Genomic DNA, 113247 nt, shown 5'->3' on the forward strand with positions numbered 1-113247 from the left:
CGCCGGTCGACAGGCTGGCATCCTTTCTTTCAGCCCTTCGGTTCGAGGCGCTTCCCGCCGACGTCGTCGAAAAGACGAAGATCCACATCGCGGACACGATCGGCGCGGCCCTGGCGGGCGCGCGCTCGGCGGAAGCCCGCATCGCCCGCCAGGCCGCCGGCGCATCGGGCAGCGCGCCGATCTGGGGCACCGGCAATTGCGCCGCAGCGCGTGATGCCGCGTTCATAAACGGGGTTGCGGCCCATGCTCTCGAACTCGACGATTCCGGCGGCTGCGACCATTCGGGCGCCGTCGTCGTTCCCGCCGTTCTGGCTGCCATTGCCGAGGCGAATCAACCCGTGACGGGCAGGGAACTCATCGTCAGCGTGGTTGCGGGTTACGAGGCCGGCCGGCGCGTCCTCGAAGCGGCGGGCGGATACGACAGCCACAACGGCCTCGGCTGGCATTCCACCGGTACCTGCGGCACGCTTGCGGCAGCGGCGGCCGTTGCCAGGCTTCGCGGTTTCGACGATCTTGCCACGCGCGATGCGGTCACGCTCGCCACCAGCTTCTCCTCCGGTCTCTGGGCCTTCATCCACGACGGATCGCAGGCGAAGAAGATCCATGCGGGCCGCGCGGCCGAAGGCGGCCTGCTCGCGGCGCGGTTGGCAGGGGAGGGCCTTGCCGGCCCCTCCAAGGTCTTCGACGACGTCTGGGGCGGCTTTTTCCGGGCGTTCAACAGGGATGTCTGCGAGCCGCAGAAGCTATGCGACGGACTCGGAGAGGGCTGGAAGGTGATGCGTGCGGTCCTCAAGCCTTACGCCTCCTGCCGGGGCGCCCATTCGGCGATCGATGCGCTGGACGACCTGCTTTCGGAAACGGACCGCGATGCAGCCGAGATCGACAGGATCGAGGTGCGGCTGAGCGCCATGCTGATGGGCATGTGCGGCGCCCGGGAGAGCGGCGCCATGGCGCCGACGCAGATGAGCCTGCCCTACGCGCTTGCGGCACGCTGCGTGCTGCTGACGGCCGGGCTCCGGGCCTATGCGGCCGACCGGCGTGCCGATCCCCGCCTGCGCGCCGTCATGGACCGCATGCTGCTGACGGTAGACGAAGGGATGCAGCCGCTCGACGAGCCGGTCGTCACGCTTCTCTTCAAGGACGGCGCCCGCCTGTCACGAATGGTGCCCCGTGCGACCGGCTCCGCCGAAAGGCCGATGCGGCCCGCCGCCATCCGCGCCAAGTTCGGAGAGCTCACGGCGATGAGCATCGAAATGGAGCAGGCGGACCGGCTCTGGCGGATGCTCGCCGGGCTCGAACATCTCGAGGATTGCCGCGCTCTCGAGCCGCTGCTCGCCGGCAACGGCGACAAGCGCCCCGTCTTTTGCTGAGGATTTCGCCATGACCTACGACCTGACGCCGCGTCCGCTCAATCCGGCGCCGCAAACGCCGGCGATGACCTGGCCGAACGGCGCCAAGAGCGCCGTCTTCATCGGCTTCGACGTGGATGCCGAAACCGCATGGATCGGCAACAACCCTTCGAATGTCGACCGGATGGTGACCACCTCCCATGGCGGCTACGACGCGCGCGTCGGCATCGGCAGGATCGTCGACCTGATGGCGGAACTGGCGCTGAGGGCGACATTCTTCACGCCCGGGTGGACGGCGCTCGCCCATCCCGAGGCCTGCGAGAAGATTGTCGCGGCCGGACACGAGATCGGTCACCATGGGTATCTTCACAAGATGCCGGATCGCGACCGGCTGGAAGAGACATTCGAGGAGATCGACCGCGGCTTCGAGGCACTGCAGCGGGCATTCGGCATCCGTCCTGTCGGCTATCGCGCACCCTCGGGAGAAAACTTTCCCGAGCTTATCGCCTATCTTGCCAGATCGGGAATTCGCTATTCGAGTTCGTTCCGGGACGATATCCTGCCCTACCGGCACGCGTCGGCGGACGGTGTGCCGGGCCCGGTGGAGATCCCGGTCAATTTCGCATTCGACGACTGGAATTTCGGCATGTCCAGCCGCTCGAGCGCGCGGCCGCTCTTCGGCCGCGAAGCCGTCCTCGCACTCTGGATCGACGAATTCGAGGCCACCCATGCCTGGGGCGGCGTCACGACGCTCGTCCTGCACCCGCAGGTGTCCGGCCGTCCGATGCGCTGGCACCTCCTTCGCGACTTCCTCCGTCACGTCCAGGCAAAAGGCGACGTCTGGATCGCAACGGGCAAGGAGATCGCCGAACACTTCGAAACGCTGGAACGGCAACGCGACGCATCGTGACGGCGCATCCGGCACACCCTCGTTCCTGTGACGAGCGCAGGGACGAGGCTGGAAGCACTGTCAGACCAGATTCCAGATCCGCCGCGCATTGCCGGAGAGCAGCTTCCTCCGCTCCTCGGGACTGCAGCCTTCGATGAGGGCCTGGGTGGCCGCGACCCAGGTCGAGAGATTGCCGCCAAGCGTGCAGACCGGCCAGTCGCTGCCCCAGACCACGCGGTCCCATCCGAAAACAGAAATCGTGTGCTCGACATAGGGGCGGATGGAAGCGAGCGCCCAGTCTTCCTCCGCATAGGCGATCACTCCGGAGATCTTGGCGACGACGTTCGGGCGGCGGGCGATCTCGGTCATATGGTCGCGCCAGGGGTGCTCCGCGTGGCTCTTTATGTCCGGAACGCCGCAATGATCGAGAATGAACCGGACGTCGGGTGCGAGGTCGGCGAGCGCAATCGCTTTCGGAATCTGATGCGGCAGGACGCAAAGATCGAAGGTGAAGCGGGTGCCCGAGAGCCGCTTGACGTTTTCGCGGAAGCGGGGCTGCTCCGAGAGGTCGTCGGCAACGACGTGCAGCACCCGCCTGAAACCCTTGACGAAGGCGTTCTCTTCCTGCCGCTCGAGATAGGCGGCGAAGCCTTCCTCTTCCGGACGGCAAGCCGCGATCGCGCCCTTGAGGAGGCTTCCGGGCTCACCCGCAAGACGCGCGACCTCGCGCGTTTCGAGTTCGATCTCGGCGGGGTCGACGTCTACTTCCATATGCAGCGAGGCGGCGATGCCGACGCGTTTCGCCTCCGCCGCATAGGTGGAATAGAGAAAATCGCGATCGAGCGCGGGAACGCCGGCGAGCCACGGATAGCTGAGCGCGGATTTGTCGATCAGATGCAGATGCGTGTCGATGATCAAGGCTGCTCCTCCTCTTCGTTCAAACAAGAAGTCGGTCTTTCCGGCGCGGATCAACCCTGCGCGACATCGGCACCGGCGAGCGCCGAAAGCTGCGACGCGGTCTTGAGCAGGAGCGATATGGTCTCGGTGATATCAGGAGCCGAAGGATTGTTGACCAGGGAAATATAGGGGCAGGTGAGCGCTGCGATGCTGCGTCCGTCAGGCCCCAGGATCGGGGCGGAGAGGTTGTAGACACCGGCGGTCTGGGCACTTGCCATCATCTCGTAGCCGCGCTCGCGGATCTGGTCGAGACGGGCGTAGAATTCCGGAGTGAGATTGATCTCGTCCCTGCTGCGCACATGTTCGGAGATCATCATTTCCCGTTCCTCCGGCGAACGGAATGCAAGCAGCACGTGGCCCGATCCGGTGTCGAACAGGCTGATATGCGAGCCTACCCGGATCGAAATGCCCCAATAGTCCGGCGCCTCCTGCTGGGCGATCACGACCGCCGAGCCGCGGTCGAAGACGGCGAGCTGGTTGGCCTGCTTCGACCGCTGGGCGAGCTCACGCATCAGCGGCGTGGCGAAGGAAGCGAGCCGGCGCACGGGCGCATGCAACTGCGCCAGGCCGAAGAGCTTCAGGGTCAGCGAGTAGAGATCGCCGTCGATACGGGTTACGTAGCCGCGGCGCACGAGCCTGTCGAGCATGCGGTAGAACTCGTTCGGGCTGCGGTTCAGCCTCTTCGAAATCTCCGCCTGCGTAAGGCCGCCGTCGACGCTGGCAAGCAGCTCCAGTATGTCCAGGCCCTTGTCGAGTGCCGGCGCGCGATACTTGTCGGACTCTTCATTGTCCATCCGCGTTTCTCCCAGATGAATATTCCTCTCCATATACGCATGAAAAGCGGAATGCGGAAGGGAATGCCCCTTGACCATCCATAAATTTATCGTTTGTATATGAATTAGTTTCTCACGGATGAGGACTCATGCTCCTGGAGAAGGGCGTGTTCAGCGGAGGAGATACAATGAACAGGCTGCTTTCCGGCGTATCGGCCGGAGTGATCATGCTTGCTTGCGCAATGGGGGCGGCCAATGCCGCGGACCTGCCTGGCAAGTTCGAGGGCGTGACCATCGAGGCCAAGCTGATCGGTGGACAGCAATACGAAAAGCTTTACGAGCGCATCGGCGAATGGGAGAAGGCGACCGGCGCCAAGGTCAATATTCTGTCAAAGAAGAACCACTTCGAACTCGACAAGGAGATCAAGTCCGACATCGCCACCGGCGGACTCACCTGGTGCGTCGGCTCGAACCATTCCTCCTTCGCGCCGCAATATCCGGACATCTACGCCGATCTTTTCGGCCTCGTCCCTGCCGAGGAAGTGGCCAAGTTCGTGCCGGCCGTAATCGACGCCTCGACGCTCGACGGCAAGCTCGTCATGCTGCCGCGGGCGCAGTTCGACGTCTCCGCCCTCTACTTCCAGAAGAGCCTGTATCAGGACGAGGCGAAGAAGACCGAATTCAAGGCCAAATACGGCTATGATCTCGCGCCGCCGGACACCTGGGCTCAGGTGAGCGACCAGGCGGAATTCTTCGCCGCTCCACCGAATTTCTACGGCACCCAGTTCGCCGGCAAGGAGGAAGCGATCAACGGCCGCTTCTACGAAATGCTGGTCGCCGAGGGCGGGGAGTATCTCGACAAGGACGGCCGCCCGGCCTTCAATTCGGAAGCGGGCGTGCGCGCGCTGGAATGGTTCGTCAAGCTCTACAAGGACAAGGCGGTACCGCCGGGCACCACCAACTACCTCTGGGACGATCTCGGACAGGGCTTCGCCTCGGGCTCGATCGCGGTCAATCTAGACTGGCCTGGCTGGGCATCCTTCTTCAACGATCCGAAGTCGTCGAAAGTCGCCGGCAATGTCGGCGTCAAGGTTCAGCCGGCCGGCTCCTCCGGCAGGCGCACCGGCTGGTCCGGGCATCACGGCTTCTCGGTGACCGAGTCCTGCGCCGACAAGGAGGCGGCCGCCTCGCTCGTCTGGTGGCTGACCAACGAGGACAGCCAGAAGCTCGAATCCGCCGCCGGCCCGCTGCCGACGCGAAGCGCCGTCTGGGACTACAACATCAAGGCCGCTGAAGGCGACGCCTACAAGACCGAGGTCCTGCAGGCGTTCCAGGAAGCGGCAAAGCATGCTTTCCCGGTGCCCCAGACGGCTGAGTGGATCGAGATCTCCAACGCAGTCTATCCGGAGCTGCAGGCGGCGATCCTCGGCGACAAGACGTCCAGGGAAGCGCTCGACGCCGCCGCCGAAAAGGCGACCGGCATCCTGGAAGACGCCGGCAAGCTCTGATCCCGATCGAAAGGCGGCGCCGGACCGTTTCGGCGCCGCCACGCATGTGAACCCTTTCCAGGATCTCCGATGAAGCTCTCGAAACTGTCGGCACCCACGCTTCTGCTGCTTCCGGCCTTCATCGTCCTGGCAGTCTTCATCGTGCTGCCGCTCATCTTTTCGCTCTATTCGAGCTTCACGCCGTTCCGTCTGACGAAGCCGGACTCGCTTTGGGTCTTCATCGGTTTTCGGAATTATGTGAACGTGCTCACCAATGCCGAATTCTGGGTCGCGTTCGGCCGGACGGTGCTCCTGCTCACCGTCGCTCTCAACGCCGAGCTGTTGCTCGGTCTTGGTCTGGCGCTGCTCGTCAACAAGGCGACTTACGGCCAGCGGGCGCTGCGAACGGCGATGATGTTTCCGATGATGTTCTCGCCGGTGCTCGTGGGCTTCCAGTTCAAGTTCCTTTTCAACGACAATATAGGCTTCGTCAACAATGCGCTGCAGTCGCTGGGCCTCACCGACCGCGCCATCCCCTGGCTGATCGACGGCAATCTTGCGCTCTTTTCGATCATCGTGGCGGAGGTCTGGTCGTCGACTGCGGTCTTCGCGATCCTCATTCTGGCGGGGCTGCTTGCCATGCCCAAGGATCCGGTCGAAGCAGCCCATGTCGACGGCTGCACGCCCTGGCAGACCTTCCGCTACGTCACCTGGCCCTATCTGATGCCCTTCGCCTTCATCGCGATGACGATCCGTTCGCTCGATGTCGCGCGCGCCTACGACATCGTCAAGATCATGACGGATGGCGGCCCGGCCAAGCGCACCGAACTGCTCTGGACGCTTGTCGGACGCACCGCCTATGGCGACGCCCGCATGGGGATGGCCAACGCGATGGCCTATGTCGCCATCCTGCTGTCGATCGTCTTCACCGTCTATTTCTTCCGCAAGCTCGCCGCGGCGCGCCAGCAGATCGGAGCCGAGTGGTAATGGATACGAACGCGTCTCATCGCCTGCGGCGGCGGCTGCTGAAGGTCGCGCACCTGGTCGGGCTCTTTCTCGCCATGCTGGTCATCTGCCTGCCGGGCCTCTGGATCGTGCTTTCGTCGCTGCGACCCACGGTCGAGATCATGGCGAAGCCGCCGGTCTGGATTCCGGAGACGCTCTCGCTCGACGCCTACCGGGCGATGTTTTCGGGCGCCGGACAGGGGGGCGTTCCGGTCTGGGATTATTTCCGCAATTCGCTCATCGTATCGGTCACCTCCACCGTCGTCGCGCTGGCGATCGGTCTTTCCGGCGGCTATGCCTTCGCGCGCTACCGGTTCAAGGCGAAGTCGGCGATCTTCCTCGGCTTCATGCTGACGCGCGCAGTGCCGGGCATCGCGCTGTCGCTGCCGCTCTTCATGCTTTATGCGCGAACCGGCATCATCGATACGCATTTCTCGCTGATCCTCACCTATGTCGCGCTCAACGTTCCCTTCACGATCTGGTTGATCGACGGATTCTTCCGCCAGGTCCCGAAAGACCTCGCGGAAGCCGCGCAGATCGACGGCTGCACGCCTTGGCAGGCCTTCTGGCAGGTGGAGTTTCCGCTCGCCGGCCCGGGCATTGCATCGGCCGGTATCTTCGCTTTCCTGACGTCCTGGAACGAATATGCGCTCGCCTCGCAGATTACCCGCTCCGTCAATTCCAAGACCTTGCCCGTGGGTCTCCTCGACTATACCGCCGAATTCACCATCGACTGGCGCGGCATGTGCGCGCTTGCGGTCCTCATGATCGTTCCGGCGTTGACCCTCACCTTCATCATTCAGAAGCACCTCGTCTCGGGTCTGACCTTCGGCGCGGTGAAAGGATAATCGTTCATGGCGCCCGTTACGCTCAAAAAACTCGTCAAGCGCTACGGCGCTCTGGAGGTCGTGCACGGCATCGATCTCGAAGTGAAGGATCGCGAATTCATCGCGCTCGTCGGACCTTCTGGCTGCGGCAAGTCCACGACGCTGCGCATGATCGCAGGGCTCGAGGAGGTCAGCGGCGGCGCGATCGAGATCGGCGGGTGGAAGGTCAATGACCTGCCGCCGAGGGCGCGCAACATCTCGATGGTCTTTCAGTCCTATGCACTCTACCCGCATATGACGGTTGCCGAGAATATGGGCTTCTCGCTGAAGATCGCCGGCCGCCCCGCGGACGAAATCAAGAGCCGCGTTGCCGAGGCAGCGGCGATCCTCGATCTCGGCCATCTTCTCGAACGCCGTCCTTCGCAATTGTCGGGCGGCCAGCGCCAGCGCGTCGCCATGGGGCGCGCCATCGTGCGGCAGCCGGATGTCTTTCTCTTCGACGAGCCGCTTTCGAATCTCGACGCGAAGCTCAGGACCCAGGTGCGCACCGAGATCAAGAAGCTGCATGCCCGCATGCAGGCGACGATGATCTACGTCACGCACGATCAGGTGGAGGCGATGACGCTCTCCGACCGCATCGTCATCATGCGCGACGGGCATATCGAGCAGGTGGGCACGCCGGAGGATGTCTTCCGCCGCCCGGCGACCAAGTTCGTCGCGGGCTTCATCGGCTCGCCGCCGATGAACATGGAGGAGGCGGTCCTGACGGACGGAAAGCTCGCCTTTGCGAGCGGCGCGGCACTGCCGCTTCCGCCGCGCTTCCGTTCCTCGGTTCGGGAGGGCCAGAAGGTGACCTTCGGGCTGAGGCCGGACGATGTCTATCCTTCCGGCCACGGCCTTCATGCCGGCGATCCGGACGCCGTCCACGAGATCGAGCTTCCGGTCACGATCACCGAACCGCTCGGCAACGAAACCCTGGTCTTCACGCGGTTCAACGGTCGGGATTGGGTCTCGCGCATGCTCAACCCTCGGCCGCTGCGTCCGGGCGAGGCAGTGCCCATGAGCTTCGATCTGTCCCGGGCGCATCTCTTCGACGGCGAGACCGGAAAGGCTTTGGCAGGCTGACATGGCGAGGATCGAGAAAATAGAACTGCGGATGGTGGATCTTCCGCCGAAGGTCAAGCGGACCGACGCCATCCAGAGCTTCGTGAGCCAGGAAACGCCGATCGTCACGATCACGGATGCCGACGGGGCGACCGGCACCGGTTACAGCTACACGATCGGCACCGGCGGATCCTCCGTCATGCGGCTGCTCTCCGATCATCTGGTTCCGATCCTGCTCGGGGAAGATGCGGACTGCATAGAGGCGCTTTGGCACAGGATGGAGTTTGCGACGCATGCGACGACCATCGGCGCCATCACGGCCCTGGCGCTCGCCGCCGTCGACACGGCGCTATGGGACCTGCGGGCGAAAAAGCAGAAGCTGCCGCTCTGGAAACTGGCGGGCGGCGCGAAGGAAAGTTGCCCGCTTTACACCACCGAGGGCGGCTGGCTGCACATCGAAAAGCAGGCTCTCGTAGACGACGCATTGCAGGCGAAGGCCAAGGGCTTCTCCGGATCTAAGGTCAAGATCGGCAAGCCGAGCGGGGCGGAGGATTACGACAGGCTCTCAGCCATGCGCGCAGCCCTTGGCGACGGTTTCGAAATCATGACGGATTGCAACCAGGGTTTTACCGTCGACGAGGCGATCCGCCGGGCCGCCCGGCTCCGCGAACTCGATCTCGCCTGGATCGAGGAACCGCTGCCGGCCGACGATCTCGACGGCCACATCCGCCTGACGCGGTCGACGCCGACGCCGATCGCCGTCGGCGAATCCATCTATTCGATCCGCCACTTCCGCGAATATATGCAGAAGGGCGCCTGCTCGATCGTCCAGGTGGACGTGGCGCGGATCGGCGGCATCACTCCCTGGCTGAAAGTGGCCCATGCGGCGGAAGCTTTCGACATTCCCGTCTGCCCGCATTTCCTGATGGAACTGCATGTGAGCCTCGTTTGCGCGGTGCCCAACGGGAAATATGTCGAATACATTCCGCAGCTCGACGACCTGACGCAGAAGGGCATGGAGATCCGGGAAGGCAGGGCGGTCGCGCCTTCCGATCCGGGCATCGGTATCGCCTGGGACTGGGAAGCGGTCCGGGCGCGCTCGGTTGCCGAGTTCACCCGCGAGTTCCGCCGGTAGAAGGGAACGGTCATGCAGAGAATGGGAATGGTGATCGGGCTCGAACCGTCGAAAGTGGCGGAATACAAGCGGCTGCATGCGGCCGTCTGGCCGGAGATTCTCGCGCTGATCAGCGCGTGCAACATCACCAACTACTCGATCTTCCTGAAGGAGCCGGAAAATCTTCTCTTCGGCTACTGGGAATATGTCGGGGAGGATTTCGAAGCCGACATGGCGAAAATGGCGGCACATCCGAAGAACCAGGAATGGTGGTCGGTGTGCATGCCCTGCCAGAAGCCGCTCGAACGCCGCAGGCAAGGCGAGTGGTGGGCGATGATGGAGGAAGTCTTTCATCATGACTGAGACCTTCGATCCCTCGTCGCTGCGGCAATGGTGGCCGAAGCCGGTTACGCCACGGCCCATCGTCATCTTCGGTGCGGGCAGCATCGTCGGCGATGCCCATCTTCCGGCCTACAGGAACGCTGGCTTCCCGGTGGCCGGCATCTTCGATCCGGATTCGGAGAAGGCGGCGGCGCTCGCGCGGCATTGGGATGTCAGGGCGTTTACGAGCGAAGGCGAGGCCCTTTCCGCGGAGAACGCGATCTTCGATCTCGCGACGCCGCCGGCCGCGCACGCCTCGATCCTCTCGAAGCTGCCGAAGGGCTCCTTTGCGCTGATACAGAAGCCGATGGGCAGCGATCTTGCGGCGGCGACCGGGATTCTCGAAATCTGCCGTGAGCGGAACATCAGGGCGGCGGCGAACTTTCAGCTCCGCTTCGCGCCGATGATGCTGGCGCTCAAGGATGCCATCGCCAGGGGCCATCTCGGCGAGGTGGTCGATTTCGACGCCTGGCTGGCGCTTGCGACGCCCTGGGGGCTGTGGCCGTTCCTGAAGGGACTGCCGCGCATCGAGATCGCGATGCATTCGATCCACTATCTGGACCTCGTGCGCAGTCTCCTAGGCGACCCGCAGGGTGTTCACGCCAAGACGATCGGCCATCCGAACCACGATGTGGCGCAGACCCGCACCGCCGCGATCCTCGATTACGGCGGTGCCGTGCGCTGCGTGCTTTCCGTCAATCACGACCACGATTTCGGGCGGAAGTTCCAGGCCTGTGAATTCCGCATCTGCGGGACAAAGGGTGCCGCCTATGTCAAGCTCGGCGTCAATCTCGACTACCCGCGCGGCGAGCCGGACGAGCTGTGGATTCGCCCGGCCGGAGGTGCCGACTGGATTCAGGTGCCGCTCGAAGGTTCCTGGTTTCCCGATGCTTTCGCCAACCGGATGGCCAATCTGCAACGCCATGCCTGTGGCGAGAATGATGAACTCATAGGTTCGATCGAGGACGCATGGCGGACGATGGCACTGGTGGAGGCCGCCTATCAATCGAGCGCGCGGCCGGCAACGCCGATCGCAGCGCTTCCATTGGAAAAGTGAAATGAGCGAGCAGACGATCTATTACGAGGACTACGAACAGGGCCATGTGCGGCTGACGAGCGGGCGCACGATTACGGAAACGGACTTCGTCGTGCATGCCGGGCATACGGGTGATTTCTTCCCGCACCACATGGACGCGGAGTTTGCCAAAACGCTCCCCGGCGGTCAGCGCATTGCCCACGGCACGATGATCTTCTCGATCGGTGTCGGGCTCACCGCCTCCTTGATCAACCCCGTCGCCTTCTCTTACGGTTACGACCGTCTGCGATTCGTCCGCCCCGTCCATATCGGCGATACGATCCGCACCCGCGTCACCATCGCCGCCAAGGAAGACGATCCGAAGCGCCCGAGGGCCGGCCGGGTCATCGAGCGGTGCGAGGTCATCAACCAGCGCGGCGAGGTCGTTCTTGCCGCCGATCACATTCTAATCGTCGAACGCAAATTTGAGGGATCCATCCAATGACAGCGAAGCTTGCCGGAAAGGTCGTCCTCGTTACAGCCGCGGCGCAGGGGATCGGACGCGCAACCGCACTCGCCTTCGCAAGGGAAGGCGCTAAGGTCCACGCGACGGATATCAACACGGATGCTCTTGCCAGCCTTGATGGTGAGGCCGGCATCAGCACCCATCGGCTCGATGTCCTCGACACCACTGCGGTCGAGGCGCTGGTCGCAGAGATCGGCCCGGTGGACGTGCTCTTCAATTGTGCCGGCTTCGTGCATGCAGGCTCGGTGCTCGCGATGAAGGACGCGGACCTCGATTTCGCCTTCGACCTCAACGTCAAGTCGATGATCCGCACCATCCGCGCGGTGCTGCCCGGGATGATCGCACGCAAGGACGGATCGATCATCAATATGGCCTCGGTGGCCTCCAGCATCAAAGGCGTGCCGAACCGCTTCGCCTATGGGGTGACCAAGGCAGCCGTCATCGGGCTGACGAAAGCCGTTGCCGCGGATTATGTGGGCGACGGCATTCGCTGTAATGCGATCTGCCCGGGAACGGTCGAAAGTCCGTCACTCGAAAGCCGCATGCGGGCACAGGGAGACTACGAAACGGCGCGTGCGGCCTTCATCTCCCGCCAGCCGATGGGCCGTCTCGGCACGCCCGAAGAGATCGCCGACCTTGCCGTCTATCTCGCCGGCGCCACCTACACCTCCGGCCAAGCCTACGCCATTGACGGCGGCTGGACCATTTGAACGTTCAATCAGGGAAAAGCACATGAAATTTCTTCGTTACGGCGAACCGGGCCAGGAAAAGCCGGGTCTTCTCGGATCCGACGGCATCATCCGCGATCTTTCCGGCCACGTGCCCGATCTCTCCGCCGACGCGCTCGACCCCAGCAAGCTTGACGAACTCGCGAAGCTCGATGTCGGGGTGCTGCCTGCCGTGTCCGGTAATCCGAGGCTTGGGCCCTGCGTCGGCGGTACCGGCAAGTTCATCTGCATCGGCCTCAACTATTCCGATCACGCCGCCGAGACGGGCGCGACCGTGCCGCCGGAGCCGATCATCTTCATGAAGGCGACCTCCGCGATCGTCGGGCCGAACGACGATCTGGTCCTGCCGCGCGGTTCGGAAAAGACCGACTGGGAAGTGGAACTCGGCATCGTGATCGGAAAGACCGCCAAATATGTGAGCGACGCCGAGGCACTCGACTACGTCGCCGGCTATTGCACGGTCCACGATGTCTCCGAGCGCGCTTTCCAGACGGAGCGTCACGGTCAGTGGACGAAGGGCAAGTCCTGCGACACCTTCGGACCGACCGGACCGTGGCTCGTCACCAAGGACGAGGTGGCGGACCCGCAGAATCTCGCAATGTGGCTGAAGGTCAACGGCGAGACGATGCAGGACGGCTCGACCAAGACGATGGTCTACGGCGCCGCCTATCTCGTCTCTTATCTCTCGCAGTTCATGTCGCTGCGCCCCGGTGATATCATCTCGACCGGCACGCCGCCGGGCGTCGGCATGGGCATGAAGCCGCCGCGCTATCTGAAGGCCGGCGACGTCGTCGAACTTGGCATAGAGGGCCTCGGCAGCCAGAAGCAGCGCGTTCGCGCCGACGCCTGAGCTGATCGAACGGTTCCTTCGGTCCTATCCGACTGAAGGGCGGAAAAAGCAGTATCGAAGTGCCACAGCGATCTTCGCGCGTCCGAAAGGGCGCGCGGCGCTGCAGGTCTATTGGAGCAAAACATGACCCGCATCACCGACCTTCGCGTCTTCGACCTTCGCTTTCCGACCTCGGCGAGCCTCGACGGTTCGGATGCCATGAACCCGGATCCGGACTATTCGGCGGCTTACGTCATCCTCGACACGGATCGACCGGGGCTGGCGGGTCACGGCCTCACCTTCACCATCGGGCGCGGCAACGACATCTGCTGCATGGCGATCGAGGCCATGCGGCATCTCGTCGTCGGTCAGGACCTTGAGGAGATCGTGAAACATCCCGGCCGCTTCTGGCGGCACCTGACGAGCGACAGCCAGTTGCGCTGGATCGGCCCCGAGAAGGGTGCGATTCATCTTGCGACCGGTGCCATCGTCAACGCCGTCTGGGATCTCCTCGCAAAGGAGGCCGGCAAGCCCGTGTGGCGTCTCGTCGCCGAGATGCCGGCGGAAGAGATCGCCGACATCGTCGACTACCGCTACTTGACGGATGTTCTCACCCGGGACGAGGCGGTCGAGATCCTGCGGCGGGCCGAGCCCGGCAAGGCTGATCGCATTGCCACGCTCGAGAAGGATGGCTACCCCTGCTACACGACTTCTGCCGGCTGGCTCGGCTATGACGACGAAAAGCTCCGGCGGCTTGCGCAGGAGGCGGTCGACGCAGGCTTCAACCACATCAAGATGAAGGTCGGGCGTGACCTCGACGACGACATCCGCCGGCTGAAGATCGCCCGCGAAGTGATCGGTCCCGACAGGTATCTGATGATCGACGCGAACCAGGTCTGGGAAGTGGGCGAGGCGATCGATTGGGTGCGAAAGCTAGCCTTCGCCAAGCCCTTCTTCATCGAGGAACCGACGAGCCCGGACGATGTTGCCGGGCACCGCAAGATCCGCGAAGCGATCGCGCCGGTCAAAGTCGCGACCGGAGAGATGTGCCAGAACCGGATCATGTTCAAACAGTTCATCGCCGAGGGCGCGATCGACATCGTGCAGATCGATTCCTGCCGCATGGGCGGGCTGAACGAGGTGCTGGCGGTGCTCCTGATCGCCGCCAAATACGGATTGCCCGTCTGGCCGCATGCCGGCGGCGTCGGCCTCTGCGAATATGTGCAACACCTTTCCATGATCGATTACGTTGCCGTTTCCGGTACCAAAGACGGGCGGGTGATCGAATATGTCGACCACTTGCACGAACACTTCCTGGATCCGTGCGTGATCGAGAACGCCGCTTACATGCCGCCCGAGCGGCCCGGCTTTTCGATCGAGATGAAGCCGCAATCGATCGAAGACTATACGTTTCGCGGCTGAACACTCCATCTTTTGACGACTTACGCGCGGGTCCTCGGGTCAAGCCCGAGGAGGACGACGGAGGAGTCGTGGGGCCGGCAACCGGTGCGACCCAAGAGTGGCGAGAAGCGGCGTTCCGATAATGGTGCGGCTGCTCTAACCGCGCGCAATGCAGATCATCAACATTCGCCATCCTCGGGCTTGACCCGGACTTGACCCCGGGGTCCAGCCACGAGCCTCCCCGGCGCTTCGCGCAGTGCTCCTAGAGCGGGATCAGGAAGGTGTGCGCGGTTTTCTGGGCGGGAATCGAGCCGCCACCGCTTGACGCCATTCGTTCATTTGTGAATATATTATTCAAACTTGTGAAAGTCCGGAGGCGGAGTCCGGAAAAGGGAGGACAGCATGAAGACCTTGATCGCTGCGGCTGCAATGGCTGCATTGTCTCTCTGCGGCATGGCCAACGCGCAGGAATACAGCCTGCGGTTTTCGACCTCGCAGGTGAATCCGAACGAGCCGATCATCAAAGCCATGAAAACCTATGCCGAGCGTGTTGGTGAGCGTTCCGGCGGACGCATCGCCATTACCGTCATGACGGGCGATCAGCTCGGTGCGCAAAAAAAAGTCAACGAGATGGTAATGAGCGGCGCAAGCCTGCTCAGCGCCACCGATTACGGTCAGCTCGGCCAGTTCGTTCCGGATCTCTCGATCCTCGCCGGTCCCTATGTCTATCCGGATCTGGCGGCGACGGACCGTCTCTTCGCTTCGGATTTCTACAGAGACCTTTCCGGTAAGCTGGAGGCGCGGGGCATCAAGATCATCATGCCGAACGGTCTCTTCGGCTACCGGCATATCATCGCCAACAAACCGGTCCGCTCGCCGGCGGACCTGGCCGGCGTCACCATTCGCGTGCCCTCTTCGCCGATCATGATGGCGACCTTCGGCAATTACGGCGCCAGGCCGACGGAATTGCCGTGGGGCGACGTTTACAATGCGCTTCAGACCGGCGTCGTCGACGCGGCCGAGGGCCCATTCGGCTCGATCGCAGGGGCGAAGCTGAACGAGACCCGCAAGGTCATTTCGAAGACCGGTCACCAGATCATGTTCACGGCCTGAGTGGCCTCCAGCCAGTTCTTCGACAGCCTGCCCGAAGACCTGCAGAAGATCCTCCTGGAGGAAGGGGAGACCATTGCCAGGGAACTGACGCAGATGACGCTGGAAACGGACGGTGCCTATGCAAAGCAGCTCGCCGACTCCGGCGTCGAGATCGTCACCGATGTCGACGTCCCGGCGTTCATCGAGGCCTCGCGTGCCGCCTATGACAAGGTGCCGAACATCACCCCCGGCATCTACGATCAAGTGCAAAAAGCGATGGCAGAGTAACAGGATCGACGCGACCGCGTCTTTGCCGGCGCGGTCGCGGCGCAATGCCAACGGGTGCTGATCGAAGCGGGTTCGGTTCAGCCCCTCGGAAGTTCGAGACACCATGGAAATCTCACGCTCGCCGGAGGAGACGATTCCTCTCATCAGCCTGCGCCGCGCCGATGAGGCTATTGGCGTCGCAGCGCTCCTCGTCATCGTCTTTTCGATCCTCTGGGGGGTCGTCAGCCGATATGTCTTCCCGCAGCCGGCCGCCTGGACCTATGAACTGGCGATGATGGCCTTCGCCTATCTGGTCTTCTTCGGTGCCGTCGCCGGCGTCCGCCTCGGCACGCACGCAGCAATCGACGTGCTCGTTGCGGCTCTCCCGGACAGCTGGCGGAAAGCCGTCGCCTGGTTCAACTATGTGCTGCTTGCGCTCTTCTTCATCGTCATGACCATCCTCTTTGCCTGGCAGGCCTGGACCTCCCGCAATGTGCATACGATCGCACTCGATCTGTCGCGCAGCCTGTCCTATGCGCCTCTGGCGCTCGCTTCAGCCGGGATGTTCGTCCAGCATCTGATCGTCGAGAGACCCTGGGCCATCCGTCCGCATCGCAATTTGGAATCGCTGATATGACCCTGTTCCATCTGGCCGGTCCCTCGCTTCTCGTCGTCGTCCTGCTTTTGCTGTCGACGCCGATCACCTGGGCCATGGCGATCGGAGCATTCGCCTTCTTCCTCATCAATATGGACATGATCCCGCTCGCCAATTTCGCGCAGGAAATGGCGGAGGGCAGTCAATCAGTTTCCCTGTTGGCGCTGCCCCTGTTCGTTCTTGCCGGCTGCATCATGAATGCGTCAGGCATCACCCGGCGTCTTTTGGCGCTCGCAGACGTGCTGGTCGGCCACATGACGGGCGCGCTGGCGCAGATGTGCACCGTGCTCGGCACCTTGCTCGGCGGACTGACCGCATCTGCCAATGCCGATGCGGCGATGCTCGCCAAGACGCTCGGCATCGAGATGTCGCAACGGGGCTACAGCCGCGCCTTCGCCGCGGTCATCACATCGTCGGCAGCGATCATCACGAGCCTCATTCCGCCGTCGATCGGCCTTATCGTCTATGGCTTTCTGGCGGAGACGTCCATCGGCCGGCTCTTCGCGGCGGGTGTGATGCCTGGTCTCGTGCTGGCGACGGGGCTCATGGTCACCACCTATTTCATCGCCCGCAAGCGTGGCTACGAGCCGTTGCGCAAGGAGCGCGCCACCCGCGCAGAGGGCATCCGGGCGCTGATCGACGGGCTCTGGGCGCTGTCGATCCCGGTGGTGATCTTCGCCGGTACGCGATACGGTCTCTTCACCACCACCGAAGCCGGTGCGGTGGTCGTCGTCTATGTGCTCTTCGTCGCGGTGTTCGGTTACCGCGAGTTCACCTTCCGCCAGATCCCGGAGGTTCTTGCCGAGGCCGTTCGCGATTCGGCCGTGGTGATGATCATGATCTGCGCGGCGGCAGCCCTCGGTTTCTATCTCGCCTGGGAGCAGGTGCCGCAGGCCATGTCCGGTTGGCTCGGCGAAGCCACCGACAATCCGCTCCTGATGCTGCTCCTCATCAACGTCCTGCTGATCGTCATCGGCACGGCGATCGAGGGGTCGGCGGCACTGATCATCCTTACGCCGATGCTGATCCCGATCATCGACGGTGTCGGTATCGACCGTGTGCATTTCGGCGTCGTTTTCATCACGAACCTGACCATCGCCGGCATCACGCCGCCGGTCGGGGGACTGATGTATATTTCGTCCATGGTGCTGAAGGTACCGATGATGGCCTATGCCCGCGAGGTGCTGCCTTACTTGGCGATGATGATGGTCATTCTCGTCATGCTGAGCACGTTCCCGCAGTTGTCGCTTTGGCTGCCGAACCTGGTCTATGGGACGAGCGCGGTCCAATAGCGCGACGAAATACGATCTCTGCGCCATGGTGGCGCAGAGGTCGGAAACGGCTCCGGTAGTCCCGGCCTTCTTACGCAGGTACTGATCATGGATGAGTTCACGCCCACTGTCGGAGTTTCTTCGACACGTCCCGCCGACATGCCGGAAGACCATGCCGCTTTGCCGGTCTGGAACGCCGAAAACTGGTTCTACGAGGATTGGCCCGTCGGTCAGCGCATCCGGTCGTTACGCCGGACGATCGGCGAGAGCGATAGCCACCTCTTCAATACCCTGGTCGTCGACATCCATCCTTATGTCCAGGATCAGATGTTTGCGGAGCGGGAAGGCATTTTCGGCCGTCGCCTCGTTGCCGGCGCCTTCGTGTTCTCGGCCGGTCTCGGCCTCGTCGCGACCAACTGCGTCAATGCCTTCTCCTATGGCTACGACAGGCTGCGGTTCATAAAGCCGGTCTTCATTGGCGACACGATCTACACGATCAGGACCAACATGGAAAAAGCACCACGCTACAAAGACCTCGGGCTCGTTCGCGCCAGCTACCAGGTCTTCAAGAACGAGGGTGAACTGGTGCTCTACTGCGAGCATCTGCAAACGGTGAAATACAAGAACCCGGCGGATTTCGCCGGCAAGACCGAGAAGTAGAGAACAGAAATCGAAGAAAACGAGCTTCCGCTTGCCGGCGTCGTCGCAATCGACATGAGCTCGTTTTGGGCAGCCTGTTGCGCCATCGTGCATCCTGGCGCAGGCATTATCCTCAATTCCGTCCGCCGACATATTCCGCCAATCGCATGTACTCATGCGAACACGGAATAAAAACGTTTATATTTTCGTTGAAATCGTTTTTATCAGCTGATACGGCTTTCGTCGGGAGGCCGATCATGGAAAACACGCAAGTGCCGCGCGCACGGCCAGGGATCAAGGCTTTGGCCGAGGCTACGGGCTATTCGATTGCGACCGACCACGCTCGGCGTGCTTTCGGGCCTGGGCTCGCGCGGACGGCGGATCGGCGTCGATGTCGACGTGGTCGCCTATGACGACATCAATGTCAGCGCCTATTTCACCCCGCCGATCACCACCTTCTATCAGCCCATCGAGGTTCTCGGGCGAACCCTTGGGGAGTTCCTGCTGCGGCGAATGGCGGGGGAGGATGCCCGGGCGTTGAAACAGGTTTTCAGGCCGGCGCTGATCGAAAGACAGCCCGACAATCTCGGCGGGCGGCTACCTCAAAGTGCTTGAGAAACAACTTTCACAACGGAGGAGAACAACGTGAAAAAATTGATGATTGCACTCACGATAGCGGCCCTCGTCTCGGGCGGCGCCTCGGCCGCCGATCTCGGCGGGAAGCTGCTGAAGGTCGGCTCGGACACGACCTCTCCGCCGATGGAGAGCATCGATCCCGCGACCGGCCAGATCGTCGGTTTCGATATCGATGTGGTAAATGCGATCTGCGCCAAGATCAATTGTCAGGCGGAATTCGTGACCACCGGTTGGGACGGCATTTTCGCAGCGCTCGATCAGGGCAACTTCGATCTCGTTGCCTCGGGCGTGTCGATTACCGAGGAACGCAAGAAGGCCATGGACTTCTCCGATTCCTACATCGTCAACAGCCAGGCGGTGCTGATGCGGGTCGAGGACCAGGGCGTGTCGCTGGAGGACTTCAAGTCGAAGGGCAAGAAGCTCTCCGCCCAGGCCAACACCACCGATGCACAGGTCGCGGAAGGGGTGGTCGGCAAGGAAAACGTCGTCGCCTATGACAGCTTCAGCGCCGCGATCATCGCGCTCAAGAACAAAGACGTCGACGGCGTCGTCATCAACGGGGCCAATGCTGCCGCTTACGAACGCGAGTTCGTCGGCGAACTCGTGGTCGCGATCCGGGACCTCGAATCCGATCCGCTCGGCCTCGTCTTCCGCAAGGGCGATGCCAATGTCGCTGCCTTCAACGAAGGACTGAAGATGATCCGCGACGACGGCACGCTGGGTCAGCTCGTCAACAAATACTGGGGCGTGAAGTAACCTCATCCGAGCACCCCGGGGAGCGGTCTGCGCTCCGGGGCCGAAGTTCTGCGCAGGATCCCCGGAGGGATGAATGTCGTTCCTGAGAAGCGTGCGGCCCAGCAATCTGATCATTCTGACAGCGCTGCCGTTCATCATCTATCTTTTCGCCTCCTCCGGAGACTACCAGCGTTCGCTGAGAGCCATTCTCGGAGTCGAGAACGGCTCGTCCGCCTTCGTGCCGGGCTTCATTGCGCTGCTCGTCGCCTTTGGCTCGGGTGTCGCCGTTCTCGTCTTCTCCCGAGCCAAGGCGCCGCGGCCGCGGCTGTCGCTTGCTGCGGCATCGATCAATCTCGCTTCAGCGGCCATCATGCTTCTGAGCGACGCCGTTCATCCCTACCTTGCGTCGGTCCTCGCCAATGCCGTCGATTCCTCCACGTCCGATCTCGTCGTGAAGGGGCTTAGCCCTCGGCAACTGACGGATGCCGCGGATACGACCCTGCGCGGCATCGAGGCCGTTCTTCTTCCGGCCTATTTCGCGCTTACGCTGATCGGCTTCATGCTTTTCTTCGGTGCCGGCAAGGCATCTGCGCCGGAAAGCCTCCTGCGCCGCGCAGGAGCGTGGAGCATCGGCGCCGTCAACGGTGCGGGACTCCTGTTCATCCTCTTCTTTGCGCATATCGCCTTTGCCGCCGGCGTGGCGACGACGGTTCGTGCAGCCATTGCCGCCTATCTTCTCGCAGCGATCATCGGACTCCTCTGGGTCGGATTGCTTCAGTTGCATTATACGGTGCGCACCAGCCTCATCTTCGCGCTCGCGACGCTCGCTCTGGCACTCGCCGCCGCCTGGTTCCTGTTGCAGCCTCCCACGGCCTATGTGCTTGCGGGGCGTCTTGACGGCAGGGTCGCGATCGTCAGCAACACGCCGTCCGGCCTCATCGGCGCGGTGCGCTTTGGCCAATATCCGGGCGCGCCCGGTGAAGAGGCGGCGGTGCGAACCTTTCTGGGCCCGACCGAGGCCATCGCGGCGATGGAGAAGAACGAGGTGACGGCGGCGCTTCTGCCAGCGGCAGCGGCACCTGGCGGCTTGCCGCTCCTTTGGGAAACGGCGGCTTTGAACGATCGCGACCGGGCCGCAGGAATCACTTTCGCCGTTCTGGCAATCATCCTCGGTCTGCTCACTTTCGGCGGCCATCTGCACCGGCGTCATCCTCTGGCGATCGGCTCGGAATTCGTCGTCGATACGATCCGCGGCATTCCGATGCTGGTGATCGTTCTCTATGTCGGCCTGCCCTTAAGCGGGGCGCTGAAGGATGCGACGCAAGGCGTGCTCGATCCGCCGAACCTGATGCGCGGCATCGTCGCCATGGCGCTTGCCTATTCCGCCTATCTGGCGGAAATCTTCCGCTCGGGCATCAACGCTATCCCGATCGGTCAGATCGAAGCGGCCCGCAGCATCGGGCTCAACCGGTGGCAGACGGCGCGGCTGGTGGTCCTCCCGCAGGCGTTCCGGATCATCATTCCGCCGCTCGGCAACGAGCTGATCGCGATCCTCAAGGACACGTCACTCCTGTCGATCCTGTCGATCCGCGACATCACCCAGCGCATGCGCGAGTTCCAGTCGGCGAGCTTCCTGCCCTTTGCGCCCTATAACTCGGCAGCCATCTTCTACATCTTCCTGACGCTCGCGGCGGCGAGCCTGATTAACATGATCGAGCGGAAATATGACATCAAGCATCGATAAGAGAGGGGAGGAAGGTCCGCGCACGGTGCTGATCACCGGCGCATCGCGGGGCCTTGGTCAGGAACTTGGACGGCAATATGCAGCCGCCGGCTGGCGGGTGATCGCCTGCGGCCGCCAACCTTCGGCAAGGAACGGGGAAAACGGCATCGAGCGGCGGATACTCGACGTTACGGACGCGAGGTCCGTGGCGGCGCTTGCCGAAAGCCTCGGCGAGCGGCCGATCGACGTCCTCATCAACAATGCCGGAATCCGCGGCGGCACAGGCGGACTGTCGGCCGTCGAAGCCGAGGATTTCCTAGAGGTCATGCGCGTCAATGCCCTGGCGCCGATCCTGATCGTGCGGGCGCTGCTCCGCAATCTCCTGGCCGGCGGCGATCGGATCGTCGCCAATATCAGCAGCCGCGCCGGATCGCTTGCCGAGGGCACGCTCGACGACGACGAAGGGGACTATGCCTATCGCTGCTCGAAAGCGGCGCTGAACATGGCAACGGTCAAGCTCGCCCAGGACCTGCGCCCGTACGGTGTCACCGTGCTGTCGCTCCACCCCGGCTGGGTCAGAACCGATATGGGCGGTCCTCAGGCCAACGTGCCGGTTGCGGAAAGTGCCGCAGGCCTGAGAACGGTCATCGAAAGGGCCCGGCTCGCCGAGAGCGGCAGCTTCCGGGCCTTCGACGGAAGAATGGTATCGTGGTGACGCGAGTCGAACGATGACGGCGAGCGAGATCGTTCGCCGTCGCCCGTCTGCGCGACGCCTGCGGTTTTGCACCGATTCCGAAGGCCGCGCGGTAGTGCAGTGCCTGGAGCGCAATGCTCATGACTTTTCGGGCGTTATCAAGCGCGGCATCGCAAGACCGAAGGCAGCCGTCTTCGATTTTCCGCGAAGATCACGCCGCCTGCGTCCTTCAGCGGACGATTGGGACCGTTTCCTCGATGCCCGACGCAGTGCTGGCGCAGGTAGAAGTCGCCTGACGGAAGTTTTCCCTTTACAATTAAGTTAAACGTTTTTATCCGTAATAAAAACGTTTAACAAACTGGTGGGCAAGCGGTTGATCGGCCGCCTGCCGGGAGGAGAGTTTGGCCGCAATTCGCATCGACAACCTTCGCAAGGCTTTCGGCTCACTCGAGATTCTGAAGGGCATCGATCTGGACATCGCCGACGGGGAGTTCGTCTGCTTCCTGGGGCCGTCCGGATGCGGCAAGAGCACGCTTCTGCGCTCGATTGCCGGGCTTGAGAGTCTCGATGACGGATCGATCCGCCTCGGCGAACGCGATATCACCGATCTGCCGTCCGCCAGGCGCGACATCGCCATGGTGTTCCAGAATTACGCGCTTTATCCGCACATGAACGTGCGCAAGAACCTTTCGTTCGGCCTTGCGCTGAACGGCATGAAGCGCGCCGAGATCGATCGGCGCGTAAACAATGCGGCGGAAATTCTGAGAATCGGCGAGCTTCTGGATCGCAAGCCTCGCCAGCTGTCCGGCGGTCAGCGCCAGCGCGTGGCGATCGGCCGGGCGATCGTGCGCGAGCCGAAGCTCTTCCTCCTCGACGAGCCCCTTTCCAATCTCGATGCCGGTCTCAGGGTGACGATGCGCGTCGAACTTGCCGCGCTGCACGAACGCCTCGGCGTGACTATGATCTATGTGACGCACGACCAGGTTGAGGCGATGACGCTCGCCGATCGCGTCGTCGTCCTCGACAAGGGGCGCGTCAGCCAGTTCGGCACGCCGCTCGAACTGTTCTACCGTCCGGCAAATCTCTTTGTCGCAGGCTTTATCGGTTCGCCGCGCATGAACTTCCTCTCGGTGGGCGTCGCGGAGCAGGGCGCGGCCGGCGTGACGCTTGCCGGCGGCGGCTTGTCACGGCCGGTGACGCTCGATACGCCTTCCTCCGCGCCCCTCGGCCGAAGCCGCCCCGTCACTCTCGGAATTCGTCCCGACAAACTCGAACTGACCTCGCCGGAGGAGGCGCATCTCGCCGGTACCGTAAGGCTCGTCGAACGGCTCGGCACCGAAAGCCACGTCCACATCCGTATCGAGGGCGGTGGTGATCTGACCGCCGTAGTGCGCGGAACCCATCCGGTCGCGAGCCGAGATCAGGTTCATCTCCGCCTTCCTTCCGAGCACTGCCATCTGTTCGATGCCGAAGGCACGGCGATCGCGAGGCGGCTCGATCCGGAGACCAAGGCACTTATCGGTAACGGGAAGGCAATGGGCGCGCGTGCGCCGGTTTTGGAGGAGAGACATGCCTGATATGAAAACGACGGTAATCGGATCGCTTTTGGCCCTGTCGGTCGCCGGCGCGGCGACTGCGCGCGCAGAGGAGGTGTTGCGTTTCGCGACCTGGGACACCGGCGAGAGCCTCGCAATCCAGCAGGCGATCGCCAAGAAATTCGAAGAGAAGCACCCGGGTGTGAAGGTTCAGGTCGAGCCCTATGCCGAGGGTTACGATCAGAAGCTCGTCGCAGCCTTCGGCGCGGGCAATCCGCCCGATGTCATGTATATGTGGAACTTCCCGCAATACTACACGTCGCTGATGCAGCTCGATGAGCTGATCGCGCGCGATTCGGCCGAGATCAAGCCGGACGATTTTCCGCAAGGCCTGATGAACACGACGCGTATCGAGGGCAAGACCTATGGCATGCCCTCGGGTTTCACTACCCAGGTGGTCTTCTACAACAAGGACATGTTCGCAAAGGCGGGTGTCGAAGAGCCGAAGGAGGGCTGGACGTGGGACGATCTGCGCGCCAAGGCCGCCAAGTTCCGCGACGAGGCCGGCAAGGTCTACGGGTTCGCCGTCGACGCCAAGCCGGACCCCTATGATTTCGAGCAGTTCCTCTGGTCGAACGGCACGAAATACATCTCGGACGACGGCAAGGAGATCGACGGCTACATGAACAGCGACGCGGCCGCCGCGGTGCTGGGCATGTTCGCCGACATGGCCAGGAAAGAGGAAGCCGTGACGCTGCACCTCGGGGACGAAACGGGGGGCGACACGCTGTTCCAGGGCGGCAAGATCGCCATGTTCCAGAGTGCCATGTGGGACAAGGCAGAGATCGATGCCGCCGGCTTCAGCTATGGCGTCGCACCGCTGCCGAAATTCGGCGACCGCCCCGCCCATTCGGCACTCGGCGTTTCGGCGATCTCCATCGCCAAGGATGCCGCACATCCCGACCTCGCCTGGGAATTCGTGAGATTCTTCTCCTCGCCGGAGTCGGTCGCGATGCGCGTCAACGACCTGCCGGTGCGCAAGAGTGTGGCCGAGGAGAAAGGCATGACGACGGACCCGGTCTATAAACCCTTCTTCGATATCCTCGCCACCTCCAACACCGAAAGGCATGCCTATCTGAAGAACGTCAACTGGGGCAAGATCCAGGACAATCTGGCGCGTGCCATCGAGGCGACGATGATCGACCAGGGCAATGCCCAGGCCCATCTCGACGATGCGGTCAAGCGCTCCAAGCGCCTGCTGAGGTAAGGAGTGCGGGGGATGGACATGGCTGCCCATGCTGGACCGAAGGTGGAGGTCGTTCGGCGCAAGCGTGCGAACGCCGGACGGCATCTTGCGCCCTTCCTGTTCATCTCCCCATGGATATTGGGGTTCCTCTTCTTCACCCTCGGCCCGCTCTGTTTCTCGCTGACGATGAGTTTTTTCGACTGGCCCGTCGTCGGCGAGCGCACCTTCGTGGGACTCGACAATTACCGCTCCATGTTCATGGAGGACCCGCAATTCCGGGAGAGCCTCTGGATCACGGTGAAGTTCGCGGCGATCTACGTGCCGTTCAACATCGTCATGTCGTTTCTGCTGGCGCTGTTGCTGCACCATGCGACTTTCGCCAGCGGCTTCTTTCGCACGGTGTTCTATTTGCCGAGCGTGATCTCGGGCGTTGCGCTTGTGACGATCTGGAGCTGGATCTACAGCAGGGAATACGGGCTGTTGAACTTCATGCTGTCGCTCGTGGGCATCGATGGGCCGAACTGGCTGGGCGATCCCAATCTCGCCCTCGTCGCCATCATCGTCGCAAGCCTCTGGGGCCTCGGCGGCACGATGCTGATCCTTCTGACCGGTCTCAAGGCCATTCCGAAAGAGCTCTATGAGGCCGCCACCGTCTCGGGCGTCCCGGGTTGGGCGCAGATGCTGTTCATCACGCTGCCGATGCTCGGGCCGATGCTGATCTTCACCTTCATTACCTCGATCATCTCCGCATTTCAGCAGCTGACGATAGCCCTTCTGCTGACGAAGGGCGGCCCTCTCGGCTCCACCTATTTCTTTGCCATGTACATCTACGACAACGCCTTCAAATATTTCGACATGGGCTATGCCGCCGCGGGCTCCTGGGTGATGTTCGTGATCGTGCTGACACTCAGCCTCGTCGTCATGCGCTGGTCCGCCGCATGGGTCTATTACGAGGGCGAGGTCCGGCCGGTCGATGGAGACCGCGATGCGTAAGACCGTCCTCTATGCGGCGCTGATCCTGCTGTCGGCCCTGTTCATCGCGCCATTCTACTGGACCTTCATGACGGCGGTCAAAAGCACGGCGGAGCTATATCGGTTCCCACCGGTGCTTTGGCCATCCGCGTGGCACTGGGAGAATTTTGCAGCCGCCTGGAACAAGCAGCCCTTCGGCACCTATCTCTCGAACTCGCTGATCGTCGTCGTCCTTTCGACGATCGGACAGCTTCTGTCGAGTTCGCTCGTCGCCTTCGGCTTCGCCCGCTTCCGGTTTCCCGGACGCGACGCCCTGTTCGTGCTGCTGCTCGCGACCATGATGATACCCTGGGACGTGAAGATGATTCCGCTCTACATGGAGTTCAACATGCTGGGCTGGATCAACACGCTCAAACCCCTGATCGTGCCCGCCTATTTCGCCGACGCCTTCTTCGTGTTCCTGCTTCGCCAATATATCATGACGATACCCATGGAGATCGACGAAGCAGCCCGCATGGACGGGGCGAACAGCTTCGACATCTACTGGCGCATCCATCTGCCTCTGGTGCTGCCGGCCCTGGTACTGGTCGGTACCTTCCATTTCATGAATGCGTGGAACGACTATCTCGGGCCATTGATCTTCCTCAACGATCAGTCGAAATACACGCTCACCCTCGGGCTTTCGATGTTCAAGGGCCTGCACGAGATCGACGTCACCTCCATCGCGGCGATCACCGTCATCCTCTGCCTGCCGCCGCTCGCCCTCTTCTTCCTGGCGCAGCGCTATATCATGGATGGAGCCGTCGGCTCTTCGGTTAAGGGGTAGGCGATGCTGTTCGATATCGACCATGTCCCTTTCAGCCGAAGGGGGCGCTTCCTGACGCTGTCGACGATGCGTGTTCCCGGGCGCGACGGCGAGCGTGCGCTTTATATCAGGCGCGTCAGCGGCGGCGACGAGCGTCCTTCGCTTGGACGGCTGTGTCGTGTCGAGTTCCTGGACGGGCAAGGCCGACCGGCGGCAGCGCGCTTCGAACTGTCGCCGGACCAGCTTGTCGCGCGGATCGGCGAAGGCATCGTCCGCTTGGTCATCGGAGACGGCGAACGGTTGCACATTCGCGGCGAAAAGGCCGGCGTGCGTTTCCATGTCGAAGGATCGCGCTACGATTATGTCTACCGCACGCCCGGCGGCGAATGGTGCCTCGTGGCAGCGGGTGAGAATGTGAAATTCATTCCGCGGCCCCGACTTGGTGACCTCGCCGTTTCCGGTAAATGGGACAGGGACCGGTCCACCGATGTTTCCTTTACGCTCTCGGGCGAGGGGACATTCGAGGGCAGCGTCGATTTCTTTCGCACCCTCCCTCCGCCGAAAGAGCCTGACAGCTTCGAGAAGGCACACGCAGCCGTCACAGCCGAGTTCGGCGACTGGTATCGATCGATCCCGGCGGGTGTCCCCGGACAGGAGGAAGCGCAGCGGCTCGCGGCCTATCTCCTCTGGGCGAATACCGTGCCGGCCGAAGGCATGCTGACCCGGGCGGCGATCTACATGTCGAAAAACGCCATGATCAATATCTGGAGCTGGGACAATGCCTTCTCGGCACTCGGCGTGGCCGCCTTCGACGAAGAGCTCGCCTTCGACCAGTTCGCAGCGATCTTCGATCATCAGCACGCGTCCGGCCTGCTGCCGGACTACGTGAACGACCGCGAAGCGCTCTTCGCCTTCACCAAGCCCCCCGTTCACGGCTGGGCTGTATCCTGCATGGCGCGCCAAAATCCCCGTTTCCTGACGCCGGAACGCCGGACCTATCTTCGCGATGCGATCGGCAGGCAGGTCTCCTACTGGCTGACCCACGGCCGCAGCGGCGACGGCGTGCTGCCGAGCTACTTCCATGGCAATGACAGCGGCTGGGATAATGCAAGTTTCTTTGCCGAGGGCGGTCCGGTTCTGTCACCCGACCTTCCGGTCTTCCTCATACTGGCCTGCGAGGCGCTTGCCGAGCTGCTGGAGGATGATGCGGAGAAAGCGGCCCGATGGTTGCGCACAGCAGACGAACTTCAAGCGCTCCTCATCGGCAGGCTTTGGACCGGTAATACTTTTGCCGCGCGCCTCGCCGCCGATCCGGAACGAATTCTTCCCGGGGAGAGCCTGATTCAGTTCATGCCGCTGCTGCTGGGGCCCCGTCTGCCGGCGGCAGTGTGCCGGAAGCTCGTCGCCCGGCTGACCGAGGGCGCATTTATCACCGATTGGGGCCCGGCGACGGAGAGCCCCCGCAGCCCCTTTTACGAGGACGATGGCTACTGGCGCGGACCCGTCTGGGCGCCGACGACCTATCTCCTGTGGGATGGGCTGCGCCGCCAGGGGGAGGGTGCATTGGCGCGGGAAATCGCGCAGAAGTTCTGTGCACTTGCCAATGCACACGGTATGGCCGAAAACTTCGACGCGTGCTCGGGCAGGGGCCTTCGGGACCGGGCATTCGCCTGGACGTCCGCGGTCTATCTGCTGCTGGCGCAATCCCTCCGCGACGAAAAACCGGTGAAGAGTTGAAGCCCACATGCAGCGACCGACCATAAAGACGATAGCACGGGAAACGGGACTGTCGATTGCGACGGTCTCCAAGGCTCTGAAGCATTCTCCGCAGGTTCGCCCGGAGACCAGGGCCATCGTGCTCGATGCCGCCGAGCGCGTGGGCTACGAGCTCAATCTTCACGGCGTGCAGCTGCGCACCGGCAAGACCTATCAGGTTGCCGCCATCATGACGGCGCCGGGCCCGAAGGAAAACGAATGGGAGGGCGTGGAATATGCGCAGCTCCTCAGCGGTATTTCCTGGGCGCTGGAAGAAAGCCCCTATCGCGTCTCGCTCTACGCGGTGCGCGACTTCGAGGAAAGCCAGGAAACGATCAGGCAGATCGTTTCAATGAAGAAAGCCGACGGCATCATCATCTCGGGCACGCGCGCCGACGATCCGCGTATCCGCTTGATGCAGGAGGCGGATTTCCCCTTCGTGACCTACGGCATGAGCATCCACAATGCACCGCACGCCTATGTCGACGCCGACAACGCACAGATGATCCGCCTGTCCATGGCGCGGCTGATCGAACGCGGCCACAGGCGCATCGCGCTGCTCAATCCGAAAGAGCAGTTCACCTACGGCGTCGTCCGTCTGGAAAGCTACCGCAACGCGCTCGAAAAGGCAGGCCTGCCCTACGATCCCGCGCTCGTCGCTCATGGTCGGCTTACGCCCGCCTTCGGCCGGGAGAATGTTGTCACAATGTCTGCGCTTGCCGATCCGCCCACCGCCTATATCTGTGCCAACGAAGCCACCGCGCTCGGCGCCTTTTCCGGCTTCCACGCGCGCGGGCTGGTGCATGGGCGTGACGCCGTCATCAATGCGACCGACGACCTTAACGTCAGCCAGTATTTCGCACCGCCGATCACGAGCTACTACCTGCCGATCGGCGAGCCGAGCGCGCTGCTCGGCAAGTTCATCCTGCGGCGGATGGAGGGAGAGCCGCCCGAGGCCCTGCAGACGCTCCTGATGCCGGATCTCATCGAGCGCTCGGACGACCGGCTGAGGCCGGGAAGATGACCGGCCGGTACGCCGCAACGCTTCGGCTCTCGATATAAACGTTTACATCAGCCACTGGAACGCGATGCCGCGACGGTTTCTCCGCCGACAATCGGAATACGACAAAGGACTTTACCTTGCACATGCCGCTGACGAGCCCCAATCACTTCAACTCCGACTTTCGGACGCCTGACCGGCTTGAACTCGGCGTGTGCTACTACCCGGAACAATGGCCGCGCGGGAAATGGGCGGAAGACGCCCGGCGAATGGTCGAGCTTGGGCTCTCCTGGGTTCGCATAGGCGAATTCGCCTGGGCGAAGATAGAGCCGCGGCCGGGCGAATTTCATTGGGAATGGCTGGACGAGGCGATCGACGTCCTGGGCAAGGCCGGCCTCAAGGTCATCCTCGGCACGCCGACGGCGGCTCCGCCGAAATGGCTCGTGGACCGCTACCCCGAGATCCTGCCGGTGGACGCCACGGGGGCGGTGCGCAATTTCGGCGCGCGACGGCACTATTGCTTCTCGAGCCGGCGTTACCGCTCCGAGGCGGCGCGCATCACCGAAGCGATGGCGCGCCGCTATGGCGAACACATCTATGTCCATGCCTGGCAGACGGACAACGAATATGGCGACCATGATACGATCTACAGCTATTCCGCCGAAGCGGTCAGGGCGTTCCGACTGTGGCTGGCCGAGCGCTATGGTTCGATCGAGGAACTGAACCGCGCCTGGGGCACGTCGTTCTGGTCGATGAGCTACAACAGCTTCGAGGAAATCGATCTGCCGAACAATCTCGTGGAGGAGCCAAGCCCGACCCATGGGGTGGATTTTATCCGCTTCTCTTCCGATCAGGTGAAGAGCTTCAACAAGGCCCAGGTCGACATCCTCCGGGCGCATTCGCCCGGCCGTCCGGTGACGCACAACTTCATGTCGCAGAACACCGATTTCGATCATTACAGGGTGGGCGAGGACATCGACATCGCCTCCTGGGACGTCTATCCGATGGGCGGCCTGCTCAACGGACGCCTCGCAGCGAAGGACAAGGAGCATTATCTCCGGGTCGGGGACCCCGACCAGCCGGCCTTCAACCACGATCTCTACCGCGCCGTCGGCCGCGGCCGCATCTGGGTCATGGAGCAGCAGCCGGGGCCGGTGAACTGGGCGGCGCACAACCAGGCGCCGGCCGACGGCATGGTCCGGCTCTGGACGTGGCTCGCCTACGCCCACGGGGCGGACGTGGTCTCCTATTTCCGCTGGCGTCAGGCACCGTTCGCGCAGGAGCAGTTCCACGCGGGCCTCCTTCTTCCAAACAGCGAGGCGGATCAGGGCTATCTTGAAGTGGCCGAGGTCGTCGCGGAGATGAAGCGCCTGCCCGCGGGAGAGGTGCGCGGCAAAGCACAGGTCGCGATCCTTCTCGACTACGAATCGCGCTGGGCGACACGCGTTCTGCCCCAGGGGCGGAGCTACTCCGGCTCGGCGGTTGCGCTCGATTGGTATTCGACGGCGGCGCGTCTCGGCGTCGATGTGGATTTCATAGGCCAGCACTCCGATATCGACGGATATAAGCTGATCCTTGCGCCGGATCTCGTGATCGCCGAGGAGACTTTCGTCGAGCGGCTCGCGGGGTCGCAAGCCAAGGTGGTCTTCGGTGCGCGCAGCGGCAGCAAGACGAAGGAGATGCATATTCCCGAAAGGCTGCCGCCAGGGCCTCTGGCGAAGCTCATCGATATCAGCGTCACACGGGTCGAATCGCTGCCGGAGTTTCACAGCGAGACCGTTCTCTATGGCAATGAGGCCTATGAGGCGGGCGGCTGGCGCGAGACGGTCAGGACGAAGGAGACCGTTCTCGCAAGCTTCGACGGGGAGTATCGCAACGGCGCGCCGGCGCTCGTCGGCAACGATAAGGCACGCTATCTGGCGGTTGCGGCCAATGGCGCATTGCTCAACAAGGTGATCGGGGATGCGCTCGGCTGGGCTGGGCTGGAAAGCCTGCCCGATCTCGGCGATCTTCGCGTAACGCGCCGCGGCAATCTCCGTTTCGCCTTCAATTTCGGCCGGGTCGCCGCGGAGGTACCCGCGGGCGCCGCGGCCGAGTTCTATGTGGGGGGACGCACGCTGAAACCCGTCGATGTTGCGATCTGGACGGAATGAACCCCGGAGCTTCGACGTAGCCGACCTTTCGGCGAGGTCACATCGTCGTGAGCCTGGATTGCACTTGATGACTTGTCGTCCCATTCGCCCTAGGTCGAACGCATGACTATGCTCGTTATTGCGTTCCTTGCGCTCTTCGGTTTCCACTCGGCGGCAGCCGGGCAGGATCAGTCGGCCGTCACCACCTTGCTGACGAGACTGGCGACGAGGGACGACCTGAAGCCGCTGAAGACCGTCATCGTCGCCAGGGACGGGGAGACGATCGCCGAGAACGGGTATCGCGGCCACACGCCCTCGGAGTCGGCCAACATCAAGTCGGCATCGAAATCGATCGTGTCCGCCCTTGTGGGCATCGCGATCGGCAAGGGTCTGCTCGACGGCCCGGAGCAGAAGATCGCGCCGCTCCTGAAGGAGGATCTTCCGTCGCAGGCCGACCCGCGGATCAACGACATTACCATCGGCAACCTCCTGTCGATGCAGGCGGGACTGGGGCGGATGTCGGGACCGAATTACGGACGCTGGGTTTCGAGCCGCAACTGGGTCCGTTTCGCGCTGGCACAGCCTTTCGACGACGAGCCCGGAGGCCGGATGCTCTATTCGACCGCCTCGACGCATCTGCTCTCGGCAATACTGACCAAAGTGGGCGGCAAGCCGACACTGGCGCTAGCACGCGAATGGCTTGGTCCGGTCGAGGGTTTCCGAATCGGGTCATGGGATCGCGATCCCCAGGGCATCTATCTCGGCGGCAACCAGATGGCGATGAGCGCGCGATCGCTGCTTGCCTTCGGCGAACTCTACCGCAACCGGGGCCGCACCGCAGACGGACTGCAGGTCGTCCCGGCCGATTGGGTCGAGCTTTCCTGGCGGCCGCGCACGGAGTCCCGCTTTACCGGCGACGGCTATGGGTATGGCTGGTTCACGCGCCGGATCGGCGACGAGGATGTGTATTACGCATGGGGCTATGGCGGCCAGATGCTCTATATCGTGCCGTCCCTGAACCTGACTGTGGTTATGACGTCGGATGAAAGCGGCCCCTCGGCACGCAACGGCTATCGCGACGCCTTGCATGGGGTCCTGGCGGAAATCATCTCCGCCGTCAAAGCGGATTGAGGCGGCATGGTCCTGCTCTGCCGCTGCTAATGAGATGCATCAAGAAGATACAATAAGGGCGCGCAAAACCTCATTGTTTAGCGCGCTCAAAGGACCTGGCCGAGGTCTCGCGGCATCCTATGCCGTTGGCTGTTTCGTCTTCCGGAGATACGGGAGCACGGTGTCGAAAGAGCCGAAACGCTGAATGGCGTCCTCGTTGGAAACTGCCGCCGTGATGATGACGTCCTCGCCCTGCTGCCAATTGGCGGGCGTCGCAACCTGATGCTTGGCAGTGAGCTGGATCGAGTCGATCGCGCGCAGGATCTCGTTGAAGTTACGGCCGGTTGTCATCGGATAGGTGAGGATCAGCTTGATCTTCTTGTCGGGACCGATGACGTAGACCGAACGCACGGTGGCGTTGTCCGCCGGGGTGCGGCCCTCGGACGTGTCTCCGGCGCCGGCCGGCAGCATGTCGTAAAGCTTTGCCACCTTCAGATCGCGGTCGCCGATCAGCGGATAATCGACGTCGAAGCCGGTCGCGATCTTGATGTCGTTCTTCCATTTGGTATGGCTTTCGACCGGATCGACGGAGATGCCGATGATTTTGACGCCGCGCTTGCGAAACTCCGGTTCGATTCCGGCCATGGCGCCGAGTTCCGTCGTGCAGACCGGGGTGAAATTCTTGGGATGGGAGAAGAGGACAGCCCAGCCGTCGCCGATCCATTCATGGAAATTGATCGGACCCCGTGTCGTCTCGGCGGTGAAATCAGGGGCGGTGTCATTGATGCGCAGGCTCATGGCTTGTTCCCTTTCAGCTCAAAAAATTTCGCTAAGAATAGCGCAATCGTCGCCGTTTTCGAGGAGGAAACGAACGATTGACGGCGGCAGGAGGAATGACAGCATCATAGCTTGTCAATCGGCGCGATATTTTTTGCCGGCCGGCGTAAAAGGAAAGGTCTTACAAGTCTTTCGCGGACGCGTTGACATCGCCCTGCCGCAGCCGCATAGATGACGCATTCCGAGGGGAGCACCAGACGGTGCTGAGATGGCGTTGAGCCGGACCCTTGAACCTGATCCGGGTCATGCCGGCGTAGGAACGGAAGAAGGCCGCCAGCGGCAAGTTCGCCTTTTCATCGCCTTTCCTGGATCTCCGTGATGAGCCCGTCTGGAGATCGATCGATGACGTCCATTGCCGCACTACCCAACGCAAGCATCATCCGTGCGAAGGAGGGCGGCGCATGACGGCGATTGCCCTCACCATCGCCGGCTCGGACTCGGGCGGCGGAGCCGGCATCCAGGCGGACCTCAAAAGCTTTTCGGCGCTCGGCGTCTACGGCGCCAGCGTCATCACCGCAATCACGGCCCAGAACACCAGGGGTGTGACGGCCGTCGAGGATGTTTCCGCCGAAATCGTGTCCGCGCAGATAGACGCGGTTTTCTCCGACCTCGACGTGAGCGCCGTCAAGATCGGCATGGTCTCGCGTCGGGAAACCATCGCCGCCATTGCCGACGGACTGCGCCGGTTCGGGAAACGGGCCGTCGTGGATCCGGTCATGGTGGCGACTTCCGGCGATGCGCTGCTTCGCCCGGATGCCGTCGCGGCGCTCATCGAAGAGCTATTGCCGCTGGCGCTCGTCGTTACACCCAATCTTGCGGAGGCCGCGCTCATGACGGGGCGCGCGGTCGCCGAGGACGAGGCCGAAATGGCGCGCCAGGCGGAAGCGATCCTGCGGGCAGGCGCACACTCGGTTCTGGTCAAGGGCGGGCACCTGGAGAATCCGGAGGCCACGGACCTCTTCTTCGACGGAGATACTCTTGTCCGCCTACCCGCTGCGCGGATCGAGACGCGCAACGACCACGGCACCGGCTGCACGCTTTCGGCAGCCATTGCCGCGGGCCTTGCGAAAGGCATGCCGCTGGTTGAAGCGGTGAGCGCTGCGAAGTCCTATCTGCATGCCGCAATTTCCGCAGCCGATCGCCTGGAGATCGGGCAGGGTCGCGGACCCGTCCATCACTTCCATCGGTGGTGGGAGGAGTAAGGCGGCATCAGGGTCTAAGACTTTGATAGGACCTATCTTCCAACGGCAAACCGTTACACACTTTTTCTGGAAGTGCTCCAGGTGCCTCGCTCTAGCCACTGTTCTTCAGCAACATGCTTTCAACATGGCTGCGATTGGCAATCGGTTCTCGCGATATGCACTTTCTTATCCGCCGGCTTGAGGCTTTCAACCGTGACGACCTGCCGGATTGGCGGCGGTCGCCAAGCAGGGCGCGGCGTGCTCTTTCGATCCTGCCGTCGCTGATCGAGTTTTCGCTCTTCTATGCGCTGGCACTCATGGCCCTGACGGCGGTCATTGCATTGATGGCAGCCGGTTGGATCATGGGTCTCGATCGCCGCAAGGCCTGACGGTACGGAGCGAATGGCCGCGCCCACAAGCGGCGCGGCCGCGTTTGCCTCAAGCGGCGGTGTTTTCCGTGACCGTATTCTCGATGTAATACTTGCCGTAGCGGTGACGGTATTTCTCCGCCCCGTCGAAGTCGCTGTATTTGCCGAGCTCGTTCATATCCGTCTTGTTGAGGATGACGCCCAGCACCTTCGAGTTGATCAGCGGTTCCGAGTTGAGCAGATCGCGTACGAGCCGCGAAGGCGTCATGCCCCACTCGACTACGAACAGGATGCCGTCGGCCAGCGGCGCGAAGGCCTTGGCGTCGACGACAGGTGCGAGCGCAGCAAGATCGACCACGACATAGTCGAAGGCGTTGCGCGCGTTTTCGATGAGGTTCGCCATGGCCGGGGAGGCGAGCAGTTCGTTGCTCTGATGTCGTTGATGCGAAGCGCCACCGGCTGGAAGGATAGCGAGCTTGGTGCGCTGGTCTACCTTGATACCGGCGGGCCAGCTTGCTTCTCCGGTCAGAGTTTCGACGAGACCGGTGCGGGGGGCGGGCGTGATCATCTGCGTCAGTCCCGGCTTGCGTATATCGGCATCGATGAGCAGGGTCCGCTTGCCGCTTGCCGCCAGAAGTGCGGCGAAGTTTGCAGCAACGATCGATTTTCCCTCATCCGGAAGGGCGGATGCTATGGCGATCACGCGGCTCTCGCTGCCGGACAGCATCTGGTCGCAGGCAAGCTTGGCGTTGCGGAATGTCTCCGCGAAGGTGGACCGCGGCGCATCCACGACGATGCGCGAAAGGCGTTGAAACGGCATCGTACTGTCCACCGCTTCGTCGGGTCTCTTCACCGAACCGAAATGCGCATGGACAAGTTGCGCTTTCTTCTTCATGCGCGTTCCAAGAAGCGGGACGTAGCCGAGCGAGCGATGGCCGAGGATCGAGCGCACGTCACCCTCCAGACGGAATGTCCGTTCGCGGAATTCGAGGAACGCCGCGTAAGCGCCGCCCACCATCATGCCGAGCACGGCCGAAAGAGCGAGGGTCATGGTTTTCTTGGGGCTCGACGGCGACACCGGCACGCCAGCCTCGGAGATGACCCGTGCCTTCGCGATCGGGAAGGATTGCTGCTGCGTCGCCTGTTCGTAGCGGCCGAGATACGACTCATAGAGCGTCTTCAGAGCCGCCGCCTTTTGTTCGAGCTCCCTCAATTGCACGAGTTGCTCGCTCGCGTCGGAGGTCTTGCCGGCAATGCCCTGGATGCTCTTCCTGAGCGATTCCTCGCGCGACTGGGCGACCTCGTATTCATTCCTGTAGCTTGCAGTGAGCTGCTGCAGTTCCTGGTAGATCTGCCGCGCGACATCCTCCTGCTCCGTGCGGAGCGACACCGCTTGCGGGTGGTCGGCGCCGAAGTTGTCGGAGACTTCCCGCTCGCGCTTGCCGACGGCAAGATAGCGCGTCCTCAGGTCGCGGATGACCGAGTTGTCGCCCTCCTTCGCGGAAATGGTGGCGTTCTTCACCGCGTTTTCCGGACCCTGATCCACGATCGACTTATACTGGTTGTAGCGAGCCGACGCGCTTGCAGTGTCCGCCTGGGCGACGATGAGCTGGCTGTTGAGGTCGGCCATTTGCTGCTCGGACATCAACTCGCCGCGCGCAGCCGTCAGGCCGTTCTCGGCCCTGAAATGTGCGACCTCAAGCGCCGCGGCCTGCGAGCGCTGCTGCAGATCCGTAAGCCGTTCCTGCAGCCAGACGGATGCGCGCTCGGTCGCCTCGAAATTGGCGTTCAACTGGTCGGTCAGATAGGCATTGGCGTATCCACGGGCGATGGTCGCCGCAAGCACAGGATCGCTCGATCGAAAGGCCACGGCCACGACCGAGCTTCGCGAAACACGCTCGACTGCGAGCGATTGCTGTATGATCGCGGCAGCCTTCTGCCGCCGCCCGTTGCGCGCCGCCTCCGGCGTGACTTCGGGGCCACCCGAAAAGAGCCCGGTTGCCGTCTTCAGCCATTCCTTGACGATGTCGACCGGGGAGCGCGGCGGATTGAGGATGGTGTCGTTTTCAGCAAGCTTGAGCTTGTCGACAACGCGCAGCGCCAGTTCGCCTGATTTCAGAATCTCGACCGCACTCGCAATCTGCGTATCGAGCATCTGGCTGTTTACCGGGGTAGGCTCTTCTTCGGCGTATTTGGACAGATTCTCATCGAGAAGGATCTGCGTCATCGACGTGTAATAGGGTGTGGCAAAAAGAAGATAAACGGCTCCAAGCGCAATGAAGAGCACGACGAATGCGGCCACAAGCCGGGCACGGCGATAGACGGCGGCGACAAGCCGGTCGAGGTCGATAAAGCCGTCCGACTGTTCTTCGCTGGGCATGATGCTGCTCAATGGAACGCTTCTTTGTTTCATGGGGGCCGTTCTGTTCATCTTTTTCTCCGGTCCTTGTACGGGCAGTCCTGCAGGACTGCCCGTAACCGTCGCTTATGCCGCCCGGATGCGGCTTTCGTGAGACAGAACCATGTCGCGAACGGTCTCGAAAACGGCATCGCCGATATCGGTACGAGCAAGCGCGAAGGCGACATTGGCTTCGATGAAGCCCTGCTTCGAACCGCAGTCGAAGGTACGGCCCTCATAGGGATGCGCGTGGAAGGACTGGGATTGCGAAAGCGTCAGCATCCCGTCCGTCAACTGGATCTCGTTGCCGGCGCCGCGCGGCTGGTGAGCCAGGATCGAGAAGATTTCCGGCTGAAGGATGTAGCGCCCGTTGAGATAATAGTTGGACGGCGCCTTTCCGGCGGCGGGCTTTTCGACCATTTCGGTCACGGAGAAACCGTGCCGGACCGTCTCGCCCTTGCCGACAATGCCGTATTTCGAGGCTTCCTCGGGAGCGCATTGCTCGACGCCGACGACGTTGCCGCCGACCTCGTGATAGAGGTCCATGAGGCCGGCCACGCAACCGCGCGCGCCGAAGGAGACCATGTCCGGCAGCAGCAGCGCGAAGGGCTCGTCGCCGATCAGGTCGCGCGCGCACCACACCGCGTGCCCGAGGCCAAGGGGGGCCTGCTGGCGGGTAAAGCTGACAGAGCCGGCTGCCGGCAGCATGGCCTCGAGTTCGGAAATCTGCGCGCTCTTGCCCGAACGCGAAAGCGAAGAGATGAGCTCCGGTGCGTCATCGAAATGATCTTCGATCACCTGCTTGTTGCGGCTGGTGACGAAGACGATGTGTTCGATTCCGGCCTGGCGGGCCTCGTCCACGGCATATTGAACGACGGGCCGGTCGACGATCGTCAACATCTCCTTGGGCACTGCCTTTGTCGCGGGAAGGAACCTGGTTCCGTTTCCTGCAACAGGGATAACGGCTTTTCTGACGGTCCTGGCACGGTCCATTGTATCATCCTTTGCTTATTGAGGGTCGTTGCCCAGCGGGGATCGTTCAGCCGTCGCCGTCACGGGGGCGGCGTGAGGGACGGAATGGGAGGATTTATGCACGACACGCGCGACAACGCGGCGCAATCGGGCAGCGATCGGCATGCTGAGATGCCGGAGCGCGAGGGGGTCGGCCAGCGCGGTCTTGAGCGCATCGGCCAACGATCTCTTTTTCAGCTGTTCTACGAGGACCAGAAACGAGCGGGCTTGGCGGAAGCCGCGCATGCGCCGGCGTTGCATTTTCTGCGCCTGGCCGTCGAGCGTGTAGCGGCGCAGGAACGCCTCGTCGGCGGCGATCATCGCGTCGATATGATCGAGCCTCAGCACACGCGAGATGGATCCCTCGCGGATATGGTAGATATAGCCGGCGGATGGCTCGACCGCGCAACGCCCGCCACAGGCGAGGGCCGATGCGAGCAGGATGTAGTCCTCGCCGATGCGCAGCGTCTCGTCGAAGCGAAGCTGCTGGTGTTCCAGGAAGCGGCGCTCGAAGATCGGTTTCATGTAGCCGAAATTGTGCTCGGATCGAAAGAGCACATTGGATGCGATGAAGGCGGGAAGAGTGAGCTGCTGCAGGCGGGTGAGGTCCGCTTCGGAGAACATCGTGAGACGGCGCCCGTCGAGCGAGACCACGTCCAGATTGTCGACGGCGATCTGTGCGCCCGTCTCGTTCGCTCTGTCTATCATCCTCCTCAGTCGGTCGGGCCGAACCGTATCGTCCGAATCGAGAACGGCGACCCACCGGCCGCGTGCCGCCTCGATACCGGCGTTGCGCGCACCACCTGGACCGCGGTTGCGGTCAAGGGCGATCAGCCGGATGCGCGAATCCGGGATCGCTGCCACGAGCGCCGGCGTCGCGTCCGCCGAACAATCGTCCACGACGACGACCTCGACGGTCACACCTTCCTGCGCCAATGCGCTTTCGATTGCACGCACGATCGTATCCGCGGCATTATACGCGGCGACGACGAACGTGACGTCGGGGGCCTTGTCGATCGCCGGGGCGCTCATGCCGAGGTCACCTCGCGAACTCCGTATTGCTCGATTTCCTTAAGCCCCAGCAAGCCGCTGATAACGCCGGCATGTAGCATGGCGCGCAGCACAAAGCGGTATCGTCTCGCGGCGGAGGGAAAGCAGAAAACCGCGGCAGCTGCGCAAAAGCCGGATTTGGCGCCGGCAAGGGCGATATTTCCGGCCCGGCGGAATCCATTCGCTTTTTCGGACAGAAGGCGACCATGTGTCTGCCCGGAGCGGAAGCGCCGCTTTGCGAGCCAGGCAAGGGAGGCCCTGCTTTCCGGTACCGGTTCATGGACCCATGCCTCCGGCGAAAAGGCGATCGTCCCGCCGGCTTGGTGCATCCCGGTGAAGAAATCCGTGTCCTCGCCGCCGCTCTTACCGAGTGACAGCTTGAAGCGCCGGCCGAAGAGCGATGGTGCGTCGCGCTTGAGCAGCGCATTGCAGGTGTATCCGGTGCGGATCTCTCCCTTGACCCAGACCGGCAGTGTCGAGTGGAAATCGCCGCTGCGCATCCAGCCGGGGGCCGTAGGTCCGTAGTGTGCCCTGACGGGACCGAGCACGGCGGCGGCTCCCGTGATGCGCGCCGTTTCAAGAAGGCGGAGCAGCCAGTCGCCCGACACGGTCTCGTCGTCATCGAGGAAGGCGAGGAAGTCGCCGGTGCTGTTGTCGAGACAGCAATTGCGGGCGATCGAGATATTCGAGTGAGGGCAGTGAACGTAGAGGATATCGAACGGCATCTGCGGCCGAAGTCCTTCTACCAGAGCCCTGGCGCTCGGTTCCGCGTCGTTGTCGGCGACGATCACGCGCAACCTGGCGCGCGCCGGCACGTTGATCGCAGCCAGCGAGCGAAGCGTCTCGCCAAGCTCCGGCCGGCGGTACGTGCAGACGCCGATATCGATGTGAAGAGTTACGTTCGGCATCAGGCCACCCTGCGGCGGAAGTCGAGGAGTTCCCGCCAGAAGCCGGCCGACCAGGCAAAATGCATGACCATGGCTGCAACGGCGGCGAGGGGGCCGTAAGGATTACGCTGGCCGAGAGCCATCCAGACGCCGTAGCCGAGGCATGCGGCAGCCCAAACTCCCACTGGCACCACGGCCATCCAGTTGACGATCGCGAGAAGCGCTCCGAAAGCGATGGGCGCCACCGCAAGCGGCAGCATCTGCCTGAGCGCGGGCATTGCGCGATGTTTGAGAAAGTTCTTTGCCCGTCCGCGGCCGTAGCCGAAATATTGCCAAAACAGCGGGACGAGCTTGGCACGAGGATAATAGACCATGCTCGTCTTGTCGGTCATCCAGATCCGATAGCCCGCTTTTCCGAGACGATAGTCGAGTTCGGCATCCTCGTTGTGGCTGAAGCTCTCGTCATAGCCGCCGACGGCCCTGAAGGCTTCGATGCGCATCAAGGCATGATGACCGTGCTCGGCCCAGTGGCCGACGGCACCGGTTCGGTGCTTCGAACCGCCATTGCCGAGCTTCGAGTTCTGGGCGAAGGCCGTTGCCTTCTGGAAGGTGCTGAAACCGACGGTCTGCATGGCGACCACGATCGAGTCCGCTCCTGTCGCCAAAGCGTCCTCGACGAGCCGCTCGCAATAGTCGTCCGGATAGGTTCCGTGCGCGTCGATGCGGATGAGGTAGTCGCTGCCGGAGCCGAGTTCGGCGACGGCGCGATTGACCGCTGCGCTCTGTATGCGCTTCGGATTGTCGAGGAAGAGCACCCGTGGATCCTCAGCGGCAAGGCGCCGGGCGATCTCCCGCGTTCCGTCGGTGCTGCCGCCGTCGGCAATGACCACCCGTGCGTTCAACGGTGTGAGTGACGGGCGCAGCCTTTCGATCAGCGCCTCGATATGCGAGGCCTCGTTGAGGCAGGGTATGACGATAAGACTCGACGTGGACGTCCGTTCATCTGAGCTCATAGAAATCCACCTTCGTTGTGGCGGGAACCCGCCATCGCGACTACGGGAACCGTCTTCGGTGCCTCGAGGGTGAGCGCAGCCAGTTGCCGCACCAGAGCTTCGCAATCGGCGCGGTTGAACACCCAGGACCCGGAATTGCAGCGGCTGACGCGCTCTGCGGCGTCGGCATAACAATTTGGCGTCAGCGAACCGAGAACTCTGGCGAGACTCTCGGCATCGGCTTCCTCGAGAGTGACGCCGATACCTCGCACGGACAGGAAACGGGCGGTCTCCGTCCCTTTCGCGGCGATCGGAATTCGGCCGTGGCGGCAGCCCTCGTAGAGCCGGTTCGGCAGCAGCCAGGCAGAATTCTGGCCCTCCTCGAAGAAGTCGATCGCCCAGGTGAAATGAACCTCGCCGTAGATTTCTGCCAAGTCTTCGGGATTGCGGTAGGCGCCTTCGAACCGCATGAAGGGCTCGTTCCGGACGAAGCCGTCGAAATCGTCGAATTCGGAATAGGCGGGCCTGCCGCGCAGAACGATCTCGAAGCGGCCCTCCATCTTGCGCGTGAATTCGGCGAGAAGGGCGAGCGACCTGCGGCAGCGCAGCGCTCCGAACCAGCCGATCTTCCAGGGCGAGCCGGGCGGCGGGCATTCGGCCGTTGGGGCGGTCCGCTGCTCGACCGTGCCGTCGATTTCGAGCACCTTGTTTTCCAGCAGCATCGGCGGAGCCCCGATACCGGAAAGGGGCCGGAAATAATGCTCGATGAAGGCGGGGGAACTGGTGATCAACAGGCGCGCATCCTTGCCGAGCTGGCTTTCGGCCGCGCGCAGCATCTGCCCGACGATATCGGTTCGCAGCATGAGGCGGTGGATGTCGAGGCATTCGTAGACGATGGGAACCGCGCCGCCGAAGAGCGCGACTGCTCTCTGCGCCACGGCAAGCATCTCCAGATTGCGCGCGATGATGACATCCGGTTTGCGGACATGGCCGAACCGGCGTCGCAGCGACAAGCAGGCGCGAGCGACGGCACCGATTCGCTGAGCGAAACGGCCGTCGGCGGTGGTTCCGAGTTCGATCGGCTCGACGCCTTCGATGGCGGCCAGCGGATTGCCGCCGCGGCGGAAGCCGGCGAGCGTCACGCGTGCGCCGCCCGCGACGAGCGTGAGGGTTCTCCGGCGCACTGCGGGATCGGCAAGATCCTGTGCGAGATAGAGTATCTGCAGCATGAAAACGTCCGTTTTCCTGCCCAGCCCGGGGCCGAGCTTAGTTCAATTCTTTGTGCACTGCAACAAAATGGATAAATTACTCAGTTCCGGCCATCATTCGGATTGCGCCCTCTCCAGTTGGCAGGCGACCGACTCGGCGAACTGGCACTCGTCGCCGGCAGCCGTGAAGGCGACGCGATCGACCTGGAGCTTTGTGGGCTCCTTGTAGGAGAAGGTGCCCATCCAGTCGGTGAGCGTGTCCGTACCCCAGAGGCTGAAGAAGATCTTCTGGGCGTTTACCGGGATCTTCGCCGGATCGGTCACTTCGTGAACCAGTTCGCCGTTGACGTAATAGCGGATGCGGTTCTTTTCCCAGACGAAGGCATAATCGTTGAAGCCCTGGTTGGCGCCACCCGGGACATCGGCGAGAAATTCGTTGCCGCCCGTTGCCGACACATACTGGTTGATCTGTACTTTCGCCGTGTTCTTTCCGAGAACTTCGAAATCGATCTCGTCGTGCGGCTTCTTGTCGGCCGGTCCGATATAAGTGAAGAAGGCCGAGTTCAGGCCCGAACCGTCGGCCGCCTTGATCCGGGCCTCGTACGTGCCGTAGCCGAAACGCTTGCGTGTCTGGATTTCCCCGCAGGCGAAGTTACGCTCCTTTACCTTCCTTTCCTCGAAGGTCAGTTCCAGAACGCCGTCAACGGTCTTCACCTGCTTCTTCGACCAGGTGCAATTCTGGTGCCCGCCATTGTTCCATCCATCCGAAACGAACCAGATGCCGGTGTCGAGGGTGTCGAAATCGTCCTTGAACGAGGTGCCGTTGGCGCCTTCCTGCGCCGCCGCCGCGCCCGCGAAACCGGCGAGAGGGAGCATTGCGATGAAGGCGAGACGGGCGATGCGTCTACGGTGATCGATAGTCATGGTCATTACCTTTGCTGGGGCGAATAGCCTGCCTGCGCGCCTTGCTGATGCTGCATGGCCATTCGTTTCGCGCCTGTTCGGCTGCCGGTAAGCACTGCGAGGAGGTCCGGCGCCAAGCGCTGTACGAGGTTGTGGGACACGACGAGGATCGCAATGGCGATGAACGGCGCCGTGAAGTAGAAGAGCGGATAATAGCTGAGTCCGGTACGGTTCCAGATCATCCAGAACAGGACGAGCAACGGATAGTGGCCGCAGAAGATCCAGAAGCTCAGCCCGCTCCCGCGCCCCAGTCTTTCGCCGAGACGCGAACGGATAAGCAGTTCCGACATCGCCCAGGAGCCGATAATGCCCGCGATCGAACTCAGGCGGAGTGCCGTGTCGAGCCAGAGCGGAAAATCCGGACCGGTGTAGTAGAGACCGACGGCGATTACGACCGCGATTGCCAGGAATCCAGCCGCGATCGGTGCGGCGAGGCGATCTAGCATTTTGATGTTCACGCCATGCAGGCTCGCATAGATTCCGACCGAGAAGCCGAACACGATGGACTTCTTGAGAAAGATCCCGTTGGGCAGCGGCAATATCGCATAGGCGAGCAGAGCAAGCAGGGTCACGCGCGGATAACGGCTTACCAGCAGGGCGAGAAGCGGCGACAGCAGGATACAGAGCATAAGGTCGCGCAGGAAATACAGTGGCAGGTTGACGGGCGGTGCCTCGATCGCAAAGGCCATGCTCAGCCACTGGCGCGGTGTCGCATTGATCGTATCCGGCAGGTAGCCGAAGCCCAGGCCCTGGTGTTGGACGGCGTAAACCACCAGAAAGAAGGAGCCGCTCCAGATAAGGAACGGCAGGAGAACGGTCCGCGTCTTGGACTTCAGCGTCTTCCAATAGTCGAAACCGGCAAGGCCCCGCCGGAAAAGAAGATAGCCGGAGATTGCGCTGAGGCAGGGAACACCGATGCGGAACAGGCTTTCGCCGAGAAAGACGCGCAGCCAGTCCAGCATGCCGTAGTTGCCCAGAAAGGGACTCCACTGCGGATTGTAGGGAACGTGCACAAATACGATGCCGGAGATCAGCAGAATGCGCATCAGGTTGATGCGTGCCGAGACATTCGCGTCCATACTCACGATATCAGTCACTCCCTATCGGGCAGCGCCTTGCGGCAGCCGTTTCAACAGAGCAGACCTCAGCCCGCAGGGAGAGAAACTAGGGCACTCCCGAAGAAAAAATATGGCGTTGCAGCAGAAAAGTGCACAGAGACATGCTGCAGTGCACCTAAGCGGCGAGCTTCCGCGAAAAAGACGGCAGCCCGTCTGAAGGCTGTTTCCTTGATAAATCCCGGTTTCGCGGCACGTTGCAGAAATCGTCCCCCGCAGAAGTTTGGGGCAATCGGCGGTTGAATGTCGCTATTGTGAATTTTTAGCGCGGGCGCTCTTTTCCTCGAAGGAGGGACGCCGATTTAGGCAGGCACCGGGCGAAATGCGGCAAGGTTGGGGCGTATCCAGCCGGGCGGGCCTGCATCGAGGTGGGCGAGATTCGCGGCCGGGTGCAAGAGGGAGGCATGCGTTCTGGCTGGAGGCGACGGCCGCCGGATCGCGTGCATATTCCCTGCAATAGGATCCGATGAAAGCAGGGGGCTGCGCAAGTTGCCCGTTTCGCGTTTCGGTGGCTCGTCGCTGGACTCTCGGCTCAGGTCCCAAGGGAACCCTGTGCCCGACTTCGCATGAAGATGATCTAGTGATCTTTTGGCTTTGCAGAAACGGTCTTGGTGTCGCTTTCGCGAAGCGGTTTCGCAAGCTCTTCGACCTCGGTCTGGCGTATTGCCGCGACCTTCGGGTCTTTCGATTTCAGTGAAGGCACAAAAATCGCCGCAAGAACGCCGATCGGCCCGAGTATGCAGCCGATGAGCAGCCAGAGCAGACTATGACCGCCCCTAACCGCCGCGACAACGGCGGTAACAATGGCACACAGGATCCAGAATTCTAAAATCATCGACTCTCGTTTGCAGCCTTCAGCAACTCGGCTTTCGGTTTACATTGCCGGCGCGCGCAGCGCAGGCGTGTTCGGGTTGGGCGCGCCAGATTCCGGCACCGTTCGACTTGGCGGTCTCCTGAGCGGAAGCGTAGAGGCCTGTGCTGTCCGTGTCCCGATCGACGGCGTTTCCGGTCTCGATCAGCCAGCGGTTCACGTCCTCGCCGTCGGCCCGGAAGCAGGTCCCGACAAAGCGGCCGTAGCGATCGCGTCCCACAAACTCGCAACGGGTCGGGCCGGATTCCGACAGAAACGCTTTCAGGGCCGAGGCCGATTCCTTGCCGCACCGGTAATCTGCTCCTCTTTCATCGAGGCAGACTTGCCACTCTTCCGGCGCGTCCACACTGTTAAGTTGGACGCGTTCGCCCGCAATTTCAATAGTATCGCCGTCGATCACCAGGGCCTGGCCAATGAGGGGATCCGCGGCATCGGCAGTATGCGTCACGACAAGTGCCGCCAGCGCGGCGCCGATCGAACGCGCACTGGCTGAGGCCAGTCCCGCCGAGCGCCAAGGCGCGCGCCTGCCGGAGAGATTTGCAGCGCTTCTGGTGACGGTCATGCCCATCCCTGTTCAGCCCGATAACCCGAACAGGCTAACCCAGGTGGATGCCATTCACATCCTTCAAAACTGTGGGTGAATACGACCGGGACGTGCATATCAACATGCTTGGGCGCAGGCCGTCGCGCGGCGCTTCGCTCGCCGAGCGGATGATTCGCGCTGGGACGCGCTCAAAAGACGAACATGTAGAGCAGGATGATGACGATGAGGGGAACGCCCATCAGCCAAAGGATAATGCCTTTCATCTCGAACATCCGTGTTGTTGCCTTCGATGCGGTAACGCGGCGTGCGGCAAACCGTTCCCGTCCGCCGCTGTTTGGCGGCGACAAAAAGGCCGGGCTGACCCGATCCATTCCCTCTGCAGTCTGGCGGGTCTCCTACTCGGCGGCCCCCACGAGAGCCGACTTCGACTTGCGCGCCCGCGCCATTTCCAGAAGCCTCCGCAACAGCAGTCGCTCCGTCAGGAGTATCAGAACCGTGTAGATCACGCCGCCGATAGCCGCCCCGACGATCAGTTGCGAAACGGCATGCGGCACGTGAGCGCCGAAATGCTCGAGCAGAAAGCGGACGACGAGCGCCATCAGCAGCGCCGCGATCATCGGCCGGCTGGATAGGAACAAGCCCTTGAGAAACGGCGTACCGTCGGCGCGAAACACCACCCAGGAGTAGCCGACAAGCGTTGCGGCATTGACGATGCACAACCAGATCATCGCCTCGACCAGGGAGCCGTCTCTGGCGCCGTAGGCAACCGCCGCGGTTGTCGCAGCCGCGCGAATCAGCGCCCACCAGAACAGGACGGTTCCGTGGCCGACGCCCTTCAGATACGGAATGAAGGTGCTGCAGGGGGTGAGAATTCCTTTCGACAGTGCGAGAAGACCGAGGACCGGCCAGGCAAAGGCCCATTGGCTTCCGAAAAGAACGAGCATTGCGGGCTCGGCCAGCGCCCAGAGACCGAACATCATCGGCGCCAGCAGAACGGTGGTCACCTGGGTGCTGAGCATCAGCGCCTGCGAGCGCCGCGCGCGATCATGCATCATCTGACCGAAAGTCGGGAACAACACGCCCATGACGGCGGAGAGAACGACCTGATTCGGAATGCTCGCGAATCGGTTCGCCGCCGAATAGGCGCCAGCGTCGGAGAGCCCCAGATATCGGGATATGACGACCATCGGGGATTGGAACGTGATGAAGTTCGCAATCTCGGAACCCATCATGCCGAAACTGAAGCGGCTGAGGGCCAGAACGCGCTGCAGCGAGAATACGAAGCGCGGCGTATAGTGGGAAACGGCATAGAGGCCGGACAGGCGCACCAGCGCCGATACGAAAAGCTGGGCGATCAGCGACCAGATGCCGAAACCGAGCAGGGCCAGAAGGACTGCGATCACGGCGCCGAGCGATTCGGAGATCATGCTCCAGACGGCGTCCTTGCGAAAATTCATCCTGCGCACAAGCAGCGAATAGGCGACGTCGCCGCCAAGCTGCAGCGGGATCAACAGGCTCATGATCCTGAGCAGGTAGGCAGCCTCCGGCGCGCCGAGCAGCGTGGCCAGGGGCTCGGCAAACACGAATAATCCGAGCGCCATCATGAGCGCGATCGCGAGGTTTGCCCAGAAAACCGAATGAACGGTTTCCATTTCCTCTTCCTTCTGAATGACGAGTGCGGAGGTAAGGCCGGCGCCGCCGATCATGGCGAGGAACTGCACTACGGTGAGCGCAACAGCAACGGCGCCGAATTCCTCGGGAGACAGAATGCGGGCCAGAATCGGCACCGTGACAAATTTAAGCCCGAATGTCCCTGTCTTGGAGAGAACGCTCCAGCCGACGTTGCGCGTCACTGTCTTTGCGTTAACGGTTGGAGTCATTGGCGAGGATTCCGTGAAGGTCCTTTGACGGAGGATGGGCAAAGGACAGCTCTAGATATAGGCCGCGACCCGGTGGGAGGAGACCACGCAGACTCTTTTTAGAGAAACCGCAGGGGCGAAAAGATGGCGAAGCTCACAGTTGTCATTCCGTACTACCAGAAGGAAGCAGGAATTCTCCGGCGCGCGCTGGCGTCCGTTTTTGCTCAGACGTTCTCGGATTTCCACGTGCTCGTGGTCGACGATGAGTCCCCCTATCCTATAGCGGACGAGCTCGCCGGGCTCGCACAGGAGGAAAGGGAGCGCATCACCGTCATCCGTCAGCTCAACGGCGGGCCGGGTGGCGCGCGCAATACCGGCCTCGACAATGTTCCCGCCGACAGCGACTTCGTCGCCTTCCTGGATTCCGACGATGTCTGGACGCCGGATCATCTGTCGAACGCCTATCGAAGCATGACGCGTTTCGAAGCCGACTGCTACTGGGCATCGATCACCGGCGGCGACGCCTTCTACTATCATTTCGGGGTCGCGGATCTCGAAAAGAGCGAGAAGGTCACACGCCTGGCGGAAAGCCCGCTTGTCGTCGAGCTCCCGGAGCTCCAGGATGTCATGCTGAAGGATTGGAGCTTCCTCCACTTGTCCTGCATGGTCGTCGGACGCAGGCTCTTCGAAACGGTGCGTTTCGAAGCCGCGCTCAAGCTTGCGGCCGAGGATGTGCTCTTCTTCTGCGATTGCGTTCTTGCAGCCAAACGCGTGGTTCTTTGCGATGAGGCGGGCGCGGTGCGCGGCGAAGGCCTCAACATCTTCCATTCAATCGACAACGACTCGCCTCAATTCCTGAAGCAGCAGTTCAACACCTGGGTCGCACTCGACACGCTGGAAGGCCGGTACCGTAACAGGCCCAATGCGATGGCGGCGATCCGATCCTACAAGCATACGGCGCGCCGGCAGGCGCTCTGGAGCCAGGCACGCCGGATAAAGCGGAGGAAACTGCCGCAATTCGATCTTCTTGCCCGCTGGCTCTTGCGAGACCCGCGATTGCTCGGCAGCGCCGCCGGGCTGGCGGTTGGAAAACTGTCCCGCTAACCTCCTTCGACCCCGATCGGGTAAGCGCCGCCTGCGCTGACGGAACCCGGAACCAAGCGACGACATCCGCCGCAGCGCTTGTCTGGTCGCCTCACAATTGCAAACGGAGACGGTCATGAAGCCGTACTATTGGGAATCCCAGCACGGAAATTTTGGTGACGATCTCAACCTTTGGCTTTGGGATTTCCTGCTGCCCGGTTTTCGCGAGGTGCACCCCGAGACGCTGCTCGTCGGGGTGGGAACGGTCTTGAACCGCGCACTGCTGCCCGAGGGTACGCACAAGATCGTCATCGGCAGCGGGTTCGGCTACGGCACGCTACCCGACATGAGCGACCGTAGGGAGTGGGATATCCGCGCGGTTCGCGGGCCCCTGACAGCTGCGAAGGTCGGAGTGGCTCCTGAGCTCGGCATCATCGATCCTGCGGTGATGGTCGCCGAACTCCCGGAGTTTCAGAACCTCGAAAAGAAATACAAGCGGAGCTTCGTTCCGCACTGGGAGTCGGCGATCGCCGGATTGTGGCCTGCGATCTGCGACGCCGTCGGCCTCAATTACATCGACCCGCGCGGTGAGGCCAAGGACGTCATTCGAAAGATTGGCCAATCCGAGCTGATCGTCGCCGAATCCATGCATGGCGCCATCCTGGCCGACGCGTTCCGCGTCCCCTGGACCGCGGTCAGCACGTCGAACAGCATCAACAGCTTCAAATGGAACGACTGGGCCCAGACCCTCGATGTCGACTATCGGCCGCGGCGGGTACCGGTGTCGACGCGGGCGGAGGCGATGATCAAGGGCGCGCGTTTCTGGGGCATGGATTTCCAGCCCAAGGAACCGCCGCCGGAGGATCCGAACCGGCGGCAGATCGATGGGGATCTGGCCGTCGCCGATCGTGCGCCACGTCAGACCTCATTGCGCGCCGCCGCCAAGCGAGCGCTCGCCGCGCCGGCGACGTTGGCGCTGTGGCAGGCAAGTCGGGCGGTGCCGCAATTGAGCAAGGACAGTGCCCTGGCAGAACGCAAGGAGCGTTTCCGCACGGTGCTCGACGGGATTCGCCGGGACTATCTCTAAGGGAGATGGTTCGGCAGCTCATCCTGCCGCTCTACGGCAAAAGCTTCGAGCAGGTAGCGCACGTCGCCCTTTCCACCGAGAGCGAGAGGCGCCGGCGAGCGCGACGGGCGAAAGCGCTCGGCCTTGTCGGCAAGGATTCCGCTCACGATCGCCGGCAGTGCCGACGGGTGGGAGAGGGCATAGCCGATTGCGCTGGCAAAGCCCTGCTCTTTCTTGAGATCGAGAAAATGCCGCAGTTCGTAGCGGTCGCGAATGTGGCGCTCGTGGCGGCGGACCGCTGCCTCGGCGTCGCCGCGTAGCCGGCTCCCGGCGAGAATTGCACGATCGGCCTCGAACAGGCGCTTGAGGTCGATCGTGCGGTGACTGCCGCTGAGCGAATTGCCGCGGACGACGGCGGCATAGCCACAGCTGTGGATGATCTTGTAGCGTGCGCCTTTCGCGAGCGCGCGAGCGTAAAGATCGTAATCTTCACCAAGACGCAGGGTCTCGTTGTACCGCAGGCCGTGCTGGTCGAGGAAGGCGCGCCGCATCAACGGCTTCAGAAAGCCGATCTCACCGCGCCGCACGCCGCGCCGTGAGATGTTTCCTTCGACGAAGCCGACGAGATCGATGAGGCGAGGGGCAGGGGCGAAGCGGTCGATCCTGCCATGTGCGGTTGCCGCCTGCGCAGCATCGATGAAGGCGATATTGTCGGCGATGAAGTCCCAGCCGTCCTGTGAAAGCAATTGGCGCAGGCGGCCGGGGAAAAAGAAGTCATCGGCGTCGAGGACGCCGATAAGCGGAGAACGCGAGATCGCGATCGCATGATTGCGCGCCGACGCGGGGCCGCGGTTCTCATCGAAGCGAACGACATTCAGCCGCCCCGTGCCGTCATCGGCACTGCGCGCTACGGCAGCACTGTCATCGGTCGAGCCGTCATCGATGACGACGACTTCTGCCGCCTCCGGCTCTGCAAGCGCCGAGGCGACCGCGCGGGAAATGGTGTCGGCGGCGTTCTTCGCGGCAATGATGATGCAGACGTTCGTCGGCATGGCTGCGGTCATGTGGGCCTCCAGCGAGTCATCGGCTGCGCCCGGATCAAGCAGGCGCTTCCGCATGTTTCCTGAAACGGATAGCTCCGGTTGGAGACATGCAGTGGTCAAGGTTCTACAGCATCCAAGCCGTGCTCTCGGGGCGCGGCTTGCCGGGACCATGCCGCGCGATCGTGTCGCAAACGCGTCAGACGACGAAATTTTTTGCAGGTGCGAAGAGGCGGCAGGCGCCGTGCAAATCCCTGCCCGATCAGGAGTTGAAATGATGAGGCCGGTTCAGTCTGCGCAGCGAGACCTTCCCGGGTTGCTTCTCGTCATTGGCGGCTTCCGCCGTCACGAACGGCTTCTGCGAAGAAATCCTGCGGCGCTCGCGCGCCTCTTTCCATACCAGGAACAGAACGGCGACGAAGTAGCCGACCTGCATGAGGACCGCACAGATCAGAGTCTGAATTGCCGTCGAGGCAAGCGATCCGTTGAGGTAATAGGTTGCAACGGCAAAAGCCGTCAAAGCGCCGATCATGCTCACAAAAACACGCGGTGCGAACATGGCGCTAACCTGCCTTCGGGTCTGCGTTTGGAAGCCTCATAAGAGTTGTTGCCCTCTCCTCCTGCCCGGCCACTATATTAGCGCCAGCTTTTCTCTTCAACCGGGAAACGCTACTTTGTTGCAGTCGAGCATACATGGGAAATCTTTCCGCCATCTTTAAGCATTGGCTCCATTCCGCACGATTGAAACGGGTACGGCCAGCGATAAGTTCCCGTTTCGCCGGGCTGTTCCACGCGGCTGAAGCCCCTTAAAATTGCCGGGGTGGTTTGGGAAAGCTGCCTCGAGTGTCGCCGCTTCGGGCTGTGTCCGGGTCTTTCGCCAATCAACTTTTGTTACACGTCTTCGGTCGGGAAGCCCGAGCAACTGTGCGGCGCAATAAAATGTTGCGATGCAAAAAAAATGGGGAAAGTTGCCGCGCGTCAATTTCGCGCGCAGCTTGTCGAGGGTCCTGCAGGTGCAGAATGATCCGTCTATTAACAATACTTTATAATCCGAAATAATTAGCCCGTGACGATGTTTCGGGTATGCAGTGCCACAGAGAACTATCCTAACCTTAATTTCTGCTCCCAAAAATTAACTCTTCGTAATATTTCGCGATGGCCGCCGGCCTGAAGCGCCTCCGGGAAGGGCGGCGGAAGGCTGCCATCTTTCCGCCTTCAAAAAACAAATTCTGACCATACACTCACGTTAGATGAGCACGCGTCCCAAGGGACCGACAATCGCCAACGTAAATGGAGTCATCTCTATGAAGTCCGCGACTCGCTCGGCCAGTTCGCCGTTCTTTATCCCCGAGGAAACCGGGGCAGTCCGACCGATCGGGGGCATGGCAAAACGCAGTTTCGACATACTTGCCGCCTCCGTGGCCCTCCTTCTCTTCAGCCCGCTCTTTCTGCTCATAATGGCCCTCGTCAAATTCTCGGACGGCGGCAGCGTTTTTTATGGGCACCGCCGAATCGGTCACAACGGCCAGTCCTTCAAGTGCCTTAAATTCCGTACGATGATGGAGGAGGGAGATCAGGTCCTCGAAGACTTCTTCAAGGCCAATCCCGACGCCTATGAGGAATGGCGCAAAACCCGCAAGCTTCAGAACGATCCGCGCGTGACCGTTGTCGGGGCCGTCCTGCGAAAGCTCAGTCTCGACGAGCTGCCGCAGCTCCTCAATATCATTCGCGGTGAAATGAGCGTCGTCGGCCCGCGTCCGGTGGTCGAAGACGAACTTGAACTCTATGATTCGGCAGCCGTCTTTTATCTGCGCTCGCGTCCGGGTCTGACCGGTCTCTGGCAGATCAGCGGCCGCAACGACGTGTCCTACGCAACGCGCGTCGCTTTCGACACGCAGTATGTTCAGAACTGGTCGCTTCTCGCCGACCTTGTCATCGTCTTCAAGACGATTCCTGCTGTCTGCCTCTCCCGCGGCAGCTACTGAAACCTTGGCGCCGGTCCGGCACGTCAAGCAACGGAAATATCCACAAATGCAATGGAATAGACGATCAGGGAAATCCGCTGGTTCCCGCATGGCTTCTTGTTTTACCTGTCTGACGCTCCTTGCGGCACTTGCCGTTTCAGGGGCGTCGTTTGCGCGGGCGGAAGAATACCGGCTCGGCGTCATGGACAAGCTCCGGATTCGGGTAGCCGAGTGGCAAACGGCCGAAGGGGCGGTTCGCGACTGGTCGGCCGTCAGCGGCGACTACACGGTAGGTGCAACGGGCACCCTGTCCCTGCCCTTTGTCGGCGATCTGCCGGTCTCCGGTAAAACGACGGCGGAAGTCGCCGAAGAGATCGGTATAAAGATGCAGAAGTTGTTCGGCCTCAGGGATCGACCCTCCGCGTCGGTGGAAATGGCCCAATATCGCCCGGTCTATCTTTCCGGCGAGGTGCAGACACCCGGGGAATATCCCTATGCACCCAACTTGACGGTCTTGAAGGCCGTCAGTCTGGGCGGGGGGCTGAGGCGGGCGGAGAACGGCCAGCGATTCGCGCGCGACTACATTAATGCAAGCGGAGAATCCGCGGTGCAGGTCGCGGAGCGCAGCCGGTTGCTCATTCGCCGCGCGCGGCTGCAGGCCGAAATCGGCAAGCGCGACAAGATCACCATGCCTGAAGAGCTCAAGAACGCCCCGGACGCCGACAAACTGCTTGCCAGCGAGACCGCGCTCATGGAATCGCGTGACAAGCGCCAGAAGCGTCAGCTCGATGCGCTCGCCGATCTGAGATCCCTTCTCCAGAGCGAGATTGAAGCACTCGCAAAGAAAGCCGAAACGCAGGCCCGCCAGCTCGAGCTTGCCACCGAGGATCGCGACAAGGTCGACAGCCTTGCCGAGAAAGGGCTGGCGCTCAGCCAGCGCAAACTGTCCCTCGAACAGCGGGTCGCGGACGTTCAGGCGTCGCTGCTGGACATCGACACCGCATCCCTCAAGGCAAAGCAGGATGCGAGCAAGGCGGCGCAGGACGAAACGAACCTCCGCAACGACTGGGATGCTCAGCTTGCTCAGGAACTGCAGAACACCGAAGCCGAGCTGGACACGCTGACGTTGAAGCTCGGCACCAGTCGGGATCTCATGACCGAGGCGCTGCTGCAGTCGGCGGATGCGGCCCAGCTCGAAGAGCAGGCCGCCGAGATTACCTATTCGATCATTCGCGAAAAGGACGGCAAGCCGACCGAGATCGCCGCCGACGAGAACACACCCGTGCTGCCCGGCGATGTCATCAAGGTGAATACTGCACTGGCAATGCGGTGAGGCAGGCATGAGGATATCCAAGGCGAGCCTTGTCAGACCTGGAGCGAATGAAGTCTACGGCATCTTCGCCCTGGCCTTGTCGCTCTTCGTCTTTGCCTATTCGGCGCGCTTCGGACAGGTTTCTATCCTCGCCTATTATGGCCTGTGGCTGCCGCTCGTCCTCGTGGACTACCGCAAGGTTCTCGGCAACTACGCCAGCTATCTCTGGATATTCGCCTTCACCATCTTCGCCTGCATTACGATCTTCTGGTCGGCGGCCCCTTCCTTGTCGCTGCGCACCGGAATACAGTATCTGAGCCATGTCGTCTGCGCGCTCATCGCAATGCGCACGATCGACATCCGCACGATGACGCGCGGCATGATTGCGGGCGCCGCAATCGTGCTCCTCTATTCGCTGCTCTTCGGTACCTATCATTACGATCCGCTGGACGGCACCTACAGCTTCGTTGGGGCATTCGCGTCGAAGAACCAGTTGGGCTTCTACGCCTCGCTCGGCATCTATTTCGCCTTCGCCGCCGTCTTTGTACTCGGCGAAAGGGGCCTTTGGATGGGCGCGGCCGGGGTCGCCGGATTGCTTGCCGCCTATTGCCTGCTCACGTCGCAATCGGCAACTTCCGTGTTGACGACTGCGGCCGTCATAGGCCTTTGCCTCGGAATGCGGGCGATCACGGCCTTGCGTCCCGCGAGCCGGAAGATCCTCTTCATTGCCGCAGCGGTGTTCGGCGGCGTCGCCGCCGTCGCCATGATCTATGCCGGCGGCATCGATCTGATCCTGGGCGCCTTCGGCAAAGACTCGACGCTCACCGGGCGCACCTATCTCTGGCAGCAGGGCATCGAGGCGGCGAAGGCGTCGCCACTCGTCGGCGTCGGCTATCAGGCCTATTGGGTGCAGGGTTTCTCCGAGGCCGAGCGGCTATGGGAGGAGTTCTATATCGGTTCGCGCGCCGGGTTTCATTTCCACAATACCTTCATCGAAGCCGTCGTCGAGACGGGCCTGATCGGCCTGATCCTGCTTACCATGGTGCTGGTCATAGCGTTTTTCGGACAGTTGAAGCGCCTGCTTTCGGAGGATCGCGATCCGGAGTCGATGGTACTCTTCGGTGTCGGCGCGCTGCTCTTCGTTCGTGCCTTCGTCGAGATCGACATTCTCACCCCCTATCACGTCGGATCCTTCCTCCTGTACTTCACCGCCGGCAAACTGACGATCCCGCGTCGCCGGCGGGCAGCGACGCTGCTCTGGCCGGCAGGATTCCATCCGGCGCCCTACGGGCGCTCTTTCGGCCCGATGATGCCGCGGCCGGGAGACAGCCGTTGAAGACGATCTACGGCATTCAATATCTCCGCGCGGCGGCGGCAATCGCAGTCGTGCTCTTTCATGCGGCGGAAAAGACCAGCCATCATTTCACGATCGGAGCCGCCGGAGTCGATGTCTTCTTCGTCATCAGCGGATTCATCATGTGGGTCATCAGCGATCGCCGGTCCGTGACACCCGTGGAATTCATCGCCGATCGTGCCCGTCGCATCGTGCCGGTCTATTGGCTCGCGACCGCGGTGATGGTCGCGGGGGCACTGGCGGGTCTGTTCCCCAACCTGGTGCTGACGCTGGAACATGTTCTGGCGTCGCTGTTCTTCGTGCCCGCGCGCTCGCCGAGCAGTGGAGAGATTTGGCCTGTGCTCGTGCAGGGCTGGACGCTCAACTTCGAGATGCTGTTCTACGCGGTCTTCGCCGGCTCTCTGTTCATTCCGCGCAACTGGCGGCTGCCCGTCGTCACGGGGCTGTTCCTTGTGTTGGTGATCGCGGGCCGCCTGGTCGCCTTCGACAATGCGGTGATGCTGACCTATACGCGGCCGGTCATTCTGGAATTCGTCGCCGGCATGATCATCGGCGAGTTCTGGTTGAAGGGCAGGGTGCCACCGCTCGCCGTCGGTTCCTCGCTGGTCGCCTGCTCGCTCGGCGGCTTCGCTCTCATCGGTGTGCTCGGTCTTTCATTCGACGAAATGACGACCGGACCGCTGGCGGTGCTGCTCGTCATCGGCGTGCTTTCGCTGGAGGCGAACGGCTGCGTGCGGGCACTGTCGCTGCCGGGCCTGCTCGGCGACGCCTCCTATTCGATCTATCTCTGGCACACTTTTGCGATTTCGGTTGTGGTCAAGATGGGTCTGGCGGTCGGCCTCGGGGCACCTGCAACGATGTTTGCGGCGGTCCTTTCGGGAACGCTCATAGGCGTCGCGGCCTACATGATGCTCGAGCGCCCGTTGCTGCGGCGCGGTCGCGCCCGGCGAATCACGGCAGGTCTGGCAGGCCGGGCGGCCGAATAGAGTGCCGCCAGGAAAAGTCTGAACGGTCCGGATAGAGACCGGGCTGCCCGTCGTTCGGACAGCCACGGTCGCTGGTCGGGAAAGTCAGCCGCCCTGATTTCTGCGCGAATGCCAGTTCCATGCCGATTCGGTAATCGCTGCGAGATCGTATTGCGGCTCCCAGCCCAGAACCTGACGCGCCTTGTCGTTGTTGGCGACAAGCGTGGTCGAGTCGCCTTCGCGCCGCTCGGCATAACCGACGTTGAACGGTCGCTTGGCCACGTGTTCGATCGCGTTCAGCAGTTCCTTCACCGTGGTCCCAGTGCCTGTCCCGAGATTGAGCGCGACGCTCTCGCCGCCCTCCAGGAGATAGTCGACCGCGCGGACATGGGCATCCGCCAGATCGAGGACGTGGATATAGTCCCGCACGCACGTTCCGTCGCGCGTGTCGTAGTCGGTCCCGAAGACCTTGAAACCCTGTCGCCGCCCAAGTGCCGCATCGATCGCGAGCGGGATTGCATGGGTCTCCGGCTCATGCCATTCGCCGATACGGCCCTCGAAGTCGGCGCCGGCGGCATTGAAGTAGCGCAAGATGACGGAGCGCAGGCCCTTGTAGAGGTCGTAGTCCTTCAGCGCCTGTTCGCAGATCCACTTGGTGCGGCCATAGGGATTGATCGGCGCCTGCTTATGGCTCTCGTCCATCGGTACGCTGTCCGGCAGTCCGTAGGTCGCGCACGTCGATGAGAAAACGAAGGCATCGATGCCCGCGGCAAGCGCCGCCGACAAAAGGGTCAGCGTGCCGATGACGTTGTTGTCATAGAAGGCGGCCGGGTCCTTGACCGATTCGCCCACCTCGATCATCGCCGCGAAGTGCAGGATCGCCCGCGGCTTGTGCCGTGCGAGAACCTCGTCAAGACGCTGCCTGTCACGGATATCGCCCTTCTCGAGAACGCCCCATTTGACGAATTCCTCGTGGCCGTTGGAGAGGTTGTCGTAAACGACGGGTTGGTAACCCTTTGCCGCCAACTGGAGGCAGGTATGCGAGCCGATATAGCCGGCGCCGCCGACCACGAGAATGTTGTTGTTCTGCACGGGCAACCTCTAAGATGATTTTCTGAAATTCGACTGGGCAGGCTTCGCAATGAATAGCGGCGAAATTTCCAACAGATTATGAAGGTTCTGCAAAATCGCGGCTTTTTCAACAGCTTCGCGGCGGGGAGCGCGAAGAGAACCGACGTTCGATCTTGGATGCCGCGTGCCATCCGCGCATGAAGCGGCGTGATTCGGCAAACTGTTGCAAACTTGCAGCATCCAGGTTCTGCCTGCAGAGAAATACAATATTGGCGCTTGGCGTCCACGGCAACCTCAACTATAAGCAGTCCTCCGGCAATCAGATTAGGGAGGTTACGATGCAGGCATTTTCTTCTCCCTACGGGGCGGATCCACGATCCTGACCCTGTGACGCAAGCTTCGCGCTTCTTCGCAGCAAACAGGATTTGTCATCGCCCCACCGCTTCTTTTCAGAAGCCGGCGATCCGCTGATGCCGTTCTGACCCTTCCCCGACGGCATTTCATGCTTTTCAGATATTGAGGCCGGTGCGCTCGTCACCGGGCAACACCTATGGCATTTACCCGTTTCACGGCGCGCAACCGCGCCTTCCGCACCGTTTTCCGATTCTCCTGGGCCCATTGGAAGAGGCAGCCGGTGCGGCTTGCCGTTCTCCTGTCCACCGTGCTGCTTTCGACGCTTGCCGATGTGCTCACGCCGCTTTACTCGGGCCGGCTGGTTGACGCCGTCATTTCCGGTGCGGCGAGCGACGAGGTGGCCTGGAATGGGGCGATGGCGGCCTTCATGATGCTGATGGCCCTGTCGTTCGGTGCGATCATCCTCAGGCACATGACCTTCATGGGCATCGTCAGCCTCACGCTGAAGATGATGTCCGATATCGCCGCGGCCGCCTTTCATCACATCCAGCGGTTCTCCAGCGATTGGCACGCCAACAGCTTTGCCGGTTCGACCGTTCGCAAGGTAACGCGCGGCATGTGGGCGCTCGATCTCCTGAACGACACGCTCCTCGTCGCACTTTTCCCCTCCGTCGTAATGCTGGTTGGCTCAACGGCACTGATGGCCTGGTACTGGCCGATGATGGGAGTGATCATCGGCCTCGGCTCGATCGCCTTCATCGTCGTTACCGTTTCCCTGTCGCTCGGCTATGTGGCTCCGATGGCGAGCCTTGCCAACAGCTGGGACACACGCCTTGGCGGCGCGCTCGCCGATGCGGTCAGCTGCAACACGGTCGTCAAGGCTTTCGGTGCGGAAGGCCGCGAGGATGCGCGCCTCGCCAGGGTTCTCGGCAAATGGGAGAACCGGACACGCCGGACCTGGTCGCGCGGCACGCTCAACGGCACGGCCCAAGGGTCAATGCTGCTCTTCCTGCGCGCGGCCGTGGTCGGCTTCGCACTCCTCCTGTGGGCGAGAGGCCAGGCGACGGCGGGCGACATTACCTTCGTGCTCACCTCGTTCTTCATCCTGCAGGGCTATCTGCGGGAGGTGGGCATGCATATCCGCAACCTGCAGCGCTCGATCAACGATATGGAGGAGCTCGTCGCCATTCACGGGCAGCCGCTCGGTGTCGAGGATCGGCCGGGAGCAAAGCCCATCCGCATCACCGCGGGCGAGATAGAGTTCCGCGATGTGACCTTCCATTACGGGGCGCATCGCGCACCCCTCTATGAGGGCTTCTCGGTCAACATCGCAGCGGGCGAGCGCGTCGGTCTCGTCGGGCATTCCGGTTCGGGCAAAACGACGTTCATCAAGCTGATCCAGCGCCTTCATGACGTGAAGGCCGGCGAGATCCGTATCGACGGGCAGAATATCGCCGATTTCACGCAGGCGTCGCTGCGCCAGCAGATCGCCATCGTGCAGCAGGAGCCGATCCTGTTTCACCGCTCGCTTGCCGAGAATATCGCTTATGCACGACCGGGGGCGACGCAGCGAGAGATCGAAGATGCAGCGAGGCTTGCGAGCGCTCACGATTTCATCGCCGCCTTGCCGAAGGGTTACGGGACGCTGGTCGGCGAACGCGGCGTGAAGCTCTCCGGCGGCGAGCGCCAGCGCGTGGCGATCGCCCGCGCTTTTCTGGCGGATGCGCCGATACTCATTCTGGACGAGGCGACGTCGAGCCTCGATTCGGAATCCGAGGTGCTGATCCAGCAGGCGATGGAGCGGCTTATGACGGGGCGCACCACGCTCGTGGTCGCACACCGGCTTTCCACGGTGCGCGCCCTTGACCGCCTGCTGGTCTTCGATCGCGGCCGCATAGCGGAAGAGGGCGATCACGGGGCGCTCATCCGCGTCAAGGGCGGCATCTACCGCGGTCTCTTCGAAAGGCAGGCGTTGGAACTGACGAAAGGTCTCATTCTCAGCGAGGGATGAGGCTACAGCGCAAGCATACGGCCGGTCGACTGCAGCATGGTTCAACGAAAAATGCTGCGGCTGGCCGGCCAGCCTTCACAAACCGTCCTCCTTGGCCTAAAAGGCGCGCAGGTAACACTCCGGTCGCAGCCTACCCGGTCAAAACAAGGACACCTGGAATGAAGACAATTGTAATCTGCTCCGGCGGATTGGATTCCGTTTCGCTTGCGCACAAGGTCGCGGCGGAACAAGAGCTTATCGGCCTCCTCTCGTTCGATTACGGCCAGCGGCACCGCAAGGAGCTGGATTTCGCCGCTGCCTGCGCCAGGCGCCTCGGCGTCCCGCATCAGATCATCGACATCCGCGAGATCGGCCGGCATCTTACCGGCTCGGCACTGACCGATGATTTGGAGGTGCCGGACGGCCACTATGCCGAAGAGACGATGAAGACGACGGTGGTGCCGAACCGTAACGCCATCATGCTTGCCATCGCCTTCGGCGTCGCTGCCGCCCGCAAGGCGGATGCGGTCGCGGCCGCCGTGCATGGCGGCGACCATTTCATCTATCCCGACTGCCGGCCGGGTTTCATCGACGCTTTTCAGGCGATGCAGAACCATGCGCTCGATGGATATGCGGATGTGGAGCTCTATGCCCCCTATGTAAACGTTGCGAAGGCGGACATCGTCGCGGACGGCGCCCGGCACGATACGCCGTTTGCCGAGACATGGTCCTGCTACAGGGGCGGTGCTCGCCATTGCGGGCGCTGCGGCACCTGTGTCGAACGGCGTGAAGCCTTTCACCTCGCCGGTGTCATCGACCCGACGGAATACGACGATCCGGACTTCTGGGTCGGGGTGACCGGCTCCATCGTTGGCGGGGAGGCGTAATGATGTTCCGCATCACCAAGGAATTCCATTTCTCCGCGTCGCATCAGTTGAAGAGCCTGCCGCCCGAGCATCAATGCGCGCGCCTGCATGGGCACAACTACATCGTCGAGGTCGAGCTTTCCGGCCAGACGCTGAACGAGCATGGGTTCGTGCGCGACTATCACGAGCTTGCGCCGCTGAAGCATTATATCGACGAGTCATTCGACCATCGCCATTTGAACGACGTGCTCGGGCATGATCGGGTGACGGCGGAATGCCTGGCACAGCATTTTTACGAGTGGTGCAAGGCCCGGCTGCCCGAGACGACAGCCGTCCGCGTCAGTGAGACGGCGAAGACCTGGGCGGAATACCGGCCATGATCCACGCCCGATCCAACGAGATTCGCGTCAGCGAAATCTTCGGACCGACGATCCAGGGCGAGGGTGTGCTGATCGGCCTTCCGACGGTATTCGTCCGCAGCGGGGGCTGCGACTACCGCTGTTCATGGTGCGATAGCCTGCACGCGGTCGAGAGCCGCTACCGCAATGAATGGCAGGCGATGTCGACGGAGGAGGTCTGGCAGGAAATTGTCCGGCTGTCCCGCGGCGAGGCGGTGATGGTTTCTCTTTCGGGCGGTAACCCGGCCATCCAGCCGTTCGGCGACCTGATCGGCCGCGGCCATGAGCAGGGCTATCGTTTCGCCCTGGAAACGCAGGGTTCGGTCGCCCGCGACTGGTTCGCCGCTCTCGACGTGCTGGTGCTCAGTCCGAAACCGCCCTCGAGCCGGATGGACACCGATTGGGAGGCCTTCGACGCCTGCCTCGGAATGGCTGCAGGCAAGCCGCAGACGGTACTGAAGTTCGTGGTCTTCGACGAGGCCGACTATGCCTATGCAAGGGCGGCCGCTGCGCGCCATCCCCATCTGCCCGTCTATCTGCAACCCGGCAACCACATGCCGCCGCCGCCCGATGACCACGACGCACCGCTCGATATCGACGGCGTGATGGAACGGATGCGCTGGTTGGTGGACAGGGTCGTCGCCGACAGATGGTTCGAGGCGCGGGTCCTGCCGCAACTCCATGTTCTCATCTGGGGCAACAGGCGGGGCGTGTGAGATCTCAAGGCGCACTGCGTGCCGCCACTTCCAACTCGGAAATGCCTCCGCCGAGGCGTACCGGCTTCAGGGCCGGAGCTTCGGCATCCTTGACAAGGTGAATCACCCGGGAGAACAGCACACCGTTTCGCTGCGTGCGGCCGATCTTGATGACCGCCGATTCCCGCAGGTCGGCCTCGAAGATCGAAAGCACCCGTTTCAAGGCATCGCCGTCCATGGTCTCGAGCGCTTCGTCGATGACCACCCAGCGGGGCTTCTGCACGATGAGCCGAGCGAAAGCCAGCAGGCGCTGGTCGTCGTCGCCGAGCTCCCGTTCCCAGCGCGCCTCGCGATCCAGCGACGTCGTTAGATGGTCGAGTCCGACCTTCGAAAGCGCGGTCACGAGCACTTCATCCGGGAAGCTGTCGGCGTGCGGGTAGGCAAGGGCGTCGCGCAGGCGGCCGCGGGGGAAATAAGGCGCGCGGGGAATGAAGGCCACGGCTTCGCCGGCCGGCATTCCCACGCGGCCGCTTCCCCAGGGCCAGAGCCCGGCGAGTGCCCGGAAGAGCAGCGTCTTCCCGGCGCGTGGGTCGCCGACGATATTGACCCTCTGGCCGGGGGCGATCTCGATATGGCACTCGGCGAGCCTGGTCCGCCCCGAGGGAGACGTTACCTCCAGATTGTCGAACGTCATGGTGGCGCGGTCGTTTTCGACGAATTCGATGCGCTTTTCTTCGCCATGCAGGGTGTCTGCCGTAATGAGCGCGCGGCGGAAGGCGGCAACGCGAAGGAGTGTTGCCCGCCAATCCGTGATCGCGCTGACATTGGCGACGAACCATTTCAGAGACGAGTGCACCTGATTGAACGCCCCAACCGCCATCATAAGGCCGCCGAAGCTGATGTTCCCTGCGAAATATACCGGCGCCGCGACGAGAATGGGTGCGACGACCGTGAGCCAACCGTAGCCGTCCTGAACCCAGGCAAGATTGATTTCGGCTCGGAATATGTTGCGCGTGGCGCCGAGCACGGAGGAGAGGTCGAGTTGCAGGCGCCGGCGCTCCCCGGCCTCGCCGCCCGCAAGCGAGATACCGTCGATATGCTCGTTGGCATGCATCATCGAGAAGCGTAGATCGGCCTCGCGGGCATAGCGTTCGCCGTTCAAGCCGATCAGCCGGCGTCCGACGAGCCAGCTCAGCCACGACGCAGAGCCAGCGTAGAGGATCGCGGCCCACACCATATAGCCCGGAATTTCCAGCGATCGTTCGCCGATCTGGAAGGCAAAGCCGGCTGAAAGAGACCAGAGGACGCCGACGAATGAAATAAGCAGGATCGACGACTGCACAAGTCCGAAGCCAAGGCTGGTCGTGAGATCGGCGAGGTGGCCGGCATCCTCCTGCATGCGCTGATCCGGATTTACACCGATCGTGCCGGCACTGGCCAGTCGAAAGGCGCGCCGAGGCCGCATCCATTCGCCGATCAGGTCCAATGTCAATCCTTCGCGCAGCTTCAGCCGCACCATCTGGTTGAGCCACTGCTGGGCGACGTTGAACACCAGCAGGACGCCGGCGAGGACGACGAAAAGCATGAGTTGGTAGAAGAAACTGTTGAGGTCGCGCCGCTCGATCGCGTCGAAGAAGGGTCTGTACCAGCGGTTGAGAATGATCTGCCCAATGGCGGTGACGACAATTATGGTGAAACTGCCGGCCGTCAGCCACAGGATCGGCCTCAGAACCGGCGAGTCGACGAAGGCGTGCCGCATCATCTCGAACTGCTGCCAGATGCCGGCGCTTTCCGGTGGCGCGGTGAGCGTTCGAGCCCCCGTTTCGTTGCCGATTTGTTTCGTCATCTCCAATTCCTTCCCTCGGCGCGCATCGCGGCCCAACCTAATCCGACGGTCGATACACGGGGCCAATTGACCCGCACGAAGCGCGAACTGACAGATCCGGGACTTTTTGACTGCGGTGGGCGTTGCGGCTTAAACAATTGGCCGGCCACGGCGCGCGCCATATTGCAGCGCCAAGTTTCATGATCGGCGGCGGCAATCCACCCGATGGAGGTCCGGAAAGTCCGGCACTGCCGTCGCCAAGCCCCAAATCAGTGCCGAGCAGCAGTCGGTACGAAGTAAATATGCCGTTTAAAATCTGTGATGCAGCTAAATTAGAAGTCCCCATGCGCTCAATGTATGGACAACGGCGGCGGCTGAAAACCGGATTCTGGCCCGTTCCGAGCAGCCGCGGTCCCGTCCGCCGCCCGGAACGGGATCGATGAACATGCCGCCATGACCAGCGACCCTTTGAATGTATTCGAGATTTTTTTACAGCCACCGCATGGGGAAGTACTTGGCGGGTCCGCCCCAGCCTTCCAGTAAACTTTTGTGATCTTCTGGGCCTAACCGTTATCTTGGCCGGTCCTCGGCTCGCCGCCAGTGGATGTTGATCACGATTCTCGGCCTGATCGTCGAATCGCGGTATCGCAACCTGCGGTGCTGAAACCGTCATCTCGGCGGTCGGCCGGCCGCGCCCAAGTGCGATTTCGGCTTGTCCATGTTACAGCTATGACATAAAACGTTACCGCCGTCCTGCAGCGCCGCGCGTCCCAGCGCAAAGGTCGCTGTAGCACTTTTATCTGCTGCGTGTTGCCCTTGAACCGTGTTCAAGGCCATGTAGTGACGCGTGTCGACCCGTACTCAACAGCAAAATTCGTAAGAATTTTCATGCCAAGAGAAGGAGACATTTATGTCTATTTCACCCTCCAATATTGGCGACAAGGAAGCCGCTCCGATGCCGCACGGCGACATCGCCGCTCGCGTCAAGGCCGCGCGCGAAGCGGTCGGCTATAGCATCGAGGATCTCGCGGTCACCTGTGGCCTCGCCGTCGTCGAAATCAACGACATCGAAAATGGCACGGACTTCAGTCCGGCAAAGCTCAAGCGCGTCGCGGGCGCTCTGCAGGTGCCGCTTTCCCATTTTCTGCCGACGGAAATGTGAGATCGGCGGCAGAGAGGGTGCGCGGTTCCGGCACATTCCGCCCAGCCGGTCGACATCGACACCCGTTCATGATCCCGGATCGGCCGGCTTAAACGCCGGCCGATCCGTCACGAGACTGGATAAAGTCCGTTGATCTTCTGGATCAGCTGCATTCCGTCAAAGGGTTTTGACAGACGAGGCAGGGCGCGAAAGCGTTCGGGTAAGTCGAATGCCGTATAGCCGGTCAATAGCAGGACAGGCACCTTACGATCGATGAGTTCGTCGACAAGCGGATAGGCGAACTCGCCGCGAAGATTGAGATCGAGGGTCGCAATGTCGAAGGGATGCTCGCGGGCGGCGGAGATCGACTGAGCGAGGCTCGTGAACGGGCCGATCACCGAGTAGCCGGCAGCGACGAGATCAGCTTCAATCTGCAGTGCGACAAGAAACTCGTCCTCGACGACGAGCACCCGGCACCGGTCGCCGTGGTTCATTCCCGAGCTCCGCGCGGATAGGGCACGTCAATCGTGCATACCAGCCCCTGCGGCGCGAACTCGAGATGCACTTCACCACCAAGATCCGAGGCGAGGACCCGCTCCAGCAGCAAACGACCGAAGCCATTGTGCTTGGGCTCGACAACGGCCGGTCCGCCCGTTTCCTTCCAGAAAATGCGAAGCCGTCCGCTTGCCGCATCTATCATCCATTCGATATCGACCTTGCCGCTCTTTCCGGAGAGTGCCCCATGCTTTGCGGCGTTGGTTGCGAGTTCGTGCGCCGCCATGCCGAGCGTGAGCGCATGTTTGGGCGGCAACATCGCCGGCGGCCCCGCCAAGGTCACGTTCGCCCTGCTGTCGTCATGATAGGGCGCCAGTTCGTCGAACAGCACGGTGTCCAGGGAAACCCCGGACCAGCTTGCCTCCGCCAGGCGCGTATGCGTCTGTGCGAGCGCCCTGATGCGTGCATTGAAGGAACGGTACGCCGCGTTTGCGTCCGGGTTGGTCGAGAAGGTCTGGCGCGCGATCGAACCGACGATTGCCAGCGTGTTCTTCACGCGGTGACTGAGCTCGGCTACGAGGAGATTGCGCTGCACTTCGGCCTCCCTGCGTTCGGTGATGTCCATGCAGACGCCGGTCAATCGCCTCAGCTTCGTGCCGTGGCGTGGAGAAAATTGTGCGAAGGCCTCCATCCAACGGACCGCTCCGTCGGCCAGCCGGGCTCGATAGACGACGTGGTAGTCTCCGTGCGTCTCGACCGCTTTCGCCATGGCGCTCTCGATCAACGGGAGGTCTTCCGGGTGAACGCCGCGCTTGAAATCCGCCAGAGTTCCACCAAATGTATTCGGCTCCAGCCGGTGAAGCGCTTCGAGCCCGGGCGACCAGATCACCTCACCGGTATCGAGATTCCACTCCCAGGCGCCCATATGCCCGGCATCGAGCGCAAGCTGCAGGCGCCGCTCGCTTTCCTGAAGGGCCTCCTCGGTCTGTTTCCGTTCGGTTATGTCGACCGACGCGGCGACCGCGCCGATGACTTCGCCCATGACATCGCGCAGCGGTGTGGCGTTCCCGAAGATGTAGCGGGAGCTTCCGTCGTCGAAGCGCACTTCCTCCTCGAAATTCCGCACTTCTTCACCGCGAGCGGCCCTTTGTACGGGCAGCTCCTCCGGCGACAGTGCGCGGCCCTCGGAGAAAACGCGGAAGTTCGTGGGGTGCTCGCCGGCAGGCGCCGACAACGACAGGTTGCTGTCCTGTGGCAGCCGTAGAATCTCATAGGAACTCTTGTTGCCGGTTATGACGCGGCAATCAGGCGTGCGTGCAATCCAGATCAAAGCGGGTACCGCCTCCATGATCGCAGCCAACTCGGCCGCGCGCGCCCTTTCGTTTGCCTCGTTGCGGCGCAACTGCTCCTCCGCCTGGCGCCGCGCATATTCGGCCCTCATGCGCTGGATGCTGGATCCGAGTTGCCGCGCGATGGTATGCCCCACGCCGATTTCGGTTTCCGCCAGGCGGTGTGGCCGGTCGTAGTAGGTCATGAACTTGCCGATCAGCTTTCCTTCCGCTACGAGCGGAAAGAAGCCGAGGGAGCCTATACCTTCGCCGGCAATGATCTCCTTCAGTTCTCGGGAGATGTCAGCGTCGTCGACATTATCGAGAAGGATCGGCTCGGGTTCGTTCGCTCCAAAAGCCCAGGGGGAGTGCCCGTCGACAGCTCGCCGATAATCCTCTGAAAGACCGCGCGAAGCCACGAAACGCATGGTCTTGGAGGCGTCGAACAGCAGAATGGAGGCGCGATCGCAATTCAAGGCGTCCTGGATGGCGTCCAGCGCCGCCTCGTAGACATCTTCGATCTGTTTCGCCCGCTGCAATCTTTCGGTGAGGTCATACAGCGCCGCTTGCTCGCGAAAACGCACCGCCAATGCCGCTGCAGCGCGTTTGGTCTCGGTGATGTCCCGCGCGACCTTGGAGGCGCCGATGATGCGGCCCGTGCCGTCTCTGACGGGCGACACGGTGAGCGAAATGTCCACCAGAGTTCCGTCCTTGCGCCGGCGTTTCGTCTCGAAGTGATCGACCTTTTCGCCTTTGCGGATGCGCTCGAGGATGCCGGGTTCCTCGCTCAGGCGGTCCGGCGGTATGAGAATGGTGATCGACCTGCCGACAGCCTCATCGGCCGAATAGCCGAATAGCCGTTCCGCGCCGCGGTTCCAGCTGGTGATGATGCCGTCGAGGTCCTTCGCGACGATGGCATCGTCCGAAGATTCGACGATCGCGGCGAGATAGCGGGAACTCCGCTCCATGTCCTTTGTTCCGCTTAGGTCCACGAGGACATTGACGGCGCCGGTCAATGCGCCCGCTTCGTCGAAGAGCGGCGTCGGATAAGGGAGAAGCGGGACCGAGCCGCCGTCCGGGCGAAACGCCACCACTTCCTCCCCCCTGACAGGCCTTCCTTCCTTTAATGCGCGCGCCATCGGGCACTGATCGTGCGGAAGCAGCGTGCCGTCCGGCCGTCTCAGCTGCCAGCTGATGCACCAACGATCCTTGCCGAGCTCCGGCTTGCGTCCCGCAACGGCTGCAGCCGCAGCATTACAATAGGTGACGATCCCCTTGGCGTCGGTTGCGTAAACGGGCACCGCGATGGCGTCGAGCACGGCCCGATAGTCGGGCGCGTCCGGAGACGTGACATCGTCAATCGTCGTTTTGGGTAGAATTTCTGCGCCGTGCATGTTCCCTCCGCAGCCGCCCGCCAACCTCCAAGAACGCAACCACCGCTGCTTTGTTCCCCGACCAGCCCCCCAACTCTTGGGGGTTATCAAAACGACAGCCCCGTCTAGATTGGGCCTGAGGAGGCGCGCAGCGCCGGGGTGAGCGGAGGAAACCGACCATCAAACTGGAGAAATTTAGATGAGCAGATCCGTAATGAACGCCGTTGGAAAGCCGCTTTACTACAGCGGGAGTTCGACGGCTTGGTTTTCCGCCACCGGGTCGGGCCCCGCGCTCCATGGCACCGCCGGCAACGATTCCATGTGGGGCGACGGCTCCGTGAACGTCACCATGATCGGCGGCACCGGCGACGACATCTATTATCTTTATTCGTCGATCAACCGGGCCTTCGAGGCGGCCGGCGAGGGCGTGGACACGATAAGTACGTGGATGAGCTACACGCTGCCGGAAAATTTCGAGAACCTCACGGTCACCGGAAACGGCCGATTTGCATTCGGCAACGATAGCGACAACATCATAACGGGCGGCTCGGGTACGCAAACGCTCGACGGCCGCGGCGGCAACGACGTCCTGATCGGCGCTGGCGGCGCCGACACCTTCGTCTTTGCGCGGGGCAATGGGAGCGACCTGATCATCGATTTCAACGACGATGACATCGTACGCCTCGACGGCTACGGCTTCACGTCGTTCCAGCAAGTTCGGTCCAACTTGGCTCAGGAGGGTGCCGATCTCAGGCTTCATCTAGCCGACGGCGAAAGCCTGGTATTCGCCAACACCACGGCCGACGAGCTGCAGGCCCAGCAGTTCAGGCTAAGTCTGGACCGCTCCGTCCTGTCTCAGACTTTCTCGGACGAGTTCAATACGCTCCAGCTCCGGAACGGCACGAGCGGCATCTGGGACGCCAAATACTGGTGGGCTCCGGAAAAGGGAGCGACGCTCTCCAGCAACGGCGAACAGCAATGGTATATCAATCCGAGTTACGAGCCGACCGCCGCCGCCAATCCCTTTTCCGTCAACAACGGCGTGCTGACGATCACGGCAGCTCCGGCGTCGGAGGCGTTACAGGCCGAAATCAACGGCTATGATTACACGTCGGGGATGCTGACGACCTACTCGTCCTTCGCCCAGACCTACGGCTACTTCGAAATACGTGCGGACATGCCGGACGACCAGGGCGTCTGGCCGGCCTTCTGGCTGCTTCCCGCCGACGGTTCCTGGCCGCCGGAGCTCGATGTCGTGGAGATGCGCGGACAGGATTCGAACACCGTGATCACTACGGTGCATTCCAACGAGACCGGCTCGAGGACCAGTGTCGAAAACGCAGTGAAAGTTGCCGATGCGAGCGGCTTTCACACATATGGGGTGCTTTGGACGGAAGAGGAGATCGTCTGGTATTTCGACGATGCAGCGATCGCGCGCGCCGATACACCCTCCGACATGCACGACCCCATGTACATGCTCGTCAACCTGGCCGTCGGCGGCATCGCCGGCACACCAAGTGACGGGCTCGCCGACGGGTCCGAAATGAAGATCGACTACATCAAGGCCTATTCGCTCGACGCGGACTGGCAGATCTGAACCACGGAGTTCAAGGGCCGGCAGCCTGCGGCGCCGCGCGCGGCACGCTCCCGGCCCTTGACCGGCTATTTCTGGATGCAGGTATCCGCGGTCTCCTTGGTGCACTCGTCAAGGCCGGTGAAGACCGGGTCCTCGACCGGTTTGCCGGCGATCAGGTCCAGCATGACCTGCGGGGCCTTGTAGCCCATTTCGAATGGCCGCTGCCCGACCAGAGCGGTGACCAATCCCTCCCTGGCGATGGCGACCTCCTCGCCGATCGTATCGGCAGCGCCGATGACGAATTCGTCCTTGGCGATTTTGTCGGCCATCGGCCTGAAGAGGTCGCGATAGGGTTGTGGCGCGCCGAACAGCGGCCATCCGCCCATGATCCCGAAAGCATCGAGATCGGGATTGGCGGCGAGGATGTCGGTCATCGCCTGCACGCCCCTGGCGCCGTCGTCATTCGTGAAGACCGGGCAACCTGCCACTTCGGTCCAGCCGCCTTCGCCCTTGAGCTCCGCCAGATCCTTCTGACCGGTCAGAGCGTCCCGCATGCCTTGAGCGCGGCGTAGAATGTTGTCGGCGCCGGGATTGCCTTCGATGGTGCAGATCTTGCCGCCATCGGGCTTGGCCTTCTTGATGTATTCGCCGATGCGAAAACCCATCAGGTAGTTGTCGGTCCCGAGATAGGTTTGACGCAGAGCAGAATCCTCGGCTGCGAGGTCCGCATCCACGGTCATGACCGGAACCGACGGATTGGCGGTCTTCAGCGTTTGGGCGATGAGCTTCGCATTGGAGGGCGAGATGGCGATCGCGGCGGTTTCGGCCTTGCCCAGCATGTCCTGGACGATCTGCGCCTCGCCTGCCTCGTCGGAAGTCGAGGCCGGACCGGTGTAGAAGCATTCGTATTCGGAGTCCGCATTCTCCTTGTTCCACTTCTGGCAACCCTGGTTGATTGCTTCGAAGAATGGATTGTCCAACCCCTTCACCACGATAACGAGCTGTTTCTTCTGGGCCATGACCGTTCCGGCGCTGAGTGCCAGAGCGGCAACGGCAAGCAAAAGTGCCTTCCTCATTCCTTCCTCCCTTGAAACAAGCGGACACGCGTGTGCCCGCGCCTTAGATCATGAGAACTTCGGGCAGGCGGCGGCTTCGGGCAGCCGGCCGTCGATCCGTCGAGGCATTGAAGAGCGGCCGGGTCGCGCGCGGATCATCAAGCAGCGCCGCGATGAGGTGCCGCCTGATCCTGCCCGTTGCCCCCGGGGGCAAGGATCAGCATGCTCTCCTCCCGATATTAGCTAATATCCGCGCGAACGGCGCGTCAACGACAATTTGTATGACTATATGAGTTTCGGCGTATGTACGGAGCAATTTGTAAGACAATTGATTGACGCATTTCCGCGCATTTGCGTAAATGGGAACGGTCGTCTTGCCGGGAGAGCGCGAGGGCGGGTGAGCGATCGAGGGAAGCAGCCCGCTGCTTCGGGAGGCTAGATCGCTGTGGCAGTTCTCGAACTCGTCAACATTTCCAAACATTTCGGCGCCATTCAAGCGGTCAGCGACGTGTCACTCTCGCTCCACCGTGGCGAGGTGGTCGGGCTAATGGGCGACAACGGAGCCGGCAAATCGACTCTGGTCAAGATGATTGCCGGCAACTTTCGGCCGAGCCATGGCACGATCCGGCTCGATGACGCCGAACTCGTCCTGCATCGCCCCTTGGAGGCGCGGCAGCACGGCATCGAAATCGTCTATCAGGACCTGGCGCTCTGCGACAATCTCACGGCCGCGGCGAACGTCTTCCTCGGACGGGAGATCAGACGCGGTATCGGACCGTTTCGTATACTCGACTACAGGGCCATGTACCGCCGCGCCGGCGAGATCTTCAAGGAGTTGAAGTCGGAGACGCCGCCGCGCGACTTCGTCAGGCAGATGTCGGGCGGTCAGCGGCAGGCGGTCGCAATCGCGCGTACGATGCTTTCAGAGGCCAAGATCGTGCTCATGGACGAGCCGACGGCGGCGATTTCTGTGCGGCAGGTAGCCGAGGTGCTGAACCTGATCCGCGAACTGCGCGATCGCGGCATTGCCGTCGTGCTGATCAGCCATCGCATGCCGGACGTCTTTACCGTCGCCGACCGGGTCATCGTGATGCGGCGGGGCAGGAAGGTTGCCGACAAGCCGATCGCGGCGAGCTCGCCGGAAGAGGTGACGGGGCTGATCACCGGCGCCATCGAACAGGTGTGAACCATTCGGAGAGAAAGCGAAGGTCGACCATGGCAATTACCCTCGATCGGGCAGTCGGACAGAGGGACCGGGGATGGGTCTCTTTCCTTTTGGCCAGCCAGGCATTCTGGGTCCTGGTCGCCGTCATTCTCGCCTGCGTCTTCCTGTCGGCCACCACCGACTCCTTCGCAACGGCCAAAAACCTGTACAACATCACCCGCAATTTCACCTTCGTCGCCATCATTGCGCTCGGCATGACCCTGGTCATCATCACCGGCGGCATCGATCTGTCGGTGGGGTCGGTCCTCTGCTTGTGCAGCATGGTGCTGGCCGTCGTCATGCATGCCGGCTACGGCATCGAAGTGGGCATCGCCGCTTCGATCGGCACGGCGCTGGTGGCCGGTGCATTCAACGGCGTCATGATCGCCTATCTCGGATTTCCGCCTTTCGTGATCACGCTCGGCATGCTCTCGATCGCGCGCAGTCTGGCGATGGTCGCGTCCAATAATACCGTCGTCTTCGAGTTCGGGCCGGACCACGACACGCTGCTGGCGCTTGGCGGCGGCGCCTGGTTCTTCGGAATCGCCAATCCGGTACTGTACATGATCGTCCTGGCGCTCCTCACCGGCTTCGTATTGCGCTGGACGAGGTTCGGCCGCTACGTCTTCGCCATCGGCGGCAACGAGCATGCGGCGACGCTCACCGGCGTTCCGGTAAGAAGGATCAAGGTTGCCGTATACATGATCTCGGCGCTCGCGGCCGGGATCGCCGGGATCGTCCAGACCGGCTGGCTCGGCGCGGTGACCACCAATATCGGCGCCGGAATGGAACTTCAGGTCATCGCCGCTGCCGTGATCGGCGGCGCCAATCTTGCGGGCGGGGCCGGCACGGCTTCCGGCGCTTTGATCGGAGCCGCACTGATCGAGGTGATCCGCAACAGCCTCGGCCTGCTCGGTATCAACGCCTTCTGGCAAGGCACCTTCATCGGCGGCGCTATCGTGCTTGCAGTGCTTTTCGACCGGATCCGGAATTTCAGGCAAAGCGAATAACTGAGGGAAGGACAGGCGCGACGCGGTCCGGATCAAAGACGGCCGGCTCAGCCTTTGACGAGGATGCGCCGCATCTCTTCCATGGCGGCATCCCGCTGCGGGTCGCGTCCGTCGGCATAGGGCAGGGGAAACGGCACCGTGACGTCCGGCTCGACCCCGCGTCCCTCCAGTCGCACCCCGTCATCGATCACCGCATCGGAAACCGCGAGCTCCAGAAGGCTGTCGTCCGGCAGGAGATAGGCGCGGCCGGCGAGAAGCGCGCCGGCCGTGCGCGTCCCGACGAGCGGAATTCCGTTGGCCTTCAGCGCATAGGCGAAGAGTTCGAGGCCGCTTCTCGATCCCTCGTCGATGATGGCCACGACCGGGCGGCGCCAGCGTACATTGGCGAGCATGTCCTTGCCGCTGCGCGGGACCAGTCTGAAATTCGGCGTGTCGCCGACGAAAAGTTCCGCCGCGTCGGGCGGACCGCCGCCCCAGCGGCCGCGCAGATCTACGACGATACCGTCTGCGTCCTTGAGGCTGCCTGTGGCAAGTTCCCGAGCCGCGATATCGAGACCGTCGGGACTGGACAGCGTCCAAAGGCGCAGATAACCGATGCGCCGCCCCTCGCTCTCGCTGACATCCACGCTGTTTTCGATCGCCTTTTCAAAGGTGGACAACGGCCGCAGCCGCTCGACCGAGACTGTGGCCGTGAAGGGTGCGGTACCCGCGCGACGGCGCAGGTTGATGTCCACCGTTTTCCCGATCCTTTCGCGGAACGACTCGATTTCGCGATATGGCGCGCCATCGACCGAAAGAACCTCGTCGCCGACGCGGATGCCGGCCTTGTCCGCAGGCGAGCCGTCATAGACGTCGCTCACGAAGAGCAGACCGTTTTCCGTCCGGGTGACCATGCCGATGCCGGGATAGCTGGCCCGGCCATCCGGCGGGAACAGCCGCTTCATATCCTTGCGGATCGCGAAACGGAATATGTCTGCAAGTTCGTAATAGGCGATCGAATCCTGCTTGAAGCGTGCCGTGTGCGACGCGTCAAGGCTCGCGAGGATTCTCTCGACCGCAGCATCGACCTGGGGCGTCGTGCTCTTCGCGTTCAGCCGATCGCCACCCTCGAGTTCCCGCCGCACCGCCGCATCGAACCCGCCGAGTGCGGAGGGATCATGAAAGTTGTCCGCCACAAGCGTGACGACGCGATCGAATATCGGATGACCCGAGCGCGGCAGGTCGAGGCCGAAGCCCTGGGCGGGCAGGAGAAGGAACAGGACCCCGGCAAACAGGGCGCAGGGCATCTTCGCAGGCATGGGCCGATCTCCGTTCTTCGGCGGATCATATCGGAAAAACCGCGGCTGCAATGCGTCTGGGACCAACAACATTCCGTGACAACGGCGAGAGCGGAATGGTCTCTGCTTTTCCTGGAACACTTGCCCACCGCCAAAAGTTGTAGTCAGGCTGCCGATGACATGCGTAAAGGCGAGGTAATGTCTCTCTATCTTACAGGCCTGGTATCGCTGATGCTCGCCGCCCTCAGCCTCGGTCCCTCCTTTGCCCATGTTCTGGAGGCACCGCCCCGGCTGTTCGTCTGGACGCCGGAACTCTGGCGGGAGGCAACCGTCTTCAACGGGCAGTTCGCGCTGTTCGCGAAGGTCGGCGCACCGCTTGACGTGACCACGATACTGGCGGCGTGTCTTCTTTCCTATCTGCTCGCCAATGAGAGACCGGCTTTCTGGTTCGCGCTCGCCGGCGCAGTTCTGTTCGCCGCGGGGCTGGCGGCATGGTTCGCGCTCGTCGCGCCGGCGAACGCGATCCTGGCCACCTGGAAACCGGGTCCGATACCGCCGGACTTCGAAGCGGTACGCCTCAGATGGGAGACGGGCCACATGGCCGTCGCGGCGTTGAAGGCCCTCGGCCTCGGGTCGATTTCGATCGCCCTGCTGGCACCGCGCCTCGGTGGTGGCACATAGCGCAGTGCTCTTAGTGTCGATGCCGCAAAGGGCTTCAGTAGCGCGATAGAATTCTATTCATCTCGGAGATCTCCTGCCTTTGCGATTGGATGATGCGGTCGCACAGCGAGGCGATCTCTCGGTCGGTAAGTGACGCTTCCCGGCACATCAGTATGGCGCCTGAATGGTGCGGAATCATCGAACGCAGAAACTGCTCGTCGCCGATGAGGACCTGCATCCGCATGAATGCAAAGGCGACAAGAAATAGGATCGCAAATGCGATATGAAGTCCGACGTTCAACTTTGTGTTCGAATACATCGAGCCCATCATGAGCAGCATCAGCATACCCATGGGCGCGACCATCATTATGGCCATGTAGAACATATTGAGGTTGTTGTAGAAGTCGTCGGGACCATTGATCATCGTGAACATCACGAGATACATGATCACGAGACTGATCAGGAGATTGAGGGCGTATCTGCCGTAGTGCGAGGACATGGTCTCTCCCTGATTGTTTCGTTCGAGCCGAGCGTACGCGGGAGTGACTGCTCTATCGGGCCCGAGGCCCCCGCTCAGAGAGCTATCGCCGTGGCAAGGAGAACGAGGCTCACGAGGCCGAGGGCGGCCCGCACGACATGGGATCGCTCCCAGCGATCCCGCAGGGCGGTCCAGTCCCCGTTTTCAGGAGCGGCAGACTTGCCGAGAGCAAAAAAGCGCGTACTTGTTCCTCCCAGCTGCGTATCCTTGAGCCAGAAGTTGTTCACGGGGTGTGTCAGGATCCAGTATGCCGCATGCATGGCCAGCAGGCCGACGAATGCGGTTGCGGTCAGCCAGAAAGCTGCCGTCCCGATCGGGATGAGGATGAGGAGAGCGGCGGTCAGAAGCAGAGCCGCCGGCTCTGCTGCGCCTCCGATTGTGAAACCCGGATAATAGATTGCCTGCACCGCAAGATATTGTTCTTTCGGCAATCGCAACTTACCGGGCAATTCGAGAGCGTGAGCAAGGGCCAAGGCCGTTGCGATCGCGGCCAGGACAATCGTGAGAACTTCTACCGTCACGAGCATGAACCGATCCGACTGCTGCAGGTACCGACGTTGCGCCCCTACGACAACGCGCGGCGCCGTAGGGTTGTGGACCGAACTCCATAACGCCGATTCGGTTCCCGCGTTCGGATCAACCTCGGCTGCCGGTCTGTCGCAGGTGGCCGAACCGGAAGCGGGCGGGAGCGGCCGCACGCACCATCATCATCTCGCCGATCGTTTCATGCGTCATCAATCCGACGAGGCGATTCGAACCGTCAACGACAGCGACCGCCGGCGAATGGGACTCCTGCATGAGCCGGAGGCTTTCCTCCAGGCGCTTGCGGTGGTGGATCGTCGGTACGTTGTGGCGCATCGCGGCGACCACCGATGTCGCCGGTCCTTTCTCCTTGAGGGTACGGATCATGTCGTCGCGCGTCAAAAGGCCCTCGAAGTGGCCCGAGATATCTACCACAGGGAATTCACGCTGTGTGGTGGCAAGCAGTGTGTCGATGGCGTCGTCGATCGTGGCCGAGCGTTCGAGGCTCGCGAACTCGGTAATCATCACATCCGAGATCATCACGCTCCCGGAGATCTCGCGGATCTGGGCGTTCTGCGCTTCGGCTGTCGCGGCCAGATAGACGAAGATGGCGATGAAGATCAGCAGCGGATTGTAGAACAGGCCGACGAAGCCGAAGACGAAGGCGAGCCCCTGTCCGATGGTCGCTGCAATCTGGGTCGCGCGCGACCAGGTGAGCCGCGAGGCGAGCGCGGCCCGCAACACACGGCCGCCGTCCATCGGAAAAGCGGGAATCATATTGAAGAGCACGAGGAAGACGTTGACGCCGGCGAGCCTTGCCAGGAAGCCGCGTTGTGGATCTTCGACGCCGGCGATCTGCTCCATGCCCGCCGAACCGCCGAGAATGGCGATGAGCACCGCGGCAATGGCCACATTGACCAGTGGGCCGGCGATGGCGATCACGAATTCCTGGCCGGGCTCTTCCGGCATGCGTTCGAGCCGGGCGACGCCGCCGATCGGCAGCAGTGTGATGTCCGGCGTCTTGATTCCGAAACGGCGTGCCGCGGCGATGTGGCCGAACTCGTGGAGCACGACGCAGGCGAAGACGGCGACGATGAAGGCGATACCTTCCATGGCGGCCTGAGTCCCGCCGATTCGGTAGTGCATCAGCCATATCCAGATCAAAAGCAGCGCGAAGGTCACATGCACGCGGATTGCCGTGCCGGCGATCGTTCCGATGCTGAAGGACCAGGCCATGGGCGATTTGCTCCGTCCGGTTCTGATGCGCGCCAGGGATGCGCCGTTCATCATGACAGCGGCGGCATCTGCGCACAATCGCCGGCGCCATTTTGCTGCCTAATCGGTGAGCCGGAGGAACGTTCCGCCGGTCCCCGGCAGGCGTCCTGCGCTTCAGAACGCCGCCGTTATGGGCTGCATCGACATCGGGCCGAAGGCACACCGTATCTGAAACTTTGATATAAAACAAAACTCTTGAAATAAAAAATCATACAATCTAGCTTCATCCAAAATCGACTTCAATAAACGAGGAAACACGATGCGAGCGAAAGCCACCCTCAACCGGGAATATACCATCTCGTCCGTTGACAAGCGGGTCTACGGCTCGTTCCTGGAGCACATGGGCCGCGCCGTCTATACGGGGATCTACGAGCCGGGGCACGAAAAGGCGGATAAGGACGGCTTTCGAACCGACGTTTTGGATATGGTCCGCGGCCTCGATATGCCGATCGTCCGCTATCCCGGCGGCAACTTCGTTTCAGCCTATCGCTGGGAGGACGGTATCGGGCCGCGCGAAGAGCGTCCGGTACGCCTCGATCTCGCCTGGCGCACGCGCGAGACCAATCAGGTCGGCGTCAATGAATTTGCCGATTGGGCAAAACTCGCCGGCACCGAGATGATGCTGGCGATGAATCTCGGTTCGCGCGGCCTCGACGATGCGCGCAATTTCCTCGAATACTGCAACCACCCCGGCGGCACCTATTGGAGCGATCTGCGCGCCAAGCATGGCTACAAGGAGCCGCACAATGTGCGCATCTGGTGCCTCGGCAACGAGATGGACGGACCTTGGCAGGTCGGCCATAAGAGCGCGGCCGAATACGGCCAACTCGCCAACGAGGTGAGCAAGGCTTTCAAATATTTCGACAAGACCCTGGAGACCGTCGTCTGCGGCTCCTCGAACGACAAGATGAAGACCTATCCGGAATGGGAGGCGACGGTTCTCGACGCCAGCTATGACAGCGTCGACTACATCTCGCTGCATAAATATTTCGGCAACGAGGAGCAGGACACCCTCAACTATTATGCCAAGGCGATCGAGCTGGATCGCTACATCGTCACGATCGGCGGCGTGATCGACTACATCAAGGCGAAGAAGCGGTCGAAGCGCGACGTCAAGATCTGCTTCGACGAGTGGAATGTCTGGTATCACGACCGCAAGGAGGACGGCGAGCGGATCGCCAGTTGGGATTGGCCGGAAGCCCCGCCGCTGCTCGAAGAACACTACAATCTCGAGGACGCGATCTTTGTCGGCTCTCTGCTGAACGTCTTCATCCGGAGATCGGACCGGGTCAAGATCGCCTGCATGGCCCAGCTCGTCAATGTCATCGCGCCGATCCTCACCAAGGCCGGCGGTCCCGCCTGGCGTCAGTCGATCTACTATCCGCTGCAATATGCCTCCAAATACGGGCGCGGCACGGCACTCACCGTCGTGCAGTCCGGGCCCACCTATGATTGCGAGGTGGCGCAGGACGTGCCCTACCTCGATCTGTCGGCGGTGCTGCATGAAGACGGCAAGTCGATCGCCGTCTTCGCGATCAACCGCGGCCTGGACGAGCCGCTCGGCCTTGCCGTCGACCTGCAGGGCTTCAAGGGGGCGAAGATCGTCGAGCACCAGATGCTCTCGAGCGACGACCTGAAGGCGCGCAACTCGGTAGAGGATCAGAACCGCATCGTTCCCAAGGCGGGCAAGGAACTCGCCATCGATGACACGGGGACGCTGGTCGGTTCGCTGCCGCCGCGCTCTTACCACTTCATTCTTTTGTCCGTCGCTTCTGCATAAACCGTTCGGGCCCGGGCGGCCGGGTGACGCCCGGGCCTGAATTCACGATCGGGGAGGTTCAATGTCCGGAATCAAATTGACCGGCGTCAGCAAGTCATTCGGCGCCGTGAAGGTGATCCATGATGTCGATATCGAAATAGGGCAGGGCGAGTTCGCTGTCTTCGTCGGACCGTCTGGCTGCGGGAAGTCGACGCTGTTGCGCATGATCGCAGGGCTCGAGGAAACGACCGGCGGCGAAATCAGGATCGATGCCGAGGACGTCACCCACAGGGAGCCCTCCAAGCGCGGCGTCGCGATGGTCTTCCAGTCCTATGCCCTTTATCCGCATCTCTCCGTCTTCGACAATATGGCGTTCAGCCTCTCCATTGCCCGGCGGCCCAAGGCGGAGATCGAACAGAAGGTCAAGTCAGCAGCGGAAATCCTTCGCCTCTCGGACTACCTGAACCATAAGCCGAGCCAGCTTTCCGGTGGCCAGCGCCAGCGTGTGGCGATCGGGCGCGCGATCGTGCGTGAGCCTCGGGTCTTCCTTTTCGACGAGCCGCTTTCGAATCTCGATGCCGAATTGCGGGTCAAGATGCGCATGGAGATCGCCCGCCTGCACCGCCAGATCGGAGCGACCATGGTCTACGTCACCCACGACCAGGTGGAAGCGATGACGTTGGCCGACCGGATCGTGGTGCTGAAGGCGGGCGTGGTTCAGCAAACAGGGGCGCCTCTCGAGCTCTATCGCGATCCGGACAACATGTTCGTCGCCGGCTTCATCGGCTCGCCGGGGATGAATTTCCTGAAGGCCCGGGTCGTCCCCGGCAGCGGCGCCAGGCTCACGATCGAGTTCCACGACGCCCCCGGAATTCCGTTCGAAATCCCGGCACGGGCGGCTCTGGCTGCGGGCGAAGAGATTTTCGTCGGAGTCAGGCCGGAGCACATCACGCTTGGCCAACGGGAAGGAGGCGTCGGGTTGGACGTGACGGCGGAGTTCATCGAGGAACTCGGCGGGACCGGATATCTGCATGCCCTCACGGCGGGGGGTGAAGAAATGACGATCGAGTGCCGCGGCGATGAACGGCCGCAGCCCAAGCAGGCGGTCCGCCTGACCTTGGCACCCGAGGAGATGTTCGCTTTTGACGGGAGCGGCGCGCGGCTCCGTTGACGGCCGGTCCGGATGGGAGGACGTCCGGACGAGGAGCGATGCCGCGCAAGCCTTTGGACTTGAACTTCAAAACAGGAGGAGAGAGACGTGAAGAAGCTACTGAGACTTGCCCTTGCGGGTGCGCTGGCGATCCTGCCTTCGGCAGTTGCCCATGCACAGACGGACATTACCTGGTGGGACTTCCTGGGCGGCGGCGACGGCGTCCGCATGAAAGCGCTCATCAAGGAATTCAACGACACGCACCCGGACATCCGCATCAACGCGACCACGCTCGAATGGGGCGTGCCCTTCTACAGCAAGGTCCAGACGGCGGCCGCAGTCGGCCAGCAGCCCGATATCATGACCTATCATCTGTCGCGCTTCCCGCTCGCTATTCCCTCGGGCGTTCTGCGGCCGCTGGCACCGGAAGAACTCGAGGCAGCCGGCATCAAGAAGGAGAACTATGTCGAAGCGAGCTGGAATTCGGCTTCTGCAGACGGCAAGGTCTATGGCGTTCCCTTCGACGTGCACTCGGTTGTGCTCTACTACAACAAGAACGTTCTGAGGGAGGCGGGCCTGCTCGGAGACGACGGACTGCCGAAGGGCCTGGACGGTCTGGACAACTTCAACGGCGCGCTCGAGAAGATCAAGGCGAGCGGCAAGGTCCAATATCCGCTTTCGCTGCACACGGACGAAGGCGGCTCGATGTGGCGCGTATTCTACACGCTTCTTTCGCAGCAGGGCGCCAAGTTCATCGAAGGCGACGAGATCCTGCCGGGCGAGGCCGGCGTCAAAGCGCTTTCGACGATGGCGAACTGGGTATCGTCGGGCTATTCGCCGGAGCTCATATCCTATGAGGCTTCGATCGCTCTCTTCACCTCCGGCAAGGCCGCCATGCACATCAACGGCGTGTGGGAAGTGCCGACTATGGTCGACCTCGAGAAGAACAACAATCTCGGCTTCGAATGGGGTGCAATCCAGATCCCGGTTCTGATGGGGCAGCCTGCGACCTGGGCGGATTCTCACGCCTTTGCCGTTCCGAACAGCGAAGAAAGGCCGATCTCGCCAGAGAAGTTGAAGGCCGTTCTCCAGATCATTGCCTGGTTGAACGAACACAGCATCTCCTGGGCCGGCGCCGGACACATTCCGGCCTATAAGCCGGTTACCGAGAGCGCCGAATTCAAGGGCATGCAGCCGAATTCGACCTATGTCAAGCTCGCCGACACTGCGGTCTTCGATCCCGTCTCGCCGCTGGCAGGCGTTGCCGGACCGATATACGAGGCGACGCAGAACTTCATCGTCCCGGCCCTGAATGGCCAGCTCGACCCCGCGGATGCCATCGAGCAGATGCGTGAAGAACTGAAGAGCCAGATGTAACGCGTGACGAACGACCCGGCCGGCCGCCGCGCCGGCCGGGTCCGCACATTTCTGCAATGGGGAGGATTGTTTCGGTGATGACGAGCGAGAGACGGAGCAAGACGCTGACCGCGGTTCTGATGATCACGCCATTCGTGATCACGTATCTGACGGTCTTCGCCTATCCCGTCTACAAGATGTTCGCCTTGAGCTTTACCAACGCGCCGCTGGTCGGCGAAGGCGAGTGGGTCGGCTTCGACAACTATCTGAAGCTGCTCAATCAGAAACTGTTCTTCACATCGGTGTGGAACACCGGTTACTTCGTCGTGCTCACCGTCATACCGAACACGCTGATCGGTCTCGGTCTGGCGCTGATGGTCGTGCGCCTCAGGGGCTGGTTGCAGAGTCTCATCCTGGTGCTGTTCTTCCTGCCCTATATCCTGCCGGTCTCGGTGGTCACGCAGATCTGGGAGTGGGTGCTCGACCAGCAATTCGGCATTGCGCAACATATCATCGAATTCGTCACCGGCAGGCGCATCAGTGTCTTCCGCGACCCGCTATGGGCAATGCCCATGGTGGCCCTCGTCACCGTCTGGTGGACCAACGGCTTCAATCTTCTTCTTTTCATTGCGGGTTTGCGCAACATCCCGGCCGACTATTACGAGGCGGCAATGCTCGACGGCGCCACGCGCTGGCAGTGCTTCAAGCGCATTACATGGCCTTTGATATGGCCGGTCACAGCGCTCGTCCTGACGCTGCAACTCATCCTCCAGCTCAAGATTTTCGATCAGGTCTACCTGATGACGGAGGGCGGCCCCTTCAACTCGACCTACGTCCTGCTTCAGCTCGTTTATCGTGAGGCCTTCCGCCTCAACCACGGCGGGCTCGGCTCGGCCGTGGCGGTCTTCCTGTTCCTGATCATCGTGACCGTATCGGTGCTTCAGTACCAGCTTCTGCGCGTGAGGGGGCGCTGAGCGATGCAACGGAAATCCATCGGCAACATCCTTCTTCTGCTTCTTACCCTGTGCGTCGCGTGCATGTGGGCCTTTCCCCTCTACTGGGCGGCCGTGACGTCGATGAAGCCGGAACATGAGGTCATCAGCAAGACGACCTTCATTCCGGACGTCTTCAACTTCTCGGCCTATTATTTCGCCCTGTTCGAGACCAACCTGGCAACCTGGTACGTGAACTCGCTCGTCACCTCGATCACGGTCACCGTGGTCGTGATCCTGATCAGCGTCATGTGCGCCTATGCGCTGTCGCAGATCGTCTTTCCGGGCCGTCGGCTCCTTTATGGGATCATTCTCGCGAGTTTCATGGTTCCCTCCCAGGCCCTAGTCGTCTCTCAGTTCGTGCTGATGTACCGTTTCGGCCTGATCAACAGCTGGGGGGGAATCATCCTGCCGCAACTCATCGTCCCGGTCGTCGTGATCGTCTATAAGCAGTTCTTCGATTCCGTTCCGAAGGAGCTGCGCGAGGCGGCGAAGCTCGACGGCTGCGGCGACTTCCAAATCCTGTTCCGGCTATACCTTCCGCTCAATTGGGGGATTACGACGGCGCTGGCGATCATCACCTACATCATGGCCTGGAACGCCTTTCTCTGGCCGTTCCTCGTGACGAATTCGGAGGACATGATGACGGTGACGGTCGGTATCACGCAGGTCGACGATGCGTTCGGCGTGAAATATGCGCGCGACATGGCGGTCGCCATTCTCGCGGCAATGCCGGTCGCGCTCGCCTATCTGCTCTTCCAGAAGAGGGTGACGCAGGCGCTGATGCTTTCATCCGGGATCAAGGGGTAAGCCGGCGATCCTCGGCGGTCTCGGCCGCCGCGGATCGGAGATTCCTGAATCGAAACAATGCGACAATTGGCGGAGTGGCGTGTTATCAGCGCAGATCACCCCCAGCGCATGAGCCGGAGCGGCAGTGGCAGAGTATGGAGACGAAGCTTCTTACAGTAGACCCGATCAAGGATGCCGACGTCGTGCAGGCATTGGGCTCGGCCACGCGCATCGAGATCCTCAACCTTCTGCGTCTGAGGGGGCCTCTGAACGTCAACGAGATCGCGTCCCATATGGGCCTGCCGCAATCGACGACCGCAACCAACCTCAAGTCGCTCGAGAGGGCCGGCCTCATCCAGACGCACACGATGAAGGCGACCAAAGGCAACCAGAAGATCTGTTCCAGTATTTACGGCGAGATCCTCATCCGTTTCGATGACCGCACCAATCTTTCAGACGACGTGGTCACCGTCAGCATGCCGATCGGCCTTTTCACCGAATTCGAGGTGGAGGCGCCCTGCGGGCTCTGCTCGGTGAACAATGTCATAGGCATGCTCGACGTCCAGGAAGTTTTTCTCGATCCGCAGCGCATGCAGGCCGCACTCCTCTGGTTCACGCGCGGCTATGTCGAATACAAGTTTCCGAACAATGCCAAGGTCACGGGGAGGCCGGTCCGCAAGATCGAGTTCTCCGCCGAACTGAGCTCCGAGACGCCGGCTACCAACGCCAACTGGCCATCCGACATCTCCATCTGGATCAACGGCATCAAGGCCGGCTACTGGACCTCGCCCGGCGATTACGGCGACCGTCGTGGCATGTATTCGCCCGCCTGGTGGAAACTCAGCGGGTCGCAATACGGCAAGCTCAAAACCTGGACCATCGACGACCGTGGCACCTGGATCGACGGCGCGATGGTGTCGACGCAGACGATTAATTCCCTCGGCATTCCGGATCACCATTCGATCCGTTTTCGCATCGGCATCGACGAGAAGGCGGAGAACCCCGGCGGGCTCAATATCTTCGGCAAGGGTTTCGGCGATTTCGACCAGGACATCGTCATGACGATCTACTTCTAGATCACGGTGCCAGGCTCAGTTGGCGCGCGTTCTTGGCCCCGACAAGCCGGGCCCGGAGGCGGTCAACACAGTGCGATGCCCAAGTTCTTCTAATGGCTCACGCAAGATCTTGTCGTTTGCGAAAGGCGCACAGGGCCCATATGCATGTTCCGTCCGTTCGCTTCTTCCGGTTGCAAGCGCCCGACACATGCCGCCGCATCGATGCAATCGGGCTGATGAACGGCTGCACCCGCATTCGGCAGGGTTCCTGGACTCACGAAAACGAGGTCAAAACAACCGTTATGAAAAAGACTTCCGCCACGACAACCGCAATGATTGCTGCTGCCATGCTCTGCTGCGGGGCCGGCGCGCATGCCACCGACCGATTCGATGATGAACAGCTTGCACGCGTAGTGGACGAGACGATCCGGCCCTTGATGAAGGAGAACGGCGTTCCGGGAATTGCAGTCGCGATCACCGTTCATGGAAAGCGGTACATCTTCAATTATGGTTTGGCGTCGAAGGCGGACGGGCAGAAGGTCACCAACGATACGATGTTCGAGATCGGCTCGATCAGCAAGACCTTCACCGCGACGCTCGCATCCTATGCCGAAGCGCGTGGGGAGCTGGGCCTGTCCGATCCAGCCAGCAAGTATCTACCCGCGCTCGCCGGAACGCCTTTCGACGAAATCAGCCTTCTCGATCTGGGGACCTATACCGCTGGCGGATTGCCTTTGCAGTTTCCCGTTTCCGTCACCAATCAGGAGAGCGTGATCGACTACTACAAAGGCTGGCGCCCGACTTACGCCGCCGGCACGCACAGGCTCTACTCGAACCCGAGCATCGGCCTCTTCGGCCATCTCGCGGCCAAGAGCATGGGCCAGCCTTTCGCCGACCTGATGGAAGGGACGATATTCCCCGCATTCGGCCTGACGAGCAGTTTCATAACGGTTCCGCAGGACCGGCTGGGCGACTATGCTTATGGCTATTCGAAAGCCGGCAAGCCGGTCCGGGTGACGCCGGGCGTTCTCGACTCGGAGGCCTATGGTGTGAAGACCACCGCCGCCGATTTGATCCGCTTTGTCGAGGCGAACATGGATGGCACGCGCCTGGACGAGACTTTGCGGCGCGCCATCGCCGGAACCCACACCGGATATTTCAAGGTCGGCGTCATGACGCAGGGGCTCGGCTGGGAGATGTATCCCTATCCGGCGAGGCTCGACGATCTGCTTGCCGGCAATTCCAGCCAGATGGCCCTCAAGCCGCACAAGGTCACGAAGCTCGTTCCACCGTCGCCGCCGCAGAAAAGCGTGTGGGTCAACAAGACCGGCTCGACCAACGGCTTCGGCGCCTATGCAGCCTTCGTCCCGGCGTCGCGCATCGGCATCGTGATGCTGGCGAACAAGAACTACCCGATCCCTGCTCGCGTGAAGGCCGCGCACCGTATCCTGACGACGCTGGTGAGCACGCCCGTATCGGCGGGCGCACGCTAGACTGGTCTGAGCCGAACGGACGCAAGAACGAGTGCTGCGCTCCTCAACGGGGCGCGGTTCTGGAGCGGATGAGGAAAAATGCCGTCCTCACCGCGTCGTTCATTCAATAAGCTCTGGGGGGTACGAACAGGCAGATCGTCTTCCCATAGGCTTTGCCCGCCGCGGAGCACCAGTGGTACTCGCCGTCAGGCGACATGCGGACCCTGCTGTCGGCATAGGGCAGAACTTCGCCAGTGGCTCTGACGATATAGCCTTGCGGTCGTTCGCTGATGTCGGTCTGCGCGACCTGGCGGCAATCCATCGTCGAACAGCAGGCGCTCGGATATTGCCAACCACTGGGAGCGTCGTGGGCGAAGGCCGTCGTCGTGGACAGCCCGGCGAGAAGGAAGAAAAATCCGCGCATGGGGTCTCCTTTCAGGAGCAGTCACCAATCCGGACTGCAGCCGGCAGGTTCGCTACGGTGGCCGTGCGTCCAAGCGCAAAAACCCGCGTAGCGGCTTGCGTGCTCCATGAGTTTGCCCGGCAATCGGCTCCGATTTAAGGAATCATGCAGCAAGCTTCAAACCTGCGGATCGGTAAAATGATCCAACGCGGCGGGACTTATGTCAGCCGCGACTTTCGTCGCCATTGACGAGAAGCCCGTCGCTTTCCCCTTCGACGAGTTCCATCGGCCAGACCGCGTTTGTCAGCGCCTGCGGGTAATGGTCCTTGAAGGCCGGCATCGTCGAAAGGAGCGTCTCCGCAAGCGCAATGCCGAGGTCGCGCAGTGACAGGCGGAAGCAGGTGAGCGGCGGCGAAAGAAAATGCGCATGCGGGCTATAGCGCCCGATCACCGCAATGTCCCGACCCGGCCTGACGCCCGCTTCGGAGAGGCCTTGGTAGAAACCGACGGCAATCGTCTCATTGACGAGCAGGGCTGCCGTCGGCCGATCCTTGAGGGCCAGGAGCTCGCGCGCGATCTGATAGCCGCCGGTCTCGTTCGGAGTCGACCGGAAAATCAACTCCTCCTCCAAGGCAAGACCGTGCGCGGCAAGCGCTTGGCGGCAGCGGTCGACGAAGACGTAACCGAGGTTGGCATCGTCGTGCGGGCGGGTGACCGCGATCCGGCGATGTCCGCGCGCGACAAGGCGGTCGACCGCGGTTTGCGCCATTCCCTCGAAATCGAGGTCAAGCCAGGGGCGGCCGGCATCCGTCAGGCTTCGGCCGAGGGTGACGAAGGGAATGTTGCGTTCGGCCAGAAACTCTATGCGCGGATCGTGCCGCCGGGTTGCCGAAAGGATCAGGCCGTCGGCAAAACCCCGCGCGACGACACGGCGCAGGTAATCGGTCGGATCCTCCTCCGACGAGCAGAGCAGGGCTACGAGGTCGAGCCTGTGTCTGGCGAAAACCGCCTGCACGCCGTCGAAGACGCTCATGAAGAACGTGTCTCCCTGCCCGGTGATCTCCGTTCCGGTCTGCATCATGAAGCCGATGATGTTGGTGGTGCCCTGTCTCAGGCTTCGGCCCGACTGGTTGGGCACATAACCAAGCCTCTCAGCGGCTTCGAGGACGCGCCTGCGTGTCTCCTCATTGACATCGGGACGGCCGTTCAGTGCACGCGAGACCGTTCCGATCGAAATATCGAGATGTTGCGCCAGGCGCCGAATTCCCTTCATGCGAAGCGCTCTCCCTCCTCGCCACCGGCCGATCCACTCGCATCGACCCGCAGTCAAGGGCGATCGATTTCTCGAAACTGAACCGGGCAGGCGGGCACAAGCGGCTCGCTTCGTCTTCATCCCGGTCGCGCTTTCCGAAACCCTATTGACATGTTTCGGAAAGTCCGCATAGTTCCGTAAACGTTTACGGCGACTGAGACAAGCCGGAAACGAATGCTGTGGGAGGAGAATAGTGATTTTGCGCGCAGTTCTGTGCGGGTGCGGAGCTATGGCCAAAGGCTGGCTCAAGGCGATCGCCGCGGACCCCGAGCTCCAGTCGACAATACGGATCGTCGGGCTCGTCGACGTGAATCCCGAGTTCGCTCGTGCGCTCGCGGCGGAGTTCGATATCGCAGACGCGGCTATCGGTGCGGATCTCGATGCGGTATTGATCGAAACGGCACCGGACATTCTCTTCGACATCGTCGTTCCCGCCGCCCGTCGTGACGTGGTCGCGACTGCGCTCAGGCACGGCTGTCACGTGCTGAGTGAAAAGCCCATGGCCGCCTCGCTGGAGGCCGGCCGCGAGTTGATCGAACTCGCCAGCAGCACGGGCAAGCTTCACGCGGTCGTTCAGAACCGCCGCTTCATCTCGGGCATCCGCCGCATCCGCCGCTTCATCGAAAGCGGCGCAATCGGCGACCTGACTGCCATCCATTGCGACTTTTTCATCGGCGCGCATTTCGGTGGTTTTCGCGAAGAGATGGAGCATGTTCTGCTCCTCGACATGGCGATCCACACCTTCGATGCCGCCCGGTTCATTGCCGACAAGACCCCGCTTGCCGTTTACTGCCATGAGGAAAATCCGCAGGGCTCCTGGTACGCGCACGGCGCAGCCGCCACGGCGATATTCGAGCTTTCCGACGATGTGACCTTCACCTATCGCGGATCCTGGTGTGCAGAGGGCGCCAATACGAGCTGGGAAAGCGAATGGCGCATCATCGGCACCAAAGGCACGCTGCTCTGGGATGGCGCCGAGGCGCTGAGCGCGAAGCGGGTCGCCGGCAGCGAAGGCTTCTTCCGTCCGCTCGCGCCGATCGACGTTCCCGAGCCTGCGGATCCGCGTGAAACGCACGGACATGCCAGCGTCATCGCCGATTTCGTCACGGCGGTCCGCTCCGGCAAGAGGCCGGAGACGGCGGGCGACGACAATATCAACAGCCTTGCCATGGTGTTTGCGGCGATCGAAAGCGCCCGCACCCGGCAGCGCGTGACAATCTGAAGTGAGGCATCTGATGAGCAATCCAGCCAAATCCATCCGCGTCGGCACAATGGTCAGCGCCACAAAAGGCGAAGCCGCGAAGCGTATCGGCGAGATCGCCGATCTGGGCTTCGAAAGCTTCGAACCGTTCTTCTGGCAGACCACCAACGGCCAGGATCTTGCCGAGCTCGGCAAGCGCTGCCGCGAGGCGATCGGTGACCGTGACATCACGATCTCGACTCTCGGCATGTTCGGTAATCCGTTGGAGGAGACCGACATCGACCTCCAGAGCTTGCAGGGCTGGAAGGACTGCATCGACAACGCCCATCATTTCGGCGCGACATGCGTCGCCGGCTTTACCGGACGCATCCGCAACCGGCCGCTGACCGATAGCCTGCCGCGCTACCGCAAGATCTGGCGTGAGCTCGCCCAGCGCGCCGCCGACAAGGGCGTGAGGATCGCCTTCGAGAATTGCGCCATGGACGGAAACTGGGCGACGGGCGACTGGAATATCGCTCACAATCCGGACGCCTGGGAACTGATCTTCAACGAGACGCCCGACGATAACATCGGTCTGGAATGGGAGCCCTGCCACCAGATGGTCTATCTGATCGACCCGCTGCCGCAGATCCGCAAATGGGCGCACAAGATCTTCCATGTGCACGGCAAGGACGCGACGATCCGCTGGGACGTCATCCGCGAGCACGGCATCTTCGGCAAGGAAAAGTTCGTCTTCATGCGCACGCCCGGGTTCGGTGACAGCAACTGGACCGACATCATCTCAGAATTGCGGCTCGCCGGCTGGTCGGGTTCGATCGATATCGAAGGGTGGCATGACCCGGTTTATCGCGATGCGCTGGAAATGACGGGCCAGGTGCACGCGCTGAATTACCTGAAAGGTTGCCGCGGCGGCGACTTCGTCGCCGATCCGGCCTGACGCATGCCCGACGGCCGGCACGGGGGGCGCCGGCTGCGGGAAACCCGAAAGAGGAGGAGTCCATGGGTATCCGCAAATATGTAATGCTGGGCGCACTCGCCCTTGCCAGTGTTTCCTTGCCGGCCCTTTCGGCAAGCGCCGAGGATGTCACGATCAATGTCTGGTCGCTCGACCGGGACATTCAGCCGGCACCAAACTTGATAAAAGATTTTAACAAGCTGAACACTGGTATTAAAGTAGAATATCGGCAAATTCAGTTCGACGACGTGGTCAGCGAAGCGATGCGCGCCTATTCGACGGGACAGGCGCCGGATATCATTGCGGTCGACAATCCCGAGCACGCACTCTTTGCGTCCCGGGGTGTATTTCTCGACTTGAGCGAGATGATCGCAAAGTCCTCGGTCGTCAAGCCGGAAAACTACTTCAAGGGTCCTCTCGCCTCGGTGTCCTGGGACGGCAAATATTACGGTGTCCCGAAGGCGACCAACACGATCGCCCTTTACTACAACAAGGACATGTTCAAGGCGAAGGGCCTGGACCCGGACAAGCCTCCGCAAACCTGGGACGAACTCGTCGAGGCGGCGCGCAAGCTGACCGACCCGGCCCAGAACGTCTATGGCATCACCTTTTCGGCCAAAGCCAACGAGGAGGGGACATTCCAGTTTCTTCCCTGGGCGCAGATGGCGGGCGGCGGTTATGACAACATCAACGCCGAAGGCGCGGTCAAGGCGCTCGACGTCTGGAAAACGATCATCGACGAGAAGCTGGCCTCCCCGGACACGCTGACGCGCAGCCAATGGGACGCCACCGGGACCTTCAATTCCGGCAACGCCGCCATGGCGATCTCCGGCCCCTGGGAAATCGACCGTATGCTCCAGGAAGCGAAGTTCGATTGGGGCGTAGCGCTGCTGCCCGTCCCGGAACTCGGCGCTGAACGCTCTTCGGCCATGGGCGATTTCAATTGGGCGGTCTTCGCGAATACAGAGCATCCGGAAGAGGCTTTCAAGGTTCTCGAATATTTCGTCTCTCAGGATGACCGGATGTTCAAGGATTTCGGGCAGCTGCCGCCGCGCTCCGACATTGCCATTCCGGCGACCGGAGAGCCGAAAAAGGATGCGGCCCTCCAGGTCTTCGTGGAGCAGCTGAAATATGCGAAGCCCCGCGGGCCCCACCCGGCATGGCCCAAAATCTCCAAGGCGATACAGGACGCCATCCAGGCGGCGCTTACGGGGCAGATGAGCTCCAAGGAAGCGCTCGACCAGGCTGCCGAGAAGATCAAGGCGGTTCTCGGCTGAGCCCGCGCCGTTTGACGGCAGGCGGAATTCACGGGCGGGTTGTCGCGACCGATCCGCCCAGCATTTTCTCCCGAGAGAGGCGATCTCCGGCTTCGGCCGGGGTCGCCGCTGCATAGGCCACGCAAGACTCGGCCAGAGGGACAGGTGATCGCCAATGAAGAGAATTCTATCGAGCATAACGGACGGCAGGGGCTTCGATATCGGCCTTGTGAGCTTGCCGCTCGCATTCCTGTTCGTCCTTTCCGGTCTGCCGCTCGTCTACAACGTCGTTATGAGCTTCCAGGAAGTCGACATGTTCAGCCTCGGCAGCTTTTGGCGGCCGTTCGTGGGCTTGAAGAATTACATCGATCTTTTCTCCCAGCCAGAAACCTGGCCCATCCTTCTCAATACCGCGATATTCGTGACCGCCTCGATTGCCGGACAGTTCCTCATAGGCTTCGGCCTGGCACTGTTCTTCTGGGTCAATTTTCCGGGGGCGTCATGGTTGAGGGGGCTCTTCCTTGTCTCCTGGGTCATGCCTGGACTGGTGGTCGGCGCCATCTGGAACTGGATTCTTTCCGGCGACTTCGGGGTGCTTAATTTCCTGTTGCGGGAAACAGGCGTGATTTCCGGCAACATCTTCTGGCGTTCCGACCCGGACTATTCGCTCTGGGCGGTCATCATTGCTAATGTCTGGCTCGGCACGTCTTTCAACATGATCCTGCTTTCGGTCGGCCTGTCGGGTATTCCCAAGGACCTGTACGAAGCGGCCGAACTCGACGGTGCTAATGCGCTCCAGCGCTTCTGGACGATCACTCTGCCGATGATGCGTTCGACGATCGGCGCCATCGTCGCTCTGGGGCTCATCTTCACCCTGCAGCAGTTCGACCTCTTCGCCGCCATCACGTCCGGAGGACCGAACAATACATCCAATGTCACGCAATACTGGGCCTGGGACCTTTCCTTCCGCCAGTACGATTTCGCCAAAGGCGCGACGATCTCGGTGATCATGATCGTCTTCGTGATGTTCGCCTCCGTCGTCTACGTCCGCTCAACGCGCCACGAGGTCAGAGGATGAGTGACACTTTCCGCAACCGGTTGATGCTGGCTGTCGCGCTGGTGCTCGCCGCCATCTACCTCTTCCCGCTCTACTGGATGTACATCACCGCCCTGAAGACCGGTTCGGCGATGTTCGCGACCCCGCCGAAATTCTGGCCGAGCGAGCCGCAATGGAGCATTTACGCCTTTGTCTGGGAGAGCCGGAACATGGGGCGGTATCTCTGGAATTCGCTGGTCATCGCTTTCGGCTCGGTGGCGCTGATCGCCGTACTCGGCGTCGGTTGCGCCTATGTGCTCGCGCGCTATCGCAACGTGTGGGTGGATATCGGCCTGTTTCTCATCCTCATGCTGCAGGTGCTGCCCGCCTCCCTGATGGTGACGCCGATTTTCGTGGGCTTCTCCCAAGTGGGCCTCCTCGACACGCCGCGCCTTGCGGTGATCCTGGCGATCGCTGCCAAAAGCATGCCCTTCTTCGTGGTCCTCGTCCGCGCCACCTTCATGAGCGTGCCGATGGAGCTCGAAGAGGCAGCCCTCGTCGACGGCAATTCGCGCATCGGCGCCTTCTTCAACATCGTGCTGCCGCTCGCACGTAACGGCATTCTCGTCAGCGCGATCCTGATCTTCATGCAGGCCTTCGGTGAATTCGTCTATTCCAAGTCGATGATCCAGGCCGTCGAGTTGCAGCCCGCAAGCGTCGGCCTGAATACCTTCATGGGACCGAACACCAATGAATGGAACAATATCATGGCCTATGCCACGATTTATGTGACGCCCATCCTTGCCGCATTCATCCTCTTGCAGCGCCGCATCGTGTCCGGCCTCACTTCAGGAGCCCTCAAATGACCCTTCAGATCGAGCTCAACGGCGTCAACAAGTTCTACGGTTCCTACCACGCACTCAAGAACATCGATCTCGCGATTGAGGAGGGGACCTTCGTCGCCCTGGTCGGGCCTTCCGGGTGCGGCAAGTCGACATTGCTCCGGTCGCTGGCCGGGCTCGAGAAGATCTCGGCCGGCGAGATGAAGATCGCCGGGGCGCGGATGAACGACGTTCCGCCGCGCAAGCGCGACGTCGCGATGGTGTTCCAGTCCTATGCGCTCTATCCCCACATGACGGTGGAGGAGAATCTGACATACAGCCTGCGCATCCGCGGCGTGAAAAAGGCCGAAGCATTGAAGGCGGCGGCCGAAGTGGCGACGACCACCGGCCTTTCGCATCTGATGAAGCGCTACCCGCGCGAACTCTCCGGCGGGCAACGCCAGCGGGTCGCGATGAGCCGTGCCATCATCCGTCATCCCAAGGCCTTCCTTTTCGACGAGCCCCTGTCCAATCTCGACGCGGCGTTGCGCGTGCATATGCGCAAGGAGATCCGCGCGCTGCATGATCGGCTGGGGGCGACCTCCGTCTATGTGACGCACGATCAGATCGAGGCGATGACCATGGCAGACCACGTCGTCGTGATGCGCGATGGCGTCATCGAGCAACAAGGACGACCGCTCGATCTCTACGACAGACCGGCCAACCGCTTCGTTGCCGGGTTCATCGGCTCGCCGGCGATGAACTTCATTCCGGCGGCCGTGGAGGATGATGGCACGCACCTGTCTCTGGACCTCGGCGCCACGAAGGCGAGGCTCTCGCTGATCGACCCGGTGGCGCCGGGGACGTCGGTCACGGTCGGCATCCGGCCGGAACATATCGGCGTCGTCGGTGCGGGGCAGGGCGCATTCGACATTCCCGTCGGTGTCGTGGAGTCGACCGGGTCGGCAACCTACATCACATCTGCGACACAGCCGGAACTTATGGTCGTGGAGACCGGACGCTCCGGTGCATCGGGCGGTGAGCTTATCGGTCTGGCGATAGACCCGAAACAATTGCATCTCTTCGATACGGAAACGGGGGCGCGCGTAGAAGCGGAAACAAGGCCCTCGAATGCGCCGTTTCCGTCGCGAGCCGCCTCTCAACCGGCTGCCGCCACCTTCTCCCCGCAGGCGGGGAGAAGGGATATGCCGTGCCCGCTCGCTCCCTCGAGCGGGCGGTGAACGCGGGGTTCAGTTGGTGCCGCTTCTCCCTTCTCCCCGCCTGCGGGGAGAAGGTGCCGGCAGGCGGATGAGGGGCCATCGCTAACTCTCACGCCCCCTCAAGTTCATGATCAGCCGCTCCTGCCCCACCCGGATCACGTGCTCCATGGCGCTGCGGGCACCTTCCTCGTTGCGGCGCCGGATTTCTTCGACAATACGGATATGCGCGATCGCGACGCGGTCGATTTCCGTTTCGTCGGCCGTCGGGCTGGTAAGCTGAAAAACGCCCATCAGCGCCGCCTCGATCAGGCTGCCGACTGTCCGCATGAACGGGTTGAGAGATGCCTCCAGGAGGCGAAGGTGGAACTCGAGATCGGCGTGCGCCAGGGTGTGGGGAGTGTGGCCGGCATCTCCCATCGCGACGGCGAGTCGCATCATCCGGGCGATATCCACGTCGCTGGCGCGGCGCGCGGCCAGTGCCGCCGCGTAGGGTTCCAGCGCCAATCGTACTTCGCTCACATGACGCAGGAAATCCTCATCGACACCGGCACCGAAATGCCAGGTGAGCACGTCGCTGTCGAAGAGGTTCCATTGCGCCCGTGGCAGCACCCGCGTGCCGATGCGGGCGCGCGCGACCACGAGGCCTTTGGCGGCGAGTGTCTTCATCGCTTCGCGCAGCACGGTGCGCGACACATTGAAGCGCGCGGCAAGGTCCGCGTCGCCGGGCAGCGTGTCGCCGACCGCAAACTCGCCACCGATGACCGCCTGGCCGAGCCCGTCAACGACGAGCCGGTGGCTCGTGCGCTTTCCGCGCTGGTTCCCGAAGGTCCCCGGCATCGTGCCCGGTCCCCGCGGCTACGCCCGCTGCCGTTCGGGGCGCGACAGGTGAATGATTCCCTTCTGCAGCAGGATGAAGGCGAAGAGCAGTAACCCGATAAGGATCTTCGTCCACCAGCTCGAGAGCGTACCGTCGAAGGTGATGTAGGTCTGGATGAGACCCTGGATAAGGATGCCGACGAGTGTTCCGGCTACGAACCCGGATCCGCCGGTGAGCAATGTCCCGCCGATGACGACGGCCGTGATGGCGTCCAGTTCTACACCGACGGCGGCCAGCGAATATCCCGCGGAGGTATAGAGTGAGAAGACGATGCCTGAGAGCCCGGCGAGCAGCCCGGATAGCGCATAGATCCTGATCGTCGTGGCGGCAACCGGAACGCCCATCAGCTTCGCCGTCGCCGTGCCGCCGCCGAGCGCGTAGATATTCGTGCCGAAGCGGGTTCGGTGGGCAATGAGAATGCCGATCGCGAAGACGAAGAGCATCAAGCCGCCGATGAGGGTGATGCGCCCACCGCCGGGTAACTTGAAGTAGAGGCTCTTCAATGTCGCGTAGAAGGGATGCTTGATCGGAATGGAGTCGATCGACAGCACGAAGGCCATGCCGCGGGCGAGAAACATGCCGGCGAGCGTGACGATGAATGCCGGCATTTCGAGATAATGGATGATTGCCCCCATCAGGGCTCCGAACAGGGTTGTGATGGCCAGCAGCAGCGCGAAGGCGACGAGCGGATGCATGCCGCCGTGCTCCAGCACGACGGCAAGAAAGACACCGGCAAATGCGATCACTGCCCCGATCGAGAGGTCGATGCCGCCGGAGAGGATAACGAAGGTCATGCCGACGGCGGCGATGCCGAGGAAGGCGTTGTCGGTCAGAAGGTTTCCGATCACGCGGGTGGAGAGCATGTTCGGGTATTGCGCGACGCAAAGTGCGTAACTTAAGACGAAGATGAAAATCGTCGCAGTAAGTGGAAGATATTTCTGCTTCATTTCGCTTCTCGCTCGGTCGGCTTTCCGGCTGCCTTCGGGATGCTCAGAAACGAGACCCCCGTGCGGAAGCGCGGTGACTGTAGCACCAGGATGAAGATGATGATCGCCGCTTTGATGATGAGATTGAACTCGGGCGGGAAGCCTGACAGCAGAATGCCGGTGTTTATCGCCTGGATGATGATGGCGCCCAGAACCGACGCAGCAATGCTGAAGCGGCCGCCGAGCAGCGATGTTCCGCCGACGACCACCGCCAGGATGGCGTCGAGCTCCAGCCAAAGCCCGGCATTGTTGGCGTCGGCACCGCGGATATCGGCGGCGGCGATGATCCCGGCGATCGCGGCGCAGAGGCCTGAAAGCACATAAGCCGCCACGAGAAGGACGGGCGTGAGAACGCCCGAGAGCGTGCTGGCCTGCCGGTTGATGCCGATCGCTTCGATCAGCATGCCGAGCGCCGTCCGCCGAACGAGAAGCGCGACGAGCAAACCGAAGACCAGCCAGATCACGATCGGCATGGGCAGGCCGGCAAACGAGCCGCTGCCAATGAAGATCAGGCCGGGGTCGTTGAAGGTGAGAATGGTCCCCTCGGTGATGAGCTGGGCTATGCCGCGTCCGGCCACCATCAACACGAGCGTTGCAATGATCGGCTGTATGTCGAGCACCGCGACGAGGATCCCGTTCCAGATGCCGCAGAGAATGCCTACCGCGAGCGTAACGAGGAGGGTCTCGGTAAGCGAATGCCCGGACGTGATCAGTGAAGCGGCAACCGCGCCGCAGATCGCCATCACCGCGCCGACCGAAAGATCGATCCCCTTGGTGGCGATGACTATAGTCATCCCGATCGACAGAAGAATCACGGGCGCGCCGCGATTGAGAATGTCGATCAGGCTGCCATAGAGACGGCCGTTCTGAATCTGCAGGTTGAGAAAACCGGGAAAGATAATTGAAATTGCTATGACAATGGTCACAAGCGCGATGAGCTGCGGCAGCAGCCGGCCGGCATAGCTGCGCATGATCGGTATCACGACGCTTTCCTCCCGTTGGTCGCAGCGATCGCTTCGACGATCCGATGTGCGGTGATTTGGCTTCCCTCGAGCTCAGCGACGTGGGCGCGGTCACGAAGGACGATTACGCGCGTGCTGTAGGCGACGAGTTCCTCTATTTCCGATGAGATGACGATGAGCGACATGCCCTTTTCGCGCAGACTTTCGATGAGCCTGATGATTTCCGCATGCGCGCCGACGTCGATGCCGCGCGTCGGCTCGTCGAGGATAAGCAGTTCCGGTTCGGTGGCCAACCAACGCGCCAGAATGGCCTTTTGCTGGTTGCCGCCGGAAAGCAGCTTGATCGGTTTCTCGCGATCGGCAGTGCGGATATCGAGCGCGCGGATGTAATGGTCTGCGAGCCGGTTCTGCTCCGCGCGCGAGATCGGCCGGGTCCAGCCGCGCCTTGCCTGCAGGGCAAGCACGATGTTCTCTCGCACGGACAGGTCACCGACGATGCCGGCGGTCTTGCGATCCTCCGGGCAGAAGCCGAACTTCTGCCGGATGGCTGCACGCGGCGAGGAAAGATCGACGGTCCGGCCCTCGACTGCAGCGGTACCGCTGTCGGCGCGATGGGCGCCGAAGAGGATTTCGGCGGTTTCCGTCCGCCCCGACCCGAGCAGGCCCGCCATGCCGACGACTTCGCCGGCGCGGACATCGAGATCGAAGGGGTCGATCTTTCCGCGGCGGCCATAGTTTCGAAAGCTGTAGCGTTGCTCGCCCTCGACCGCGTTGGAATGGCTGGAGTGGATTTCTGTCGCCAGTTCCCGGCCGATCATCATTGCGATCAGTTCGCGTCGGTCCAGATCGGCCGCCTCGCGCGTTCCGACCAACTGCCCGTTCCGCAGCACGGTGATGCGATCGGAGATCGCGTAGACCTGCTCGAGGAAGTGGGTGATGAAGATGATGCCCAGCCCGCGCTCCTTGAGGCGCCGTACGATGCGGAAGAGCATCTCCACCTCGTGCGCGTCGAGGCTAGCGGTCGGCTCGTCCAGGATCAGAACCTTGCCGGAAAGATTCACGGCCCGGGCAATGGCGACGACCTGCTGGATCGCTACGGAATAGCTCGCGAGGTCGCGGGTGACGTCGACGTCGAGTTCGTATTCAGCGAGCAGTTCCCGCGCATTGCGATTCATGGCGCGTGTGTCCACCATGCCGAAACGGCGCGGCTGCCGGCCGAGAAAGAGGTTCTCGGCAACGGTGAGGTTCGGCAGCAGATTGACTTCCTGGTACACGGTCCCGATGCCCAGTCCCTGGGCATCGAACGTGTCGCGCGGGTCAATTTCGGCCCCATCCAGCAGGATGCTGCCGCCATCGCGGCGATAGGCGCCCGTCAGGCATTTGATGAGCGTAGATTTGCCGGCGCCGTTCTCGCCAAGCAGTGCGTGGATCTCGCCGCGCCGCAGATGAAAGTCCACCCTGTCGAGCGCCTTCGTACCGGGAAAGCCCTTTTCGATCCGGATGGCCGAGAGGATGTTGTCGCTGCTGGTCTGCATGGGTGCCGTCTCTGGAGTGCCGCCCGAGAAGCGAGCGGGCGCGTCCGTGCGATGGAAGGCCCGCGGCTGCGGTCAAGGGCTCTAGAGCGTCGTTCGTCCATTTGGACGCACGACGCTCAAGCTCATTGGTCTGCGCATCGGCTTTCCGAGGATCGGCGCCGACTTTCGGGCCGATGCGCTGGAAGAGATCAGTAGCCGAGGCCCTTCTTCTCTTCATAGACCTTCATCGGATCGTCGGCCTGGGTATAGAGCTTCGATTCCGTCTGGATCCACTTCGGCGGCGCCTTGCCGTCCTTGAGATAGGCGGCAAGCGCATCGAAGGCAGGGCCTGCCATGTTCGGCGTGAGCTCGACCGTCGCATTGGCTTCGCCGGCAGCCATCGCCTGGAAGATATCCGGAACGGCGTCGATCGAGACGACGAGAATATCGTTGCCCGGCTTCAAGCCGGCTTCCTTGATCGCCTGAATCGCGCCCACCGCCATGTCGTCGTTATGGGCATAGAGGGCACAGATGTTCTTGCCACCGTCCTCGGCCTTCAGGAAGCTTTCCATCACCTCCTTGCCCTTCGTCCTGGTGAAGTCGCCGGTCTGGCTACGGACGATCTTAAGATTGTCGTTGCCGGAGAGCGCCTGCTCGAAACCCTTCTTACGGTCGATCGCCGGCGAGGAGCCGGTCGTGCCCTGGAGTTCGACGACGTTGCAAGGCTTGCCCGCAACGGTGTCGACAAGCCACTTGCCGGCAACGCTGCCTTCGTGGACCAGATCGGAGGTGACGGCCGTCAGATAAAGATCCTCGGGGGCGTCGACGGTGCGATCGAGCAGGATGACCGGAATCTCCGCGTCCTTGGCCTCCTCCAGAACTTCATCCCAGCCGGTCGCGACGACCGGTGCAAGGAGAATGGCGTCCACGCCCTGGGCGATGAAAGAACGGATCGCCTTGATCTGATTTTCCTGCTTCTGCTGCGCGTCGGCAAATTTGAGGTCGATGCCGCGCTCTTCCGCCTGCTGCTTCGTCAGCGTCGTTTCGGCTGCACGCCAGCCGGATTCCGATCCGATCTGAGAAAAGCCGACGACGAGGTCGGCGGCCGAAGCGCTGCCGAAAGTGCAGGCAGCAAGAATCGTTGCACTCGCGAGTGCCTTCACGATTTTCATGATTTCCTCCCAAAGAAAGCTGCTCTTCCATGCAGCTGATCGAGAAAAAATCATACTATATTACTTTTGTAAACTCACTTTTGTCGGCATCCCGGATGCTCCGGTGGATTAGCCCACAGATCGCGCGGTGCCTGAGCTCCCGAGAGCATGCCGGCGCCCTCAAAGGACCGCCAATGTGCGGTTCGGAACGGCCCCGCGGTATAGCTCCTGGATTCGCACCTTATTTTCGAGCGCGATGACGATGTCTTCGCTGAAGTCCACACCGTAGAGCGCTGCAATCTCAGGAAGGCCGCCCGGCGTGAAGACGTTGGCTTCCAGCACCTTGTCACCGACGATATCGAGCCCGACTAGAAACATGCCGTCTTCGATGAGCTTTGGACGAAGCCGTTCCGCGATCTCGAGTATCTCGGGCGTGACGGTGGCGGCTTCGGGCGTGCCGCTCGCATGCATGTTCGAGCGAAGGTCGCCTTTGGCGGGAACACGCCGGAAGGCGGCGTAGACGCCGTCACGCTTGAGCGGCTTGCCGTTCAACAGGAAGAGACGGATATCGCCGGCAACCGCGTCGGGAATATAGTTCTGTGCGATCAGGTAACCGCCGCCGCTGGCGACTTCGAAGATCTGGTTGAGATTAGCCTCGTCCTTGGAATTGATCTTGAACACGTTCTTGCCGCCGGACCCTTGCAGGGGCTTCAGAATAGCCCCTCCCGGGTGCTGCTCGATGAAGCTGCGGATTTCCTCGATGCTCCTCGAGATCAGGCTCGTGGGCCGGACGATTTCGGGAAATTCCTGAAAATAGAGCTTGTTCTGCGCCAGCGACAAGCCGTCCGGGTCGTTTACCACGAGAACGCCGCGCGCGGCGGCGAGCCGTCCGAAATTCGTGCCGACATAGACGGCCCAAGGCCGCGTGTCCGCGTCTTCGGAGGGATCGTTGCGCAGAAAAAGCACCTGCATCTCGCGCAGATCGAGCGTGCTGATCTTTGCCTGCCCGCTCTTGAGCGCTGTGAGCAGTGTCTCCGGTTTCTTCGGCTTCGTGCCTTTCAGGGTCGTTGCGCGGATCATCAGGGTGTCGTCAGGGCGCAACACGAAATCGCCCGGGGTTACGTAGCAGACCTCATGACCGCGCGCGAGCGCGGCTAGCGCCAGCCATGTCGTCGTATAATAGGGGGCTTCGCCTTCGATGGAGTTGACGAAAAATGCCATGCGCATATGGGCCGCTCCTATTGCCACAGCATATCGAGTGGAGCCAGCCGCTCGCGCGCTCTGGCAAGCCGCGACGGCGCTTCCGGGCCACCGAGAAATATCGGGCGAACAGCCGGGCCGCCGAGCAGCCCACGAGCGTGCAGTTCCTGCATGACGGAAAAATGGGAAGCGGCGATCTTGCCCATCCAGAAGGGCTCGAGCGCGCCTCCGGCGGCGAGATGATCGAGCAGCTGCAGGAGGCCCCGCAGGTAGATCGCGTCCTTGACGAGACCACCGCCGCGATAAACGCGCAAGGCCACGTTGAAGGCGTCCGCACCTGAGAAGCCGTGGTCGTGGACGAGCCGGCGGTAGACCTCCGGCAATGACGCCCCATCGATCATGGCGGCGCAGGCGAGCACACGAGCGGCAAGGAGACGCAGCCGCTCGCGCGTCATTCCTCCCGAAAGATACTCCGCGAAGACCGCAAGACCCTCCTGCATTCCTTCATACCCGGCAAGACCCGAGCGAAACAGGCGAAGGCCCTGTGCCGATCCGTTAAAATAGGTCAGGAGGTGAACGCCGATCTCATGGCTGAGAATCGGTTCGACGCGACCGGGCTCCATGATCGTGCTGCGCGCGATCAGCAGCCGCCTTCCTGAAACGAGCAATCCGGCAGGAAGGTCGTCCCGCACCTCTACCAGCGCATCGAAGCCCGCATAGCGCCGGGCATATGCGGCGATCATCTCGCGCGCCCGGCTTTCGACAATTCGGCTGTCGGCATGGGGTGCGGTCGTGGGTGTCTGTGGGGCGACGGCGACGTTCCGGCTGCGGGCGAGAATCTCTTCGGCCGCACGTACAAGACTCGGCTCGACCGGACCGTAAAGTGCCCGACCGAACTCGACGAACTTCGTCGTTTCACGGGCCGCGAGCATCGTCAGCTGCAGATCGAGTTCCTGCTGCTTTTCACGGTAGAGTTGGTAGAGCACCGGGTCTTCGAGATGCTCGAAGGGGATCGAGAAGAGCTTCTTCTTTGCCTCTGCGATGTCGATGAGCAAGGGCCGATAGAGGAAACGGGGCGCACGCGCGAAGGCGCTTGCCGCAAATTCGCTCCAGGCGGCTTCCGCATTTATCGGCGTGACGGCGAGAAGAAAATCGAAACTCGAAGCAACCTCGTCGATGCTGCGGTCGGTGCGCTCCACCGCATCGATGAAGGCCTGCCTGCCGAGCGCGCGATGGGTCGGAACTTCGAGGCTGCCCGTCGACCGGGCAAAGGCCGCGAAAGCGTGCAGAGCGGCATCGAAGATGCCGGCGATCAGACGCTCGCGCACTTCCGGGAAGATCCGGCCGGAGTCGCGCTGCCGGTAGATCGGCGCGAAACGAACCCGCATCAAGGCAAATGGCAGTTCGAGCGCTTCTCCCTTCCATCCAAAATCCTGCGGCCGTTCTCGAAGCTCTACCCGTGGCGTGCGGAATTTGGCTTGGATTGCCTCGACGGCATCGACGAAGGCCATTGCTGCGGTCCGGATACTTGGCTCGCTACCTGCCATCACGTCGACCTTGAAGGGTGGCAGCAAAGGAGCCTTGTCGGTCAGGAGGTCATCCTCGGCGAGTTCGCCTATCTCAAGGACCATGAAGGCGCCGAAGCGACGCTCGAGCAGTTCTCCGACGGCGGTGACGACAGGCATCGCCGCGGTGGCGTCCGGCGCGAGCAGGTGGGAGGCGTTCGCGCGGACGACTTCGCGCGCAACAGGCGCATCGCCACTTGGGGACAAGTGCACGCAGAGAAAGGGCAGGGCTCGGTCGATGTGGAGGCGTCCGCCGCCCTCGAACTCCTTGCGCACGGCCCTGTCCGCCGAGATTGCCGCCAGCGCCTCTGCCAGCCAGTGAGGATGATTGGCTTCAGCGTCCATAGGTGCGCGCGCCGGCTTCATCGACCCTGCTCCAACGCCTGTACGAGTGTCGGCAGCGTCGAGGCGAGCAATCTCCTGAACGCCACAAGCATTTCGGGGCGCGGCTCGCCGGTCCATTCCTCCATGAAGACTTTCTTGAATTCGACGGCGATTGCACAACCCGTGTCGGGGAAGCGCTCATGGATGAAGCGGGTCTGTTCGCCCCGGCCCTGAAAGGCAACGTTCTCGCGCACGTCCAATGGCCCGCCGGGGAAATCGAAGGAGCGCAGCGCGGCCATGAAGCTGTCGACCACGTAGGCCCATTTTCGGCGGTCCATCGAGATGGTGCCGATGTTGATGTCCGGTGCTTCGGCCGCGAGCGTCGGCTCCGCTTCCGGTCCGGCACGGCGATGATTATAGCTGTGGACGTCGAGGACGACGAAGCTTTCGTGGCACCGTTCGATGCCGGCGAGGAACGATGTCAGCATCTGATAGTACTCGTCGTGTATGGAAAGGGATGCGTCGACGAGGGCCTGCGGCGGGTCCTCACTCCATACTTTAAGACCCCAGGCCTGTTCCGGCCGCAGGTAGATGGCGCCGCCGCGGGGGCGATTGATGTCGACTTCGAACCGCGAGCGGTGGACAACGATCCGATTGGCGAAGTCGCGGATCAGGAATTCTGTGAAGGGATCCTCCTCCCGCAGGCGCTCGCTTTCGGATAGCGCGAATATGCGCCGCACCGCATCGCGAGCGGCATGGCCATTGTGTATGGCGGTCGCCACGACGGGTGTGTCGCCACGGTGCTGCGTCCACCAAGCGGATGGAGCGGGTGGTGCCAAATCCACCAACGGCTCTGGAGCAAGAGTCATGTCCTTCGCTTCCGCAGGCGCGTTTACGGATTACAATTCCGAATGGCGAATTCGGTTCCAGGCGCGCTTCAGGCGCGATTGATCGTCGGAAGGAGGAGCTCGACTTCTCGCTGCATTTGCGGCGGCAGCGTTTCGATGTTCCTCTTCCAGAAGTCCTCCGCCTCCTTGGGTTCCTCTTCCCAATTTCTGATCGACGTCTGGTTATCGTCGATCACCACCCGGCGATGGCCGCCGAGGCGCAGGTACTCAGTTGCAAGTTTACGCGCGTTCGTCATTTCCATGGCTGTACTCCAGGTCTTGAGATTTCGGAACGCCAGCCGGCTGCCACATATTCGAAAACGCTCCGGGCTCCTGGACGATCCCCGGTCCATTGCATCTTGATCTACTCGCGGTTTTGCCGGCCGGGACCAGAATAGGGTCTGCCACCGACAACTAGGCGACCGGTCGTCAGGACGTCAGAAGCCGGTAGGCCAAATAGGCCACGGCGAGACTTGCAGCGAAGCCGAGCGCCATCAGGAACCCGTTTCTGACCAACAGCCCGAGGCCGAATATGGCAATGATCGTCATCGGAACATTCGTGACGAAGGGGACGAATTCCAGAAGCGGAACGGGCATCGCCAGAAAGATGCAGACCAGGCCCGCAAGCCGGTCGAATGGCCTTGCGGTCAGCCGGCGCAGGCCGCGCGTCAGCCACGGATCCAGCCATCGCGACCACTTCTTCATCGTCCGGCCCGTTACATCGACGGCCCGGCGGGAGAGAGTCTTCCGACGCAGAAATCGCGGCATCCAGATATGCCGCAGGCCGGCGACAATCTGCAGCGAAACGAAGGCAACGACCGCAGCGAGGACCGTGGACGCCGCCGGAATCACTCCGACCGGAGACAGGTTCGCACCCGCCGCCAGGACCAGGACGGCACCGAAACTCCGATCGCCTATCAGAAGCAACAATTCGCCAAGCGATAAAGACGGCTGCCTGGCCGCGCCGGCGACGAGCGCATCGGCGAGAGCGCCGATCGATGCAGCGTCCTTTCTGTCGCGCCGACCGCCTGACCGGGCAGCATCCATGGGGCGAGCCTTCATGAATCGATAACGCCTGACGCGGTTCCATTGTTCGCGTCAGGCGGGTCCGCTAAATAGCACGCGAAAAATCGTATCGGTCGTTCACGCGTCCCTCACGCCGCCTCGAGGCCGACTTTTTTGGGTTCGTCTTGCTCGGTCGAGGCGCCCTGCTTCTGGACGCCCGGCAAACTCTGATAGACACCGATATAGTCACGCGTCATCCGCGCGCTGGTGAAACGTTTCTCGAAGCTCTCACGAACCTTTCGCCGGTCCAGTTTCAGGACGCGATCGAGGTTTTCGACCGCTTGCTCGACCGTGTCGACCAGGATCCCCGACACGCCGTCTTCGATCACCTCCGGCGCCGAGCCATAGCGGAAGGCCAGCACCGGAGAGCCGCAGGCCATTGCCTCGATCATCACGAGTCCGAAAGGCTCCGGCCAGCTGATCGGGAAAAGGAGTGCTGCCGCATTGCCGAGAAAGTCTGCCTTCTGGCTTTCATCGATCTCGCCGATGTACTCGACGTTGAAATGGCTTGCTATCAGAGGTTCGACGACCGCTTCCCAATAGGCGCGGTCCTGGGCGTCGATCTTCGCAGCGATCTTCAGAGGCATGCCGGTCCGTGCGGCGATTTCGATCGCGCGGTCAGGACCCTTCTCCGGCGCAATGCGCCCGAGAAATGCCAGATACCCTTCGCATGGCCTTTCCCGGAGCGGCAAGACCGTCGGGTCCAGTCCATGCGGCACGGTGGCCCTCCAATTGACCGGTGGCATCGGTACTCGCTGGTGCTGCGATATCGAAACCAGGGGAACATCGGCGAATGCCCGGTAGAAGGGCTGCAGATCGGGGAGATCGAGACGTGTATGAAGTGTCGTCACCGTCCTGTCGGCGAAATCTCTAATCAGCGGAAAATGCAGGAACTCGATATGAAAATGCAGGACGTCGAACTCATGCGCGCGGCGGCGGACCTCTTCCAGCATAGCTATGTGATGGGGCAGAAAATCGCTCACTTTCGGATTGAGTCTGAGCGCGACATCGCAACACGGCACCAGTTCGGCGCTCGTAAGCGAGTCGCCGCTGGCAAAAAGGGTCACGTCATGGCCGAGCCTTACGAGTTCCTGGGTAAGGCAATGGACGATTCGTTCCGTCCCCCCGTAAAGCCTCGGCGGGACGCGTTCTGCAAGGGGTGCGATCTGCGCAATTTTCATCGCTCAACTCCCGATAACGAGCGGCGCCGGCAGGACGCCCCTCGGCGATACGAAGGATGTTCTCAGCCTGCACAATTGCCGGAGAGCCGCTCTTGTTCCGGAGTTCCAGCTGTGCTTGCAGAGGTGGGCCACGCATACGCACCTGCGGCTGCATTGAGGCAGCCATGGGCCACAGGGAAGCCGCGCACGCCACTATGGGTGGCATGATGGAACGGGCCAGATCGAAAGAGTGTCGACCAGTGAAGAGACCTGAACGCCCATGATTGCAGCCTACGTCGGCCTTTTTCTGGTCGCTTTCGGGGCGGCTACCGTCCTGCCGTTCCAGTCCGAGCCGTTGCTGGTGGGTCTGCTCGCTTCAGGCAAGTTCTCCCTTCCGGCACTTATCGCCGTGGCGAGCGTCGGCAATATCCTGGGGGCCGTGTGCAATTGGTTCCTCGGGAGGTTCATCGATCGTTTTCACGACAGGCCATGGTTCCCGGTGAAGGAGGCGTCGCTGGAGAGGGCAGGCCGATGGTATCGGCGTTATGGCCGCTGGACGCTGCTTCTCTCCTGGATGCCCCTGTTCGGCGATGCCTTGACGGTCATCGCCGGCGTGTTGCGCGAGCCGTTTTGGTCCTTCCTCATACTCGTCGCCATCGCCAAGACAGGCCGATACGTCTTCCTTGCCGCGGCTACCCTCGGCGCCAGAGCCGTTCTCGGCTTCTGATGCGCTTGCGTCAGCTATATCCGGATGCCCCTCAGCCGCAGCGAATTGGCGATGACGCTCACGGATGATAGCGCCATTGCCGCTGCCGCGATGATCGGCGACAGCAGGAGGCCGAAAACAGGGTAGAGAATGCCTGCGGCGACCGGGACTCCCGCAGCGTTGTATATGAAGGCGAAAAACAGGTTCTGCCGGATGTTCTTCATCGTTGCATGGCTCAATTGCCGTGCCCGCGCGATTCCCTGGAGGTCTCCTTTGAGCAGGGTCACGCCTGCGCTTTCGATCGCCACGTCCGTCCCGGTACCCATGGCAATGCCGACATCGGCCGCGGCGAGAGCGGGCGCGTCGTTAACCCCGTCCCCAGCCATGGCGACGATTCGGCCCTCACGACGCAGGCGCGCAACGATTTCGCTCTTATGATCCGGAAGCACTTCGGCCTCGACCTCTTCGATCCCGAGCTTGCGTGCGACGGCATTGGCGGTGGTTTTGTTGTCTCCGGTGAGCATGACGACCCGAATGCCTTCATTCATCAACGTTCGAACGGCATCGGGCGTCGTCGGCTTGATGGGATCGGAAATCGCGAAGAGACCGCTGACACGCCCGTCGATGGCCACGAAGATGACGGTTGCTCCTTCGCCGCGAAGACGTTCGGCCTCTTTCCTGAGAGCCGACACGTCGACGCCTTCTTCTTCCATGATCCGGTGGCTGCCGATGATCAGCTTCCGGCTGTCGACCGAACCCGTGACGCCTTTGCCGACCGGGCTGTCGAAATCTTCCGCCTTGCCGAGGGACAGGCCGCGCTCTGCCGCGGCGTCGACGATTGCTTCTGCTAGCGGATGCTCGCTCGCCTTTTCGAGGCTTGCGGCGAATCGGAGAAGCTCGTCCTCGGCCAGGCCGTCGGTCGCGACGATCGACGTTACCCTTGGCTTGCCCTCGGTCAGCGTTCCTGTCTTGTCGACCACCAGCGTGTCCACTTTCTCGAACCGCTCCAGTGCCTCCGCATTCTTGATGAGCACGCCAAGCCGCGCTCCACGCCCTACGCCGACCATGATCGACATCGGCGTGGCAAGACCGAGGGCGCAGGGGCAGGCGATGATGAGCACCGCGACAGCGGCGACAAGGCCGTGAGTAAACCGCGGCTCCGGTCCGAGCCACATCCAGGTGGCGAAGGCGGCGATGGCGATCGCGATGACGGCTGGGACGAACCAGCCGGAGACTTGGTCGGCCAAACGCTGGATAGGCGCGCGCGAGCGCTGCGCTTCCCCGACCATCCGCACGATCCGCGACAGCATGGTATCGCGTCCCACCTTGCCCGCCTCCATGACGAAGCCACCTGTCTTGTTCATCGTGCCGCCTATGAGGTGGGCGCCGGCTTCTTTGGTGACGGGCATGGATTCGCCTGTGATCATCGACTCGTCCACCGAACTGCGGCCTTCGATGAGCGTGCCGTCCACAGGGACTTTCTCGCCCGGCCGCACGCGCAGCCGGTCACCGACGGCCACAGTTTCCAGCGGTACGTCCACTTCGTTCCCTTCACCTTCGATGCGACGAGCAGTCTTCGGCGCAAGGTCGAGCAATGCCCTGATGGCGCCGCCCGTCTGTTCCCGGGCGCGCAGCTCCAGAACCTGGCCGAGCAGGACCAGCACGGTAATCACGGCAGCCGCTTCGAAATAGACCGCAACGGCCCCGCCGCCGGAACGGTACGTTGCCGGGAACAGGCCGGGCGCTGCCGTCGCGATGACGCTGTAGACCCAGGCCGCTCCCGTGCCCATGGCGATCAGCGTGAACATGTTGAGGTGTCGCGTGACGAGGGATCGCCATGCCCTGTCGAAGAATGGCCAGCCTCCCCACAGGACCACCGGCGTGGCAAGGACAAGCTGCAGCCAGTTGGACGTTTGCGGTGTGACCAGCATATGAAGATCGAAGAGGTGACCGCCCATCTCCAGTATCAGCACAGGCATCGCGAGGACGAGGCTGATCCAGAATCGCCGACGCATGTCGGCGAGTTCCGGGCTCGGACCTGTTTCGGCGGTCACGATTTCCGGCTCCAGCGCCATGCCGCAGATCGGGCATTTTCCGGGGCCGCGCTGCCTCACCTGCGGATGCATGGGGCAGGTGTAGATCGCGTCCTCTGTCTGAGCAGCGACCGCGTGCTTTTGCGTGCGGGCCTGGTTCGCGTCCTGGGCATTATGGTGGTGATGGTGGTGTGGATCCCCATGCTGTTTTTGATCTTCCATCGAAGTCTCCATTCCGGAATTGGACGCTATTTCAGCGAGGCGACGCCGAAGCGAGGATTGACCTCCGTATTCAACGGGGCGGATCCGTTCGCGATTTCTTCGATGATCGGGCAGTCCGGCCGGTCGTCGCCGTGACAATGGCCCGCGAGATGCTTTAGCGTCCGCGTCATTTCCTGGATGGCGGCAATCTTGCGTTCCAGTTCCGCGATGTGTTCGAGGGCGACCGCCTTGACGTCGGAACTCGCCCTGGACCGATCGCGCCAGAGGGCAAGCAGTTCCTTGATCTGCTCCACCGAGAATCCCAGATCGCGTGCCCGGCGCACGAAGCGAAGCGTATGGACGTCGTTGTCGCCGTAAGTCCGATAGCTGGATACGGTTCGAACGGCGGGACTGATGAGCCCGATCTGTTCGTAGTAGCGGATCATCTTGGAGGAGACGCCGCTGGCTTTGGAGGCTTCGCCGATATTCATGTGTTTCTCCTTCTCTGCGAGCGTGGCTTGCGGCCGCGGCCGGTCGCCCTCGCGCCTGCGCCTTCAGGTAGGGTTGGCCGATTTCAGCCGCAAAGCATTGCCGAGGACGAAAACGCTCGACATCGCCATGGCCGCTGCCGCGAAAATCGGCGAGAGCAGGATGCCGTTCATGGGGTAGAGGACGCCGGCTGCGACCGGTATGAGACTGACGTTATAGGCGAATGCCCAGAACAGATTCTGCTTGATGTTCAGAATCGTCGCCTTGCTGAGCGCGATCGCCTTCGCAACGCCGTTCAAGTCGCCGGACATCAGCACGACGTCTGCGCTTTCTATCGCGATGTCGGTTCCCGTCCCGACGGCGATGCCGACATCCGCTTCGGCGAGAGCCGGAGCATCATTGATGCCGTCGCCGATGAACGCCACCGACCGGCCGTCCTGTCGAAGCTTTCTGATCGCCTCGACCTTGCCTTCCGGCAAGACCTCGGCGACAACCTCGTCAATGCCGAGCCTTCTGGCGATCGCTTCCGCCGTGCGGCGGTTGTCCCCTGTAATCATGGCCACCTTCAGGCCGAGCTCGTGCAGGGACTTGATCGCCTGGGGCGTCGTTTCCTTGACCGGGTCCGACACTGCGATGATCGCCGCCAGCCGCCCGTCGACCGCCGCATAGAGCGGCGATTTTCCGCTGGCGCCGAGCCGCTCGGCCTCGGCCGCGAAACCGGAAATGTCGATCCCCTTCTTTGCAAGCGCGCGGTCGGCGCCGACCTGCACCTGGCGCCCGGCCACAGTTCCGCTTACGCCGAAGCCGGGCGTCGCTTCAAAGCCGGTGGGGGCAGCCGTCGCGACTCCCTTGGCACGGGCCGCCGACACGATGGCTTCGGCAATCGGGTGCTCGGAAAGCATTTCGAGACTAGCGACGAGGAAGAGTACTTCGTCGGGCTCGAAGCCGTCTGCGGCGACGAGGTCCGTCAGTTCCGGGCGGCCCTTCGTCAAAGTCCCGGTCTTGTCGAGCGCGACTACACCGGCATCGCGCAGGCTCTGCAGAGCCTCTCCCTTGCGGAAGAGGATGCCCAGTTCGGCGGCGCGGCCGGTACCGACCATAATCGAGGTCGGTGTCGCCAGGCCCATCGCACAGGGGCAGGCGATGATCAGGACCGCCACAGCATTCACGAGGGCGAATGAGAGGGCAGGGGAGGGACCGAGGGCGAACCAGGCAGCAAAAGTCAACCCCGCGGCCAGAATCACCGCCGGAACGAACCATCCCGTAATCCTGTCGACCAGGGCCTGGATCGGCAGCTTCGAACCTTGGGCGGCTTCGACCAATTTGATGATCTGCGCAAGCAGCGTTTCGCTGCCGACCTTGGTGGCCTTGAAGGTGAAGGACCCGGTCCTGTTGATCGTGCCGCCGACCACCGGGCTTTCCGCTTCCTTCTGGACCGCAAGGGGCTCGCCGGTGATCATCGATTCGTCGACATAGGAGCTCCCATCGATGACCGTGCCGTCCACCGGGATTTTCTCGCCGGGCCGGATGCGAATGACGTCGCCGGCAACGACCTCGCTGATTTGAGCCTCGACGAAGTCGCCGCTGCGCAAGACGAAAGCCGTCTTCGGCTGCAGCCCGACGAGCCGTTTGATGGCCTGGCTCGTGCGGCCCTTCGCCCGTGCCTCGAGATAGCGGCCGACGAGAACCAGGGTGACGATGACGGCGGCGGCCTCGTAATACACATTCGCCGTTCCCGAGGGCAGAATTCGGGGGGCGAAGGTCGCGACGACCGAATAGCCCCAGGCCGCGCTCGTCCCGAGGACGACCAGCGAGTTCATGTCGGGCGTTCGACGCAGAAGGTTGGGCACGCCTTTCCTGAAGAAGCGCAGTCCCGGTCCGAACAGCACAAGCGTTGCGAGCGCGAACTGAAGGTAGAGATTGTTGCGCATGCCGATTGTGCCCATGATCAGCTCATGGACGCGCGGAATAAAGTGTGATCCCATTTCGAGCAGGAAGAGCGGAAGCGTCATCAGCGCCGAGATGGTCACCGCGGATTTGAGAGACCTGAGCTCTGCCGCGCGATGATCCTCTTCTTCCGGCAAGACTTCGGCAGGCTTCGCCTTGCTGATCTCGTATCCGGCACCCCGCACCGCGGCTTCGAGGGCGGGCATGTCGACTGCTCCGGAAATCAGGCGCACTGTCGCCTTCTCCGTCGCAAGATTCACGGCTGCATCCAAAACACCGGGAAGGGCCTTCAGCGCCTTCTCTGCGCGGGAAACACAGGAGGCACAGGTCATGCCTTCGATCTGGAATTCCTCAGAGCTGACCTTCGGCGCATAGCCCGCCTTCTCGATCGCACGGAGTACCGACGCAGGGTCCGGTTCCCGATCGAATTGAACCGTTGCTCTCTCCGTAGCCAGGTTGACATTCGCAGAGGCGACGCCCGGCACCGCCGCGATGGCCATTTCGACGCGTCGGACGCAGGACGCGCAGGTCATGCCTTCAATGCCGAAGTCAGTGGCGATCGCAGTTGACGTGGATTTGTCGATCTGAGGCAGTGCAGTCATCGGAATGTCCTTTCCAAACTGCACCCTTCATAATCCTTCCAACAATGGGAAGGTCAACCGCCCTTACGAATTTTCTTCCGCCGCTCGGCCTCAGGTGCCTAACCCTATGTGCCGGATCGCTTCACCGCCGGGGAGAAGGGGAAGCGATCCGGCTCGTTGCGGCAGCCCGCTCCTGGACGGAAGATCGTCACGGTTCCTCCAGTCTGACGGGCAGCGCAGGGGCAATTTCAGGCGCCCTGGCCGCAGCAGGAGTTGCCGAAGGACACCTTGTAGCCGGCATCTTCAATGGCAGCGGCGAAGGCAGCAGAACCGATGTCGGAGTCGATCGACGCTGTTTTCGTTTGGAGATCTACGGTCACGTTCGCCTTCGGATCGACGGCTTTCGCCGCCTTCTCGACCGTGCTGGCGCAGTGGCTGCAGGTCATGTCGGATATGTTGAGTTTGTACATGGAGACACCCTTGCCTTAGGAAACCGCCACAGCATGAATCTTCCAACGATGGCAGGGTCAAGGGAGCGCGCGGCTTTTTCTTCCGGGCTTTTATTGCGAGTTGGACGGAGATGTCTGCGTCCGGTCAGTCGCCTCCAGGCTTCGACCAGATCGGCCGGTCGGTGCGCAGCGAACAAAGAGCCGGCCGTTTCCGCGATTTCGAGAAACGCGGAAACGCTCTGGCCAAACATCGGCCGGCCGGCCCTGGTGGCCGCTGCTTCATTCGACGACGCAATCGTCCGATTTCGCGGCTGCGGTCTGCTCGCCTGACTGCTGAGCTTCGGCGTCCTGCTGTGACGTAGCGAGGTCTTTGTCGCCTCCGCCCTGCTGGTTTGCCAAGGGCATCGTTTGGCCGTCCTTGCTGGCGGCATTGTCCGCCGCGGTCAGCGGCGCCTTGGTGCCGTCCTTGGCTATGCCGGGCTTGTCGGCATTGATGGATGCGGTCGTGTCCGTCGAAACCCCGTCTTTGCAGGCGGCTGTGGCTGCGCCCGATGCGAGGCCCGCAATGGAAATGGCTGTGAGGATGGTAGCGAGTACCTTCATTATAGCCTCCATCTATCTCTGATCGGATGTGTGAAACCAATCGGCAGGCCCGTTCGTTCCATGGTTTACGCTATCCGGGGATTTGAGGTTGCTTCCCTCGGCACTTGCACATGGTTTGAGCGCAAACTTGCTGCCACCCATGCTTGCAACCCTGTCCGCCACGCTCGTCTTGGCGGGTGTCGTCGTCCTCGGTCTTTCCGGTATCCGGTTGCCCCGGGGCTGTGGTCTTCGCGATCTGTCTCGGTCTCGGACCGGGCATCGACAGCATGGCACAGGAATCGCTTCCGCTCCGGCTGTTCGGATCGGCCGGCTATGCTGCGATAACGGGAAGAATGGCCGCCGCACTGCTGGCGGCGGGCGCGAAGGCACCCATTGTCTTCTCCATCCTGATGGAACG

104 protein-coding genes, 1 pseudogene and 1 riboswitch (2 of these 106 cut by a window edge) are annotated in these 113247 nt (G+C 62.0%); of the genes and pseudogenes, 61 read left to right on the top strand and 44 right to left on the bottom strand.

All coding sequences use genetic code 11. From position 1 onward, the window contains the following. On the top strand, positions 1-1370 hold the 3' portion of the coding sequence (locus tag SINAR_RS0102045; protein WP_027997492.1) for an MmgE/PrpD family protein. 22 nt of this gene lie to the left of the window's left edge; 1370 of the gene's 1392 nt are visible here — the last part of the coding sequence; its start codon lies off the left edge, out of view; it ends in the stop codon at positions 1368-1370. Between the two features lie 10 nt (positions 1371-1380). Continuing rightward, complete coding sequence (locus tag SINAR_RS0102050; RefSeq protein WP_027997493.1) at positions 1381-2259, top strand: polysaccharide deacetylase family protein; 879 nt, start codon at positions 1381-1383, stop codon at positions 2257-2259. Between the two features lie 60 nt (positions 2260-2319). On the opposite strand, the gene SINAR_RS0102055 is transcribed toward SINAR_RS0102050, so the two are convergent. Beyond that, positions 2320-3156, bottom strand: a complete 837-nt coding sequence (locus tag SINAR_RS0102055) for an amidohydrolase family protein (RefSeq protein WP_027997494.1) — start codon at positions 3154-3156, stop codon at positions 2320-2322. 50 nt (positions 3157-3206) lie between these two features. Further along, entirely contained in the window at positions 3207-3989 is a 783-nt protein-coding gene (locus SINAR_RS0102060) for an IclR family transcriptional regulator (protein WP_010975556.1), read from the bottom strand. Positions 3990-4156: 167 nt separating this feature from the next. Here SINAR_RS0102060 and SINAR_RS0102065 point away from each other — a divergent pair, with 167 nt between their 5' ends. The 27 genes and pseudogenes from SINAR_RS0102065 (at position 4157) to SINAR_RS0102195 (ending at position 32673) form a co-directional block, all read left to right on the top strand. Further along, a complete protein-coding gene (locus SINAR_RS0102065) occupies positions 4157-5476 on the top strand; it encodes a type 2 periplasmic-binding domain-containing protein (protein WP_027997495.1) in 1320 nt (439 codons plus the stop codon). Between the two features lie 69 nt (positions 5477-5545). Further along, positions 5546-6442, top strand: coding sequence for a carbohydrate ABC transporter permease (locus SINAR_RS0102070; RefSeq protein ID WP_027997496.1), 897 nt, complete (start codon positions 5546-5548; stop codon positions 6440-6442). Then, positions 6442-7308, top strand: a complete 867-nt coding sequence (locus tag SINAR_RS0102075) for a carbohydrate ABC transporter permease (RefSeq protein WP_027997497.1) — start codon at positions 6442-6444, stop codon at positions 7306-7308. Before SINAR_RS0102070 ends, SINAR_RS0102075 begins: the two co-directional genes overlap by 1 nt. 6 nt (positions 7309-7314) lie before the next feature. After that, positions 7315-8412, top strand: a complete 1098-nt coding sequence (locus tag SINAR_RS0102080) for an ABC transporter ATP-binding protein (protein WP_027997498.1) — start codon at positions 7315-7317, stop codon at positions 8410-8412. A 1-nt stretch (position 8413) separates the two neighbouring features. Next, entirely contained in the window at positions 8414-9526 is a 1113-nt protein-coding gene (locus SINAR_RS0102085; RefSeq protein WP_027997499.1) for a mandelate racemase/muconate lactonizing enzyme family protein, read from the top strand. A gap of 12 nt (positions 9527-9538) precedes the next feature. Further along, positions 9539-9868: an L-rhamnose mutarotase gene (locus tag SINAR_RS0102090; protein WP_027997500.1), complete on the top strand. Its 330-nt coding sequence runs from the start codon at positions 9539-9541 to the stop codon at positions 9866-9868. Next, positions 9861-10943, top strand: a complete 1083-nt coding sequence (locus SINAR_RS0102095) for a Gfo/Idh/MocA family protein (protein WP_027997501.1) — start codon at positions 9861-9863, stop codon at positions 10941-10943. Before SINAR_RS0102090 ends, SINAR_RS0102095 begins: the two co-directional genes overlap by 8 nt. Position 10944: 1 nt before the next feature. Then, positions 10945-11406: a MaoC/PaaZ C-terminal domain-containing protein gene (locus tag SINAR_RS0102100; protein ID WP_027997502.1), complete on the top strand. Its 462-nt coding sequence runs from the start codon at positions 10945-10947 to the stop codon at positions 11404-11406. Next, the gene (locus SINAR_RS0102105) at positions 11403-12137 is read left to right on the top strand and encodes an SDR family oxidoreductase (protein ID WP_027997503.1); all 735 of its coding nucleotides are present in this window, start codon (positions 11403-11405) and stop codon (positions 12135-12137) included. Before SINAR_RS0102100 ends, SINAR_RS0102105 begins: the two co-directional genes overlap by 4 nt. Before the next feature lie 22 nt (positions 12138-12159). Beyond that, positions 12160-13005, top strand: a complete 846-nt coding sequence (locus SINAR_RS0102110) for a fumarylacetoacetate hydrolase family protein (protein WP_027997504.1) — start codon at positions 12160-12162, stop codon at positions 13003-13005. Positions 13006-13128: 123 nt separating this feature from the next. Then, positions 13129-14406 (top strand): L-fuconate dehydratase, encoded by a 1278-nt coding sequence (locus tag SINAR_RS0102115; RefSeq protein WP_027997505.1) that lies wholly within the window; start codon positions 13129-13131, stop codon positions 14404-14406. Between the two features lie 432 nt (positions 14407-14838). Next, positions 14839-15765, top strand: a pseudogene (locus tag SINAR_RS01000000132960) (C4-dicarboxylate TRAP transporter substrate-binding protein). Positions 15766-15868: 103 nt separating this feature from the next. Next, entirely contained in the window at positions 15869-16381 is a 513-nt protein-coding gene (locus tag SINAR_RS0102125; RefSeq protein WP_027997506.1) for a TRAP transporter small permease, read from the top strand. Next, a complete protein-coding gene (locus SINAR_RS0102130; RefSeq protein ID WP_027997507.1) occupies positions 16378-17691 on the top strand; it encodes a TRAP transporter large permease in 1314 nt (437 codons plus the stop codon). The genes SINAR_RS0102125 and SINAR_RS0102130 overlap by 4 nt, the downstream gene beginning before the upstream one ends. A gap of 87 nt (positions 17692-17778) precedes the next feature. Beyond that, positions 17779-18330, top strand: a complete 552-nt coding sequence (locus SINAR_RS0102135) for a MaoC family dehydratase (protein WP_027997508.1) — start codon at positions 17779-17781, stop codon at positions 18328-18330. Positions 18331-18636: 306 nt separating this feature from the next. After that, positions 18637-18924, top strand: a complete 288-nt coding sequence (locus SINAR_RS0102140) for a substrate-binding domain-containing protein (RefSeq protein ID WP_027997509.1) — start codon at positions 18637-18639, stop codon at positions 18922-18924. 30 nt (positions 18925-18954) lie between these two features. Then, positions 18955-19701 (top strand): transporter substrate-binding domain-containing protein, encoded by a 747-nt coding sequence (locus tag SINAR_RS0102145; protein WP_027997510.1) that lies wholly within the window; start codon positions 18955-18957, stop codon positions 19699-19701. Between the two features lie 73 nt (positions 19702-19774). Next, positions 19775-21424 (top strand): amino acid ABC transporter permease, encoded by a 1650-nt coding sequence (locus SINAR_RS0102150; protein ID WP_027997511.1) that lies wholly within the window; start codon positions 19775-19777, stop codon positions 21422-21424. A gap of 25 nt (positions 21425-21449) precedes the next feature. After that, on the top strand, positions 21450-22118 hold the full coding sequence (locus tag SINAR_RS0102155) for an SDR family NAD(P)-dependent oxidoreductase (protein ID WP_027997512.1): 669 nt from the start codon (positions 21450-21452) through the stop codon (positions 22116-22118). 380 nt (positions 22119-22498) lie between these two features. Continuing rightward, positions 22499-23674, top strand: coding sequence for an ABC transporter ATP-binding protein (locus SINAR_RS0102160; protein ID WP_027997513.1), 1176 nt, complete (start codon positions 22499-22501; stop codon positions 23672-23674). After that, positions 23667-24899, top strand: coding sequence for an ABC transporter substrate-binding protein (locus SINAR_RS0102165; protein ID WP_027997514.1), 1233 nt, complete (start codon positions 23667-23669; stop codon positions 24897-24899). Before SINAR_RS0102160 ends, SINAR_RS0102165 begins: the two co-directional genes overlap by 8 nt. A gap of 12 nt (positions 24900-24911) precedes the next feature. Then, positions 24912-25871: an ABC transporter permease subunit gene (locus SINAR_RS0102170; RefSeq protein WP_027997515.1), complete on the top strand. Its 960-nt coding sequence runs from the start codon at positions 24912-24914 to the stop codon at positions 25869-25871. Next, a complete protein-coding gene (locus SINAR_RS0102175) occupies positions 25864-26676 on the top strand; it encodes a carbohydrate ABC transporter permease (protein WP_027997516.1) in 813 nt (270 codons plus the stop codon). The genes SINAR_RS0102170 and SINAR_RS0102175 overlap by 8 nt, the downstream gene beginning before the upstream one ends. 3 nt (positions 26677-26679) lie before the next feature. Continuing rightward, a complete protein-coding gene (locus SINAR_RS0102180; protein WP_027997517.1) occupies positions 26680-28392 on the top strand; it encodes an amylo-alpha-1,6-glucosidase in 1713 nt (570 codons plus the stop codon). A gap of 7 nt (positions 28393-28399) precedes the next feature. Further along, entirely contained in the window at positions 28400-29434 is a 1035-nt protein-coding gene (locus SINAR_RS0102185) for a LacI family DNA-binding transcriptional regulator (RefSeq protein WP_027997518.1), read from the top strand. Positions 29435-29550: 116 nt separating this feature from the next. Continuing rightward, positions 29551-31563: a beta-galactosidase gene (locus tag SINAR_RS0102190; RefSeq protein ID WP_027997519.1), complete on the top strand. Its 2013-nt coding sequence runs from the start codon at positions 29551-29553 to the stop codon at positions 31561-31563. Positions 31564-31665: 102 nt separating this feature from the next. After that, positions 31666-32673 (top strand): serine hydrolase domain-containing protein, encoded by a 1008-nt coding sequence (locus SINAR_RS0102195; RefSeq protein ID WP_027997520.1) that lies wholly within the window; start codon positions 31666-31668, stop codon positions 32671-32673. A gap of 117 nt (positions 32674-32790) precedes the next feature. On the opposite strand, the gene SINAR_RS0102200 is transcribed toward SINAR_RS0102195, so the two are convergent. Beyond that, complete coding sequence (locus SINAR_RS0102200) at positions 32791-33450, bottom strand: peroxiredoxin (protein WP_027997521.1); 660 nt, start codon at positions 33448-33450, stop codon at positions 32791-32793. A gap of 213 nt (positions 33451-33663) precedes the next feature. Then, a riboswitch (TPP riboswitch) is annotated at positions 33664-33766 on the top strand. A 124-nt stretch (positions 33767-33890) separates the two neighbouring features. Here SINAR_RS0102200 and thiD point away from each other — a divergent pair. Both thiD and SINAR_RS0102210 read left to right on the top strand, forming a co-directional pair. Further along, on the top strand, positions 33891-34691 hold the full coding sequence (gene thiD, locus SINAR_RS0102205) for a bifunctional hydroxymethylpyrimidine kinase/phosphomethylpyrimidine kinase (protein WP_027997522.1): 801 nt from the start codon (positions 33891-33893) through the stop codon (positions 34689-34691). Between the two features lie 113 nt (positions 34692-34804). Continuing rightward, positions 34805-35059 (top strand): hypothetical protein, encoded by a 255-nt coding sequence (locus SINAR_RS0102210; protein WP_033056945.1) that lies wholly within the window; start codon positions 34805-34807, stop codon positions 35057-35059. 49 nt (positions 35060-35108) lie between these two features. Here SINAR_RS0102210 and exoP read toward each other — a convergent pair whose 3' ends face one another. From exoP to exoT, 12 genes are all read right to left on the bottom strand, one after another. After that, positions 35109-37469: a succinoglycan biosynthesis transport protein ExoP gene (exoP, locus tag SINAR_RS0102215; RefSeq protein WP_027997524.1), complete on the bottom strand. Its 2361-nt coding sequence runs from the start codon at positions 37467-37469 to the stop codon at positions 35109-35111. Between the two features lie 54 nt (positions 37470-37523). Next, entirely contained in the window at positions 37524-38429 is a 906-nt protein-coding gene (locus tag SINAR_RS0102220; protein WP_027997525.1) for a UTP--glucose-1-phosphate uridylyltransferase, read from the bottom strand. Between the two features lie 15 nt (positions 38430-38444). Further along, positions 38445-39479, bottom strand: a complete 1035-nt coding sequence (locus tag SINAR_RS0102225) for a glycosyltransferase family 2 protein (RefSeq protein ID WP_027997526.1) — start codon at positions 39477-39479, stop codon at positions 38445-38447. Continuing rightward, positions 39476-40405, bottom strand: a complete 930-nt coding sequence (locus SINAR_RS0102230; protein WP_027997527.1) for a glycosyltransferase family 2 protein — start codon at positions 40403-40405, stop codon at positions 39476-39478. Before SINAR_RS0102230 ends, SINAR_RS0102225 begins: the two co-directional genes overlap by 4 nt. Further along, positions 40405-41397 carry a succinoglycan biosynthesis glycosyltransferase ExoA gene (gene exoA, locus SINAR_RS0102235; RefSeq protein WP_027997528.1) on the bottom strand — a complete coding sequence of 331 codons (993 nt, stop codon included), beginning with the start codon at positions 41395-41397 and terminating at the stop codon, positions 40405-40407. The genes SINAR_RS0102230 and exoA overlap by 1 nt, the downstream gene beginning before the upstream one ends. Continuing rightward, positions 41394-42605 (bottom strand): glycosyltransferase family protein, encoded by a 1212-nt coding sequence (locus SINAR_RS0102240; RefSeq protein WP_027997529.1) that lies wholly within the window; start codon positions 42603-42605, stop codon positions 41394-41396. Before SINAR_RS0102240 ends, exoA begins: the two co-directional genes overlap by 4 nt. Positions 42606-42698: 93 nt before the next feature. Further along, the gene (gene exoK / locus SINAR_RS0102245; protein WP_027997530.1) at positions 42699-43508 is read right to left on the bottom strand and encodes an endo-1,3-1,4-beta-glycanase ExoK; all 810 of its coding nucleotides are present in this window, start codon (positions 43506-43508) and stop codon (positions 42699-42701) included. Positions 43509-43513: 5 nt separating this feature from the next. Continuing rightward, complete coding sequence (locus tag SINAR_RS0102250) at positions 43514-44626, bottom strand: acyltransferase family protein (RefSeq protein WP_027997531.1); 1113 nt, start codon at positions 44624-44626, stop codon at positions 43514-43516. 613 nt (positions 44627-45239) lie between these two features. Continuing rightward, positions 45240-45497 (bottom strand): hypothetical protein, encoded by a 258-nt coding sequence (locus SINAR_RS0102255; RefSeq protein WP_027997532.1) that lies wholly within the window; start codon positions 45495-45497, stop codon positions 45240-45242. 19 nt (positions 45498-45516) lie between these two features. Beyond that, complete coding sequence (locus SINAR_RS0102260; protein ID WP_027997533.1) at positions 45517-46095, bottom strand: thermonuclease family protein; 579 nt, start codon at positions 46093-46095, stop codon at positions 45517-45519. Between the two features lie 170 nt (positions 46096-46265). Further along, the gene (locus SINAR_RS1000000137120; protein WP_084616953.1) at positions 46266-46448 is read right to left on the bottom strand and encodes a hypothetical protein; all 183 of its coding nucleotides are present in this window, start codon (positions 46446-46448) and stop codon (positions 46266-46268) included. A gap of 24 nt (positions 46449-46472) precedes the next feature. Beyond that, complete coding sequence (exoT, locus tag SINAR_RS0102270) at positions 46473-47957, bottom strand: succinoglycan biosynthesis transport protein ExoT (RefSeq protein ID WP_027997534.1); 1485 nt, start codon at positions 47955-47957, stop codon at positions 46473-46475. A gap of 123 nt (positions 47958-48080) precedes the next feature. Between exoT and SINAR_RS0102275 the strand changes: the two genes are divergently transcribed. Together SINAR_RS0102275 and SINAR_RS0102280 are read left to right on the top strand one after the other, a co-directional pair. Further along, positions 48081-49040, top strand: coding sequence for a glycosyltransferase family 2 protein (locus SINAR_RS0102275; RefSeq protein ID WP_027997535.1), 960 nt, complete (start codon positions 48081-48083; stop codon positions 49038-49040). Positions 49041-49155: 115 nt separating this feature from the next. Beyond that, positions 49156-50106 carry a polysaccharide pyruvyl transferase family protein gene (locus SINAR_RS0102280; protein WP_027997536.1) on the top strand — a complete coding sequence of 317 codons (951 nt, stop codon included), beginning with the start codon at positions 49156-49158 and terminating at the stop codon, positions 50104-50106. On the opposite strand, the gene SINAR_RS0102285 is transcribed toward SINAR_RS0102280, so the two are convergent. Together SINAR_RS0102285 and exoX are read right to left on the bottom strand one after the other, a co-directional pair. Then, on the bottom strand, positions 50103-51149 hold the full coding sequence (locus SINAR_RS0102285) for a glycosyltransferase family 2 protein (RefSeq protein WP_027997537.1): 1047 nt from the start codon (positions 51147-51149) through the stop codon (positions 50103-50105). The genes SINAR_RS0102280 and SINAR_RS0102285 overlap by 4 nt on opposite strands. A gap of 238 nt (positions 51150-51387) precedes the next feature. Then, positions 51388-51684, bottom strand: coding sequence for an exopolysaccharide production repressor ExoX (exoX, locus tag SINAR_RS0102290; protein WP_027997538.1), 297 nt, complete (start codon positions 51682-51684; stop codon positions 51388-51390). A 745-nt stretch (positions 51685-52429) separates the two neighbouring features. Between exoX and exoY the strand changes: the two genes are divergently transcribed. Genes exoY through exoZ form a run of 4 tightly spaced genes read left to right on the top strand, consistent with a single transcriptional unit; the run spans position 52430 to position 56741 of the window. Then, complete coding sequence (exoY, locus tag SINAR_RS0102295) at positions 52430-53110, top strand: exopolysaccharide production protein ExoY (protein WP_027997539.1); 681 nt, start codon at positions 52430-52432, stop codon at positions 53108-53110. 46 nt (positions 53111-53156) lie between these two features. Then, on the top strand, positions 53157-54422 hold the full coding sequence (gene exoF / locus SINAR_RS0102300; protein ID WP_033056949.1) for an exopolysaccharide production protein ExoF: 1266 nt from the start codon (positions 53157-53159) through the stop codon (positions 54420-54422). A gap of 7 nt (positions 54423-54429) precedes the next feature. Beyond that, a complete protein-coding gene (locus SINAR_RS0102305) occupies positions 54430-55737 on the top strand; it encodes an O-antigen ligase family protein (RefSeq protein WP_027997541.1) in 1308 nt (435 codons plus the stop codon). Further along, positions 55734-56741 carry an exopolysaccharide production protein ExoZ gene (gene exoZ / locus SINAR_RS0102310; RefSeq protein ID WP_027997542.1) on the top strand — a complete coding sequence of 336 codons (1008 nt, stop codon included), beginning with the start codon at positions 55734-55736 and terminating at the stop codon, positions 56739-56741. The genes SINAR_RS0102305 and exoZ overlap by 4 nt, the downstream gene beginning before the upstream one ends. A gap of 84 nt (positions 56742-56825) precedes the next feature. On the opposite strand, the gene galE is transcribed toward exoZ, so the two are convergent. After that, positions 56826-57812 (bottom strand): UDP-glucose 4-epimerase GalE, encoded by a 987-nt coding sequence (galE, locus tag SINAR_RS0102315; RefSeq protein WP_027997543.1) that lies wholly within the window; start codon positions 57810-57812, stop codon positions 56826-56828. A 529-nt stretch (positions 57813-58341) separates the two neighbouring features. On the opposite strand from galE, the gene SINAR_RS0102320 reads away from it, so the two are divergent. From SINAR_RS0102320 to queE, 4 genes are all read left to right on the top strand, one after another. After that, positions 58342-60156: an ABC transporter ATP-binding protein gene (locus SINAR_RS0102320; RefSeq protein ID WP_027997544.1), complete on the top strand. Its 1815-nt coding sequence runs from the start codon at positions 58342-58344 to the stop codon at positions 60154-60156. Between the two features lie 158 nt (positions 60157-60314). Continuing rightward, complete coding sequence (gene queC / locus SINAR_RS0102325; protein ID WP_027997545.1) at positions 60315-61022, top strand: 7-cyano-7-deazaguanine synthase QueC; 708 nt, start codon at positions 60315-60317, stop codon at positions 61020-61022. A gap of 2 nt (positions 61023-61024) precedes the next feature. Further along, positions 61025-61381: a 6-carboxytetrahydropterin synthase QueD gene (gene queD / locus SINAR_RS0102330; RefSeq protein WP_027997546.1), complete on the top strand. Its 357-nt coding sequence runs from the start codon at positions 61025-61027 to the stop codon at positions 61379-61381. Continuing rightward, complete coding sequence (gene queE / locus SINAR_RS0102335; protein WP_027997547.1) at positions 61378-62115, top strand: 7-carboxy-7-deazaguanine synthase QueE; 738 nt, start codon at positions 61378-61380, stop codon at positions 62113-62115. The genes queD and queE overlap by 4 nt, the downstream gene beginning before the upstream one ends. A gap of 4 nt (positions 62116-62119) precedes the next feature. Here the strand turns inward: queE and SINAR_RS0102340 are convergent, their stop codons facing one another. Then, positions 62120-63940, bottom strand: coding sequence for an ABC transporter ATP-binding protein/permease (locus tag SINAR_RS0102340; protein WP_027997548.1), 1821 nt, complete (start codon positions 63938-63940; stop codon positions 62120-62122). A gap of 889 nt (positions 63941-64829) precedes the next feature. Between SINAR_RS0102340 and SINAR_RS0102345 the strand changes: the two genes are divergently transcribed. Next, entirely contained in the window at positions 64830-65081 is a 252-nt protein-coding gene (locus SINAR_RS0102345) for a helix-turn-helix domain-containing protein (RefSeq protein WP_027997549.1), read from the top strand. 107 nt (positions 65082-65188) lie between these two features. Here SINAR_RS0102345 and SINAR_RS0102350 read toward each other — a convergent pair whose 3' ends face one another. After that, positions 65189-65554 carry a response regulator gene (locus SINAR_RS0102350; RefSeq protein WP_027997550.1) on the bottom strand — a complete coding sequence of 122 codons (366 nt, stop codon included), beginning with the start codon at positions 65552-65554 and terminating at the stop codon, positions 65189-65191. Beyond that, positions 65551-68277: a PAS domain S-box protein gene (locus tag SINAR_RS0102355; RefSeq protein ID WP_027997551.1), complete on the bottom strand. Its 2727-nt coding sequence runs from the start codon at positions 68275-68277 to the stop codon at positions 65551-65553. Before SINAR_RS0102355 ends, SINAR_RS0102350 begins: the two co-directional genes overlap by 4 nt. A 178-nt stretch (positions 68278-68455) precedes the next feature. Here SINAR_RS0102355 and eglC point away from each other — a divergent pair, with 178 nt between their 5' ends. Then, positions 68456-69853 (top strand): endo-1,3-1,4-beta-glycanase EglC, encoded by a 1398-nt coding sequence (gene eglC / locus SINAR_RS0102360; RefSeq protein ID WP_027997552.1) that lies wholly within the window; start codon positions 68456-68458, stop codon positions 69851-69853. Positions 69854-69918: 65 nt separating this feature from the next. Here the strand turns inward: eglC and SINAR_RS0102365 are convergent, their stop codons facing one another. Continuing rightward, positions 69919-70908 (bottom strand): sugar-binding protein, encoded by a 990-nt coding sequence (locus SINAR_RS0102365; RefSeq protein ID WP_027997553.1) that lies wholly within the window; start codon positions 70906-70908, stop codon positions 69919-69921. Positions 70909-71326: 418 nt separating this feature from the next. Here SINAR_RS0102365 and SINAR_RS0102375 point away from each other — a divergent pair, with 418 nt between their 5' ends. Next, positions 71327-72073: an ATP-binding cassette domain-containing protein gene (locus tag SINAR_RS0102375; RefSeq protein WP_167333585.1), complete on the top strand. Its 747-nt coding sequence runs from the start codon at positions 71327-71329 to the stop codon at positions 72071-72073. A gap of 29 nt (positions 72074-72102) precedes the next feature. Further along, positions 72103-73101 (top strand): ABC transporter permease, encoded by a 999-nt coding sequence (locus SINAR_RS0102380; protein WP_027997555.1) that lies wholly within the window; start codon positions 72103-72105, stop codon positions 73099-73101. Between the two features lie 47 nt (positions 73102-73148). Here SINAR_RS0102380 and SINAR_RS0102385 read toward each other — a convergent pair whose 3' ends face one another. After that, positions 73149-74399 (bottom strand): S41 family peptidase, encoded by a 1251-nt coding sequence (locus SINAR_RS0102385; RefSeq protein ID WP_027997556.1) that lies wholly within the window; start codon positions 74397-74399, stop codon positions 73149-73151. A gap of 177 nt (positions 74400-74576) precedes the next feature. Between SINAR_RS0102385 and SINAR_RS0102390 the strand changes: the two genes are divergently transcribed. Continuing rightward, complete coding sequence (locus SINAR_RS0102390) at positions 74577-75059, top strand: hypothetical protein (RefSeq protein ID WP_027997557.1); 483 nt, start codon at positions 74577-74579, stop codon at positions 75057-75059. A gap of 34 nt (positions 75060-75093) precedes the next feature. On the opposite strand, the gene SINAR_RS0102395 is transcribed toward SINAR_RS0102390, so the two are convergent. From SINAR_RS0102395 to SINAR_RS0102405, 3 genes are all read right to left on the bottom strand, one after another. Next, complete coding sequence (locus SINAR_RS0102395) at positions 75094-75537, bottom strand: DUF305 domain-containing protein (protein ID WP_027997558.1); 444 nt, start codon at positions 75535-75537, stop codon at positions 75094-75096. 74 nt (positions 75538-75611) lie between these two features. Then, positions 75612-76103 carry a hypothetical protein gene (locus SINAR_RS0102400; protein WP_027997559.1) on the bottom strand — a complete coding sequence of 164 codons (492 nt, stop codon included), beginning with the start codon at positions 76101-76103 and terminating at the stop codon, positions 75612-75614. Positions 76104-76212: 109 nt separating this feature from the next. Beyond that, positions 76213-77334, bottom strand: coding sequence for a site-2 protease family protein (locus SINAR_RS0102405; RefSeq protein WP_027997560.1), 1122 nt, complete (start codon positions 77332-77334; stop codon positions 76213-76215). Positions 77335-77632: 298 nt separating this feature from the next. On the opposite strand from SINAR_RS0102405, the gene arfA reads away from it, so the two are divergent. The 7 genes from arfA to ampC all read left to right on the top strand — a co-directional run bounded on the left by arfA (position 77633) and on the right by ampC (position 85967). After that, positions 77633-79153 (top strand): arabinosylfuranosidase ArfA, encoded by a 1521-nt coding sequence (gene arfA, locus SINAR_RS0102415; RefSeq protein ID WP_027997561.1) that lies wholly within the window; start codon positions 77633-77635, stop codon positions 79151-79153. A gap of 61 nt (positions 79154-79214) precedes the next feature. After that, entirely contained in the window at positions 79215-80303 is a 1089-nt protein-coding gene (locus tag SINAR_RS0102420; RefSeq protein WP_027997562.1) for an ABC transporter ATP-binding protein, read from the top strand. A gap of 87 nt (positions 80304-80390) precedes the next feature. Next, complete coding sequence (locus SINAR_RS0102425; RefSeq protein WP_027997563.1) at positions 80391-81659, top strand: ABC transporter substrate-binding protein; 1269 nt, start codon at positions 80391-80393, stop codon at positions 81657-81659. A gap of 77 nt (positions 81660-81736) precedes the next feature. Next, positions 81737-82612 carry a carbohydrate ABC transporter permease gene (locus SINAR_RS0102430; RefSeq protein WP_027997564.1) on the top strand — a complete coding sequence of 292 codons (876 nt, stop codon included), beginning with the start codon at positions 81737-81739 and terminating at the stop codon, positions 82610-82612. Positions 82613-82615: 3 nt separating this feature from the next. Beyond that, positions 82616-83440 carry a carbohydrate ABC transporter permease gene (locus SINAR_RS0102435; protein WP_027997565.1) on the top strand — a complete coding sequence of 275 codons (825 nt, stop codon included), beginning with the start codon at positions 82616-82618 and terminating at the stop codon, positions 83438-83440. A 134-nt stretch (positions 83441-83574) separates the two neighbouring features. Further along, complete coding sequence (locus SINAR_RS0102440) at positions 83575-84495, top strand: ArsR/SmtB family transcription factor (RefSeq protein WP_027997566.1); 921 nt, start codon at positions 83575-83577, stop codon at positions 84493-84495. Positions 84496-84776: 281 nt separating this feature from the next. Further along, positions 84777-85967, top strand: coding sequence for a class C beta-lactamase (gene ampC / locus SINAR_RS0102445; protein ID WP_027997567.1), 1191 nt, complete (start codon positions 84777-84779; stop codon positions 85965-85967). A gap of 103 nt (positions 85968-86070) precedes the next feature. Here the strand turns inward: ampC and SINAR_RS0102450 are convergent, their stop codons facing one another. After that, positions 86071-86370: a hypothetical protein gene (locus SINAR_RS0102450; protein WP_027997568.1), complete on the bottom strand. Its 300-nt coding sequence runs from the start codon at positions 86368-86370 to the stop codon at positions 86071-86073. 202 nt (positions 86371-86572) lie between these two features. Continuing rightward, entirely contained in the window at positions 86573-87622 is a 1050-nt protein-coding gene (locus SINAR_RS0102455) for a LacI family DNA-binding transcriptional regulator (RefSeq protein WP_027997569.1), read from the bottom strand. A gap of 229 nt (positions 87623-87851) precedes the next feature. Here SINAR_RS0102455 and SINAR_RS0102460 point away from each other — a divergent pair, with 229 nt between their 5' ends. The 6 genes from SINAR_RS0102460 to SINAR_RS01000000132970 all read left to right on the top strand — a co-directional run bounded on the left by SINAR_RS0102460 (position 87852) and on the right by SINAR_RS01000000132970 (position 94171). Then, entirely contained in the window at positions 87852-88883 is a 1032-nt protein-coding gene (locus tag SINAR_RS0102460) for a Gfo/Idh/MocA family protein (RefSeq protein ID WP_027997570.1), read from the top strand. 13 nt (positions 88884-88896) lie between these two features. Then, on the top strand, positions 88897-89799 hold the full coding sequence (locus tag SINAR_RS0102465) for a sugar phosphate isomerase/epimerase family protein (RefSeq protein WP_027997571.1): 903 nt from the start codon (positions 88897-88899) through the stop codon (positions 89797-89799). Positions 89800-89861: 62 nt separating this feature from the next. Continuing rightward, positions 89862-91094, top strand: a complete 1233-nt coding sequence (locus tag SINAR_RS0102470) for an ABC transporter substrate-binding protein (protein WP_027997572.1) — start codon at positions 89862-89864, stop codon at positions 91092-91094. 154 nt (positions 91095-91248) lie between these two features. Continuing rightward, entirely contained in the window at positions 91249-92151 is a 903-nt protein-coding gene (locus SINAR_RS0102475) for a carbohydrate ABC transporter permease (protein WP_027997573.1), read from the top strand. Next, a complete protein-coding gene (locus SINAR_RS0102480) occupies positions 92148-92975 on the top strand; it encodes a carbohydrate ABC transporter permease (protein ID WP_027997574.1) in 828 nt (275 codons plus the stop codon). Before SINAR_RS0102475 ends, SINAR_RS0102480 begins: the two co-directional genes overlap by 4 nt. After that, positions 92972-94171, top strand: a complete 1200-nt coding sequence (locus SINAR_RS01000000132970; RefSeq protein WP_050577415.1) for an ABC transporter ATP-binding protein — start codon at positions 92972-92974, stop codon at positions 94169-94171. Before SINAR_RS0102480 ends, SINAR_RS01000000132970 begins: the two co-directional genes overlap by 4 nt. Positions 94172-94252: 81 nt before the next feature. Here SINAR_RS01000000132970 and SINAR_RS0102490 read toward each other — a convergent pair whose 3' ends face one another. The 11 genes from SINAR_RS0102490 to SINAR_RS0102545 all read right to left on the bottom strand — a co-directional run bounded on the left by SINAR_RS0102490 (position 94253) and on the right by SINAR_RS0102545 (position 105862). After that, positions 94253-94987 (bottom strand): FadR/GntR family transcriptional regulator, encoded by a 735-nt coding sequence (locus tag SINAR_RS0102490; protein WP_027997575.1) that lies wholly within the window; start codon positions 94985-94987, stop codon positions 94253-94255. Positions 94988-95005: 18 nt separating this feature from the next. Beyond that, the gene (gene yjfF, locus SINAR_RS0102495; RefSeq protein WP_027997576.1) at positions 95006-95974 is read right to left on the bottom strand and encodes a galactofuranose ABC transporter, permease protein YjfF; all 969 of its coding nucleotides are present in this window, start codon (positions 95972-95974) and stop codon (positions 95006-95008) included. Further along, on the bottom strand, positions 95971-96984 hold the full coding sequence (locus tag SINAR_RS0102500) for an ABC transporter permease (RefSeq protein WP_033057075.1): 1014 nt from the start codon (positions 96982-96984) through the stop codon (positions 95971-95973). Before SINAR_RS0102500 ends, yjfF begins: the two co-directional genes overlap by 4 nt. 8 nt (positions 96985-96992) lie before the next feature. Continuing rightward, positions 96993-98510, bottom strand: a complete 1518-nt coding sequence (ytfR, locus tag SINAR_RS0102505; protein WP_027997578.1) for a galactofuranose ABC transporter, ATP-binding protein YtfR — start codon at positions 98508-98510, stop codon at positions 96993-96995. Between the two features lie 188 nt (positions 98511-98698). Then, complete coding sequence (ytfQ, locus tag SINAR_RS0102510; RefSeq protein ID WP_027997579.1) at positions 98699-99661, bottom strand: galactofuranose ABC transporter, galactofuranose-binding protein YtfQ; 963 nt, start codon at positions 99659-99661, stop codon at positions 98699-98701. A gap of 159 nt (positions 99662-99820) precedes the next feature. Further along, a complete protein-coding gene (locus SINAR_RS0102515) occupies positions 99821-100867 on the bottom strand; it encodes a glutathione synthase (protein WP_027997580.1) in 1047 nt (348 codons plus the stop codon). 11 nt (positions 100868-100878) lie between these two features. Continuing rightward, a complete protein-coding gene (locus SINAR_RS0102520) occupies positions 100879-102771 on the bottom strand; it encodes a flavohemoglobin expression-modulating QEGLA motif protein (protein ID WP_027997581.1) in 1893 nt (630 codons plus the stop codon). Beyond that, positions 102768-103598: an N-formylglutamate amidohydrolase gene (locus SINAR_RS0102525; RefSeq protein WP_027997582.1), complete on the bottom strand. Its 831-nt coding sequence runs from the start codon at positions 103596-103598 to the stop codon at positions 102768-102770. The genes SINAR_RS0102520 and SINAR_RS0102525 overlap by 4 nt, the downstream gene beginning before the upstream one ends. A 68-nt stretch (positions 103599-103666) precedes the next feature. Then, positions 103667-103879, bottom strand: coding sequence for a hypothetical protein (locus tag SINAR_RS0102535; RefSeq protein ID WP_027997583.1), 213 nt, complete (start codon positions 103877-103879; stop codon positions 103667-103669). A gap of 166 nt (positions 103880-104045) precedes the next feature. Next, positions 104046-104678, bottom strand: coding sequence for an exopolysaccharide biosynthesis protein (locus SINAR_RS0102540; protein ID WP_027997584.1), 633 nt, complete (start codon positions 104676-104678; stop codon positions 104046-104048). 92 nt (positions 104679-104770) lie between these two features. Further along, a complete protein-coding gene (locus tag SINAR_RS0102545; protein WP_027997585.1) occupies positions 104771-105862 on the bottom strand; it encodes a glycosyltransferase family 4 protein in 1092 nt (363 codons plus the stop codon). A 259-nt stretch (positions 105863-106121) separates the two neighbouring features. Here SINAR_RS0102545 and SINAR_RS0102550 point away from each other — a divergent pair, with 259 nt between their 5' ends. Then, positions 106122-106568 carry a YqaA family protein gene (locus tag SINAR_RS0102550; RefSeq protein ID WP_027997586.1) on the top strand — a complete coding sequence of 149 codons (447 nt, stop codon included), beginning with the start codon at positions 106122-106124 and terminating at the stop codon, positions 106566-106568. Positions 106569-106582: 14 nt separating this feature from the next. On the opposite strand, the gene SINAR_RS0102555 is transcribed toward SINAR_RS0102550, so the two are convergent. The 5 genes from SINAR_RS0102555 to SINAR_RS0102575 form a co-directional block, all read right to left on the bottom strand. After that, positions 106583-108802 (bottom strand): copper-transporting P-type ATPase, encoded by a 2220-nt coding sequence (locus SINAR_RS0102555; RefSeq protein WP_027997587.1) that lies wholly within the window; start codon positions 108800-108802, stop codon positions 106583-106585. Between the two features lie 26 nt (positions 108803-108828). Next, a complete protein-coding gene (gene cueR, locus SINAR_RS0102560; protein WP_027997588.1) occupies positions 108829-109272 on the bottom strand; it encodes a Cu(I)-responsive transcriptional regulator in 444 nt (147 codons plus the stop codon). A gap of 63 nt (positions 109273-109335) precedes the next feature. Next, complete coding sequence (locus SINAR_RS0102565) at positions 109336-111819, bottom strand: heavy metal translocating P-type ATPase (protein ID WP_027997589.1); 2484 nt, start codon at positions 111817-111819, stop codon at positions 109336-109338. 227 nt (positions 111820-112046) lie between these two features. Beyond that, the gene (locus tag SINAR_RS0102570; RefSeq protein WP_027997590.1) at positions 112047-112268 is read right to left on the bottom strand and encodes a heavy-metal-associated domain-containing protein; all 222 of its coding nucleotides are present in this window, start codon (positions 112266-112268) and stop codon (positions 112047-112049) included. 258 nt (positions 112269-112526) lie between these two features. Beyond that, entirely contained in the window at positions 112527-112850 is a 324-nt protein-coding gene (locus tag SINAR_RS0102575; protein ID WP_027997591.1) for a hypothetical protein, read from the bottom strand. Positions 112851-113116: 266 nt separating this feature from the next. On the opposite strand from SINAR_RS0102575, the gene SINAR_RS1000000138415 reads away from it, so the two are divergent. Then, positions 113117-113247, top strand: partial view of a hypothetical protein gene (locus SINAR_RS1000000138415; protein ID WP_234710559.1) — the 5' portion only. Its footprint extends 73 nt past the window's final position; 131 of the gene's 204 nt are visible here — the first part of the coding sequence; its start codon is at positions 113117-113119; its stop codon lies beyond the right edge, outside the window.

It is taken from the genome of Sinorhizobium arboris LMG 14919, from assembly GCF_000427465.1.
In the GTDB taxonomy this organism is placed as follows: domain Bacteria; phylum Pseudomonadota; class Alphaproteobacteria; order Rhizobiales; family Rhizobiaceae; genus Sinorhizobium; species Sinorhizobium arboris.

What these genes read in the sequence shown, in the direction of transcription:
- SINAR_RS0102050 (WP_027997493.1), top strand. Translation starts at nt 1,381, where the DNA reads ATGACCTACGACCTGACGCCGCGTCCGCTCAATCCGGCGCCGCAAACG.
- SINAR_RS0102060 (WP_010975556.1), bottom strand. Translation starts at nt 3,989, where the DNA reads ATGGACAATGAAGAGTCCGACAAGTATCGCGCGCCGGCACTCGACAAG.
- SINAR_RS0102065 (WP_027997495.1), top strand. Translation starts at nt 4,157, where the DNA reads ATGAACAGGCTGCTTTCCGGCGTATCGGCCGGAGTGATCATGCTTGCT.
- SINAR_RS0102070 (WP_027997496.1), top strand. Translation starts at nt 5,546, where the DNA reads ATGAAGCTCTCGAAACTGTCGGCACCCACGCTTCTGCTGCTTCCGGCC.
- SINAR_RS0102075 (WP_027997497.1), top strand. Translation starts at nt 6,442, where the DNA reads ATGGATACGAACGCGTCTCATCGCCTGCGGCGGCGGCTGCTGAAGGTC.
- SINAR_RS0102080 (WP_027997498.1), top strand. Translation starts at nt 7,315, where the DNA reads ATGGCGCCCGTTACGCTCAAAAAACTCGTCAAGCGCTACGGCGCTCTG.
- SINAR_RS0102085 (WP_027997499.1), top strand. Translation starts at nt 8,414, where the DNA reads ATGGCGAGGATCGAGAAAATAGAACTGCGGATGGTGGATCTTCCGCCG.
- SINAR_RS0102090 (WP_027997500.1), top strand. Translation starts at nt 9,539, where the DNA reads ATGCAGAGAATGGGAATGGTGATCGGGCTCGAACCGTCGAAAGTGGCG.
- SINAR_RS0102095 (WP_027997501.1), top strand. Translation starts at nt 9,861, where the DNA reads ATGACTGAGACCTTCGATCCCTCGTCGCTGCGGCAATGGTGGCCGAAG.
- SINAR_RS0102100 (WP_027997502.1), top strand. Translation starts at nt 10,945, where the DNA reads ATGAGCGAGCAGACGATCTATTACGAGGACTACGAACAGGGCCATGTG.
- SINAR_RS0102105 (WP_027997503.1), top strand. Translation starts at nt 11,403, where the DNA reads ATGACAGCGAAGCTTGCCGGAAAGGTCGTCCTCGTTACAGCCGCGGCG.
- SINAR_RS0102110 (WP_027997504.1), top strand. Translation starts at nt 12,160, where the DNA reads ATGAAATTTCTTCGTTACGGCGAACCGGGCCAGGAAAAGCCGGGTCTT.
- SINAR_RS0102115 (WP_027997505.1), top strand. Translation starts at nt 13,129, where the DNA reads ATGACCCGCATCACCGACCTTCGCGTCTTCGACCTTCGCTTTCCGACC.
- SINAR_RS0102125 (WP_027997506.1), top strand. Translation starts at nt 15,869, where the DNA reads ATGGAAATCTCACGCTCGCCGGAGGAGACGATTCCTCTCATCAGCCTG.
- SINAR_RS0102130 (WP_027997507.1), top strand. Translation starts at nt 16,378, where the DNA reads ATGACCCTGTTCCATCTGGCCGGTCCCTCGCTTCTCGTCGTCGTCCTG.
- SINAR_RS0102135 (WP_027997508.1), top strand. Translation starts at nt 17,779, where the DNA reads ATGGATGAGTTCACGCCCACTGTCGGAGTTTCTTCGACACGTCCCGCC.
- SINAR_RS0102150 (WP_027997511.1), top strand. Translation starts at nt 19,775, where the DNA reads ATGTCGTTCCTGAGAAGCGTGCGGCCCAGCAATCTGATCATTCTGACA.
- SINAR_RS0102165 (WP_027997514.1), top strand. Translation starts at nt 23,667, where the DNA reads ATGCCTGATATGAAAACGACGGTAATCGGATCGCTTTTGGCCCTGTCG.
- SINAR_RS0102170 (WP_027997515.1), top strand. Translation starts at nt 24,912, where the DNA reads ATGGACATGGCTGCCCATGCTGGACCGAAGGTGGAGGTCGTTCGGCGC.
- SINAR_RS0102175 (WP_027997516.1), top strand. Translation starts at nt 25,864, where the DNA reads ATGCGTAAGACCGTCCTCTATGCGGCGCTGATCCTGCTGTCGGCCCTG.
- SINAR_RS0102180 (WP_027997517.1), top strand. Translation starts at nt 26,680, where the DNA reads ATGCTGTTCGATATCGACCATGTCCCTTTCAGCCGAAGGGGGCGCTTC.
- SINAR_RS0102185 (WP_027997518.1), top strand. Translation starts at nt 28,400, where the DNA reads ATGCAGCGACCGACCATAAAGACGATAGCACGGGAAACGGGACTGTCG.
- SINAR_RS0102195 (WP_027997520.1), top strand. Translation starts at nt 31,666, where the DNA reads ATGACTATGCTCGTTATTGCGTTCCTTGCGCTCTTCGGTTTCCACTCG.
- SINAR_RS0102200 (WP_027997521.1), bottom strand. Translation starts at nt 33,450, where the DNA reads ATGAGCCTGCGCATCAATGACACCGCCCCTGATTTCACCGCCGAGACG.
- thiD (WP_027997522.1), top strand. Translation starts at nt 33,891, where the DNA reads ATGACGGCGATTGCCCTCACCATCGCCGGCTCGGACTCGGGCGGCGGA.
- SINAR_RS0102210 (WP_033056945.1), top strand. Translation starts at nt 34,805, where the DNA reads ATGCTTTCAACATGGCTGCGATTGGCAATCGGTTCTCGCGATATGCAC.
- exoP (WP_027997524.1), bottom strand. Translation starts at nt 37,469, where the DNA reads ATGAACAGAACGGCCCCCATGAAACAAAGAAGCGTTCCATTGAGCAGC.
- SINAR_RS0102220 (WP_027997525.1), bottom strand. Translation starts at nt 38,429, where the DNA reads ATGGACCGTGCCAGGACCGTCAGAAAAGCCGTTATCCCTGTTGCAGGA.
- SINAR_RS0102225 (WP_027997526.1), bottom strand. Translation starts at nt 39,479, where the DNA reads ATGAGCGCCCCGGCGATCGACAAGGCCCCCGACGTCACGTTCGTCGTC.
- SINAR_RS0102230 (WP_027997527.1), bottom strand. Translation starts at nt 40,405, where the DNA reads ATGCCGAACGTAACTCTTCACATCGATATCGGCGTCTGCACGTACCGC.
- exoA (WP_027997528.1), bottom strand. Translation starts at nt 41,397, where the DNA reads ATGAGCTCAGATGAACGGACGTCCACGTCGAGTCTTATCGTCATACCC.
- SINAR_RS0102240 (WP_027997529.1), bottom strand. Translation starts at nt 42,605, where the DNA reads ATGCTGCAGATACTCTATCTCGCACAGGATCTTGCCGATCCCGCAGTG.
- exoK (WP_027997530.1), bottom strand. Translation starts at nt 43,508, where the DNA reads ATGACTATCGATCACCGTAGACGCATCGCCCGTCTCGCCTTCATCGCA.
- SINAR_RS0102250 (WP_027997531.1), bottom strand. Translation starts at nt 44,626, where the DNA reads ATGGACGCGAATGTCTCGGCACGCATCAACCTGATGCGCATTCTGCTG.
- SINAR_RS0102255 (WP_027997532.1), bottom strand. Translation starts at nt 45,497, where the DNA reads ATGATTTTAGAATTCTGGATCCTGTGTGCCATTGTTACCGCCGTTGTC.
- SINAR_RS0102260 (WP_027997533.1), bottom strand. Translation starts at nt 46,095, where the DNA reads ATGACCGTCACCAGAAGCGCTGCAAATCTCTCCGGCAGGCGCGCGCCT.
- SINAR_RS1000000137120 (WP_084616953.1), bottom strand. Translation starts at nt 46,448, where the DNA reads ATGGATCGGGTCAGCCCGGCCTTTTTGTCGCCGCCAAACAGCGGCGGA.
- exoT (WP_027997534.1), bottom strand. Translation starts at nt 47,957, where the DNA reads ATGACTCCAACCGTTAACGCAAAGACAGTGACGCGCAACGTCGGCTGG.
- SINAR_RS0102275 (WP_027997535.1), top strand. Translation starts at nt 48,081, where the DNA reads ATGGCGAAGCTCACAGTTGTCATTCCGTACTACCAGAAGGAAGCAGGA.
- SINAR_RS0102280 (WP_027997536.1), top strand. Translation starts at nt 49,156, where the DNA reads ATGAAGCCGTACTATTGGGAATCCCAGCACGGAAATTTTGGTGACGAT.
- SINAR_RS0102285 (WP_027997537.1), bottom strand. Translation starts at nt 51,149, where the DNA reads ATGACCGCAGCCATGCCGACGAACGTCTGCATCATCATTGCCGCGAAG.
- exoX (WP_027997538.1), bottom strand. Translation starts at nt 51,684, where the DNA reads ATGTTCGCACCGCGTGTTTTTGTGAGCATGATCGGCGCTTTGACGGCT.
- exoY (WP_027997539.1), top strand. Translation starts at nt 52,430, where the DNA reads ATGAAGTCCGCGACTCGCTCGGCCAGTTCGCCGTTCTTTATCCCCGAG.
- exoF (WP_033056949.1), top strand. Translation starts at nt 53,157, where the DNA reads ATGCAATGGAATAGACGATCAGGGAAATCCGCTGGTTCCCGCATGGCT.
- SINAR_RS0102305 (WP_027997541.1), top strand. Translation starts at nt 54,430, where the DNA reads ATGAGGATATCCAAGGCGAGCCTTGTCAGACCTGGAGCGAATGAAGTC.
- SINAR_RS0102320 (WP_027997544.1), top strand. Translation starts at nt 58,342, where the DNA reads ATGGCATTTACCCGTTTCACGGCGCGCAACCGCGCCTTCCGCACCGTT.
- queC (WP_027997545.1), top strand. Translation starts at nt 60,315, where the DNA reads ATGAAGACAATTGTAATCTGCTCCGGCGGATTGGATTCCGTTTCGCTT.
- queD (WP_027997546.1), top strand. Translation starts at nt 61,025, where the DNA reads ATGTTCCGCATCACCAAGGAATTCCATTTCTCCGCGTCGCATCAGTTG.
- queE (WP_027997547.1), top strand. Translation starts at nt 61,378, where the DNA reads ATGATCCACGCCCGATCCAACGAGATTCGCGTCAGCGAAATCTTCGGA.
- SINAR_RS0102340 (WP_027997548.1), bottom strand. Translation starts at nt 63,940, where the DNA reads ATGACGAAACAAATCGGCAACGAAACGGGGGCTCGAACGCTCACCGCG.
- SINAR_RS0102345 (WP_027997549.1), top strand. Translation starts at nt 64,830, where the DNA reads ATGTCTATTTCACCCTCCAATATTGGCGACAAGGAAGCCGCTCCGATG.
- SINAR_RS0102350 (WP_027997550.1), bottom strand. Translation starts at nt 65,554, where the DNA reads ATGAACCACGGCGACCGGTGCCGGGTGCTCGTCGTCGAGGACGAGTTT.
- SINAR_RS0102355 (WP_027997551.1), bottom strand. Translation starts at nt 68,277, where the DNA reads ATGCACGGCGCAGAAATTCTACCCAAAACGACGATTGACGATGTCACG.
- eglC (WP_027997552.1), top strand. Translation starts at nt 68,456, where the DNA reads ATGAGCAGATCCGTAATGAACGCCGTTGGAAAGCCGCTTTACTACAGC.
- SINAR_RS0102365 (WP_027997553.1), bottom strand. Translation starts at nt 70,908, where the DNA reads ATGAGGAAGGCACTTTTGCTTGCCGTTGCCGCTCTGGCACTCAGCGCC.
- SINAR_RS0102380 (WP_027997555.1), top strand. Translation starts at nt 72,103, where the DNA reads ATGGCAATTACCCTCGATCGGGCAGTCGGACAGAGGGACCGGGGATGG.
- SINAR_RS0102385 (WP_027997556.1), bottom strand. Translation starts at nt 74,399, where the DNA reads ATGCCTGCGAAGATGCCCTGCGCCCTGTTTGCCGGGGTCCTGTTCCTT.
- SINAR_RS0102390 (WP_027997557.1), top strand. Translation starts at nt 74,577, where the DNA reads ATGTCTCTCTATCTTACAGGCCTGGTATCGCTGATGCTCGCCGCCCTC.
- SINAR_RS0102395 (WP_027997558.1), bottom strand. Translation starts at nt 75,537, where the DNA reads ATGTCCTCGCACTACGGCAGATACGCCCTCAATCTCCTGATCAGTCTC.
- SINAR_RS0102400 (WP_027997559.1), bottom strand. Translation starts at nt 76,103, where the DNA reads ATGCTCGTGACGGTAGAAGTTCTCACGATTGTCCTGGCCGCGATCGCA.
- SINAR_RS0102405 (WP_027997560.1), bottom strand. Translation starts at nt 77,334, where the DNA reads ATGGCCTGGTCCTTCAGCATCGGAACGATCGCCGGCACGGCAATCCGC.
- arfA (WP_027997561.1), top strand. Translation starts at nt 77,633, where the DNA reads ATGCGAGCGAAAGCCACCCTCAACCGGGAATATACCATCTCGTCCGTT.
- SINAR_RS0102420 (WP_027997562.1), top strand. Translation starts at nt 79,215, where the DNA reads ATGTCCGGAATCAAATTGACCGGCGTCAGCAAGTCATTCGGCGCCGTG.
- SINAR_RS0102430 (WP_027997564.1), top strand. Translation starts at nt 81,737, where the DNA reads ATGACGAGCGAGAGACGGAGCAAGACGCTGACCGCGGTTCTGATGATC.
- SINAR_RS0102435 (WP_027997565.1), top strand. Translation starts at nt 82,616, where the DNA reads ATGCAACGGAAATCCATCGGCAACATCCTTCTTCTGCTTCTTACCCTG.
- SINAR_RS0102440 (WP_027997566.1), top strand. Translation starts at nt 83,575, where the DNA reads ATGGAGACGAAGCTTCTTACAGTAGACCCGATCAAGGATGCCGACGTC.
- ampC (WP_027997567.1), top strand. Translation starts at nt 84,777, where the DNA reads ATGAAAAAGACTTCCGCCACGACAACCGCAATGATTGCTGCTGCCATG.
- SINAR_RS0102450 (WP_027997568.1), bottom strand. Translation starts at nt 86,370, where the DNA reads ATGCGCGGATTTTTCTTCCTTCTCGCCGGGCTGTCCACGACGACGGCC.
- SINAR_RS0102455 (WP_027997569.1), bottom strand. Translation starts at nt 87,622, where the DNA reads ATGAAGGGAATTCGGCGCCTGGCGCAACATCTCGATATTTCGATCGGA.
- SINAR_RS0102465 (WP_027997571.1), top strand. Translation starts at nt 88,897, where the DNA reads ATGAGCAATCCAGCCAAATCCATCCGCGTCGGCACAATGGTCAGCGCC.
- SINAR_RS0102470 (WP_027997572.1), top strand. Translation starts at nt 89,862, where the DNA reads ATGGGTATCCGCAAATATGTAATGCTGGGCGCACTCGCCCTTGCCAGT.
- SINAR_RS0102475 (WP_027997573.1), top strand. Translation starts at nt 91,249, where the DNA reads ATGAAGAGAATTCTATCGAGCATAACGGACGGCAGGGGCTTCGATATC.
- SINAR_RS0102480 (WP_027997574.1), top strand. Translation starts at nt 92,148, where the DNA reads ATGAGTGACACTTTCCGCAACCGGTTGATGCTGGCTGTCGCGCTGGTG.
- SINAR_RS01000000132970 (WP_050577415.1), top strand. Translation starts at nt 92,972, where the DNA reads ATGACCCTTCAGATCGAGCTCAACGGCGTCAACAAGTTCTACGGTTCC.
- SINAR_RS0102490 (WP_027997575.1), bottom strand. Translation starts at nt 94,987, where the DNA reads ATGCCGGGGACCTTCGGGAACCAGCGCGGAAAGCGCACGAGCCACCGG.
- yjfF (WP_027997576.1), bottom strand. Translation starts at nt 95,974, where the DNA reads ATGAAGCAGAAATATCTTCCACTTACTGCGACGATTTTCATCTTCGTC.
- SINAR_RS0102500 (WP_033057075.1), bottom strand. Translation starts at nt 96,984, where the DNA reads ATGCGCAGCTATGCCGGCCGGCTGCTGCCGCAGCTCATCGCGCTTGTG.
- ytfR (WP_027997578.1), bottom strand. Translation starts at nt 98,510, where the DNA reads ATGCAGACCAGCAGCGACAACATCCTCTCGGCCATCCGGATCGAAAAG.
- ytfQ (WP_027997579.1), bottom strand. Translation starts at nt 99,661, where the DNA reads ATGAAAATCGTGAAGGCACTCGCGAGTGCAACGATTCTTGCTGCCTGC.
- SINAR_RS0102515 (WP_027997580.1), bottom strand. Translation starts at nt 100,867, where the DNA reads ATGCGCATGGCATTTTTCGTCAACTCCATCGAAGGCGAAGCCCCCTAT.
- SINAR_RS0102520 (WP_027997581.1), bottom strand. Translation starts at nt 102,771, where the DNA reads ATGAAGCCGGCGCGCGCACCTATGGACGCTGAAGCCAATCATCCTCAC.
- SINAR_RS0102525 (WP_027997582.1), bottom strand. Translation starts at nt 103,598, where the DNA reads ATGACTCTTGCTCCAGAGCCGTTGGTGGATTTGGCACCACCCGCTCCA.
- SINAR_RS0102535 (WP_027997583.1), bottom strand. Translation starts at nt 103,879, where the DNA reads ATGGAAATGACGAACGCGCGTAAACTTGCAACTGAGTACCTGCGCCTC.
- SINAR_RS0102540 (WP_027997584.1), bottom strand. Translation starts at nt 104,678, where the DNA reads ATGAAGGCTCGCCCCATGGATGCTGCCCGGTCAGGCGGTCGGCGCGAC.
- SINAR_RS0102545 (WP_027997585.1), bottom strand. Translation starts at nt 105,862, where the DNA reads ATGAAAATTGCGCAGATCGCACCCCTTGCAGAACGCGTCCCGCCGAGG.
- SINAR_RS0102550 (WP_027997586.1), top strand. Translation starts at nt 106,122, where the DNA reads ATGATTGCAGCCTACGTCGGCCTTTTTCTGGTCGCTTTCGGGGCGGCT.
- SINAR_RS0102555 (WP_027997587.1), bottom strand. Translation starts at nt 108,802, where the DNA reads ATGGAAGATCAAAAACAGCATGGGGATCCACACCACCATCACCACCAT.
- cueR (WP_027997588.1), bottom strand. Translation starts at nt 109,272, where the DNA reads ATGAATATCGGCGAAGCCTCCAAAGCCAGCGGCGTCTCCTCCAAGATG.
- SINAR_RS0102565 (WP_027997589.1), bottom strand. Translation starts at nt 111,819, where the DNA reads ATGACTGCACTGCCTCAGATCGACAAATCCACGTCAACTGCGATCGCC.
- SINAR_RS0102570 (WP_027997590.1), bottom strand. Translation starts at nt 112,268, where the DNA reads ATGTACAAACTCAACATATCCGACATGACCTGCAGCCACTGCGCCAGC.
- SINAR_RS0102575 (WP_027997591.1), bottom strand. Translation starts at nt 112,850, where the DNA reads ATGAAGGTACTCGCTACCATCCTCACAGCCATTTCCATTGCGGGCCTC.